The 83,974-nt window shown below is 35.0% G+C and carries 78 protein-coding genes and 1 tRNA gene (1 of these 79 cut by a window edge); 37 read left to right on the top strand and 42 right to left on the bottom strand.

Features of this window, described 5'->3' with window-relative positions:
* Nucleotides 1-74: 74 nt before the first annotated feature.
* From RTY06_RS02825 to RTY06_RS02805, 5 genes are all read right to left on the bottom strand, one after another.
* Nucleotides 75-302, bottom strand: coding sequence for a putative signal transducing protein (locus tag RTY06_RS02825; protein ID WP_312822654.1), 228 nt, complete (start codon nt 300-302; stop codon nt 75-77).
* A 10-nt stretch (nt 303-312) separates the two neighbouring features.
* Nucleotides 313-2,631 carry an outer membrane beta-barrel family protein gene (locus RTY06_RS02820; RefSeq protein WP_312822652.1) on the bottom strand — a complete coding sequence of 773 codons (2,319 nt, stop codon included), beginning with the start codon at nt 2,629-2,631 and terminating at the stop codon, nt 313-315.
* Nucleotides 2,632-2,746: 115 nt separating this feature from the next.
* Nucleotides 2,747-4,279, bottom strand: coding sequence for a YifB family Mg chelatase-like AAA ATPase (locus RTY06_RS02815; RefSeq protein ID WP_312822650.1), 1,533 nt, complete (start codon nt 4,277-4,279; stop codon nt 2,747-2,749).
* 86 nt (nt 4,280-4,365) lie between these two features.
* Nucleotides 4,366-5,445 (bottom strand): mannose-1-phosphate guanylyltransferase, encoded by a 1,080-nt coding sequence (locus tag RTY06_RS02810; RefSeq protein WP_312822649.1) that lies wholly within the window; start codon nt 5,443-5,445, stop codon nt 4,366-4,368.
* Complete coding sequence (locus tag RTY06_RS02805) at nt 5,432-6,037, bottom strand: SprT-like domain-containing protein (protein ID WP_312822647.1); 606 nt, start codon at nt 6,035-6,037, stop codon at nt 5,432-5,434. Before RTY06_RS02805 ends, RTY06_RS02810 begins: the two co-directional genes overlap by 14 nt.
* Nucleotides 6,038-6,142: 105 nt before the next feature.
* On the opposite strand from RTY06_RS02805, the gene RTY06_RS02800 reads away from it, so the two are divergent.
* Together RTY06_RS02800 and RTY06_RS02795 are read left to right on the top strand one after the other, a co-directional pair.
* Nucleotides 6,143-7,813, top strand: coding sequence for a tetratricopeptide repeat protein (locus RTY06_RS02800; protein ID WP_312822645.1), 1,671 nt, complete (start codon nt 6,143-6,145; stop codon nt 7,811-7,813).
* Between the two features lie 3 nt (nt 7,814-7,816).
* Entirely contained in the window at nt 7,817-8,479 is a 663-nt protein-coding gene (locus RTY06_RS02795; RefSeq protein WP_312822643.1) for a response regulator, read from the top strand.
* Nucleotides 8,480-8,632: 153 nt separating this feature from the next.
* On the opposite strand, the gene RTY06_RS02790 is transcribed toward RTY06_RS02795, so the two are convergent.
* From RTY06_RS02790 to RTY06_RS02745, 10 genes are all read right to left on the bottom strand, one after another.
* A complete protein-coding gene (locus RTY06_RS02790; protein WP_312822641.1) occupies nt 8,633-9,082 on the bottom strand; it encodes a GNAT family N-acetyltransferase in 450 nt (149 codons plus the stop codon).
* The gene (yihA, locus tag RTY06_RS02785) at nt 9,075-9,698 is read right to left on the bottom strand and encodes a ribosome biogenesis GTP-binding protein YihA/YsxC (protein WP_312822640.1); all 624 of its coding nucleotides are present in this window, start codon (nt 9,696-9,698) and stop codon (nt 9,075-9,077) included. Before yihA ends, RTY06_RS02790 begins: the two co-directional genes overlap by 8 nt.
* A 93-nt stretch (nt 9,699-9,791) precedes the next feature.
* A complete protein-coding gene (locus RTY06_RS02780) occupies nt 9,792-10,553 on the bottom strand; it encodes an alpha/beta hydrolase (RefSeq protein ID WP_312822639.1) in 762 nt (253 codons plus the stop codon).
* Between the two features lie 125 nt (nt 10,554-10,678).
* Nucleotides 10,679-11,131 carry a tRNA (cytidine(34)-2'-O)-methyltransferase gene (locus tag RTY06_RS02775; RefSeq protein WP_312822637.1) on the bottom strand — a complete coding sequence of 151 codons (453 nt, stop codon included), beginning with the start codon at nt 11,129-11,131 and terminating at the stop codon, nt 10,679-10,681.
* An 8-nt stretch (nt 11,132-11,139) separates the two neighbouring features.
* Nucleotides 11,140-11,532: a hypothetical protein gene (locus tag RTY06_RS02770; RefSeq protein ID WP_312822635.1), complete on the bottom strand. Its 393-nt coding sequence runs from the start codon at nt 11,530-11,532 to the stop codon at nt 11,140-11,142.
* Nucleotides 11,529-11,819 (bottom strand): hypothetical protein, encoded by a 291-nt coding sequence (locus tag RTY06_RS02765; protein ID WP_312822633.1) that lies wholly within the window; start codon nt 11,817-11,819, stop codon nt 11,529-11,531. The genes RTY06_RS02770 and RTY06_RS02765 overlap by 4 nt, the downstream gene beginning before the upstream one ends.
* A 3-nt stretch (nt 11,820-11,822) precedes the next feature.
* Nucleotides 11,823-13,223, bottom strand: a complete 1,401-nt coding sequence (locus RTY06_RS02760) for a nucleoside recognition domain-containing protein (RefSeq protein WP_312822631.1) — start codon at nt 13,221-13,223, stop codon at nt 11,823-11,825.
* Nucleotides 13,224-13,406: 183 nt separating this feature from the next.
* Nucleotides 13,407-14,633: a 3'-5' exonuclease gene (locus RTY06_RS02755; protein ID WP_312822629.1), complete on the bottom strand. Its 1,227-nt coding sequence runs from the start codon at nt 14,631-14,633 to the stop codon at nt 13,407-13,409.
* Nucleotides 14,634-14,676: 43 nt separating this feature from the next.
* Nucleotides 14,677-15,297: a hypothetical protein gene (locus RTY06_RS02750; protein ID WP_312822627.1), complete on the bottom strand. Its 621-nt coding sequence runs from the start codon at nt 15,295-15,297 to the stop codon at nt 14,677-14,679.
* Nucleotides 15,298-15,309: 12 nt separating this feature from the next.
* On the bottom strand, nt 15,310-16,842 hold the full coding sequence (locus RTY06_RS02745) for a helicase HerA-like domain-containing protein (protein WP_312822626.1): 1,533 nt from the start codon (nt 16,840-16,842) through the stop codon (nt 15,310-15,312).
* Between the two features lie 101 nt (nt 16,843-16,943).
* Between RTY06_RS02745 and RTY06_RS02740 the strand changes: the two genes are divergently transcribed.
* From RTY06_RS02740 to RTY06_RS02710, 7 genes are all read left to right on the top strand, one after another.
* Nucleotides 16,944-17,825 (top strand): bestrophin family ion channel, encoded by an 882-nt coding sequence (locus RTY06_RS02740; RefSeq protein WP_312822625.1) that lies wholly within the window; start codon nt 16,944-16,946, stop codon nt 17,823-17,825.
* Between the two features lie 2 nt (nt 17,826-17,827).
* Nucleotides 17,828-18,367, top strand: coding sequence for an RNA methyltransferase (locus RTY06_RS02735; RefSeq protein ID WP_312822624.1), 540 nt, complete (start codon nt 17,828-17,830; stop codon nt 18,365-18,367).
* 171 nt (nt 18,368-18,538) lie between these two features.
* Nucleotides 18,539-19,192 carry a CBS domain-containing protein gene (locus RTY06_RS02730; protein WP_312822622.1) on the top strand — a complete coding sequence of 218 codons (654 nt, stop codon included), beginning with the start codon at nt 18,539-18,541 and terminating at the stop codon, nt 19,190-19,192.
* A gap of 3 nt (nt 19,193-19,195) precedes the next feature.
* A complete protein-coding gene (locus tag RTY06_RS02725) occupies nt 19,196-20,068 on the top strand; it encodes an NAD kinase (RefSeq protein ID WP_312822620.1) in 873 nt (290 codons plus the stop codon).
* A gap of 105 nt (nt 20,069-20,173) precedes the next feature.
* Nucleotides 20,174-21,241 carry a class II fructose-bisphosphate aldolase gene (gene fbaA / locus RTY06_RS02720; protein ID WP_116036406.1) on the top strand — a complete coding sequence of 356 codons (1,068 nt, stop codon included), beginning with the start codon at nt 20,174-20,176 and terminating at the stop codon, nt 21,239-21,241.
* An 87-nt stretch (nt 21,242-21,328) separates the two neighbouring features.
* Complete coding sequence (gene accD / locus RTY06_RS02715) at nt 21,329-22,186, top strand: acetyl-CoA carboxylase, carboxyltransferase subunit beta (protein WP_116036408.1); 858 nt, start codon at nt 21,329-21,331, stop codon at nt 22,184-22,186.
* Between the two features lie 54 nt (nt 22,187-22,240).
* Complete coding sequence (locus tag RTY06_RS02710; protein WP_409450821.1) at nt 22,241-22,750, top strand: DUF6973 domain-containing protein; 510 nt, start codon at nt 22,241-22,243, stop codon at nt 22,748-22,750.
* 52 nt (nt 22,751-22,802) lie between these two features.
* Here RTY06_RS02710 and RTY06_RS02705 read toward each other — a convergent pair whose 3' ends face one another.
* The 4 genes from RTY06_RS02705 to RTY06_RS02690 form a co-directional block, all read right to left on the bottom strand.
* A complete protein-coding gene (locus RTY06_RS02705) occupies nt 22,803-23,867 on the bottom strand; it encodes a T9SS type A sorting domain-containing protein (RefSeq protein WP_312822618.1) in 1,065 nt (354 codons plus the stop codon).
* Between the two features lie 243 nt (nt 23,868-24,110).
* On the bottom strand, nt 24,111-24,911 hold the full coding sequence (metQ, locus tag RTY06_RS02700) for a methionine ABC transporter substrate-binding lipoprotein MetQ (RefSeq protein WP_312822617.1): 801 nt from the start codon (nt 24,909-24,911) through the stop codon (nt 24,111-24,113).
* A 60-nt stretch (nt 24,912-24,971) separates the two neighbouring features.
* On the bottom strand, nt 24,972-25,625 hold the full coding sequence (metI, locus tag RTY06_RS02695) for a methionine ABC transporter permease MetI (RefSeq protein ID WP_074235866.1): 654 nt from the start codon (nt 25,623-25,625) through the stop codon (nt 24,972-24,974).
* On the bottom strand, nt 25,615-26,643 hold the full coding sequence (locus RTY06_RS02690) for a methionine ABC transporter ATP-binding protein (RefSeq protein ID WP_312822614.1): 1,029 nt from the start codon (nt 26,641-26,643) through the stop codon (nt 25,615-25,617). Before RTY06_RS02690 ends, metI begins: the two co-directional genes overlap by 11 nt.
* 882 nt (nt 26,644-27,525) lie before the next feature.
* Here RTY06_RS02690 and lysA point away from each other — a divergent pair.
* The 3 genes from lysA (at nt 27,526) to RTY06_RS02675 (ending at nt 30,086) form a co-directional block, all read left to right on the top strand.
* Entirely contained in the window at nt 27,526-28,725 is a 1,200-nt protein-coding gene (gene lysA, locus RTY06_RS02685; RefSeq protein WP_312822612.1) for a diaminopimelate decarboxylase, read from the top strand.
* Nucleotides 28,726-28,789: 64 nt separating this feature from the next.
* The gene (locus RTY06_RS02680; protein ID WP_312822611.1) at nt 28,790-29,527 is read left to right on the top strand and encodes a hypothetical protein; all 738 of its coding nucleotides are present in this window, start codon (nt 28,790-28,792) and stop codon (nt 29,525-29,527) included.
* Between the two features lie 49 nt (nt 29,528-29,576).
* Entirely contained in the window at nt 29,577-30,086 is a 510-nt protein-coding gene (locus RTY06_RS02675) for a hypothetical protein (RefSeq protein WP_312822609.1), read from the top strand.
* Between the two features lie 130 nt (nt 30,087-30,216).
* On the opposite strand, the gene RTY06_RS02670 is transcribed toward RTY06_RS02675, so the two are convergent.
* Together RTY06_RS02670 and surE are read right to left on the bottom strand one after the other, a co-directional pair.
* The gene (locus RTY06_RS02670; RefSeq protein ID WP_312822607.1) at nt 30,217-30,786 is read right to left on the bottom strand and encodes a Crp/Fnr family transcriptional regulator; all 570 of its coding nucleotides are present in this window, start codon (nt 30,784-30,786) and stop codon (nt 30,217-30,219) included.
* A 10-nt stretch (nt 30,787-30,796) separates the two neighbouring features.
* Nucleotides 30,797-31,561, bottom strand: coding sequence for a 5'/3'-nucleotidase SurE (gene surE, locus RTY06_RS02665; protein ID WP_312822606.1), 765 nt, complete (start codon nt 31,559-31,561; stop codon nt 30,797-30,799).
* Nucleotides 31,562-31,730: 169 nt separating this feature from the next.
* Here surE and RTY06_RS02660 point away from each other — a divergent pair, with 169 nt between their 5' ends.
* Complete coding sequence (locus RTY06_RS02660; RefSeq protein ID WP_312822604.1) at nt 31,731-33,851, top strand: carboxy terminal-processing peptidase; 2,121 nt, start codon at nt 31,731-31,733, stop codon at nt 33,849-33,851.
* A 36-nt stretch (nt 33,852-33,887) separates the two neighbouring features.
* Here RTY06_RS02660 and RTY06_RS02655 read toward each other — a convergent pair whose 3' ends face one another.
* Both RTY06_RS02655 and RTY06_RS02650 read right to left on the bottom strand, forming a co-directional pair.
* Nucleotides 33,888-34,361, bottom strand: a complete 474-nt coding sequence (locus RTY06_RS02655) for a YdeI/OmpD-associated family protein (RefSeq protein WP_312822602.1) — start codon at nt 34,359-34,361, stop codon at nt 33,888-33,890.
* A gap of 80 nt (nt 34,362-34,441) precedes the next feature.
* A complete protein-coding gene (locus tag RTY06_RS02650) occupies nt 34,442-35,983 on the bottom strand; it encodes a glycine--tRNA ligase (protein WP_312822600.1) in 1,542 nt (513 codons plus the stop codon).
* Between the two features lie 189 nt (nt 35,984-36,172).
* Between RTY06_RS02650 and RTY06_RS02645 the strand changes: the two genes are divergently transcribed.
* Complete coding sequence (locus tag RTY06_RS02645; protein WP_312822598.1) at nt 36,173-36,874, top strand: pseudouridine synthase; 702 nt, start codon at nt 36,173-36,175, stop codon at nt 36,872-36,874.
* A 9-nt stretch (nt 36,875-36,883) separates the two neighbouring features.
* Here the strand turns inward: RTY06_RS02645 and RTY06_RS02640 are convergent, their stop codons facing one another.
* A complete protein-coding gene (locus tag RTY06_RS02640; protein ID WP_312822597.1) occupies nt 36,884-37,543 on the bottom strand; it encodes a helix-turn-helix transcriptional regulator in 660 nt (219 codons plus the stop codon).
* A gap of 95 nt (nt 37,544-37,638) precedes the next feature.
* Between RTY06_RS02640 and RTY06_RS02635 the strand changes: the two genes are divergently transcribed.
* From RTY06_RS02635 to RTY06_RS02610, 6 genes are all read left to right on the top strand, one after another.
* Nucleotides 37,639-38,028, top strand: a complete 390-nt coding sequence (locus RTY06_RS02635) for a YbjN domain-containing protein (protein ID WP_312822595.1) — start codon at nt 37,639-37,641, stop codon at nt 38,026-38,028.
* A 13-nt stretch (nt 38,029-38,041) separates the two neighbouring features.
* Nucleotides 38,042-38,734: a PspA/IM30 family protein gene (locus RTY06_RS02630; protein ID WP_312822593.1), complete on the top strand. Its 693-nt coding sequence runs from the start codon at nt 38,042-38,044 to the stop codon at nt 38,732-38,734.
* A 20-nt stretch (nt 38,735-38,754) separates the two neighbouring features.
* The gene (locus RTY06_RS02625) at nt 38,755-38,949 is read left to right on the top strand and encodes a DUF4177 domain-containing protein (RefSeq protein WP_312822591.1); all 195 of its coding nucleotides are present in this window, start codon (nt 38,755-38,757) and stop codon (nt 38,947-38,949) included.
* A gap of 13 nt (nt 38,950-38,962) precedes the next feature.
* A complete protein-coding gene (locus RTY06_RS02620) occupies nt 38,963-39,637 on the top strand; it encodes a hypothetical protein (RefSeq protein ID WP_312822590.1) in 675 nt (224 codons plus the stop codon).
* A 53-nt stretch (nt 39,638-39,690) separates the two neighbouring features.
* Complete coding sequence (locus RTY06_RS02615; protein WP_312822589.1) at nt 39,691-41,805, top strand: flotillin family protein; 2,115 nt, start codon at nt 39,691-39,693, stop codon at nt 41,803-41,805.
* Between the two features lie 94 nt (nt 41,806-41,899).
* Nucleotides 41,900-46,735, top strand: a complete 4,836-nt coding sequence (locus RTY06_RS02610) for a DNA repair ATPase (protein WP_312822587.1) — start codon at nt 41,900-41,902, stop codon at nt 46,733-46,735.
* Nucleotides 46,736-46,794: 59 nt separating this feature from the next.
* Here RTY06_RS02610 and RTY06_RS02605 read toward each other — a convergent pair whose 3' ends face one another.
* The 4 genes from RTY06_RS02605 to RTY06_RS02590 form a co-directional block, all read right to left on the bottom strand.
* Nucleotides 46,795-47,385, bottom strand: a complete 591-nt coding sequence (locus tag RTY06_RS02605; protein ID WP_312822585.1) for a hypothetical protein — start codon at nt 47,383-47,385, stop codon at nt 46,795-46,797.
* The gene (locus RTY06_RS02600; protein WP_312822583.1) at nt 47,369-47,866 is read right to left on the bottom strand and encodes an RNA polymerase sigma factor; all 498 of its coding nucleotides are present in this window, start codon (nt 47,864-47,866) and stop codon (nt 47,369-47,371) included. Before RTY06_RS02600 ends, RTY06_RS02605 begins: the two co-directional genes overlap by 17 nt.
* Nucleotides 47,867-47,985: 119 nt before the next feature.
* Entirely contained in the window at nt 47,986-50,277 is a 2,292-nt protein-coding gene (locus RTY06_RS02595) for a T9SS type A sorting domain-containing protein (protein ID WP_312822582.1), read from the bottom strand.
* A gap of 101 nt (nt 50,278-50,378) precedes the next feature.
* Nucleotides 50,379-52,034 carry a tetratricopeptide repeat protein gene (locus tag RTY06_RS02590; RefSeq protein ID WP_312822581.1) on the bottom strand — a complete coding sequence of 552 codons (1,656 nt, stop codon included), beginning with the start codon at nt 52,032-52,034 and terminating at the stop codon, nt 50,379-50,381.
* A 351-nt stretch (nt 52,035-52,385) separates the two neighbouring features.
* On the opposite strand from RTY06_RS02590, the gene RTY06_RS02585 reads away from it, so the two are divergent.
* From RTY06_RS02585 to RTY06_RS02560, 6 genes are all read left to right on the top strand, one after another.
* Nucleotides 52,386-53,393, top strand: coding sequence for a quinone-dependent dihydroorotate dehydrogenase (locus RTY06_RS02585; RefSeq protein ID WP_312822579.1), 1,008 nt, complete (start codon nt 52,386-52,388; stop codon nt 53,391-53,393).
* Nucleotides 53,394-53,518: 125 nt separating this feature from the next.
* A complete protein-coding gene (locus RTY06_RS02580; RefSeq protein WP_312822578.1) occupies nt 53,519-54,859 on the top strand; it encodes a cytochrome ubiquinol oxidase subunit I in 1,341 nt (446 codons plus the stop codon).
* Nucleotides 54,859-55,869: a cytochrome d ubiquinol oxidase subunit II gene (locus RTY06_RS02575; protein ID WP_312822577.1), complete on the top strand. Its 1,011-nt coding sequence runs from the start codon at nt 54,859-54,861 to the stop codon at nt 55,867-55,869. Before RTY06_RS02580 ends, RTY06_RS02575 begins: the two co-directional genes overlap by 1 nt.
* Before the next feature lie 88 nt (nt 55,870-55,957).
* Nucleotides 55,958-56,380, top strand: a complete 423-nt coding sequence (locus RTY06_RS02570; RefSeq protein ID WP_312822576.1) for a DUF6646 family protein — start codon at nt 55,958-55,960, stop codon at nt 56,378-56,380.
* A gap of 483 nt (nt 56,381-56,863) precedes the next feature.
* A complete protein-coding gene (locus tag RTY06_RS02565; protein ID WP_312822575.1) occupies nt 56,864-59,770 on the top strand; it encodes a SusC/RagA family TonB-linked outer membrane protein in 2,907 nt (968 codons plus the stop codon).
* Between the two features lie 12 nt (nt 59,771-59,782).
* Nucleotides 59,783-61,429: a RagB/SusD family nutrient uptake outer membrane protein gene (locus RTY06_RS02560; protein ID WP_312822573.1), complete on the top strand. Its 1,647-nt coding sequence runs from the start codon at nt 59,783-59,785 to the stop codon at nt 61,427-61,429.
* A 122-nt stretch (nt 61,430-61,551) separates the two neighbouring features.
* Here RTY06_RS02560 and prfA read toward each other — a convergent pair whose 3' ends face one another.
* Nucleotides 61,552-62,640, bottom strand: coding sequence for a peptide chain release factor 1 (prfA, locus tag RTY06_RS02555; protein ID WP_312822572.1), 1,089 nt, complete (start codon nt 62,638-62,640; stop codon nt 61,552-61,554).
* Between the two features lie 392 nt (nt 62,641-63,032).
* Nucleotides 63,033-63,308, bottom strand: a complete 276-nt coding sequence (locus RTY06_RS02550; protein ID WP_312822571.1) for a hypothetical protein — start codon at nt 63,306-63,308, stop codon at nt 63,033-63,035.
* A 273-nt stretch (nt 63,309-63,581) separates the two neighbouring features.
* On the opposite strand from RTY06_RS02550, the gene fumC reads away from it, so the two are divergent.
* From fumC to RTY06_RS02535, 3 genes are all read left to right on the top strand, one after another.
* Nucleotides 63,582-64,976, top strand: coding sequence for a class II fumarate hydratase (gene fumC, locus RTY06_RS02545; protein ID WP_312822570.1), 1,395 nt, complete (start codon nt 63,582-63,584; stop codon nt 64,974-64,976).
* A gap of 79 nt (nt 64,977-65,055) precedes the next feature.
* Nucleotides 65,056-65,616, top strand: a complete 561-nt coding sequence (locus tag RTY06_RS02540; RefSeq protein WP_312822569.1) for a Crp/Fnr family transcriptional regulator — start codon at nt 65,056-65,058, stop codon at nt 65,614-65,616.
* 74 nt (nt 65,617-65,690) lie between these two features.
* Nucleotides 65,691-66,020, top strand: a complete 330-nt coding sequence (locus RTY06_RS02535) for a multidrug efflux SMR transporter (protein ID WP_312822568.1) — start codon at nt 65,691-65,693, stop codon at nt 66,018-66,020.
* A gap of 123 nt (nt 66,021-66,143) precedes the next feature.
* Here RTY06_RS02535 and RTY06_RS02530 read toward each other — a convergent pair whose 3' ends face one another.
* Both RTY06_RS02530 and RTY06_RS02525 read right to left on the bottom strand, forming a co-directional pair.
* Complete coding sequence (locus tag RTY06_RS02530; RefSeq protein ID WP_312822566.1) at nt 66,144-66,854, bottom strand: ABC transporter ATP-binding protein; 711 nt, start codon at nt 66,852-66,854, stop codon at nt 66,144-66,146.
* A gap of 126 nt (nt 66,855-66,980) precedes the next feature.
* On the bottom strand, nt 66,981-68,444 hold the full coding sequence (locus RTY06_RS02525) for a DUF5687 family protein (protein WP_312822564.1): 1,464 nt from the start codon (nt 68,442-68,444) through the stop codon (nt 66,981-66,983).
* Nucleotides 68,445-68,627: 183 nt separating this feature from the next.
* Between RTY06_RS02525 and dnaB the strand changes: the two genes are divergently transcribed.
* Both dnaB and rnhA read left to right on the top strand, forming a co-directional pair.
* Nucleotides 68,628-70,199, top strand: a complete 1,572-nt coding sequence (dnaB, locus tag RTY06_RS02520; protein WP_312822563.1) for a replicative DNA helicase — start codon at nt 68,628-68,630, stop codon at nt 70,197-70,199.
* A 75-nt stretch (nt 70,200-70,274) separates the two neighbouring features.
* A complete protein-coding gene (gene rnhA, locus RTY06_RS02515; RefSeq protein WP_312822562.1) occupies nt 70,275-70,751 on the top strand; it encodes a ribonuclease HI in 477 nt (158 codons plus the stop codon).
* A gap of 23 nt (nt 70,752-70,774) precedes the next feature.
* On the opposite strand, the gene RTY06_RS02510 is transcribed toward rnhA, so the two are convergent.
* Entirely contained in the window at nt 70,775-71,083 is a 309-nt protein-coding gene (locus RTY06_RS02510; RefSeq protein ID WP_312822561.1) for a cytochrome c, read from the bottom strand.
* An 88-nt stretch (nt 71,084-71,171) separates the two neighbouring features.
* On the opposite strand from RTY06_RS02510, the gene meaB reads away from it, so the two are divergent.
* The gene (gene meaB / locus RTY06_RS02505) at nt 71,172-72,158 is read left to right on the top strand and encodes a methylmalonyl Co-A mutase-associated GTPase MeaB (protein ID WP_312822560.1); all 987 of its coding nucleotides are present in this window, start codon (nt 71,172-71,174) and stop codon (nt 72,156-72,158) included.
* On the opposite strand, the gene RTY06_RS02500 is transcribed toward meaB, so the two are convergent.
* From RTY06_RS02500 to RTY06_RS02490, 3 genes are all read right to left on the bottom strand, one after another.
* Complete coding sequence (locus RTY06_RS02500) at nt 72,159-72,674, bottom strand: DUF4251 domain-containing protein (protein ID WP_312822559.1); 516 nt, start codon at nt 72,672-72,674, stop codon at nt 72,159-72,161.
* A gap of 70 nt (nt 72,675-72,744) precedes the next feature.
* Nucleotides 72,745-73,851, bottom strand: coding sequence for a glycosyltransferase (locus tag RTY06_RS02495; protein WP_312822558.1), 1,107 nt, complete (start codon nt 73,849-73,851; stop codon nt 72,745-72,747).
* Between the two features lie 2 nt (nt 73,852-73,853).
* A complete protein-coding gene (locus tag RTY06_RS02490) occupies nt 73,854-74,069 on the bottom strand; it encodes a uroporphyrinogen decarboxylase (RefSeq protein ID WP_116035893.1) in 216 nt (71 codons plus the stop codon).
* A 169-nt stretch (nt 74,070-74,238) separates the two neighbouring features.
* Between RTY06_RS02490 and RTY06_RS02485 the strand changes: the two genes are divergently transcribed.
* The 3 genes from RTY06_RS02485 to RTY06_RS02475 all read left to right on the top strand — a co-directional run bounded on the left by RTY06_RS02485 (nt 74,239) and on the right by RTY06_RS02475 (nt 78,608).
* The gene (locus RTY06_RS02485) at nt 74,239-76,764 is read left to right on the top strand and encodes an ATP-dependent Clp protease ATP-binding subunit (RefSeq protein ID WP_312822557.1); all 2,526 of its coding nucleotides are present in this window, start codon (nt 74,239-74,241) and stop codon (nt 76,762-76,764) included.
* Between the two features lie 150 nt (nt 76,765-76,914).
* On the top strand, nt 76,915-78,102 hold the full coding sequence (mnmA, locus tag RTY06_RS02480; RefSeq protein WP_312822555.1) for a tRNA 2-thiouridine(34) synthase MnmA: 1,188 nt from the start codon (nt 76,915-76,917) through the stop codon (nt 78,100-78,102).
* A 197-nt stretch (nt 78,103-78,299) separates the two neighbouring features.
* Entirely contained in the window at nt 78,300-78,608 is a 309-nt protein-coding gene (locus RTY06_RS02475; RefSeq protein WP_312822553.1) for a hypothetical protein, read from the top strand.
* A gap of 74 nt (nt 78,609-78,682) precedes the next feature.
* On the opposite strand, the gene RTY06_RS02470 is transcribed toward RTY06_RS02475, so the two are convergent.
* The 5 genes from RTY06_RS02470 to RTY06_RS02450 are packed head-to-tail and all read right to left on the bottom strand — an operon-like array spanning nt 78,683 to nt 82,184.
* Complete coding sequence (locus RTY06_RS02470) at nt 78,683-79,468, bottom strand: hypothetical protein (RefSeq protein ID WP_312822551.1); 786 nt, start codon at nt 79,466-79,468, stop codon at nt 78,683-78,685.
* Nucleotides 79,469-79,475: 7 nt separating this feature from the next.
* Nucleotides 79,476-80,219, bottom strand: coding sequence for a LytTR family DNA-binding domain-containing protein (locus tag RTY06_RS02465; RefSeq protein ID WP_312822549.1), 744 nt, complete (start codon nt 80,217-80,219; stop codon nt 79,476-79,478).
* A 38-nt stretch (nt 80,220-80,257) separates the two neighbouring features.
* Nucleotides 80,258-80,560 (bottom strand): 2TM domain-containing protein, encoded by a 303-nt coding sequence (locus RTY06_RS02460; protein ID WP_312822548.1) that lies wholly within the window; start codon nt 80,558-80,560, stop codon nt 80,258-80,260.
* Complete coding sequence (locus RTY06_RS02455; protein WP_312822547.1) at nt 80,547-80,846, bottom strand: 2TM domain-containing protein; 300 nt, start codon at nt 80,844-80,846, stop codon at nt 80,547-80,549. Before RTY06_RS02455 ends, RTY06_RS02460 begins: the two co-directional genes overlap by 14 nt.
* Nucleotides 80,847-80,864: 18 nt before the next feature.
* A complete protein-coding gene (locus RTY06_RS02450; RefSeq protein WP_312822546.1) occupies nt 80,865-82,184 on the bottom strand; it encodes a 2TM domain-containing protein in 1,320 nt (439 codons plus the stop codon).
* A 187-nt stretch (nt 82,185-82,371) separates the two neighbouring features.
* Here RTY06_RS02450 and RTY06_RS02445 point away from each other — a divergent pair, with 187 nt between their 5' ends.
* Nucleotides 82,372-82,569 carry a hypothetical protein gene (locus RTY06_RS02445; RefSeq protein ID WP_312822544.1) on the top strand — a complete coding sequence of 66 codons (198 nt, stop codon included), beginning with the start codon at nt 82,372-82,374 and terminating at the stop codon, nt 82,567-82,569.
* Between the two features lie 270 nt (nt 82,570-82,839).
* On the top strand, nt 82,840-83,880 hold the full coding sequence (locus RTY06_RS02440) for a PA0069 family radical SAM protein (RefSeq protein ID WP_312822542.1): 1,041 nt from the start codon (nt 82,840-82,842) through the stop codon (nt 83,878-83,880).
* 73 nt (nt 83,881-83,953) lie between these two features.
* On the opposite strand, the gene RTY06_RS02435 is transcribed toward RTY06_RS02440, so the two are convergent.
* Nucleotides 83,954-83,974: transfer RNA gene (locus tag RTY06_RS02435), tRNA-Asn, on the bottom strand (it continues 153 nt past the right edge of the window).

The raw sequence follows: 83,974 nt of genomic DNA, 5'->3' as shown, positions 1-83,974 counted from the left end.
CTCTTTCCTATCAAAATATTATTTAATTTTGTCTAAACTTTTGGGTGCAGTCTACATTTGGCGAGGTTTTGTTTTTATTGATTGTATTTATTATAAAATTCAGTCATCAATTCATTTGCTTTTTCGAAGTCATTTTCTGAGACTTTTAGCTGAACACCACCACTTGTATTATTGAATAAATTGTAAGTATTCGCTAAAATATTCCCAAAAACGAAAGTTTCAATATCGTTGGTTTCCAGGAAAATTTTGAGCATTTCTGCTTCTATTTCTGTATTGAAAATCTTGAGTGTAACTAATTCCATAATTCATTGATTATAACCTGTTCGAAGTTTCGTTGACAGCATTTTCTTTGTAATTGGATTTTTTCAATTTTCCAAAATTATACTTTGCCGAAAAAGATATCGTCGGCGTATTTCCAAAAAAGGTGCCAGTTGAATTGATTCCGCTATAAGTCATTTTCTGAATATAATTCATTTGATTGAAAACATCATTGTAGCGAACCGTAAAATCAAAATCCGAAATAGAAGAAGTCATCCCAAGATTGACCAGACACATTGCATTGTTTTCATACAAACCTTCCACACGTTTTGTGATGTAAGAACCGTCCAACAGGATTGATAAATACTTCCAAACATTCACGGTATTGTTGGTTGAAAAATAAACATACGGCGTCGAATTTTTAAGAACGGCTAAAGAATCTTCGATTTTATCATAATTAACGGAAAGGCTGTTCTGAGACGTCCATTTTTTTCCTTGAAAAAGAGAATCGATGCCTAAAGAAACGCCCATTTCTTTGTCAAAATTAACCGGTTGAAATTTAGAAATATTTCTTTCCTCATCATAAACCAACGTGTAACCCAAAGGATTTTTGCTGTTGTAAGCAGAAGCGTTGAGAGAGATTTTTTTCAGATTTGTGGTAAAAGTAATCGTGTTGGTATAAGTCGGAACTAAATCCGGATTCCCTTGATATTCAACGTACGGACTTCCATATAAACCGCCGGAAGCTAGATTTCCATAACTAGGACGCGAAATACTTTTTCTGAAATTCAAAGTATAATCATAATTGTCATTTTGCTTGAAACTGATTTCTGCATTGGGAAACCAATCTAGATAATCTCTCTTAATTTTAGTAGCATTCTCAATCACATCAAAACCTTCCGCATTGGTTGTTTCAGCTCTCAAACCTGCATTGATATTCCATTTGTTAGCACTAATAGCGAGATTGGTATAACCTGCAACATTCGATTCTTTGAATTGGTATTGAAAAAATTCTGGATTTTGATTATTCTGATAAGTCGTTTTGTTATTGGTGCTAGTTTCTGCTTTTGTGAAGCTTCCGCCCAATTCCAGATTGTAATTGTCACTCAGCTTTTTCTCAATATCAATTCTTCCGGAATAAGCATTTCCAGCGTATAACTGATGACGAAACTGATTAAACTCGTAACCAGAATTATTGGTATCATTGAAAAAACTATAATCCACATTATCGCTCTCTCTTTTGAACTGAAATCCGGTCAAAATCTCAGCATCCCAATCTGTTATTTTCTTTTTATAATTAAAGATAGAATTGATTGTTGCTCGGTTTCTGTCTTGCTGATTCAGGGTTTTAACAAAGGTAGAATTACCATTTTCTGAATAGAAAGTATTGGTATTGTTATCGCCTTTGTCGGGTCTGAAATTCGTATTAAAACTCAGCGTGATATAATCGCCGTCGTCATTCAGTTCCTGATACAAACTTGCTCCAAAAATAGTTTGCGGACGTTTTGTAACAGATTTAATAATATAATCAGAACTAATATTTTTACTCGGAACTTGATAATCAAATCCGTTGCTTTCCCAATGATTGATTTGGTTGTAGGAAGCATTTAATTTCCACTCGGTTTTATTTTTCCTTTGTTGAAAATTGGCTGAAAGATAATTACTAAAACGTTTTTGGAAAGTTGCAGTTTCCGAAACGCTTAGCTGTGCGCCATCTTTTTTGCTCTTTTTAAGATTAACTTTGATAACTGCTTTTCCTTCTGATTCATATTTGACAGATGGATTTCTTATAACTTCCACCGATTTGATGTCATCCACCGAAATGGCGGACAAGGTCGCAAAATCTACTCTTTGATTATCAACGTAAAGCAAAGGTGTTCCTTTTCCAACAAACGATAAACCTTCGCCGTTCGCATCCATCATTACAAAAGGTAATTTTGACAATAATTCTGAAGATGTTGGTACTTTATTTAAAGCAGAATTTGCTACATCCAGCGTAATATTCCCATTTTCTACCTTGAAAGTCTTTTTCTTAGCAGTGATTGTCACCTCATCAATTTTTTGGCTTTTCAGTTCAAAAGCAATTGACAGCTCCAGATTCTTTTCCAGATAAAATGGCTTCTCATTCTGAATCGTCTCATCAGAAGACAACTGAAGATGATAATTTCCAGATTTCAATTGATCAAATTCAAACTTTGAATTTTGAGCGACTGTAGATTTAAGTAATTGATTATCATTATCCAAAAGATAAATAACAATTGGAGCTCCATTTTTTTCTTTATCAGAATTAAGGATGTTTCCATTAATCTTAAGATTTTGCTGAGCAGAAAAAGTTGCCGAGATGAGGATTAAAAACAATAAAATGTTCTTCATTGCTAATTAGTTTTTAAAAGTTTACTTCATTATTTAAAACAATCATTAGCTTGGTTTTATTACATCCAAAAAGAAGAAATGATTAAAATCAAAACCGTTGATAAGATTCTTAATTCTAAGCATTCCAAAAATCTCTATCCAAACTTCTGTATTGTATTGCCTCAGAAATGTGGTCACCTTGTATATTTTCCGAATTTTCCAGATCTGCGATTGTTCTTGCAACCTTCAAAATTCTGTCATAAGCTCTCGCCGAGAGATTGAGTTTCAGCATTGCAGCTTTTATTAATAATTGAGAATACTCGTCCAATTCACAATATTTTTCGATGTCTTTTGGTCCCATTTGCGCATTGTAATTGACCTCAGAATCCTTGTATCGTTCATTCTGGATATCTCTTGCTTTGTTTACTCTTTTCCTAATGCTTGCACTACTTTCACCTTTCTTTTTTTCGGCTAACTGTTCATATTCTACTTTAGAAACTTCGATGTGAATATCAATTCTGTCGAGGAGAGGTCCTGATAATTTGTTCATATAGCGTTGCATTTCCATTGTTGATGAGGTGTTGTTTGGGTCATCTGGGAAATAACCGCTAGGGCTGGGATTCATACTTGCCACGAGCATAAAACTTGCAGGATACTCAATCGTAAATTTGGCTCGAGAAATTGTCACAACTCTATCTTCCAAAGGTTGTCTCATGACTTCGAGAACTGTTCTTTTGAATTCGGGCATTTCGTCTAAAAACAGAACACCATTATGGGCGAGGGAAATTTCTCCCGGTTGAGGATAACTTCCGCCTCCAACCAAAGCGACATCAGAAATTGTGTGGTGCGGCGAGCGAAAAGGCCTGATTGTTATTAAGGATGTTTCCGTTCCCATCTTTCCAGCAACAGAATGGATCTTTGTGGTTTCTAAAGACTCTTTGAGGCTAAGTGCGGGCAGTATACTTGGAAGCCGTTTGGCAAGCATTGTTTTTCCACTTCCTGGTGAACCTATTAATATAATGTTGTGTCCTCCAGCTGCAGCTACTTCCATTGCACGTTTTGCTGCTTCTTGCCCTTTAACTTCATCAAAATCGAAAGGGAAATGATCTATCTTGTCTTGAAATTCTTTTCTTGTATCAATCTCAGATTTTTCTAATGGTAGATCTTCATTAAAAAAATCAATGACTTGTTTGATATTTTCAACACCATAAACGTCTAAATTGTTGACAATAGCGGCTTCTCTTGCGTTTTGTTTTGGAAGAATGATTCCTTTGAAACCTTCTTCCCTAGCTTTGATTGCAATGGGCAAAATACCTTTTATAGGTTGTAACCCACCATCAAGAGAAAGTTCACCCATTATCAGATATTGTCCTATATTCTCTGCTTTTATTAAATCTGAGGCAGCTAAAATCCCCAACGCAATGCTCAAGTCGTAAGCAGAACCTTCTTTCCGGAGATCCGCAGGAGCCATATTAATAGTAATCTTTTTTCCTGGAATTTTAAATCCTGAGTTTTTCAGAGCAGCAGATATCCTATAACTACTCTCTTTAATGGCATTATCTGGTAATCCTACTAGATGATAACCTACACCTTGATCTACATTGACTTCTATGGTAATAATTTGTGCAGAAACGCCATGAATGGCAGCACCGTAAATTTTGACAAGCATTTGTGTTTTATTTAATAATAAATAAAAATAAAAAAACTCTTTGATAAAAACCAAAGAGTTCATTCTATTTTGCAAAAAGATTTAATTTACATAAACCTTTCTCCTTTTTTCAAATTTTTAAGATCAAGAACATATTCCTTTATCAATTGATCATTGTCACGTGGGCAGATCAACAAAGCTTTCTCTGTATCTACAATAATGTAGTTTTTAAGCCCATCAATTACTGCTGCTTTATTCTGGTTTTTGATTCTAATGACGTTGCCTTTTGAGTTGTAAGTCAAAACATTTTTGGAACTAATTGCATTATTATCATCATTCTTGTCAGCGTTAGTGTAAACAGAAGTCCAGGTTCCAAGATCGCTCCAGCCTAGATTTGCCGGAATTACGTAAACATTATCAGCCTTTTCAAGAATTCCGTTGTCTATAGAAATTTTGCTTACAGTTGGATAAATGGTTTCAATGTATTCTTTCTCAGCATCACAATTATACTCACCTTCGTTAAATTGATTCAACATCTCCGGTAGATATTTTTTGAAAGCCGAAAGTATACTTTTTGTATTCCAAATAAAAATCCCTGCATTCCAAAGAAAATCCCCAGATTCTATAAAGTTTTTTGCAATTTCTAAGTTAGGTTTTTCTGTAAAAGTTTTTACTTTCGAAACAGCTTGATCTTTTTCTTGAATGAATTGAATATAACCGTAACCAGTATCTGGTCTTGTTGGAGTGATTCCTAAAGTAATCAAATAATCATTCTTGGAAGCGAGATCAAATGCTAACTCCAACTTATCCAGAAAAGTTTTTTCTTTTAAAATAAGATGATCCGCAGGCATTACAATAATATTGGCTTCAGGATTGACATTTTCTATCTTTTTGGCCATATAAAGGTTGCACGCAGAGGTATTTTTCATAGCTGGTTCACCCACGATATTCTCAGAAGGAATCTCGGGGAGCTGCTGTTGCGTAAGATCTACATATTCTTGATTTGTAATGACATAAATGTTTTCTGTAGGGATTAACTGATTGATCCTGTCAAACGTTTGCTGAATCATCGTTCTTCCGGTTCCTAATATATCGTGAAATTGTTTTGGGAATTTCTGAGTACTCATCGGCCAGAATCTGCTACCGATACCTCCTGCCATTATTACACAATAGTTATTGTTCTTCATTTATGATTAATTTTTCGACCTTTGCTAAAGCTCGGAATAAATATTTGTTATTATTACTTGAGTTGATACAAAGATATAACTTTTTCTTTTTTTCTAATAGTTTATAATTATCACCTTTATAGCGAAATTCATCATTAATTAACAAATCCTCAACAAATACAAGATTATCGTCAGAATTTTCGATATGAAAATATCGGACTAGTTCCGGACTCGCCATAAAGTTGGCTTTGGGATTTTTTGAGTATTTGAAAATTATGGGTTTCAAATCATCTGTATAAACACTGATACTTTCCAATAACATCTCCCGAAAAGTATCTTTCCATTCTTTACCATGAGCACTGATTCTAAAATTAAAATTTTCAAATGCAAGTAAATGAGCCAATTCATGCGTCAAAACAAAGAAAAAAAGTTGCTTATCTAGAGTAGAGTTGACCGTAATCTGATGAGATTTGTCGGGCATTTTTCTATAATCTCCCAGCTTACTGTTTCTATCTTTTGTAATTCTAATATGAATCCGATAATCTGCAAACCATTTTTTGAGAAAAGTAAGAGTATTCTCCGGAAGATATTGCTCTAAAGTGTTGATGGACATTAATTATAAACGAATAGTTAACAAAAATAATGATTAATGTTGATTTTAGAATTAATTATTATTTAATTGATGTTATTTTCCTTAAATTTCGGATAAATTGTAAAATTGTACAAATCTTTCCTTTACTTTTTGGTATTAATTTTATTTGGATGTGCTCAAAAACAAGAGCCAACAATTGATTCTCCAAAAAAACAAGTCAATCCATTTTATGAAAAAGCGTTTGTTTTTATAGATAATGATCAGGACAGTGCATTTTATTACTTTAACAAAGGAAAAGACGTTTTCATCGAAAGAAAAGACAGCTTTGGGGTTGGAAAATGCTATGTGAATATGGCGATTATCCAAGAAAATACCGGTGATAACTTTGGAAGTATAGAAACTAGTCTTACAGCGCTAAATTTTCTAAATGAGAAAGATATCTCTCATTACTATTCGTTATACTGCAACTATAATAATCTGGGAGTCGCCTCTACCAATCTTAAGAACTATGATGATGCCAGACGTTTTTACGATAAAGCTTATCTCTTCACAAAAGATCCGATTGATAAACTGATGCTTGCAAACAACATTGGCATTGTTTATCATGATGAGAAAAACTATGGAAAAGCTATCACTATTTATAAAAAGCTACTAGATAGCATAGGATCAAAAAGTGAATTTTATCCAAAATTATTACTTAATTTTTCGCGGTCAAAATGGTTTGATGATAAAAACTACAATCCCACTCAAAATTATCTTCTCGCAGAAAAACTAAGCGAAAACCTTGATGATGAGTGGACAAAAGATGCCGCTTTTGCCTATTTGTCTGCTTATTATCTTAATAAAAATGCAGATTCTTCTAGATTATACGCCGTCAAAATGTTGGATCTTGCTCAAAAATTAAGTTATCCTACAGATCAGTTAGAGGCTTTGAAAATACTCATAAAATTGTCAGATGGCAAAATTGCTCAGAGATATTTTGATGATTATTCTAGAATTCAGGATAGTTTGCTGAATGCCCAAAATCAAGCCAAAAATCAGTTTGCTCTCATTCGTTTTGAAAGTGAGAAATCCAAAGCAGAAAATCTAAAACTGCAAAAAGAACACGAAGCTCACGAATACCAAATGGAAAGACAAAAAGTCACTATCATTTCAATTATATCATTTATAATGATTTTTGGTTTTTGTGTGTTTTTATGGATTAAAAGAAAACGAGAAAATCTCATATCAGAAGCTAATAATCAGTTGCAAGAACAAAGATTAGATTTCTCCAAAAAAGTTCACGATTTAGTTGCTAATGGGATATATGAAGTAATGACAACTATTGAAAATCAAAATGATCTTCCAAAAGAAAAGATACTGGATAAATTGGAACTGATGTACGAAAAATCCCGCGATCTGTCTTATGATAACAAAGCACTTCAACAGGATTTCTGTGAAAGAGTTTTTGGATTAATCAGTTCTTTTGATAATGAAAAAACGAAGATTATCATTATAGGAAATGACGAAGATTTTTGGACTAATATTAATAGATCTTCACAAGAAGAATTTTTTCAAATCATAAGAGAACTCCTCGTGAATATGAAAAAACATAGCCATGCGTCTCAGGTTATTTTAAGATTCGTAAAAGTTAATAACTTAAAAGAAATCAAATATATAGATAATGGGATTGGTCTAGCGGGATGTTTTGTGGAAAAAAATGGATTTTCTAATATGAGATCCAGATTACTAGAAATAGATGCAAAAATGGAAATCGAAGAAAGCGAATCCGGTTTAAAATTATCAATAAAATTGTAAAAAATGTTCGGTAAAATACTAATTGCAGAAGATCATGAGAGTAGTAACTTTTCTGTTCGCAAAATTGCAGAAGAGCTCCAGATTCCCAACATATATCATTGTTTTTATTGCGATGATGCAGTAACTCAAATCAAAAAATCTTTGAGCTCCCAACCTTACGAATTGTTGATTACCGATCTTTCTTTTGAGGAAGATGAGAGAAAACAATTGATACAAAACGGAAGAGAATTGATTAAAGCTTGCAGAGAAATTTCTCTGGATCTCAAAGTTGTTGTTTTCTCGGCAGAACATCGTATAGGAGTTATCGATTTGTTATTCAGTGAGTTGAAAATAGATGCATTTGTCCGTAAAGCGCGTCTTGATTCTGAGGAATTGAAAAAAGCGATTGAAATGGTTTATGAAAACAAGACTTACATCTCTCATGGCCTTAAACTTCCCACAAAAACTAATAATACTCTAGAGTTTAGTAACTACGATATCACCATACTTCAACTTTTGTCTGATGGCGTTTTACAAAAAAATATTCCCAAGAAGTTACAAGAAAAAAACATTTATCCCAACAGTTTGAGCAGTGTGGAAAAAAGAATCAACGCCATGAAACTAATGTTAATCGTGAAAAATGTGGAAGAATTAATAGCTAGCGGCAAAACTATGGGAATAATTTAATAAAAAATCGATATTTTTTTTCATTTTACGGTTTTCCCGTAAAGAAATGTGAATTATTGTAATTAATTTTGCAAATGATTAATAACCATAAAGACACAAATCAAGAAAAAGTATTTTCACAATAAAGAGTCTGAAATAGAATTTCAGACTCTTTTATTTTCTAAACATTTCTGTATGAGGAATATTGTCTTCTAGATATTTTTTATCAGTTTCTTGAAATCCAAACCCCGAATAAAATTTCAACAAATAATCCTGAGCAGAAATCCTAACTTCAGAAGTTCCCAATCTATTTTCTATAATCTCTACAGCGTAGTGGATTAATTGTTTCCCAAGTCCTGTTCCTCTTCCTTTTTCGGTTGTAATAACTCTTCCGATAGATGTTTCTGGATATTTAATACCTTTATCAAAAACTCTGCAATAAGCTAAAACCTCTCCATTATTCTCAGCCCAAAGATGAATTGCTTTTTGGTCATAATCATCCAAATCTGGGTAAGGACAATCTTGTTCTACAACAAAAACATTGACTCTCGCTTTTATGATTTCGTAAAGTTCAGTCGTGTTAAGTTCCGAAAATGTTTTGATTTTCCACTCTACATTAGTCATCGAATCTAATTTTATTTTTAATTAAAAACTGATTGGTTTCCGATACGAAATTCAGAATATCATCTGTTCCTGTTTTCTTTTCGGCAGATGTCACATAGATATTGGGAAGGTCTTCCCAGGTTTTCAGCAATTCGGTTTTGTAGGCTTCCACATTTCTATTAGCTCCGCCTGCTTTTAGTTTATCCGCTTTAGTAAAAACAATAGAAAACGGAATGTTACTTTCTCCGCACCATTGCATAAACTCCAAATCTATTTTTTGTGGCGTATGACGGACGTCTATCAATACAAAAAGATTGACTAGGTTTTGTCTGTTAAGGATATAATTGGTAATCAGCTTTTCAAAATCTTTTCTAAGACTTTTAGAAACTCTTGCATAACCATAACCTGGTAAATCGGTCAAAAACCAATTTTCATTAACCAAAAAATGATTAATCAACTGTGTTTTTCCTGGAGTTTGCGATGTTTTCGCCAAATCTTTATGATTCATCATGGCGTTAATGAGAGAAGATTTTCCAACGTTGGAGCGTCCGATAAAAGCATATTCCGGCAAAGTCGGTTCCGGACAGTTTTGCCATTTCTGACTGCTTTTTACGAATTCTGCGGTTTTGATTACCATATTTTTATAATTTAAAAACCATTAAGAATCAAATTTATTTTTAATTAAAACTTAATTTCCTAATGGTTCTGAATATTTTTATTTTGAATAGAGTTACATTACTCTTTTAAGCCATTCATAAAGAATTTCGTTAAACTCATCCGGCTTTTCCATCATTGCGGCATGCCCACATTTATCAATCCAATGCAATTCAGAATTTGGAATGAATTTGTGCATATCTTCAGCAACTTCCGGTGGAGTTACATTGTCTTGTTTTCCCCAAATGATGCAAGTAGGACAAGTAATTTTCGGTAGGTCATTTAACATATTGTGTTTGATGGCGCTTCTTGCCAGCATCACGGTTTTTATCCCTTTCATTCTGTCATTCACAACCGCAAAAACTTCGTCTACCAATTCATCAGTAGCGACAATTGGATCATAAAAAACATCTTGAGTTTTTTTCTTGATATACTCCTTATCGCTTTTTCTAGGAAAACTGTCTCCAAAAGTTCTCTCGTACAAGCCAGAACTACCTGTTAGAACAAGATTTCTTACCAATTCTGGACGAGATGTTACAAGAATCAATCCGATATGTCCTCCCATTGAGTTTCCTACAATCGTCACTGGTTTTCCAATAACATCGGTAATGAACTTTGCAACAAACTTGGAAATAGATGCCAAATTGGTATTTAAAATTGGTAAATCATAAATCGGCAACTGGGGAACAAATACCTGATAACCTTTATCCGAAAAGTAATTTATCATCTTATCGAAGTTGCTCAAACCGCCCATTAAGCCGTGCAAAAGCACCATTGGATGACCTTCACCCGCTTCTACATAACTATATTTCGTGTCTTTTTTAGTCTTAAAAATCATAATGCTCTCTCGATAACGCGCAAAAATACAAATAAAAGAATTATTTTTTAATGATAATCCTACTAAATTGGTCAAAATTAAATTTATTTTAACACTGATGTCAATTTATTGATAAGTTTTGATTCTTACTTCAATGCAATTTGCCTTTTGGCTTCACCAACAACAAACGCAACTGAATTGGCAATATTAAAACTTCGAATCAACTTTGACATTGGAATTGTCAAATGATTTTCAAATAAATCCAAAACCTCTTGACTCAATCCACGACTTTCCTTTCCAAAAACGAGCCAATCTCCATCTTGGAATTCATTTTCATAAATAGAATTTGTTGCGTGTGAACTCATTAAGAAAACCCTTGATTTATCCGGAATCACATTCATCCATTCTTCAACATTCTGATATTCGGTTACGTCCAGATGAACCCAATAATCCAATCCGGAACGTTTCAAATTAGCATCATTAATGACAAATCCAAATGGATGAATCAAGTGTAATCTGCTTTCTGTTCCTACACACAAACGACCGATGTTTCCTGTATTATTAGGAATTTCCGGTTCTACTAAAACGACATTTAACATTTTGAAATTTAATTTAAAACAACTTTCAATTCGTTGATTCTATTAATAATTGGTAAGGCGAAAATTCCGCTGGTTTGCAAATATGATTCGTAGAACGTTTTGGCTTTGTCAGCATAATCAAGTTTTCCTTCCGTTCTGTAATGAAACATAAAAAGATTCCCAAGCATCTCGTAATAATCTGTGTGGTCTTTAGGTTCTCTTTCGTTTACGATTTCGATAATCTCTTCTTTTGACTTTGAAGCAATATCATCAAAGTTAATTTTAAAAATGTCTTTCATCAAAGAATCGAAATCCAATTCTTTTTGCATCAAGCTTTCTTCCGGTTTTCCAAGCAACAATTTTTCTAAAGCCTGAGTTAATTGTCTTATTAATCTAAGTGTAAAATCTTTATCTTGAATCATTTTTTAATTTTATTTTCTTCTTCATCGAGCTCCGGACTGGCAGAAACCCTTGATACAAAATGAATTGTTCCCTCTTTTGAATTGTAAATCTTTCCGGCAATTTTAACCCCAACTAATGTTCCTAAAATGGTGATCAGGATTGAAATTATTGTAGCAAAAATTGAATCAAATGAGAAATAAATAATCGTTGCTAAAACCAAACCGATTAAGAATGGAGATAAGAAAATTTCTATCCACCCAATAATTTCTGTCGTTTCTTCGAAGATATTTCTCTTTTGATTTTTCATTAATTATCCGAAAAACAAATACGCTAAAACAATTGCTGTGATTACGCCAACCAAGTCTGCCAAAAGCATCGAACCAACTGTATATCTTGTATTTTTAATTCCAACTGAACCAAAATAAACGGCAATAACATAGAAAGTTGTATCAGAACTTCCTTGAAGAATCGCAGATAATTTCCCCGGAAAACTGTCTGCTCCAAAAGTTTTCATCGTATCCACCATCATTCCGCGAGCTCCTGAACCCGATAATGGTTTAATCAAAGCTGTCGGCAATCCATCCACGAATCTTGTATCGAGATGTGACGCACTTGCAATCCACTTCATTCCGTCGATAATGACATCAAAAACGCCACTTGTTCTGAGTAACGAAATCGCAATCAACATCCCAACCAAATACGGAATAATCTTGACACAAACCGTAAATCCTTCTTTTGCACCATCTATAAACGCATCGAAAATATTGATTTTTTTATAAACTGCACCGAGAACTATTGCGAAGAAAATCAACAGTATAATTCCGTTACTCATCACTTTGCTGAATGAGTCTAATTCTTCTTTATTTAATTGAACGAGATACAAAACCAGCAATGCGATAATCGCAGAAATTCCACCAACGTAAGCTAAAACAATCGGCTGAAAAAGATTGATTTTTTGTCTGATAGAAACAATTATCATCGCCGCCATTGTTGCACAAAAAGTCGCAATCATACAAGGCAGGAAAATGTCTGTCGGTGTTTCTGAACCCATTGATGAACGAATTGCAATAATGGAAACTGGAATCAATGTCAATCCGCTGGCGTGCAGACAGAGAAACATAATTTGCGCATTGCTGGCTTTATCTTTATCTGGATTCAATGTTTGGAGACTTTCCATTGCTTTGAGTCCAAAAGGTGTTGCAGCGTTGTCGAGACCGAGAAGATTCGCGCTGAAATTCAGCATCATATGTCCGAATGACGGATGGTTTTTTGGAATCTCAGGAAACAATTTTGAGAAGAATGGTTGAATCAATCGACTGAGGAAATTAATTCCACCTGCTTTTTCGGCAATGCTCATAAAGCCCATAAACAAAGCCATAATTCCAATCAGTTTGAGGCAGATGTTGACCGCTGTTTCGCTGGTTCCAATTACGCCATCGGTTTCTGCAACTCGGTAAGTTTTGACTTGTTGAAGAGAATCCATTTTGTAATGGATGTGGTTGTCCTCGAAATCAGGATTTGATAATAATGATTTCTGAATCTCACTCGACATCTGAGCCAATGGTTTTTGAGCAATCTGAATCGTATCGCCGCCTTTTCCAACAACCATATCGTTGAAAATCTGACTGTAATTATCAGAACTGAAATACTTGATTGACGCAACCGCAATCGCAATAATAATAAAGGCGGACCAAATCCTGCTTAGAACCATTCGGAAAATTAATTTTTAGTAAATGTATGAAAAGATATGAGATTTTAGAAGTTGGTTTTTAAAACTGTTTATGCTTTATAAACACACATTTGTCATCCCGTAGGAATCTAAACTGCAGAGATTCCTACGGAATGACAAAGACTGATTTCAAACAGAAAACTTTTGTGTCTTTTGTGATTGAAATTATTTTTCAGGAAGCGGAGAAACCTCAAACTCATTTCTCAAAAGTGCCAATTGCAAATCGTTTTGAAGCTCTTGCGAGAATCTCGAAACAGGTAACATCAGCTTTTTAATTTTATCCAAAGACTGAATCTGATGATACAATTCGTAAAAACCAAAACCGGTCAATTTTCCGTTTTCTAAAATGAGGAAAGACTTTTCTCCCAAAGTTCTTCCTGATGCTGACCAGATTTCGTTTCTCTTTTTAAGATTAATTTTCTGAGTGAATTCAATCAAATCTTTCAGCTCTTCTTTGGATTTGATATAATTAATCGCCTTCAAACCTTGTGTAAAACTTTTGAATCTCAACAACGGTTTTTCCTCCTGTTCCTTTTTGATTTTTTCGAGAATAAATTTGTTCTTCCTATAAAACAAACCGAATGTCAAAGGCTGTCTTTTCTGGATGCCTTTGTTCTGCATCATCAGTTTGGCGATCAGGTCAGTTCCCGTTAATTCATAAGAGATTTTTTCAGTCTCGTTTTGCAGTTTTTTGTATTTGGCTTTATCAGAATCGAAGATTTTTTTCGCTGATTTATACAAATCTTCCACAACATCGGAGTAAATAATTTTTCCTTCGCTGTTTTGGAAATACAGGATTCCGCGTTCGTTCGGAAGGTCTTCCGTCAGAATCTGAATTTTATTAATATAATTTTTGGCGTGATTTTCCTCTTGCTGAGATTGGATGATTTCGTTATTTTGGTCTTTAATCATCAATAATTTGAACAGATCCAAAGTCGCTCTAGCATCGCCACTTGCACGATGCGCTTCACTCAAAGGAATTCCAATCGATTTGCAAAGTTTACTCAACGAATAACTTTTCTCATCAGGAATCAATTTTTTAGCTAAAGGAATTGTATCTAAAGTGTTGATTTTAAATTCGTAACCAAGGCGTTTGAACGATTGGCGAAGCATCCTGTAATCGAAATCAATATTATGTCCAACCAAGATAGAATCTTGAGTGATTTCAACCACTCGTTTTGCAATTTCGTGAAATTTCGGAGCTGTTAAAACCATTTTCGAAGTGATTCCTGTCAACTTTTGAACAAAAGCAGAAATCTCACTTTCGGGATTCACGAGTGAGATAAATTGATCTGTAATCTCGTGACCGTCAAAACGATAGATGGCAATTTCTATAATGCTTTCTTTCCGAAAAGGCGCTCCGTTACTTTCTATGTCTATTACCGTGTACATCTAGATTTTTGGATTGTGCAAAATTAAAAAATCAAAGGAGATTTTAGTCAAGCATTCGGTTTTTTATCAATTCTACTTTTTTGATAGAGCCATTAGGAGCTATGGTTATATTTTTTTGTCCTTTTTCAACATAAAAATAATATTCGCTGTTGGAATCTATCAGATAAATATCATTCACTTTTCCATCATCGTAAGTTATTTTATAGTTGAATTTCATATCATTGTTTTTGATTCTGTCTCTTGCGCTGATTCCAAATCCAACACCGCCCCCGAGGAAAAAACAGGCAATCATAACCACAATGGAATTTAGAAATTGCTTTTTAATAAACTTTTTGAATTCTTCTTCTGTTGCATTTATATTTTTTGATAAAAATATCTTGTGGGTCAACGATTCACGAACCCATTTTTTGTGCGAGTTTTTAACTTGATAATTATTAAAAACGTATAATCCCCAAATTATTAAACAAACGGCAACTATCAAAATGGGAAATCTTGTGATGTCGGAAATAGGACTCATCAGAACATCGGTAATTGAAGAAAATTTAATGAAGTTAATTCCTAAAAAATAGAAGAATACGCCGTCTTTCAGAATCCCTAATACAATTAGATAGAAATACCCTAATGGTAAAAGAGTCTGGAGTTTTTCAATAAGTTTATAATCCATTAATTAGTTTTATTATCTTCTTTTTTTCATACTGAACATTCCTAAAATAAACTTCGCACCTTCTCTTGCTAAAGTATTCAGAAAAGTTTTTCCGGCTCGGCTTTCGATGACTTGTTCAAACATTCCCTGTTCTTCTTTTGGTTGCGCTGTTCTTCCTCTTGTTGGTGTTGGAATCACGGTTTGGGTATGTTCTTCGATTCTTTTATTAAGGATTTCGTAAGCACTTTCTTTATCGATTGTCTGCTCGTATTTTCTTACTAATGAAGAGCTGTTCGTCAATTCATCAATTTCTGATGAAGTTAAAACATCCATTCGACTTTCAGGCGAAATCAAATAAGTTTGAACCAATGGAGTCGGAATTCCTTTTTCGTCGAGCGCTGTTACAAAAGCTTCTCCGATTCCAAGGTTTTGGATTAATTCGTTGGCTTTGTAAAACTCAGTGATTGGATAATTTTCTACAGCTTTATCAATTTCTTTTCTGTCTTTCGCTGTGAATCCTCTCAAAGCGTGCTGGATTTTCAAACCAAGCTGACTCAATATATTTTCAGGAACATCGCCCGGAATTTGAGTAATGAAATAGATCCCGATTCCTTTGGAACGAATCAATTTGACCATTGTTTCAATTTGAGAAAGCAAAGCTTTTGAAGCCTCGTTGAAAATCAAATGCGCTTCATCAATGAAGAGAACCAATTTTGGTCTTCCGCTGTCGCCTTCTTCAGGAAAAGTCATATAAATCTCAGCAAACAGAGAAAGCATAAATGTTGAGAAAAGATTCGGTTTGTTCTGAATATCATCAACTCGGAAAATGTTGACAACGCCTTTTCCGTCTCTGGTTTTTAGTAAATCTTCAACATCAAAACTCGGTTCTCCAAAGAAAGTAGAAGCACCTTGTTGTTCCATTGCGACAATACTTCTGAGAATGGCTCCCAAAGATGCAGGCGCAATCGAACCATAATTGTCTGCCAATTCTTTTTTACCAATCGGATTATCGGTCACATATTGAAGAACTTTTTTCAAATCCTGCAAATCAACAAGCGGTAAAGCTTTGTCATCACAATATTTAAAAACAATGGACATAATGCTTTGCTGAGTGTCATTCAATCCAAGAATTTTACTCAACAAAATCGGTCCAAATTCCAAAACGGTTGCTCGAAGTTTCACTCCTTTTGCTCCGGAAATTGTCATCAATTCTACCGGAAAATTCTGTGGCGAATAAGGCAATTGCGTTTTGGCGTAACGGTCTTTGATATTGTCATTTTCAGTTCCTGCTTCGGCAATTCCGGATAAGTCACCCTTGATATCCATTACCAAAGTCGGGATTCCTGAGTGTGACAATTGTTCTACAAAAACCTGAAGTGTTTTGGTTTTTCCGGTTCCTGTTGCGCCTGCAATCAATCCGTGTCTGTTAACGGTTTTCAATGGAATCGAAACGTTAACTTCCGGAACAACTTCGCCGTCAAGCATTCCTTTTCCCAGAATGATATGTTCTCCTTTCGGATTATATTTTGAGTTGAGGTCGGTGATAAATTTCTCTTTATTGGACATCGATTGGTTTTTTTTAACGCTTAAATTTAAAAATAATTCCTTGAAATCTATCTGAAAATTAAAATTTCTAACACTTATCTTTGCAAATAAGATTCTCATCTATGCGCGCTTACAACACCAAAAATTTCCTGAAAATCCTTATCAGTCTTCACAAAAGTGATACACTGAGCATTCTTTTCCCGACAATGTTGCTTGTAGGAGCTTATTGTTATGGGATTTATTATTTAGAAATAGAATATTTGCATTTGAACTCAAAATCATCAGTCATTAATGTTGGGATGATTCATTCCTTGCTTGGTTTTGTTTTGTCTTTGTTGTTGGTTTTCAGGACTAATACAGCTTATGATAGATGGTGGGAAGGAAGAAAACTTTGGGGAAAATTAGTGAATGATAGTCGGAATTTTGTTATTAAAATTAATAGTATTCTTCCGGAAAATGATGTTAGAAATCGAGCTCAGATTGCAAAATATCTTAGATTTTTCCCACATTTTTTGGCGAATCATCTTTCCAAAGAATCTACAAGATTGGTTTTGGATGAAGACTTTTCTGATTTGCAAAAAGAACTCCAGCATCATCCGCCAGCTGAATTGGTTTTTCTTTTAACTAAAAAATTGTATCAACTTAAAAAGGAAAATAAAATCTCTGATACAGAAATGCTATTTCTTGACACGCAATTGTCTGGATTTTTGGATGTCTGTGGCGGTTGCGAACGAATTAAGAATACACCGATTCCTTATTCATATTCATCATTCATTAAGAAGTTTATCGTTTTTTATGTAATGGCACTTCCTGTGGCGAATGTTGTGAATCTAGGATTTTTTATGATTCCGATTACGATGTTTGTTTATTATGTTCTGATGAGTTTGGAACTGATTGCGGAAGAAATCGAAGACCCATTCAATAACGATGAGAACGATATTCCTATGGAAGCGATTTCTCAAAATATAGAAAGAAGTATAAATTTAATTTCAAATAAAGCTTGATTTTGACAAAGAAACTGAAACTCGAAGAACTTGGAAGAATAGATGTAGAAACCTTCAAAAAAACTGCGAAGATTCCATTAGTTGTAATTCTCGACAGTGTGAGAAGTATGCATAATGTTGGTGCAATTTTCCGAACGGCTGATGCATTTTTGGTGCAGAAAATTGTTCTTTGCGGAATCACACCTCAGCCACCTCATCGTGAAATTCATAAGGCAGCACTTGGTGCAACTGAAAGTGTTGACTGGATTTTTGAAGAGAATATCAATACTGCCATTGATAATCTTAAGAAAGAAAATTTCAATATTATCGGAATCGAACAAACTTCAACAAGTCAACTGATTTCTGATTTTGAAATTAATCCTGAAAAAAAATACGCTTTAATCCTAGGAAATGAAGTAGATGGAATCTCGGACGAAGCTTTAAATAATATTGATACTTTCCTTGAAATTCCCCAACTCGGAACCAAGCATTCTCTTAATGTAAGTGTCTGTGGCGGAATCGTAATTTGGGAATTTGCGAAACATCTTGGAATTAGAAAATAAAAAAACTGCAAACACAATGAAGTGCTGCAGTTTGAAATAAATCTAATAAAAAGTAAAAATGAAAGGCGACAAAGATATGTTTTTTGCTTAATACAACGCAATGCTTTTTATAAAAATTTATAAAAAATTTTAAAATCCTTTGTGGCTTAGGAATTTTTGTAAATTAGCATAATGTTTATAAAAGATTATATATCGAAGGATTATCCGATTTTCAATTCTCGGGACTCTATAGAAGAGGCTTGCGAGACTGCGAAAGAGTTCGGCTATTCTCACGTATTTATAATAAAAGGAGGTGTTTTTCAAGGCGGATTGAGTCAGTCTTTTTTGGAAGACAGTCCGGAAGGAAATTTAGACAGTCTTAACATTCATTATGAGCGTTTTGCAATAATGGAAGATAGTAGTCTTCTCGACAGCATCAAACTTTTTCATACTTTCAATGCTAATGTGATTCCGGTGATTTCCAAAGAAGAAAAATATCTCGGTTACATCTCTTGCGACGATATCTTCAATGAGTTTTCAAAATATCCGTTGTTTTCTGAAAATGGAGCAATTCTTACGATTCAGACTAATGGACTTCATTACTCTATGACAGAGATTACTCAAATTGTGGAAAGTAACAATGCGAAAATTTACGGCACTTTTATCAGTGCGATAAAAGAAGACAGTATTGAAATTACACTTAAAATCAGTAATGAAAATCTAAGCTCGATAGACGAAACTTTTGAAAGATACGGTTATAACGTCATCAATAAACATTACGACGACGAGAAAGAAGAACTGTTGAAAGACCGATTTGGGTTTTTTCAGAAATTTTTGGAAATATAATTTATGAAGGCAGCTATCTATTCTCAAAAAAAAGACCTCGATACTTTTTTGTATCTCAATAAATTTATTTCGGAACTGGCACTCAGAGAAGTTTCTGTAGTTCTTCATTCGGAAATGGCAGAAAAGCTTAATTTCTCTAAAGAATTTGATACATTTTCCTGCAAAGAGGAACTTAAAAATAAAAATGTCAACATCGTTTTCAGTTTTGGAGGCGATGGGACAATTCTGAATGCGCTGACTTTTATTCAAGACCTTGAGATTCCAATTATTGGTGTTAATACAGGGCGATTAGGATTCTTAGCGAATTTTAGAAAAGACCAGATTTTCGACGAATTGGATTCTATTATTCTTGAAAAAAATTATAATATCAGTGAGCGTTCCGTCATTAAAATCACGACGGACAGCAATTCTGAAATTGACTTTCCTTTTGCGCTTAATGATGTAAGTCTTTCAAGAAAAGAAACAACTTCGATGATTACTGTGGAATCTTACATCAATGAAGAATTCCTGAATGTTTTCTGGGGCGATGGATTGATTGTTTCCACACCAACTGGTTCCACAGCCTATTCATTAAGTTGTGGTGGGCCAATTATTTCTCCAGCAAATGATAATTTCGTTATCACGCCGATTGCGCCACACAATTTGAATGTTCGTCCATTGATTGTGAAAGACGACGCAAAAATAAAACTGACCGTAAAAAGTCGTGTTCCGGAATATACCTTAGCGTTGGACTCACGACTTTATCATATGGAAGTGGGAAGCGAAATTATCATTGAAAAGGCAGAATTCTCATTGTTTCTCATCAAACCGAAAAATTTCAGCTTCTATGAAACCATTCGCCAGAAACTACTTTGGGGGAATGATAAGAGGAATTAACAAATAAATATTGGTCTTGACATAAGACATATAAATCGAAATTTGGAATAATTAATAATTTCGTAAGTTTACAGTCCAAAAAAAATCTTAAAAAAATATAATAAAATGAGCAGAAAATTTCCGGCAGGAGTTGCCACTGGTTCTTTAGTAACAGAAATATTCGATTATGCCAAAGAGAAGCAATTTGCGCTTCCTGCAGCTAATGTAATTGGTTCTAGTAATATCAACGCAACATTAGAGACTGCTGCGAAACTTAATGCACCTGTAATTATTCAGTTCTCAAACGGAGGTTCTATCTTCAACGCTGGAAAAGGTTTGAGTAATGAAAATCAAAGAGCTGCGGTTCTAGGAGCCGTTGCTGGAGCAAAACATATCCACACGTTGGCAGAAGCTTACGGAGCAACTGTTATCCTTCACACAGACCACTGTGCGAAAAAATTGTTACCTTGGGTAGATGGTCTTTTGGATGCAAGTGAAGAATTTTACAAGCAAAATGGAAAATCTCTTTACTCTTCTCATATGTTAGATTTCTCTGAAGAACCAATTGAAGAAAACCTTGAGGTTTCTGCAAAATACTTCGAGAGAATGAACAAAATGGGAATGACTCTTGAAATCGAATTAGGTGTAACTGGAGGTGAAGAAGATGGTGTTGACAACTCTGATGTAGATAGCTCAAAACTATACACTCAGCCAGAAGAAGTAGCGCACGCTTACGAAGTGTTGAAAGCTGTTTCTGATAACTTCACAATTGCTGCTGCTTTTGGTAACGTACACGGTGTTTACAAACCAGGTAACGTAAAATTGACTCCAAAAATTCTTGACAATTCTCAGAAATATGTTCAGGAGAAATTTGGAACTGGAGAGAAGCCTGTAAACTTCGTATTCCACGGAGGTTCTGGTTCTACTTTGGAAGAAATCAGAGAAGCTATCGGTTATGGTGTTGTAAAAATGAACATTGATACAGATTTACAATTCGGATATACAGAAGGAATCAGAGATTATATGACTGAGCAAATCGAATATTTGAGACATCAAATCGGAAACCCAACTGGAGCTGATGCACCAAACAAGAAATTCTATGATCCAAGAGTTTGGGTAAGAAAAGGAGAAGAAACTTATATTAAAAGATTGACTCAGGCTTTTGAAGACCTGAACAATATTAATACACTTTAATTAAATTATAAATTTTAGATTATAAATTTTAAATGTCACTGATGCTTAATTTTTATAATCTAAAATCTAAAATCTAAAATTCTATCAATGGCATTTGATTGGTTTAAAAGAAAGACACAAAACATCACCACTTCTACAGAAGACAAAAAAGACGTTCCAAAAGGACTTTGGCATAAAACTCCAACTGGAAAAATTATAGAAGCTGAAGAACTTAAAGCTAATAATTTTGTTTCTCCGGAAGATGGTTTCCACGTAAGAATTGGAAGTAGAGAATACTTCGATATGCTTTTTGATGATCAGAAATTCAAAGAGTTGGATGCTGAAGTGGAAAGTGTTGATATTCTTAAATTTAAAGATACCAAATCGTACACAGATCGTCTGAAAGAGGTTAAATCAAAAACAAAATTGACAGATTCTATCCGTAACGCAACCGGAAAAGTAAACGGTGTGGAAATGGTAGTTTCTTGTATGGATTTTGCTTTCATTGGTGGTTCTTTGGGTTCTGTGATGGGAGAAAAAATCAGAAGAGCTATCGACTATTGTATCAAAAATAAATTGCCTTATATGATTATCTGCCAATCTGGTGGAGCTAGAATGCAGGAAGCAGCTTACTCGTTGATGCAATTAGCAAAAGTTCAGGCAAAGTTGGTTCAACTTTCTGATGCAGGTTTGCCTTATATCGCTTATTTGACTGACCCGACTTTTGGAGGAATCACGGCTTCCTTTGCAATGACAGCAGATTTGATTATTGCTGAGCCAAGTGCATTGATTGGTTTTGCTGGTCCTAGAGTTATCCGTGAAACGATTGGTAAAGATTTGCCGGAAGGTTTCCAGACATCAGAGTTCTTGCAGGAAAAAGGTTTTGTAGATTTTATCGTGAAAAGGACAGAAATCAAACAACAGGTTTCTAGAGCAGTTAAACTTTTGATTCACGAATATCATTAATCAAATTATTAATGTGAAAATATACTCTCTCAAATCTGGGAGAGTTTTTTATTGATGAGATTTGTAGGTATATTTTTTAGAACACTGAAATCCTTAACCCTGAAAAAACTTTTCAAGGTATTTACTGTTGGGATAATGCATCCATTGTTTGCAATATTGTATGTGTATGCAAGCTTTAAAGCATTCAAAATAGCAAAAGAATTATATCCGAAGACCAATTCTAATAGTGGGATAGGAAATGCGTTTCGACACGCTTATTGGTGTTGTATGATAATGATGTATTTCTGTAAAGTTTCTTCACCTGAGAAATCTCTCAAATGGTGCAAAAAGTTAACAAATATGCACGAAGAACTTTTCCCGAATGAACCTTTGGAAACTAAAATGGACTTGCATAATAACAAAATTGGGATGGATTATTTTATGAGTCTATTGCCGGGAGTTCATCGTCAGTTTTTCGAGAGTAGTTTTTTCATAGAAGGACTTCAGAAAAAATTAGAAGAAGCGGTTTTGATTAAATCAATTGATGAAGAAGTCGATGAAAATATCTTAATCTATTTAGAATAAAAAAAGCGCTCAATTTGAGCGCTTTTTCCTTAATAATTAAATGAAAAGAATTTTACTTCTTTACGAATTTCTTAGTTGTAGTTTTTCCGATCTCCAAAGTTATTTTGATGAAGTAGTTTCCTGAAGTTAAACGAGAAACGTCAACATTAGTCTCTTTAGTTTCTATAATTTTTTGTCCTGTTATGGAAAGAACTTCTACAGATTTCAAAGCATTTTCTGTATTGATTTTGATGAATTTGTCAGCTGGATTAGGTCCGAAAGAAAAATCAACTTTACTGAAATCGTTTACAGCCAAAGTGTTGTTAGATTTGTTCACACATCTTACAGAATAACCAAAGCTTTTTGCATCTCCACCAAAGCCTGTTGTACTACCTGCATATGTTCCTAGGTAAACGTAACGATAAAAGTTTGGATTTGCACTTGCAGATCTTGTCCAAAGATAAGCACGCGTCCCCTCAAAAGCCCACGACGCATCTTTACGAGCTCCAGCCCCAGCAATTTTTAAGTTACTTTCAAAAGCTCTTTGCATTCCATTTGTAGTTGCGCCGTCTGGTTTTGGAAAGATATTTTCTTTTGTCATTACAAGATCCCAATCTGCTTCAGATGGCATTTCCCACTCATCTCCGATTGCTTTACAAGGATCCATTCCGTTATGTTCTGTAACTTCTGAAAGGCTTTTTGCGGTCCAATCATCATTCTGATCTGGATTTGCAAACCAACCTGTATAGTTGGAAGACCAAGGTGTTCCTCCACCAATATAGAACAAAGTGTTTCCAGCTCCCAAACCAACAGGATTATTAGGTGTAGGATAAGTTTCTGTAGTATCAGAATTTTTTAATTGATGACCATCATCCCAACGTCCGTATTGGAAATAATCTCCGCGAGCACCTTCATCTGCAATGCTTGTAGCAACGTTTGAACTTCCAAGATTCTGCTGTAACCATTCGTATCCGTCTGCTGCTCTTACAGTCTTATAAGAAACGGATTGATTTTGATAAGTTAAACTTACACAACCTGTATCTCCCACGTTTGCTCCAGCAGCTTGTGGAGTGCAGTTTTGAGCTTTTAGGTTTACAACAATTGCAAATAATCCTAAACAAAGATATTTATTAATCATATTTCTAAATTTTTCGCAAAATTATTATTTAGAATAAATAAAAACTAATAAAATGATTTAAATCATAATCAAATATTATGACTAAAGTTTTATTTCGCTATTATAATGGAATAATAAGAGCGTGTCTTGATTTTTAATTAATTATAATTTATAAATCATAATTAATTTTTGATGAATTATAAATAAAATTGGCGATTCAATCAGAATCACCAACTTAAAAAAACTAGATATAACGTGAAAGTTTTACCACGCTTTTACAGCACCTCTTTTGAAGGTTTGTTTAGCAGCAGATTCTACTTCCGGAGATTGATAAGCTTGTACAAATTTTTTCACTTTTTCATCATTTTTATTATCCTCTCTGGAAACGATAAGATTAGCGTAAGGCGAATCTTTATCTTCTGTGAAAAGACCTTCTTTTTCTGGGTCAAGGCCAGCCTGAGCTGCAAAATTGTTATTGATAATTGCCAAAACCACTTCTTTATCTTCCAAAACTCTTGGGATTTGTGGTGCTTCTAATTCTAAGATTTTCAAATTTTTCGGATTAGCAACAATGTCTGTCACTTTAGGAAGCAAACCAACGCCGTCTTTTAACTTTAATAATCCTTGTTTTTGTAATAATAATAAAGAACGTCCGCCATTGGTTGGATCATTTGGAATCACAATAGTTTGACCAGGTTGTAATTCCGAAATTGATTTTATCTTTTTAGAATAAGCAACAATTGGAAATACAAAAGTTTTCCCCACAACAGCTAATTTATAACCACGTTGTTTAGATTGTTCTTTCAAATAAGGCAAATGCTGAAAAGCGTTCACGTCCACATCACCTTGACTCAAAGCTTCATTGGGAACAACATAATCGTTGAATGTAACCAATTCTACCTCCAAACCGTATTTCTCTTTCGCTACTTTTTTTGCGGCTTCGGCAAGATTTTGTTCCGGTCCTGTTGCGATTCCGACTTTTAGAACATTCGGGTTTGATTCTTTTTTATTGCAGGCTGATAAAGTAATAATAGCCAATGCTAAAGCAAATATTTTCGATTTCATTTTTTTATAATTTATAATTCTAATTTTAAAGCAAAAAGCTAATTGCTAGCTGCAAATTATTTATCTATGATTGAATTTTTTCGAAAGCAGGTCTCCAGAAATCTGAATAATGAAAACCAGCACAATTAATAATATAAGGACAGAATTCATTACCGCAAAATCGTATCCGATATAACCGTATTGATAACCAACTTGTCCCAATCCACCGGCTCCAACTGCACCTCCCATTGCAGAATAACCAACTAAAGTAATTAATGTAATACTCACATTATTGATTAATGACGGCAAAGCTTCTGGTAAAAGGACTTTTCGGATGATTTGAAGCGGTTTTGCGCCCATTGCTCTCGCTGCTTCTATCAAACCTGAAGGGATTTCCAACAGACTGTTTTCTACCAATCTCGCAATGAATGGAGCGGAACCTACACTCAACGGAACCAATGCCGCAGAAACGCCAATCGACGTTCCAACAATAGTTCGTGTGAAAGGTATCATCCAGACAATGAGAATGATAAAAGGAATCGAACGGAAAATATTGACTATAATTGATACGATTTGGTGTGATATCTTATTTTCCAATAATTGGCCTTTTCTTGTGAGAAAAAGAAAAATTCCCGTCGGTAGTCCTAAAACAAATCCGAAAAATCCTGAAACCAAGGTCATTACAACAGTTTCAATCGTCCCTTGAAATAACAAATTGATAATACTATCCGACATAACCTAAAATTTCTGTGTTTACATATTCATTTTCCAAGTAAGCCAAAGCTTCATTGGTGTTTCCTTCTTTCAGTTCCAAAAGCAAAACTCCGAAGTTCAAGTGACCAACATATTCCAATTGAGCACTGATAATCTTTGCTTTAACATTGAATTTCTCGTATAAATTAATGATAACCGAACTCTGAGCTTCGTTTCCGCTAATGAGAATTTTGACCAAAGGATTGTTATCTTCACTATTAATATTGCTGATAGAATTCTGATAAATCGAAGGCAATTCCACATTCAGAGAAGATTGAATAAAGCCTTTCGTGATTTCTTTTTCAGGGTGAATAAAAATCTGCTCAACTTTTCCTTGTTCTGCTAATTGTCCATTGTCAATCACGGCAACTTTATCACAAATGCTTTTAATCACTTCCATTTCGTGAGTGATGAGAAGAATAGTAAGATTTAGTTTTTGATTGATAGATTTCAAAAGTTGCAGAATCGATTTTGTGGTTGCTGGGTCAAGCGCGCTTGTCGCTTCGTCACACAACAAAACTTTCGGGTCATTTGCCAAAGCTCTTGCAATCGCAACTCTCTGTTTTTGTCCGCCAGAAAGATTCGCGGGATAATCTTTTGCCTTTTCTTTCAGTCCCACCAATTCCAAAAGCGAGTCCACTTTCTCCTTGATTTCCGACTTCGATTTTCCTTCTAATTCCAACGGAAAAGCTACATTTTCAAAAACCGTTCTTGATGATAACAAATTGAAATGCTGGAAAATCATCGCAATCTTTCTTCGTTCTAGAGTCAGTTGAGAATCGGAAAGTTTTGTCAATTCAATTCCATCAACAATTACTTTTCCATCGTTTGGTTTTTCCAGAAGATTCACGCATCGGATGAGCGTACTTTTTCCTGCGCCCGAAGTTCCAATCACACCGAATATTTCCCCTTTCTCAACAGTCAGGGAAACGTCTGACAATGCTTGGACAACCTTATTTTTAGTAGTAAAACGTTTGGAAACGTTTATCAGTTCAATCATTTTTATTCATTAGTTAAAAAATAAAAAACCTTTCACATAGAAGTATGAAAGGTTTTCAAAATAAAAACACTATTATTACTTCTTCATATATATTCGAAAAGTTAAATCGTAGCAACAAAACATTCTTCCTGACATAATAGTGTTTTAAAAAAAAGCCTGTGCAAAAGTAAAAACTCAATTCATACTGAACAAGTATAATTTAAAATAAATGACAAATGTCAGTTTTTGAAATATTAATTCAGGCTACTTTTTCCGTCTGTAGTTTATCCTGAGCTTGACGAAGGCCTCACTATTTGTCACTCTGAGGTTCTCGAAGAGTCTGCTCAAAGCGAGGAACGAGATTCATCGATTCAAATAAAAAAATATAAAAGATGATGAGGTAAGTCGGGGCGCGACAATTCGACTTCAAATTTTAGCATAGTATTTACCGTGAATTTTGTCATTCCTTAGGAATCTAGACTGTCTAGATTCCTAAGGAATGACAAAAGTATATTTTTTATGGGAACTAATGTTTTATGTAGAATCCCACAGCCCGATTTGAGTGGAAATCCTTTTTTGCCAACCTTCGAATTCTATTTAAATGGAAAATCGTCTGCAAAAAAGATTGGGAGCCCTTCGATAAACTTAGGATAAACTACAGGCGGATAAAGCTGCCCAAAATAAAAATCAACCCAAAACATTGCAGGATTTACAGATAAACTCTAATTTTGCGAAAAATTTTAACAAAAGCAATGCAATATTTTAAACAAAGCAAAATCGGAAAAAAGGGAGCTGTAAGGTTCTCTAAGGTTTGGAATGTATAAAGAGTTGCGTGCATAAGATATCTATTGCGGCAGACTCTTTTTACAAGAATCTGCCTTTTTATTTTTAAAAATCTACCTTATGACAAATCAGGATTTGCTAAGTATAGCAAAAGAATTCGGGACACCCGTTTATGTTTATGACGTTAATTCGATACGCGAACAGTACGAAAAACTGACTTCTTCTTTCTCGAAGAATACAAGATTTTTCTACGCAGCCAAAGCCTTAACCAATATCAATATCCTGAAATATGTCGAAAAGCTAGGAGCTTCTCTTGACTGCGTTTCTATCAACGAAGTGAAAATGGGTTTGAAAGCAGGTTTCTCAAACGATAGAATTCTTTTCACTCCAAATTGTGTTGACCTTGCAGAAATCGAGGAAGCCATGTCTCTGAATGTTCATATCAATATCGATAATATTTCGATTTTGGAACAATTTGGAAATAAATTCGGTGGTTCTTATCCTATTTTTGTGAGAATCAATCCACATATTTTTGCAGGAGGAAATTATAAAATCTCAACAGGTCATATTGATTCTAAATTCGGAATTTCTATTCATCAGCTTCGTCATATCGAGCGCGTTATGAAATCTACTAACATCAATGTTGAAGGTCTTCATATGCACACGGGAAGCGAGATTAAAGACCCGGATGTTTTCCTTCAAGGTTTGGAAATTATGTTCGAATTGGCAGAACATTTTCCAAATCTGAAATATCTGGATATGGGAAGCGGTTTCAAAGTTCCTTATCAAGACGGCGACATCGAAACGGATGTGAAATCTCTTGGGAAAAAAGTTAACGCTGCGATTAAAAAACACGAAGAATCTACAGGAAAAAAATTCCAACTTTGGTTTGAACCCGGAAAATTCTTGGTAAGTAAAAGCGGGCATTTCCTTGTAAAATCGAATGTAATCAAACAAACAACGGCGACTGTTTTTGTTGGTGTTAATTCAGGATTCAATCATTTGATTCGTCCGATGTTCTACGATTCTTATCATATTATCGAGAATCTTTCCAATCCAAAAGGTCCAGAAAGAATCTATACTGTGGTTGGAAACATTTGTGAGACAGATACTTTTGCTTGGGACAGAAAAATCAATGAAGTGAGAGAAGGCGATATTATTGTTTTCAGAAATGCCGGAGCTTATGGTTTTGAAATGAGTTCTAATTTCAATTCTAGATTGAAACCTGCGGAAGTAATGTTCCTTGACGGAAAAGCACATTTGATAAGAAAAAGAGACGAGTTCGAGGATTTGTTAAAAAATCAGATAGAAGTTTTGTAATTTTTAAAAACTTTGCTCGAAAAGCAAAGTTTTTTTAATTTTAGAAACTAATAACTTTATATCAATGAAAACTTTCTTTTTGGGCATATTCTTCTTGTTTATAAACTTTGCCAACGCTCAAATTTTGGAATCATTTCCACAAGATCAGGATTATTATGAAGGAGGTGTTTCCAAACTCTATCAAGAAATTAACCGTATCATTCATCATAAAAATCTTAAGCCTTGTGATAGCAAAAAGGAAGTTTATGAGGCTAAATTATTATTAACGAAAGATTCTAAGTTGAAATTTATAACAGACTTCGACACAGTCAATATTACTAAAAATAAATGTGCTTACGAATTAACGTTAGATTTATTAAAAGAATTAAAGAATGAGAAATCCTGGAAACCCGCTGTTGTAAAAGATATAAAATACGATGCTATTGTAAGATTATTCATTGTCCCTAGTCATCTTTTCGGAAGTTATAAAGATTCTTATAATCCGCACCAGTACTATATTCCTGCAACTTATAAAGGAGGAGAAAAAAAACTTAATAAAGATGTACATGATAATTTTATGTCTATTTTTGAAGATTATCATGTGAACGGAAGTATCTATTTGGATTTTGTTGTGGATGAAAACGGAGACATTATCAATCCTATTCTTTCTCCCGATATTAATAACGCTGATTTTAAAAAAGAGATATTTCGAACACTAAAAAGAATGAGTGGTAAATGGAATCCTGCTTATCTTGATGGCATAGCTATAAAACAAAAAAAATCACTTCCTTTAAAATTTTCGGTAAGTTTTAATGAAAGATAGATTTATTCCTAACAACTTTTCTTTTATCATTTTTACAAAATCAAATACTATGAAATCAATATTATTTTCGTTAAGTTTATTAATTGGTTCTTTTTCTTTTGCTCAAGCCAATAATGATATAGAAGAATCTATGAATATCGATATTCCTATGATGGATGCAACTGCTAGTTCTGTGACTTATAATGTTCGAGGTGTTTATCAAATCAAAGACGCCAATTGTAATCCTTCTGACTTTAAAAGTCTGAGATTCCCAGGTGGAACAGATGCTTATATCAAAGCATTGAAAGAAAAACTGCAGCAAAATGTCAACTGGAATACTTATGCCATCAATGGATTATTCTTTGTAAAAATGGACATTACAAAAGATGGCGTTCTATCCAAAGTTGAAGCCGGACCAAAAGTGGCGAACAGCGAACCTTTTCTGAAAGATTTGAAAGATGCAGCAACAAAGGTTAATAAAACTTGGATTCCTGCAAAATGCAATGGGAACCCAATTGATTCAAAAGCTATTTTAAAAATCGATTTCTCATCGATGACTTATGATAATGCTTTTAACTAAAAATTGAACAACAAAAAAGCACTCAGCTAAAACTGAATGCTTTTTTGTTTTTTTTTCGTCATTTGGATCCTCAAATCCTTTGATTTCTGCAAAAGTAGAACAATTATTTTTCATATAAAATGAACCTCGGTTAAGAAATTCGTTTTCTTATTCTACTGAGAGCCTGTGGTGTTATTCCCATATAAGATGCAATATGCTTCAGCGGAAGTACCTGAAAAAGGTTAGGTTGCTCTTTCATAATTTTCAAATATCGCTCTTCGGCTGTTTCACTTAACAAAGAAAATTCTCGATTGAGTTTTTCTACATACAGACTTTCCACAGTCAATCTTCCAATGAGATTTCCAACAGTGTGAGATTTGTAAAGTTCCTGCAAATCGTTGTAATGAACTCGCCACACTACAATATCTGTCAAAGCTTCTACATTGCATCTAGAAGGTGTTCTTTGTGTAAAAGAATCATAGACGGTAAGATATTGATAATTAAAAACAAATCTAATGGTCAAATCTTTGTTGTCTTTCTCAAAAAAAAGTCGAGCGATGCCAGTTTCTACAAAAGATAAATAATTCTCTACTTCTCCTACTTTTAAGATGATATCTTTCTTTTTATACTCTGTTCGGATATTTTTTTTGGTAAACTCTGCCCATTGTTTTTCTTCCAGAGGAATGCCCTTGGAAAGAAGGTATTGTTTGATAAGCTCCATTCATTATTTTTTATTGATAAATAGAGTTGAGCTCATTCATGTATTCGTAAGCTGTCAAATCAAATTTTACAGGAACAATACTGATATATCCATTGGCTAAAGCTGTCTCATCCGCATCTTCGGATTGATCCATATTGTTGAAATAACCTGTCAACCAATAATATTTTTTTCCATGTGGATTGGTTCTTTCGTCAAAGCTTTCTTCCCATTTTGCGTTGGCTTGTTTACAAACTTTGATTCCTCTGATGTCGCCTTTTTTAAGATTTGGAATATTAACATTGAGAACAACACCTTTTGGAATCGGATTTTCCAAAGTCTTTAGAATGATCTCTTTGATAAATTCTTCTGCTTGGTCAAAATCTGCTTCCCATTTCAAATCTGAAAGTGAAAAACCAATTGCTTGTAAACCTTCTACTCCAGCTTCCACAGCTGCAGACATTGTTCCTGAATAGATCACATTAATGGAAGAATTAGAACCGTGATTGATTCCGGAAACCACCAAATCTGGTCTTCTTGGAAGAATTTTATCCAAAGCCATTTTCACACAATCTACAGGTGTTCCAGAGCAGGAAAAATCCTTTTGAGGTCCGTCAAGATTCAGTTCCTCGAAGCTTAAAGTGGAGTTGATTGTGATTGCGTGACCTTTTCCGCTTTGTGGAGAATTGGGTGCTACTACAATTACATCTCCTATTTGGTTGACTATGCTGATTAATTTTCTAATTCCCGGTGCTGTGATTCCGTCATCATTGGTTACTAGTATTAAAGGTTTACTCATAATTTTCTTTTAATATTTTTCGCTTTTTGCGATATTTTCATAATTCTTTCAAAAATAACCAATTTATAATACTTTAATTAAAATAAGGTATTAAATTTGGTTTTGTTTTTGAATGCACTCGTAACTTTCAAAAGAAAAAAATACTAATCCTAGTACAGATTTAAAATATATGTTCAAAAAAATCAAGTTAAAGAAACTATTGATGTTTGCGCCTCTTATGACGCTAATGTTCTGTTTCAACTCCCCACAAAATGATGATGAAAAAATGCAAACCATTATGGTAAGCGTTAAAAATACACTCTCTTATCTTCATTACAGTCCAAAACCTATTAATGATGCTTATTCTCAGGATGTTTATGACAAATACTTTGAAAGCGTAGACGCGTCCAAAAGATATTTTCTACAGTCTGATATGGATGAGTTCAAAAAGCATTATACAAAGCTGGATGATTATCTTAATCAAGGAAATTTAGTTTTTTATAAATTGACTATTGACAGACTTTATCAGCGTGTTGATGAGATTGATAAAATGACTCAGGATATTCTTTCCAAGCCTATTAATTTGGAAGAAAATGACGAATTGATTCTTGAACCAAAGAAGAGAGTGAACCCAATTGATGCTAAACAACAACGCGAAGAATGGAAAAAATACATCAAGTATAATATCCTTCAGGAAATTGAAACATTGACCAGCAAAGAAGAAGCTCAGAAAAAGAAGAAAGATTCTGTGGTCAATAATAAACTGAAAGATACTATCAAATATGAGCCGCTTTCTATGGAAAAGAAGCGCGAGAAAGCGACGGCAGAAGTTAAAGATTTGATTACAGACTCTTTCAGAAGATTCAAAAAGAGAAAGAAAATGGACTGGTTTACGGTTTATATGAACGCGTACAGCGAAGTTTTTGATCCGCATACTAACTATTTTTCTCCTAAAAACAAAGAAGAATTTGACGCCCAATTTACAGGGAAAATCATTGGGATTGGCGCTTTGATTCAAGAAAAAAGAGGCTACTTATATCTTGGCGAATTGACAATCGGCGCACCAGCTTGGAAATCAAAACAACTGACTTCTGGGGATAAAATCCTTAAAGTAAAATCAAAACCAAATGAAGAACCAGTCAACGTTGTTGGAATGTTGTCCGATGAAGCTGTAAGATTAATCCGAGGCGAAAAAGGAACACCTGTGACTTTGACTGTTGAGAAAAAAGATAAGACTATCAAAGAGGTAACGATGATTCGTGAAGAAGTAGCTATTGAAGACACTTTTGCAAGAAGTATTGCTGTGACTGCGAAAAACGGAAAAAAATACGGATTTATCTATCTTCCAAGTTTCAACGTAGATTTTGAAGACCCCAAAGGCAGAAATGCTTCCGATGATATCAAAGCGGAATTAATCAAGCTTAAGAAAGAAAATGTTGAAGGAATCATTCTTGACCTTAGAAGTAATGGCGGAGGTTCTTTGACAGAGGTTGGCGATATTATGGGATTGTTTATGAATGCTGGACCTTATGTTCAAGTAAAAGACAGCCGTGGAAAAGTTCAAACTTTGAGTAACAAATCCAACGAACCAATCTGGACAGGTCCGCTTGTAGTGATGCAAAACGAATTGTCTGCCTCGGCTTCAGAGATTTTGGCAGGAGCTTTCCAAGATTATGGAAGAGCAGCGATTATTGGTTCGCCAAGTTCTTTCGGAAAGGGAACAGTTCAGACTTTTGTGGAACTTAACAGATTCTTGAATACAAACGATGATTTTGGAGCTTTGAAGCTAACGATTCAGAAATTCTATAGAATCACCGGAGAATCTACTCAAAGAAAAGGCGTGGAATCTGACCTTAAGATGAAGGATTTCTTTTCTTACTCAGAGGTTGGAGAACGTTTTGACCAATTCGCTTTGCCTTGGGACAAAATCGAAACAACTTCTTATAAAAAATTGACTGGACTTAATATTCCTCAACTGCAGGCAGAATTAGACAAGCAATTGGCTGATAACAAGAATTACAAAATGTTACAGGAATCTGCTGAATGGAAAGAAGCGCTTGACAAAGAAGAAACAATCACCTTGAATCAAACTAAATTCAATGAGTTGATGAAAACTCGTAAAGCTCAGATTGATAAATTTAAAGGTTTGGATAAGTTCAGTAACGGATTGAAATTCACCATTCATCCGGACGAAGCAGAAAGAATCAAAAAAGATGAAGCATTTGCTAAGAAAACAGAAAACTGGAGAAAAAATCTTGAAAGAGATTTCTATCTGGAAGAAACGGTAGATGTACTTTCGAAAATCAAATAACAGAAAAGGAACTCAATTTTGAGTTCCTTTTTTTGATTAAATTCCTTTTTTACCTTCCAAAAGCATTTCTATCATTTTGATTTTTCGACGTTCGCGCGTTTCCTCTTTTTTGGCTTCTTCTATCCAACGGATATATTCTTTCTTGTGTGTATAGGACATTTTTTCGTAGAACTTTTTCGCTTTTTCTTTTTGATTGAGCAATACTTGAACATCGTCTGGAATAATAACGATTCGTTCTTCTTTGTCTTCCCAAAGTTTAACTTCTACTGTATCTCCGAATGTTTTTCCTAATTCTTTTCTAATCGCTTGAGTCAGTCCCAGCCTGTGAAAATTGCCGCCCATATTGGCAAGGCTGCTTCTGTATTCCACTTTATCATCAAGCAGAACTTTGACTTTAACTTGTCCTTTCTTTCCAAATAATTCCACTGTATCAAATGGAAAATTTACAAAGGCAGCGTTGATATCTTGATGTTGCTGGATTTCTGCTGAGAAAATGATTGGTTGAGTCATAGTTTAAAATAAAAAAATCCCGAACTCAAATGTCGGGATTTTTATTTTATTAAAATTGTCAGTCTGAGGCTCTCGAAGACTTAGATCTTAGAAAGCAAAGTCCTAAAATTCACTTTCTCATCAATAATTCTTCTCAGCTCAGAAACCGGAACTCTTTCCTGCTCCATTGTATCTCTGTATCTCAAGGTTACAGTATTATCATTCAAAGAATCGTGGTCAACTGTGATGCAGAAAGGCGTTCCAATCGCATCTTGTCTTCTGTAACGTTTTCCGATGCTATCTTTCTCTTCAAAAATTACATTGAAGTCAAACTTCAAATCATTGAAAATCTTATCCGCAAATTCAGGCAAACCATCTTTCTTCACCAAAGGTAAAATAGCTGCTTTTACAGGAGCCAAAGCTGGCGGTAAACTCAAAACTGTTCTTTCCGAACCGTCTTCCAAAACTTCATCCTTCAAAGAGTTGGAGAAAATTGCTAAGAACAATCTATCCAAACCAACCGAAGTTTCTACAACGTAAGGCACATAGTTTTCATTTCTTTCCGGGTCAAAATACTGGATTTTTCTACCAGAGAATTTCTCGTGAGCCGAAAGGTCAAAGTCCGTTCTACTGTGGATTCCTTCCAATTCTTTGAAACCAAATGGGAAATTAAACTCGATATCAGCAGCCGCGTTAGCATAATGCGCCAATTTTTCGTGGTCGTGGAAACGGTAATTATCTTCACCTAAACCAAGCGCCAAATGCCAGTTAAGACGTGTCTTCTTCCAGTTTTCGTAGAATTCCAACTCCGTTCCAGGAGGTACGAAATATTGCATTTCCATCTGTTCAAATTCTCTCATTCTGAAAATAAACTGTCTCGCAACAATCTCATTTCTAAATGCTTTACCAATTTGAGCAATTCCGAAAGGTAACTTATGACGGGAAGTTTTCTGAACGTTAAGATAATTAACAAAAATACCTTGAGCTGTTTCCGGTCTTAGATAAAGGTCAGTTGCAGAATCTGCAGAAGCACCCAATTTAGTTCCGAACATCAGGTTGAATTGTCTCACTTCCGTCCAGTTTTTAGAACCAGTATCTGGGTCAGCGATTTCCAATTCCTCAATCAAAGCTTTTACGTCAGCAAGGTCTTCTTTTTCAAGAGATTTTGCCAATCTGGAAAGGATAGCTTCTCTTTTTGCTCTGTATTCCAGAACTCTTGGATTGGTTGCTACGAACTCTGCTTTATCAAAAGCATCACCAAATCTCTTAGCCGCTTTTTCTATTTCTTTATTTTCCTTGTCTTCGATTTTGGCGCAGTAATCTTCCACCAAAACATCCGCACGGAAACGTTTTTTAGAATCTTTGTTGTCAATCAACGGGTCGTTGAACGCATCCACGTGTCCAGAAGCTTTCCAGATGGTTGGGTGCATAAAAATGGCAGAATCAATCCCAACGATATTTTCGTTCAGCTGAACCATCGCTTTCCACCAGTATTGTTTGATATTATTTTTCAGTTCCGCACCGTTCTGTCCGTAATCGTAGATTGCCGAAAGTCCGTCATAGATTTCGCTGGAAGGAAAAATAAAACCATATTCTTTAGCGTGGGAAACCACTTTTTTGAAAACATCTTCTTGCTTTGCCATAATTTATGTTGAATTGAAGTGCAAAAATAACGATTTTAAGTGATTTTGAATGATTTTTTTTAGGAGCGGGGAACCTGCTTTCCGCTATATCTTTTGTCTGCCTTTCTCCACTCCGTTGCGCAAGACAGACAAAAGGATGCCACTACAATCAGGGCTAGAAAGTCAGTCGAAAATCTCTATTTTTGCAAAATGTTAGAAATTCTTTATCAAGACGACTATCTTATTGCCATCAACAAACCGAGCGGGCTTTTGGTTCATAAGTCAAAATATGCCGGTCCAGCAGACGAATATGCTGTAGACAAACTAACGAATCAAATCGGGAAAAAGGTTCATCTTATTCATCGTCTGGATAGGAAAACTTCGGGTGTTTTGCTATTCGCTTTCGATAAAGAAACGCTTAAACTAGTTAGTGATCAGTTTATGAATCGCGAAGTGGAGAAAAAATATCTAGCAATTCTACGAGGTTGGACAAAAGAGGAAGAAACGATTGATTATGATTTGACCAATGAAAATGAAATCGTTCAAAATGCAGTTACCTATTATCGTCGTCTGCAAACTTCGGAGATAGATTTGCCATTTTTAAAACATCCAACTTCTCGTTATTCTTTCGTAGAAGCAATTCCCGAAACAGGTAGATTTCATCAGTTAAGAAAACATTTCAAACATATTTTACATCCCATTTTAGGTTGCAGAAAACATGGCTGTAATAAACAGAATAAATTATGGTTGAATGCTTTTAATGTCACCGCGATGCCTTTACATTCTCATCAACTTAATTTTAAACATCCTATTACAGAACAAAATATTTCCATCAATGCAAGTTTGAATGTGAATCCTGATTTTTTACAAATAGGAAAAATATTAGGTTTTGATTTTGAGGAATATATTTAGGTTCTAGAGTTAAATAGCTTTCTCAAATTTCCCATAAAATTTCCAAAAGTTATCGATTGTACTAACATCGAATTTCTCCTCGTGCCAGTCATTCAATAAAAGAAAGATCTGCTTTTCCTCAATTCTAAATTTTCCAATAAAAAAAGATTCTTCTGTAAAAAACAAGCCATATTGTTGGTCCAAGGTATGAAGCAGGTCAACTTCCAACTTTTTGAAAAAAGCAATATCAGTCTCTCGGAAAAGAAAATCAGAGTGATGATTAACAGATTCGTCCAGTTCCAATGCCAAAAAATCTTTCGGGCTGTAAATCGGAAATTGGATTTTTGGTAAAGCATCCAGATTTTCATTGAAACTATTGATCTGCGGAAGATGATTGCGGTCTATAAAAGGAATGGTTTTAAAATCGGAAACCATTTCTGGAACTTTGGTTTCGAAGTGATCTTCAAAGTTCAGAATCTCGTTTACAGAGATATTATTATTAAGTAAGTGATCAAGTGGAATGCTAAAATAATTGGCAATTTTTGTCACAACATCTATTTTAGGCTCTGCTCTCTGCTCTTCATAGGATGATATGTTTCCTCTTGAAAGTTCAAATAACTCTGCAAAAGCCTGTTGGCTAAAGCCTTTTACCTTTCTGAGTTTCTTTATGTTATGACCTATTTGGCTCATTTTGCAAAAAATTTTGTTAAATATTGCTAATTATTTTAGCAAATGTATTATATTTGTAACAAACATACAAACAAATAATAAAAAATTAACTAACAATGGACTTTGAAACAGTAGAAAAATATATCCTTGACCTTAATTACAAGGTCATGCATAAGTCCGAAGACACTGGTGTTTTTGTAATAGAAAATACTTTGGACGGAATAAGAAATCTAATTGTAGGTATTGCACCTCCGGTTATCATTTTTGAACAATATCTGTTTACGATTAATAATGACAATATAGATATGTTCAAATCTCTTTTGATGAAAAATAGAGATATGATTCACGGAGCGTTTGCTATTACCGAAGATGGGAAGAAAGTGATTTTTCGATATACTTTGCAGATTCACAATCTTGATTTTAATGAGTTTGAGGCGGCGATCAATTCATTAAGTCTGTTGATGAGTGAATATTATGAACAATTAATTCAATTTTCAAAACTTTAAAAACCACATCAAAATGAATATTTTTAAAAGAATTTTCAGAATAGGACAAGCTGAGATCCATTCTGTTGTAGAAAAAATGGAAGATCCGATCAAGATGACCGAACAAGGAATTAGGGAAATGAGAGAAGATCTTGACCAATCTTTAGAAGCTTATGCAAAAGTGAAAGCTTTGGCAATTCGAACAAAAAATAATGCAACCAAAAAGGAAGAAGAATCTAGTGAGTTTGCAAACAAAGCGGTTTTGCTTTTACAAAAATTACAAAATAATGAATTGGAAGCCGATAAAGCAGAATCGCTTGCAAAAGAAGCTTTGATGTTGAAAAAGCAACTTATCGCAGAGTCTGTGGAGCTTAATAAACAAGCTGTTGTCCATGAGAATTCTGTTTTGGAATTGCAGAAGAATATTGATGTTCTAAAGTTCAATATCAACAAATGGGAAAGTGAGCTTTCTACTCTTAAAGCAAGAGTGAAGGTTTCCAATGCAACAAAAGAGGTAAACCGTCAAATGGCAAAAATAGATTCTAATTCCACAATCAGTATGTTGGAAAGGATGAAAGAGAAAGTGGAAGAAGATGAAGCGCTTTCACAGGCTTACGGATCAATGGCTTTGGGTAGCAAAAGTGTAACTGATGAAATCGATGAAGCATTGGGAACTCATTCTGTAGATAAAGATCTGGAAGAACTCAAAAAACAACTAGGAATGTAAAATTCTAAAAACAAAAAATAATGAAAAAGAGATTTGAATATAAGACCATTGAAATAAAACCTAAAAGCATTTGGTCTGTAAAAATTGAAATAAGTGATTTAGAAAATGAACTTAATAAGCTTGGAATGGATGGTTGGGAAGTAGTTACCATGGTTCCGTTTACTTCTACTGGTACAACGCAAGGTTTTTTATATACGCTAAAAAGAGAACTTTAAAAATCTTTAAGATATGGCAGAAATCTTTAATCTATTATTCAATCCGCTTCCAAATGGAGTTATGACGGTGCTTACAGGTGTATCATTGCTGTATTGGGTGTTTGTCCTTTTTTCTGGTGACGGTTTGGACTTTGGCGTAGATGGAGATCTGGATGTTGACGTAGCTGGAGATATAAGTGATGTGGATGGAGATGCAGATACAGGAGACCTTCAGTCTGGTTTTTTTTCTAAAGCATTAGATTTTATCAATGTAGGGAAAGCGCCAATAATGGTCATTGTTACTTTGTTCAAATTCATAGGTTGGATCATTACCATTACAACATCATTGTTTATCTCGGTAGGTCAATTCGGATATTGGTCTCTATTGATTCTCATTCCTATTTTCATCATTACCTATTTTCTGATGCATTGGATAACAAAGCCGATTGCTAAGTTTTATGAAAATGTAGGTTATCACGGTGAAGATCCTCTCGACTTTCTAGGAAGAACAGGAATGATGAAATCTTCCGTAGATGGAGGTAAAATTGGTTCTGCCGAGTTCAAGATCAATAAAGATGTTATCCGGCTAAACGTCAAAAGCTTTGATGGGCAGGCGATTGCTTATAACGATGAGGTTATTGTGGTAGATGAAGATAAAAATCAAAAAATATATTTCGTACAAAAAGACATTAATATCCGGAATATCTAATCAAATATTAAAAACAAATCATTAATAATTAACAAATTAAATAATCATAAACTATGACACAGATGACTATTTTAGCGATTGGTGGAGTCAATGTTATTTTCATTGCAATCGGAGTAATTGTCTTTTTATTCTTCGCCTTTTTGGTGGTCCTGAGTTCTTTTTATAAGAAAATTCCTCAAGGTAAAGCAATTGTAAGAACAGGTTTTGGAGGAACCAAAGTGGCCTTTAACAAAGGGATGTATGTTGTGCCTATTTTTCACAAGATGGAAATTATGGACATTTCCGTTAAAAAAATAGATATCGCCCGTATGGAGAACGACGGATTGATCTGTAAAGACAACATTCGTGCAGATATCAAAGTGGCTTTTTTCGTGCGAGTGAACAAATCGGTTGATGACGTGATCAGCGTTGCACAGAATCTGGGAACAGAAAGAGCAAGTGAGCCAGAAACTTTGAAAAGTATTTTCGAGGCCAAGTTTTCGGAAGCTTTGAAGACAGTAGGTAAAAAATTCGATTTTATAGAATTGTACGAAGCTCGTAGAGAATTTAGAGATGAGATTCTGAATATCATCGGAACCGACCTTAATGGCTATATTCTTGATGACTGTGCGATTGATTATCTTGAACAGACAGAACTGAAATTCTTAAGTCCTGATAATATTCTTGATTCGGAAGGAATCAAAAAAATCACCGAATTAACGGCTCAACAAAATATGAATGCCAACCTGATTCGCAGAGCTGAAGAGAAAACCATCAAAAAACAAGACGTAGAAGCGCGTGAGGCGATATTGGAACTGGAACGTCAGCTGGCAGAAAAAGAAGAACGCCAAAAACGTGAGATAGAAAATATCAAAGCTCGTGAAAATGCAGAAATCTTGAAAGTCAATGAAGAAGAACGCCTTAAAGCTGAAACAGTAAGGATTTCTACCGAAGAATCTTTGGCAATCCAAGAAGAGAACAAGCTTCGTCAGATTATCATTGCTGAGAAAAATAAACTCAGAACCGATGCTGTGGAAACCGAAAGAGTAGAAAAAGACCGTGCTTTGGAACAGACCGAAAGAGAAAGAATTGTTACTTTGGCTCAGATCGAGAAAGAAAGAACCATCGAAACAGAGAAGAAATCGATTCAGAATGTGATCAAAGAGCGTGTTCAGTTGGAAAAAGGCGTTGTGGAAGAACAACAAAACATCAAAGATGTTGAAACTTACAGAGATGCTGAACGTAAGAAACAAGCGGGTGTAATTGCTGCAAGTCAGGAAGCGGAAGAAAAATTGGTTTCAACGGTCAAAGCGGCAGAAGCCGCAAGAATTGCTGCAGAGCAGGAAAAAGAGAAAAAAGTAATTGATGCAGATGCACAGAAACTAATTGCAGAGCGTAAAGCACAAGAATTACTGATCGATGCAGAGGCTAAAAAAGAAGCCGCAGCAAAAGAAGCGGAAGCTAGAAAAATTATTGCAGAAGCTCAGGCAAAAGAAGAAGCGGCAATCGGTCTATCAGAAGCAGAAGTAATGATTGCAAAAGCGGATGCTGTTGAAATCCAAGGAACGAAAGAAGCTATAATCATTGAGAAAAAAGCCGAAGCTGTTCGTAAAGAAGGTTTGGCTCAAGCCGAAGTGGTTCGTGAAAAAGCACTTGCAGAAGCGAAAGGAATCGAAGAAAAAGCTGCCGCAATGAAGATTCTCAACGAAGCCGGACAATCTCACGAAGAGTTCAAACTCCAGTTACAGAAAGAGAAAGATGTAGAATTGGCTCAGATCAATATCCAAAAAGATATTGCTTCTGCACAGGCTAATGTTCTTTCCGAAGCGCTTAAAAATGCTAAAATCGATATTGTGGGTGGAGAAACGATGTTCTTCGAGAATATTGTAAAACAAATTTCTAATGCGAAAGGATTCGATCATTTGATCAATAATTCTCAACACGCTTTGGATATCAAAGACTCTCTTTTAGGACCTGATGGAAAAGGTGATTTAGCAGAAAAGATCAAAGGCTTGGCTGACCGTTACGGAATATCATCCAACGACATCAAAAACCTGACGATTACAGCCGCTTTGATCAAGCTACAACAAGCAGCTGTGTCTGCTGAGAATTCCGATGATGCAAACTTTGTCAATTCTCTTTTCGGGATGGCAAAAAACCTCGGGATCTCTAACAAAAAATTAGGATAATTTTCATTCATATTATTACAGGATTGTCATTTTGAACTTTAGCAAGATGACAATCTGTATAATAGATTTCAAACGCATTAATACATAAAATTAAATGCAAGAAGAAACAAAAAATCAAAATAATCAGTTGGATTCCGGAACTTACGAGATCATCAAAAAACGTCTTCAGGCGCAGAAAGACGAGTTGATTCATCGTTTGCAGAACCTTAATGAAGCTCGAAAAGAAATCTTCAGCTCTACGAGTTTTGTTCTGAAAGCCAACCAAAGAATCGATACAGAAAATACAGGTGTGGCAAGAGGAATTATTGCGATAGAGGATTTGTGTATTTTTGGTTACAATGTTCATTTCGGGCTTCGGACAGAGATTCAGTTGGAAGATGTTTTCAGTATCTATAAGTTTGACGGAGGACAATTTATCCCACAATCCTTGGATCTGATCAATGACGCGAACTTCATTACAGATTATCAGAATTTATATAAATATTACAGAGATTCTATTTTTTCAAAATTCAGAAAGACAGAGAATTATCTCTATATGATTTTCCAGATCAGCAAAAATGCGGATGACCTAAAAGCATTCAAATGGCTGATAAAAAACGGAAAGCTAATCTATCAGGACGACAGAAGTATCCACGAAGTCAAAATACCGCCGCAATTGGATTTCGAATGGATAAAAACATCTTTGGAAGATCGTCGTCTTGGGAAACATCCGCACGTTTCTATTCTGGACAAAGTTTTTATCGAGGCTATTGGTGGCGATATCACTTTCAAGATAGAAGACAATACCGATACTGGAAAAGGAATCTACTCAGAAAAAGTTGCGAATTTCGACCAGCAATTGGATGACGCCGAGTATTATTACGCCGATTTAGGGAATCTTATTGCAATCAGGATAAAACCTTATCAGGAGAATTTCCGTGCTTTTGTTTTCAATGTCCGTACAAAAGAAGTGGTCAATCTTTCTTCTATGAACGAGGCAGCTATTTTGTTGCCGGACAATCAGGGGATTATTTTTTCCAACGGATATTATCTCCAGAACGGGACCAACAAGATTTTTGACGCGCAACTGGAAAATATCCAGTTCATCAGAAAAGTAGCGTCTCCCAATGGCGAAGATTTTCTTTACATTTTTACGCAAAGAGAGACCAATACTTACATTTTGATGTCGTATAATATCATTCAGCAATTGGTAGAAACACCGATTATCTGTAATGGATTCACGATTTTCAATGATGGAAGTATGATCTATTTCCGAACAGAGCCGGAAGCTACCAGACATCATCAAGTTCAGATCTGGGAAACACCTTATATGGAACGTCTCATCGAGAATGATGAAAAAAAGGATGACCCGTTGTACAAAGTGGGAAACAAGCAGATTGTGCAAGCCATGGCAGAAGCACAGGAAGTGGTTTTACTTATCAACAAAGAAGACAGCTACGAAGGTCTTTATGAAGATATTTTGAGAAAATCCGGGTCGTTGATTGATTCTTATTTCTGGATAAATGATGCTTCACTTAAAAATTTAGGTGAACCTTTGAAACAGATAAAAGAAGTTGCCAACACAGCGATTGATGAGTTTGTCAAAGTACAGACACAGAGAAAGTTTGCTCAGGAAACACTTCAGAAAACAGACAAGAAGCTGGAAGAGTTGATGTTCCAAATCAACAGCACATTGGTGGAAACGCTTGACCAGATGGTACATCAGCTGGCAGATACAAGACGTTTGCAAGGTGAAGTTATCGATTTGAAAAACATTCGGTACATCGATATTGAAAGAGTTGATGAACTTTTAGAAAAACTGAATGTTCTTAATTCTGAACTTTCTGAGAAAACAATTGCTTTTCTTCTGAGGGATGAAGCATTGATTCCTTACGAGCAAAAAGTTACGGAGCAAAAGCAAAAAGTTGAGCAAATCACCAAAGTTTTTGATGCCAAGGAAATTGAGGAAACCAATTCGGTAATTTCTTCTGAACTCGAATTGCTGATTGATATTCTCAACAGTCTGAAGATTGAAGATGCGACTCAAACGACAAAAATTATAGAAAAGATTTCCTTGATTTTTGCTTCTTTAAATGAAGTTCGCGCACAACTCACAAGAAAACTGAATTCTCTCAAAAGCAGCGAAGCCATTGCAGAATTTTCGGCTCAATTGACTTTACTGGAGCAATCGGTGACCAATTATCTGGAGCTTTCTACTTCGGCTGATAAGGTGGACGAATATTACACCAAAATCGTGGTTCAGCTGGAGGAATTGGAAAGCAAATTTTCAGAATTCGATGATTTTGCATTGAAGATTGCGGACAAACGCGATGAGGTTATCAAAGCTTTCAGTACGAGAAGAGAACAAATTGTTGAACAAATCAACAAGCGGACTTCGTCATTAGAACAAATCGGTTTGCGAGTCCTGAAAAACATCGAGAATAAGTCAAAAACTTTCACAACCAGAGAAGATGTGTTGAGTTTTTATGCTTCGGATTTGATGGTCGATAAGATTCGCCAATTGGTTTCTGAACTGAAATCGTTGAATGATGTTTCCAAAGCTGAAAACTTAGAAAATCTTATCAAAAAATCTCAGGAAGATGCACTGAGAATTCTACGTGATAAAACAGAATTGTACGTTGATGGACAAAACATCATCGCACTGGGGAAACACAAGTTTACTGTTAACAATCAGTCTTTGAGCTTAACACTTCTCAATAGAAATGGTGAAATTTTTTATCATCTCACAGGAACGAGTTTTTATCAAAAGGTTAAGAACAACGAGATTACGACTTTTCAGGATATTTGGGAGCAGGAATTGATTTCGGAGAACAAAGAAGTTTATCGTGCAGAATATTTGGCTTACAAGACTTTTCTGGCTTCGAAAAATGTAAAGGATTTTAATGCTGAGCAATTTATCACGCAAACTGTTGAGCAGAATTATTCTGAAAATTACATCAAAGGCGTTCATAACTTCGATGCATTGCAGATTTATAATGCAATAAAATCGATGGATGAGAAGTTGGATTTGCTTCGATACAAAGGTAGTCTTCGTGCGACGGCGCAATTGTTTTGGCATCATTTGTCAGAGGAAAGAAGAAATAAAATCAATGCTTTGATTCATTCTACACATTCGATTTTAAAGACTTTTCCGAACTCAAATCGTTATGAATCTGTTATTAATGAAATCATAATTGAGTTTTCTAACTGGAAAACGACTTTAGATTGTACAGAAATTGATTCGAGGGAAATTGCAACTTACTTATTCCAAACATTCACCAAATATGGAAAATTTTCTTTGAGTGAAATCTCTGACCATTTGAAACAGGAATTCGTGAGATTATTAGAATCCAAAAAGTCACTGAAGGATTTCCAGACCGATTTGGAAAATGAGCAATTCTCTCTGGTTGACAGATATTATTTGGTTCTCAATTGGCTTCATTCCTTTATTGATGAAAACGAAAGTCTGGAATATTCCAGAAATTATATCGAAGAAACGGCAACATCTTTACTATTTCCAAAAGATGAATATGAACTGATTTTCGGGAAAGATGAAGCGGAAGTTTCTGAACTCAAAGGGAATCACACGATTTTAAATAACGGAACTTTCAAAATCAATTATTATGCTTTTATTCATAAGTTATCTCTTTTTGCGACTGTTAGCGTTCCTAGTTTCGATTCTTTCGTAAAGCTGAAAGAACAGTTGAGTAAAAACTATGAAAAAGAACTCAAAATCAATGAATTTGAACCAAAAGTTCTCACTTCTTTTGTCCGAAATAAATTAATTAATGAAGTTTATTTTCCATTAATCGGAAATAATTTGGCAAAACAATTAGGTGCTGCTGGAGACAACAAAAGAACGGCAAGAATGGGGATGTTGCTTCTGATTTCGCCGCCTGGTTACGGGAAAACCACGTTGATGGAATATCTTGCCAAAACAATGGGATTACACTTTGTAAAAGTAAACGGACCAACGATTGGACATTCTATCACATCCATTGACCCAATTGAAGCCAAGACGTCCGGAGAAAGAGAAGAGTTGAAAAAAATCAATCTATCATTTGAGATGGCGGATAATGTGATGTTGTATCTGGATGATATTCAGCATTTGAATTCGGAGTTTTTGCAAAAATTCATTTCTCTAGCCGATGGACAAAGGAAAATCGATGGAATCTTTGAAGGAGAAAGCAAAACTTACGATTTGCGAGGAAAACGTTTTTGTATTGTAATGGCTGGAAATCCTTACACAGAAAGTGGCTCCAAATTCCAAATCCCGGATATGTTGGCAAACCGTGCCGATGTGTACAATTTGGGAGATGTGATTGGTGATACGGAACATCTGTTCAAACTCAGTTTGATAGAAAATGCAGCGATAGAAAATGTAAATCTGGAAAAAATTGCGAGCAAGTCTTTCAAAGATTTTTATGCTTTGATAGACTTTGTAGAATCTGGAGCAGAACAATTACCAGACTTAGAAGGTAATTATCTGAAACAGGAAGTGGATGATTTTATGGCTGTTCTAAGACATATTCTTAAAATCAGAAATGTTGTGGTAAAAGTCAATCAGAACTATATTTTGTCTGCAGCAATGCAAGATGCGTACAGAACAGAACCGCCTTTCAAGATGCAAGGTTCTTATAGAAATATGAGCAAATTGGTGACGCAAGTGGTTCCGATGATGAATGATAAGGAAATCGATGAATTGATTCTGGCGCATTACGAAAGCGAATCTCAAACTTTGACGGCCGATACGGAAAGTAATCTATTGAAACTGAAAGAAATCGCAGGATTAATTTCTAATGACGAAACAAAACGTTGGGAGGAAATCAAAGAGATTTTCAAAAAGAACAACAAACACGGCGGACTCGGAAAAGACGACAAAGTCTTTGCTGAAATAATAAACCTCAATGAAAATCTCGAAGGCATTATCAATGCTATAAAAGGAAACTAATAACCATTATAACATATCAACAGAAAGTGCAGACTCATTAATCTGCACTTTTTTATAAATTACTCCTCAAAACCCTTTTCTAAACTTTCCAAAGAGTTGATAACCGCAGAAATCTTTTCTTTCTGCTTTTTCACTTGTTTCGGTCTTATGAAAAACCAAGTTATTGCCATCCAAAAAAATGTTAATCCATAAGATAAAATTATACCCAGCGAAGACATTAGTAAAGCAAATTCATAGAAATAAAACGCAAAACCTAATCCCAGCAAAATATAATAAATACTGATTCCTTTCGTCTGCATATAAATTTGCTGTTTCTCCAGCTTTTTTATCGCGCTTAGATATTCCTGATTGCTCGTAGAAGGATTAATTTTTCTGATGATGTTGATGTTTTGAGAAAACAAATAAGCATACATTCCAATTGCAATGAGAATCAGAATAATTCCAAATCTTGTAGTGAATAATTTGAAATCAACCAGATTCCAAATAACAATAATTCCGATTGCTGTCGCCAACATACAAGCCAACATTCTGATGTCAATCAAAAGCTGTTTTCTTTTGTAAGAATTAGCTTTTTTAATGATAGATTGGCTGTCCGGAGTTGTGGTTTCTTTCTGTTTCCAGATGTCCTGAAAATTATAATTGGTTTCCATACTTTCTGAATTTTTCGGTTAACTTTTCTTTGATTCTGTGGATTTTGACTCTTACATTAGCAGACGAAATTCCGACTACTTCAGCAATTTCTGCCTGTTTCATTTCTTCGAGTTCAAGGGAAATAATGATTCTCTCGAGTTCAGGTAATTCTGAGATGCATTGATAAAGAAAATCTGTCATCTTATCTTTTTCCAGCTTGTTGTCTTTTTCAGAATTATCTTTTATTTGATAAGGTAATTCGCTTTTGGGCATTCGTTTTTCGAGATTGATTTGCCTTAGACAAATGTTAGTTGCAATTCTATAAATCCAAGTTCCAACTGCTGACTCTTGTCGAAACTTTGGTAACTGCTGAAACACCGCAACAAAAGTTTCCTGACAAAGGTCTTTCGCCAAATCATCGTCATTCACATAACCCATACAAAGACGAAATATCTTCTTCCAGTAATCGTGATAAATGTCTTCGAAGTTTAAGTTCTGCATTAGTCCTTTTAAGAGTTTAGAGAAAGTTGAACAGAAAATGTTACAAATAAAAACAAAAAAAGCTTCTCAATTCGAGAAGCTTTTCCAATTAGTTTTCATCAATTCATTTTTACTAACTATTACTTTTTGATGATTTTTTTGTTTACGATGCTGTTATCAGCAGTTACGATTTTAAGAACATACACGCCTTTTGGAAGCTTAGAAACGTTCATTTCATTGCTCTTAGTTTCTAATAATTTTTTGCCATCCATATTGTAAAGAGCAACAGACTTCAGATTTTTGTTATCAATGTGAACAACATCTACAGCTGGGTTTGGATAAACTAACACTTTAGCTTTTTCTCCGGAAACTTCTCCCGTTGCAAGAACATCCAAGTCCAAACTATAACCTAATAATCCCAAATCAGCAGATGCAATATAGATATAGGCATTTTTATCAGAGAAATCTATCGATACAGAACTCGTTTCTGAATACAAAAGGTCTTTTCTATCAATGCTTTCCCAATTCGCACCATTATCTACAGAATAGTAAACATTGAATTGAGTGAATTGAGAAGTGTGAGTTACCGCAATTAGAACGCCTGAATTAACATCAGAATAATAAACTTTGTTCGCTACAAATTCCCCTGTTAGAGTCCAAGTTGCGCCTTTGTCATTGGAAACATAAACTCCGCTAGAAGTTCCAAGAGCCAATTGATTAGCATTTTTCGGATTCTGAACAATATCATAAACTGCTGATTCTGAAGGGAAAGAACTTCCTAAAGAAACTGGCGTCCAATCTGTTCCTCCATTTACAGTTTTATAAACTTCGGAACCGATTAAGATGAAGAATTCGTCAGAGATATTATTCGGATGCAAAATTTTGAAAACACTAGCTTGTGCAGGCAAAGGAATATTAGTGGTAACAATATTATTCGGGTCATTGAAATTGATTTTATCCAACTCGCCTTGTCCCCAATTATCAAAAGTTGCATAGATTTGATTATTAACTTGCGGGTCAGGAATAATATTGGTCAATCCGCTCGTAAAAGTTTCGAAAATAGTATTGGAAGTTGCTCCAAAATCATCACTTACAGATAATGTAGAACCCATAAATCCACCTTTGAAAGTATAAATCCTTCCTTCTGTTTTAGAATCAGAAATATAAGCTGGACCTCCACTGATACTTACAATATTAAGTGGCTGAATATTATAAGCATTTTCTGAATTATCCGCTAAATTTCTGTGAACAAAACCACTCTGAACACTATAGAACAAATGTTTCGCAGTTGAATTTTCGAACAAATTAACCCTTCCAGTTGAACTATAAAATGGTGTCTGAACCTGAGTCAAAGTTGTTCCGTTATCTGTAGAAAACAAAGGTTTGTAGTTTGCAGTAATGAACAATTCTCCCGCTTTGAAAGGATTGAAACTCGCTTTGATTCCATAATAATAACTGTCGAGATTATCATAAGGATATTCTACACTTTGCCAAGTTGCACCGCCATCTTTTGTAGAAATAATCTCGTCTTCTTCCAAAACAATCACGTGATTGTTATCGTGCGGATTGAATTTGATATCAATAATATCATTTAGAATTCCGTTAGTTCCAAACGTAACATTTTTATCTTCCCAAGTTGTACCGCCGTCCGAAGAATGATGAAGTTTTTCCGGCGTCATTCCAAAACTGATTCCTGTTCCAGCGTAGATTTCGTTCGGGTTATTCGGATTGAAAGCTAATGTACTCAGAACACTTCCTTCCAATTTTTCTGTGAAATTATCTCCGCCGTCAGTAGAGATTAATAAACCACCGTCGCGGTCTGTATTTCCGTTTCCGTTAGCGATATAGATTTTATTTTTATCAGTTGGACTAAAAGCCACATAGCTGGTGATGATATTATCGTTATCATCTACAGAATAATAGATTTCTTTCCAGTTTTCACCACCGTCATTAGTTGTATAAACTCTGTTTGCAGTTCCCCAGCCAAAAGGAAATTGAGAACTTACAATCAAAGTATTTTTATCATTTTCAAAGAAGTTATAAGCATTAACGTATGCTCCTTCTGAGAAATTTGGCATCGAAAAAGTTTTGGTAATAGTTTTTGATTGGATATCAAAAATATGCAATAAACCGATTCCGTTTTTCAAAGTTGAAAAAGATAAGAAAGAACCATCTTTACTGATATTCAATTTGGTAATATTTCCATATTCAGATGGTAAAGCATAGAAAACTTCCCAAGAAACACCATTGTCGTGAGAAACCAAAATGTGATTGGTAATGGTTGTGGCGTAAACTGTATTTTGTTCAGTTGTACTGTATGTAACTTGAAAGATTCTCCCGAATTCATTCTTACCCAAAACCTCAACTTGGGCATTCATTTTATTAGTGAAAAGTGCGAATAATAATCCCGCAAAAAAAGTAATTTTCTTCATATATCTAATTTTATAACCAAATGTTGTGATAAAAATTAGCAATGCAAAAAAAACTAACGGAAATAGTAGGACGATGCTTCAGAAATAAAGTGACATTTTTGTTAAATGCTTGTAATATAGGTGTATAAGTCTAGGTTTTCATCGTCGCCAATCTTCTTGGTAATTCTCTCTTTTCTCTTGCGACAAGCCTCTGGAGTGATGTTAAATATGGTCGAAATCTCTTTTACCGAAAGATTCATATAGACATAGGAAAGGAATCTGATGTCGTTGGAATTAAGGTCTGGATGAAGCTGTTTCAATCTGGAAAGAAAACCTTGATTGACTTCTTCGAAATGAACCAGAAAACTCTCTTCCTCGTGGGTTTGTTTCTGAAGAATTTTGAATTGTTTGATGATATTACTGATGTCCACGTTATTCAAATCGTCCGATTCTCTGGAAAGTGTATTGATGAGGTCGTCAATGAGTTCAATTTTGGTGGATAGTTGTAATGCTTTGGTTGTCAGTTTTCTGTTTTTGGCTTCGATTTCATTTTTATATTTTTCTTCTTCCAATAGAGCCGAAACTTCTTTTTCTTTTAATTGATTTTCAAGGATTTCCTTATTCTTTTTCTCTTTTTCGAGTTCCAGTTTTGCAATTTCAGCATTGTTTTGTTCGATGATTTTCTGCTGTTTGTTTTTGACGATGCTGTTTCTCAAAGCCCAAAAAATAATCGCAATAATAAAAATCGCCAACAAAATTCCTTTGATAAAATAAGAACGTTGAGTCGTCAGTTTTCCTTGACTTTCTGCTAAATCTTTCTGAGAATTCTGAAGTTCAAATTTAATTTTACTGTTCTCGAAAAGCTGTCCGTTTTTAATCCGATTCACCGAATCTTTCACAGCCATTATCGAATCTTTGTAAGCAACTGCGTGGTCGATATTATTCGCTTTTTTGTAAAGTTTGCTGAATCTCTCGAAAAGATTTTCCTTAAAATCATAATTCAAATTACTTTTCTCTGCTAATTCTAGATAATGAAAAGACTTTTGCAAGTCATTCTTATGTTCAGCAATCACAGAAAGATTGTAAAAAACCTGAGTTTTGTGTTCAGAATATTCTACGCCATTCAGTTTTGGTAAAAGTTCATTCGCAATTTTTTCCGCTTCGTCATATTTCTGAAGATTGACCAAAGTTTCCATATCAGTAGACTTCGCCAACAGATAATACGGAGAATTGACTGTCAGTTTCAGAGCTTCATCAATATATTTTTTTGCCGTTTTGTAATCACCTTTTTCGTTGTAAACAATCGTTAGATTAATCGCGTATAAACCTTTGGAAGTATTGTTGTTAACTTTCCCTGCGAGTTCGTAAGCTTTTGAAAAATATTCCTTGGCTTTGTCAATTTTGTTGTCTCGGGAATAGAGAATGGCGATGTTGTTCAGAACGGTCATTTCAGATTTTTCATCCAAATGAGCGACTGCAATTTTGTATGCATCAAGATAATTATTGAGTGCTTCGCCGTAATCCAATCGCATATAATAATTCGCGCCGATATTGTTTGTTGCGAGGAATTCTTCACGGTACCATTTGTTATCCTGAGCAATTTTTCGGGTTTTGGTAAGGATTTGCAAAGACTTGGTAAAATCCTTTTTGTTCATTGCTTCTACGCCTTCAATAATCATTTTTTCACAATCTTTTGGCGTGATTGCAAAAGCTTGAAAAGGCAGAAACAAAAGGAAAAATATATAAATTAAACTTTTATGAAAAGTATGTGGAATCATTTAAAATTTCGGATAAAATCTAAGTAAAGATATAAAGATTTTAGATTATTTTTCTTGAATTCTAAAATTGTAAGATTAATTTGAAATAAAATTTTATCGCAAGGTCAAACAAAGCTAGTTTTCCTCTTTTACTTTAGAAGTAAGACAAAGCCACTTCGTTTACTGAAGTAAATCAAAATTGTTTTACTTATTTAAGTTTTAAGCCTTTGTTTATCTAAAAAGGTCTAAGTTTGAAATTCTTTGTCTGACCTTGCGTTTAGAATTATAAAAACCAAGTGATAATTAATTTTATTTGATGAATATTGAAGAGGTTGTCATTGTAAAAACGTAAATTTGTAAAACTTTTCTCCGATGTACAAAAGCCTAATTCGTCCGATTCTTTTCAAATTTGACCCAGAAGAAGTTCATCATTTTACATTTTCTATTCTGAAGAATTTTGGATTTCTTGCCAAATTATTTTTACCAAAACCACTTGAAGATAAACGTCTCGAACGTGAAGTTTTTGGATTGAAATTCAAAAATCCTGTTGGATTAGCCGCAGGTTTTGATAAGGATGCAAAATTGTTTAACGAATTATCTAACCTTGGATTTGGATTCATAGAAATTGGAACTTTGACGCCAAAATCTCAATCAGGAAATGATAAAAAACGATTATTCCGACTGAAGGAAGATTCAGCGATTATCAACAGAATGGGTTTCAATAATGGCGGAGTTGATGAAGCGATTGAACGTCTGAAAAAAAACAAAAATGTTCTGATTGGCGGAAACATCGGAAAGAACAAAGTAACACCAAACGACGAAGCAGTCAACGATTACAAAATCTGTTTCGAGAAATTATTTCCTTTCGTTGATTATTTTGTGGTCAATGTCAGTTCGCCAAATACACCAAATCTCCGTGAACTTCAAGACAAAAAACCGTTGACAGAATTATTGTCAACGCTTCAAAACCTCAATCTTGAAAAGCCAAAACAAAAGCCAATTCTTTTGAAAATCGCTCCGGATTTGACAGATGAACAACTTTTGGATATTATTGATATCGTTAATGAAACTCAGATTGCTGGTGTTATTGCGACCAATACAACCTTGTCCAGAGATAATTTGGGTTCAGAAAATAAATCTGAAATGGGCGGATTATCAGGAAAACCATTGACAAAACGTTCTACGGAAGTCATCAGATTTTTATCAGAAAAAAGTGGAAAATCTTTTCCAATCATTGGTGTTGGTGGAATTCATACCGCGCAAGATGCTTTGGAAAAACTGGAAGCAGGCGCAAGTCTTGTTCAGCTTTACACAGGATTCATTTACGAAGGTCCGGAATTGATTAATGAAATCAATAAGGCAATTTTGCAAGGGAAATAAGAGATTCTTTGCACTTAAAAATTTAATATTAGAGAAATAAGTTCGGGAAGTATGACAATTGTCTTGACCAATCATAAATGAAACATTGAAATTAAACCTAACTTTACACAAACAAAATGTAGTTTATGGATGATTTTCTAGCTGCCAGATCTCAAATGGCGATGTCCTTGGGCTTTCATATCATATTTTCCTGTGTAGGTATGGTAATGCCTTTTCTGATGGCATTTTCACATTACAAATATCTCACGACCAAAGACGAGGTTTACAAAGGACTCACCAAAGCTTGGAGCAAAGGTGTCGCCATTCTTTTCGCAACAGGTGCGGTTTCTGGAACGATGTTGTCTTTTGAGCTTGGTTTGTTGTGGCCAAAGTTTATGGAATACGCAGGTCCGATTTTTGGGATGCCATTTTCTCTAGAAGGAACTGCCTTTTTTATTGAGGCAATTGCAATAGGTTTTTTCCTTTATGGTTGGGATAAGTTCAACAAATGGTTTCATTGGTTTTGCGGCTTTGTAGTTGGAGTAAGTGGATTAGCTTCTGGGATTTTGGTTGTAGCAGCTAATGCTTGGATGAACAGTCCTGCTGGATTTGATTATATTAATGGAGAATACCTTAACATCGATCCCATAAAAGCTATGTTCAACGAAGCTTGGTTTCCGCAGGCTTTTCATATGACGGTTGCTGCATTTGCGGCTACAGGATTTGCAGTTGCTGGGATTCACGCATTGATGATTTTGAAAAAACGAAATGTCAATTTCCATACAAAAGCCTTTAGGATTTCTGCAGGTTTTGCGATTATTGGGGCATTGCTCGCTCCTATCAGCGGAGATGTTGCTGCAAAATCTGTTGCTGTGAGACAACCCATAAAATTAGCCGCAATGGAAGCGCATTTCGAGACTGAAAAAGGTGCAAGTTTTGTCATTGGCGGTGTTCCTGACGAAGAAAATGAACAAATCAAATACGCTATCAAAGTTCCAAAAGTCCTGAGTTTTCTTGCTTGGGGCGATTTCGATGCTGAAGTGAAAGGTCTGAAAGATTTTCCAAAAGACCATTGGCCTCCGGTTGCGGTGGTTCATTATGCGTTTCAGATTATGATATTTTTTGGAAGCATAATGATGCTGATTGGTGTGATATACCTCATCGCCACTTTTTGGAAAAAAGAATGGCTCACCAAAAGCTGGTATCTTAAAACCTTTGTTGCAGCAATTCCGTTCGGTTATATTGCTCTGGAAGCGGGCTGGACAGTGACAGAAGTAGGCAGACAACCTTGGATTATTTACGGCATTATGAAAACCATTGATGCAGTAACTCCGATGCCGGGAATCCAATATTCTTTTTACTTCTTCACATTGATTTTCATTTCGTTATCATTAATTATCATTTTCTTACTATTAAGACAGCTGAAAATGGTTCCGAAATTATACGATCCAACCGACCCTAATTATAATCCTAAAAACAAGAAATAATGATTTACGTAGTTATTGCCTTTCTTTGGGTTTCCATCTGTTTATATATTATTACAGGTGGTGCAGATTTCGGAGCTGGGATCATCGAATTGTTTTCGAAAAAATCTTATCGTGACAAGACGAAAAAGATTATGTCCAAATCTATCGCACCAATTTGGGAAGCCAATCATATGTGGTTGATTATTGCGGTTGTAATTTTGTTTGTCGGATTTCCTACAATTTACACTACAGTTTCTACCTATCTTCATATTCCTTTGGTTTTGATGTTGATTGGAATCATCGCACGCGGAACAGCTTTTACATTTAGAAACTATGATGCTGTGGAAGACAGTTGGCAAAAGATTTACACACAGATTTTCTACTACTCTAGTTTGTTGACGCCTTTCTTTTTGGGAATTATTGCCGCTGCAACTATTTCGAGAAGTATTGATACCGAAGCAAAAGATTTCTTAAGTCTTTACATTTTCAGTTGGTTGAATCTCTTTGGTATATGTGTAGGTTTTTTTACAGCTTCCCTTTGTGCGTATTTAGCTTCATTGTTTTCCCTTCACGAAGCGAGATTCAGTGATGCTTTACCAATTATGGTTAAAAAAGCAAGAGAAACTGCGGTCTATGTAGTCATTACTGGGATTTTGGTTTTTATTAGTGCTTATTACTCGGATATTCCTTTGCTAAAATGGGTATTTTCCAAAGTCTTAGGAATCGTTGTAATTACAGCAGCAACGGTAAGTTTACTTTTTACAAACGAAGCTATCAAGAGAGAGAAGTTTTTAATCGTTAGATTTCTAGGTGGTTTTCAAATTATAATGATTCTAGTAGCAGCTACTTATCAACACAACCCTAATATCATTCTTTTCGCCAATGGCAGTCACCTTTCTTTGTTTGATGAGAGTGCAGCTCCCAAAACAATTTCTGCTCTAGGTTGGGCTTTGGTTTTAGGAAGTATATTTATTTTGCCTTTCCTCTTCTATCTATTAACTTCATTTGGTGACCAAAGTCGGAAAAAATAAAGAATAATAAATCCATAATAATGGTCGTTTCTCTGATAGTGGTTTTATTTTTGATATGGAAAACCAATTTAAAATTGAATAAAGAAGTATGAAAAAGTTGCTATTGACAATGGGTTTGTTTGCTGGAGTTTTATCTTACTCACAAGCTTGGAACGGGGCAGGTGACCAAAAAGTTCAAGGAGGTCTTAATATTTGGGGATTTGGGACAGGTATTGCTGGAAGTTATGATTATGGACTTTCTAAGCTCATCTCTGTTGGTGGTGGAGCGAATGTTTATTTTAATGAAGATGATGATAATCCTTTTGTTTTCGGGCGTGTTGGGTTTCACTTGCAAGAGGCTTTGGTATTACCTTCTAAGATAGATATCTATCCTGGCGTTAATGTTGGAGTTGCTGGTAGAAATTTCGGTTTAGGCGTTTATCTTGGAGCAAGATATTTTTTTACTGAAAACTGGGGCGCATTCGTAGAAGCTGGAAACAATGGAAGTTTTGGGGTTTCTTATTCTTTCTAAAAGAACAAAAATAATCATAGTAAAAACATCCGAAATCTCGTATGTTTTTTTGTTTAATATTTGGATGAGCAATCTTTAATTAAACACGTGTTTTTATTAATTAATTCTACCTTTCAAAAAAATAAGATATTGATTGGTATTTTTGACTAAAATCATCTAGATTTTGATAATACTTTACAGGATTATGATTTTCGTCATAATTTTTGTTTTTTCGGTTATTTTCTGTTTTTACTTCATTTTTAAGTGTTTTTTCTTTTCAATTTTTGAATCAAAATATGATTTTTTTATATTTAAAACATAAAATCTATTAATTTTTAATTTTTTTTAACTCTGTAAATCAGTTAGTTAATGTTTAGTTGTGTTTTTTTTGTTAACATATAAATAACAGATTATTGAAAAAGTGTTAATATAGGAAAAATAATTTTTGACACTGTGCAATCGATTGCATAGAATTCAATATTTAATGAAAAAAAACTTAGAGTTATGCCAAAAGAAAAATTCACGAAAACAGGTTTACATTTTCGGAAAAAAATTGCAGTCTTCTTTTTATTTTCCTCTACTGTAGCTTTTGCACAAGAAACTATTCCGACAGATACTGTAAGCAGTCCTGCAAAAGAGATTGAGCAGGTTGTTATAGTTGGTTATGGTAGTGTTAAAAAAACAGATGTGACAGGGTCTGTAAATACCATTGATTCTAAAATATTGGAAGAAAGAAACACAACTAGTCCTTTGGAAGCAATCCAAGGAAGTACACCAGGTGTCAATATCAGCTCCAATACAGGAAGAGCAGGTGATGGGTTTAGTATGGTCATCCGTGGTAACAACTCATTGATTAGTAGTAGTCCTTTATACGTTGTAGATGGTGTTCCAATGGACAATATTGATTTTTTGAATCCCAGAGATATTGCAAGAATGGATGTTTTGAAAGATGCGTCATCAGCGGCAATCTATGGTTCCAGAGGAGGTAGTGGAGTTGTGATTGTTACAACAAAGAGTGGCACATCCGCCAGACGAGGTCTTGCTGTCCAATTTGACACTTCTTTTGGTGTGAGGAATGCTGCAAGATTGCCCAAAATGATGACTGGTGAAGAATGGTGGAAATTTCATCAAGTAGCTTATATGAGTGCTACACCATTGACTCAAACACCAGAGCAATTGGCAACATTAGCAGGGAATCAAAGTCCACTTATGGTTACTAGAGCTATTAATGGTTATAACTTTGATTGGTATGATGCTGTACTAAGGCCAGGCTCTACACAAAACCATTATCTCAACCTATCCGGAAGAGCTGACAATGGATTGGCGTATAATTTGGCTTTTGGTGTACAAAAAGATGAGGGAATCATTGATAAAGATTCTAATGAAAAATATAATTTGAAACTTGGAATTACACATAAGATCAATGATAAGTTTTCAACTGGAGCCAATATTACTGTCGCAAAAATTGTAACAGAATTAGGTAGTGAACTTGCAATGCAAGAAGCTTTCCGACTTAGTCCTCTAATGTCACCATGGGCAATAGATGCCAACGGGAACGAACTTGTAGGGACCAAATTTTTCTTGCCAGGGAAGTTAACTTATCCTAATGGTGCTTGGGCAATTAACAAGACAAGTTCTCCAAATCCACTAAGCGAAATTGAAAATTCTAATCAAACGGAAAAGATCTGGCAAGGGATAGCGAATATTTATTTTCAATACCAACCAAAAAAATGGATCTCCTTCAAGACAACTTTTGCGACTGGATTCACAAATACTCAACTTGGAAGTGCTTATGGAGCAGAGACCAATGCAGGTGTAGCCTTAAATGGTCTTATATCGTCATCCATCAGAAGAAATGATAACTTCAACTATACTTGGGACAATCAGGTAGACATGAAGCATACCTTTGGTAATAACCATGATTTTAGTTTATTGTTGTTGCAAAGTCAATACTATAATGAAAATATAAGTTCTTACTCTTATTCAAATGGACAGCCTTTCAATACTGGTATTTATAATATTGGCTCCGGCGTACAAACGAGTTACCAAATCAATTCTGGATATACCAAGAAAACCTTGAACTCATTTGCCGCCAGATTGAATTATGCATACATGGGAAAATATTTAATAACCGCGTCAACCAGATATGACGGTTCGTCTGTTTTATCAGAAGGTAACAAATGGACCAATTTTCCATCTGTAGCATTGGGCTGGAGGCTTAGCAAGGAGCGCTTTTTGGAAAGTAGCAATATCATATCTGACTTGAAATTAAGAGCTAGTTTGGGATATACAGGAAATGATAATGTTGAACCTTATACGACTCAAGCAGCTCTTAACCAGCAAACGTTTTATGCAAATGGAGCCAACTTGGTTTCGGGCTGGCAAACTACGGCCTTGGCTAATAGGAATTTAACTTGGGAAAAAACAAGAGAGCTCAACTTTGGTTTAGATTTTGGGTTTTTGAAAAATAGAATAACTGGTACGGTAGATGTGTATGATAGGCTATCGAAAGATCTAATTTATCAACAGCAATTACCTGCAGAAACAGGATGGAGATATACGTTCTCCAATGTAGGGTCGGTAAGTAATAAAGGTGTCGAAGTATTATTAACAACCAAAAACATTCAAAAGGAAAGAATATCTTGGGAAACTACTTTTACATTTTCTAAAAATGTAAATGAGTTGGTTTCCATTTATGGTCAAGACCAAGTGAACGATATCGGAAATAATCTCATCATAGGAAGTAGTTTGAATCCAAATTACAATTACATATATGATGGAGTTTGGCAAGAAAGTGAAGCCGCACAGGCGGCTGTCTATGGGCAGAAGCCGGGAATGGCAAGACCAAAGGATTTGAATGGTGACGGTAAATTTGATGCCAACGATCGAACCGTTATCGGAAGCTCTGTTCCGAAATGGCAAGGTAGTTTTTATTCTAAATTGACATTCGGAAATTTTGACTTCAATTTCTCAGTAATCACAAGTCAGGGACAAACTGTACTAAGTACTTTTCATAGAAACTTTGCAGATACTACAGATAGAGGAAGACAGAAAATTGTGATGGATTACTTTATTCCTACCAATGGCGCTGGCATAGAAGCTAATCCTAATACAGAAAATCCTAGGCCGGGACCACAAGCTACTGGAGCAGGAGCTTTCTGGGCATCAGGAATGGCTTTTTACAGGGATGCTTCATTTGTAAAGGTTAAAAATATATCTTTGGGCTACACCTTTAGTTCTAATCTGTTGCGCGATTTGAAAATCAATGGATTGAGAATCTATGTGAATGTATTGGATCCTTTCGTATTCACAAAGTTTGACGGTTATGATCCGGAGTGGGCAGCTTCTCCGTTTGGTATCAATAGGCCAGCATCTATTACTACACAATTTGGTTTAAGTGCTAAATTCTAAATATTAAATCTCATGAAAAAATCAATATTCATATTAGGTGTCCTTGTTGCGTTGTTTAGTTCGTGCAACGATTTTATAGAGGAAGACAACTTATCTTTTGTTTCTGCTGATGAAACATACAAAACAGCAGCTGGTTTCCAATTGCTTGTGAATACAAACTATGCGTGGCAAAAAGGCATCTATGGTGGTGATCCTTGGCTCTTCGTTGCAGGTACAGACATGTATGCAGAAGGGAGATCTCCAGAACCTGCCGGGTTGAGCCAGTATACCCAGTTGATCCCGTCTGCTGAAGGTGTAGAGCAATTGTATACTACTTGCTATCAATTGATTCAATCTGTTAATAAAACGGTTTATTATTCTACACTTACTGAGCAAAATGCTAATGTTCCAGCTCTAGTTGGGGAAGCTAGATTTTTAAGAGCGAATGCCTATTTCTTATTAGTACAAACTTACGGTGGGGTTCCTATTGTGACAGAAAACTTTACTTCGCCGGTTCTTCAGTTTGACAGAAATAGTGCAGAAGAAGTTTATGACTTTATCATAGCCGAATTAGAAGCTTCTTTGGCGAGTGTTGGAACATCCGCATATAGCGCTACAGGCAAAGTGAACAAAAAAGCTGTAAATGATTTATTAGCAAAGGTACACTTGACACGTGGATATGAAAGCTTCGGAAAGCCGACGGATTTTGCGACCGCGGCTACATATGCAGATGCCGCAATTGCTGGACAAGCTTTGTCTTTGTCTTATGATCAGTTGTTTGCTCCGGGAAATGACTTGAATGCAGAAACAATATTCTCTGTTCAATACGACCCAAAATCTACTTCTACTTCGCCAACAACATTAGGAAATAAACAGTTCTACTATTTCAGTTCTTATCTTGGAGGTTCTGAAACAGGAGGTTCTGCACCACTTAGAAGCTACAATCTTTGTCCTACTAATTATGCTTTGAGTTTATTTACCAAAGAAGACTCAAGATGGACGGCTACATTTATGAATGTGGTTTATGAAAAATATTATGATTTTTATAGAGCGCCGGATAAGAATGTGCTGAAGATCAAACATTTCTATTCTCCAAAATGGTTTACTGCGGCAGATAAAACGACCTGGTTGACAACAAATGAAGCAAAGTTGGCAACTGGTTTTGTATATCATGATTGGGGAACTTATGATGCGGCTTATACACTTACGAAAAATTTAGATTATCAGACCATTCCGGTTAAGAAATTTGATGATCCAGCGCTTACCACACCATCTAGCACAGGTCCTGTGAGCACAAGAGACATTATTACTGCAAGATTAGGGGAGACTTATTTGATAGCAGCAGAAGCTTATCTGAAAGCTGGAAATCCTGCAGTAGGTTTACTAAGGTTAAATTCAGTAAGGACGAGAGCTGGTGTAGCTCCAGCAAAGGCTTCCGAGTTCAATATCGATTATATCTTGGACGAAAGAGGTAGAGAGATGCTGGGTGAATACACAAGATGGTTTGACCTCAAAAGAACAGGGAAATTGGTTGAGCGTGCTGTGATGCACAACTACAGGATTCCAAGTGCAGCAAACTTCAATGGAAACAATGGACAGTTAAAAATTCTTAGACCAATTCCACAAATTGTAATTGATCTTAATCAAAATAAAAATTTTCCGCAGAATCCTGCTTATTAATGATTAAACTTATTTTAGGACGGGACATAAAAATAAGAAAAAGCTCAATGAAATTTCATTGAGCCTTTCTCTTATTAATTAAGTTAAGAATCTAATATCTAACTTCTAGATTCTAACATCTTCTACGCAATTCCTTCTTCCTCTCCTTTTAGTTTCTCCGCATTTTCAGCCATAATCACAGCGTCCATCATCTCTTGGATATCGCCATTCATATAAGCATCAAGATTATAGATTGATTTATTAATTCTATGGTCGGTAACTCTACCTTGCGGATAATTGTAAGTTTTGATTTTTGCAGAACGGTCACCTGTTGAAACCATTGTTTTTCTCTGAGCTGCAATATCACCAACCACTTCCTGAAGTTTAATATCGTACAATTTCGCTCTCAACATTTCCATAGCTAATTCTCTGTTAGCCAACTGAGAACGAGCCTGCTGACAAACCACAACCAATCCGGAAGGTTTGTGTGTTAATTGAACTTTTGTTTCAACTTTGTTAACGTTCTGTCCACCGGCACCGCCAGAACGTGAAGTTTGCATTTCTATATCAGCAGGATTGATTTCCACATCCACTTCTTCAGCTTCCGGCAAAACCGCAATCGTAATTGCAGAAGTATGCACACGACCTTGAGATTCAGTCTCCGGAACACGCTGTACACGGTGAACTCCAGATTCGAATTTCATAATTCCGTACACGCTTTCGCCTTGTACTTTCATAATCAATTCTTTGTAACCTTTGGACGCTTCACTAGAATCAGTAACTTCGTGTTTCCAGCCTTTAGTTTTGAAATACATCGTGTACATTCTGTACATATCTTCCACAAAAATTGCTGCTTCATCTCCACCAGTTCCGGAACGCATCTCCAGAATGATATTTTTATCATCGGCTGGGTCTTTTGGAATCAAAAGATATTTTAATTCTTCCTCAAAAGCAGGAAGTTTATTTTGGGCTTCGTACTTTTCCTGTTTTGCCATTTCCACAAATTCTTTATCAGAACCGTCGGCAATGATTTCGTCTGACTCAGCAATGGTATCAAGAGCGCTTTTATATTCATCAAATACTTTTACGATTTTTCCCAAATCGCTGTATTCTTTGTTAAGTGTAGAATATTTTTTTTGGTCAGAAATCACATCCGGTTGGATGATAAGGTCTGCCACCTCGTTATATCGTTGTTTTATCGCTTCCAGTTTCGGAATTAATGACTTAGACATAGGTAAATTTTAGTTTGCAAAGATACGGAATTAAGAAACAAGAAGAAAGAGCCAAGAATCAAGAAAAATAATTTGATTTTTTTACCACAAAGGCACAAAGTTTTTGCGCAAGGTTCACTAGGTTAATCTTTAGAAATTGACATTTAATTATGTTCTTTGCGAATATCTTAGAAACAATTTAAAAATTAATAAAACCACATAGACACATAGAGAATGCAATATTTACTTTTAAAAAAAATAAAATAGAACTAAGCACATTCCTATTTTATCTTAAATCTATACAAAACTATGTGTCTATGTGGTTAAAAAAGAAAATCCACTCTCAAAAGAATGGATTTATTATATATTGTTTCGCTTTGAGTGCAATCTCTCACGAAAAGAAAATTGCCAAATTAATGATGGTGACCGTGAGAAACTGGTTTTTCTCCTGCTGGTCTTTGGTAGATTACTTCTACATCTTCCTGCTCATAAAGCTTTTTGTATCTGATTTTTTCTGGATCAAAGTTTTTGTTGATTTTCCCAAAATATTCTGCTACTCCTTCTGTTAACCAAAGTGGTACGATGAATCCGAAGAACATCAAAATACACCAAAATCCACAAATCATCATGGTGAAGAAATAAACAGTCCAAAGAAATTGGTAAACCGGCCAGAATGCTGATAACATCATAATGCTATATATTTTGAGCAAAAATAGAGGTTTTTATTCTATCTCACAAAATTTCTGAATTGATTTTTTTCATTTTGCCGAATTTTTAGTTTTTAGTATTTTCGTAAGGTTGTAAAAATCAACAAAATCAAAGGGTGAAAATTCCTAAAAAGATGGGAACCCAATAGCCCCGATTGTAGCGGTTACCCCGCAACTAGCCTTGGGAAAAGCCTTGGCGTGAGGAGTATGAGCGGAAAGCGGGATTAAGCTTCTAATAAATTTAAAAATTATACAATGAGTTTCAGAATCGAAAAAGACACGATGGGCGAAGTGCAAGTGCCTGCAGAGAAATTTTGGGGTGCGCAAACGGAGCGCTCTAGAAATAATTTCAAAATCGGTCCGGAAGGAAGTATGCCTCGCGAAATCATCGATGCATTTGCTTACCTGAAAAAAGCAGCAGCTTTTACCAACGCAGAATTAGGCGTTCTTTCTAATGAAAAAAGAGATGCAATTGGAAAAGTCTGCGACGAGATTCTTGCAGGAGAATTGTATGACCAATTTCCTTTGGTAATTTGGCAAACCGGTTCCGGAACACAATCTAATATGAATGTGAACGAGGTTGTTGCCAACAAATCTCACGTCAACAGAGGAGGACACTTAGGTGAAAAAACTGAAGTTCACCCGAATGATGATGTAAACAAATCTCAGTCTTCTAATGATACTTATCCAACAGCAATGCATATTGCAGCTTACACTAAGGTTGTAAAAGATACGCTTCCTGCTTTGGAAAAATTGAGAAATACGCTTGACGAAAAAGCGAAAAAATTCCAAAATATTGTAAAAATCGGAAGAACGCACCTTATGGATGCAACGCCTTTGACTCTTGGACAAGAATTCTCTGGTTATGTTGCTCAATTGGATTATGCGAAAAAGGCGATTAATAATACGCTTGACCATTTGAAAGAATTGGCTCTTGGTGGAACTGCGGTTGGAACAGGACTTAACACGCCAAAAGGTTATGATGTCGTAGTTGCTAAATATATTGCAGATTTCACAGGGCTTCCTTTTGTAACAGCTCCGAATAAATTCGAGGCTTTGGCGGCACACGACGGGATTGTGGAAACTCACGGCGCGTTGAAGCAATTGGCGGTTTCTCTTTATAAAATTGCTCAAGATGTTAGATTGTTAGCTTCTGGACCACGTTCTGGAATTGGTGAAATTCATATTCCGGAAAACGAACCAGGTTCTTCTATTATGCCTGGAAAAGTAAATCCTACACAGAACGAAGCTTTAACAATGGTTTGTGCACAAGTTCTTGGAAATGATACTACTATTTCTTTCGCAGGAACGCAAGGAAATTACGAACTAAATGTTTTCAAACCTGTAATGGCAGCGAACTTCTTGCAGTCTGCACAATTGTTGGCGGATGCAATGATTTCTTTCAACGACCATTGTGCTGTTGGAATTGAGCCAAATGAACCGAGAATCAAAGAATTGGTTGACAAATCCCTGATGTTGGTAACTGCGCTTAACACGCATATCGGTTACGAAAACGCAGCGAAAATCGCTAAAACGGCCCACAAGAATGGAACTACTTTGAAAGAAGAAGCAGTTAATCTTGAATTATTGACAGCAGAACAATTTGACGAGTGGGTGAAACCAGAAGATATGGTTGGAAGTCTTAAATAGAAAATAGACTTTTAGACAAAATATAATAGACAAACTCCGAGAATTGCCTCGGAGTTTTTATTTTTACTAAATTTCGCTTATGAATATTGATATAATTCTTGACCAAATTTTTATACTTCCAGAAGAATCGAAATCTGATTTAAAGAATTTGATTTCTGAAATCGAGTTTTCGAAAGATAACATTATTATCAAAGCTGGAAAAGTTGAGAAAACGATTTATTTCATCAAAAAAGGAATTGTGAGAGCTTTTGTTCCGCAGGAAAATCAAGATTTGACGTTTTGGTTTGGCAAAGAAGGCGATGTGGTTTTGCCGATGAAAAGTTATGTTGATAATCATCAGAATTATGAGAATATTCAACTTTTGGAAGATTGTGTTTTGTATCAATTGAAAATCGATGATTTGAGGCAACTATTTGAAACTGATATCAATATTTCGAATTGGGGAAGAAAATTAGCTGAGAAAGAATTGGTAAAAACTGAGGAATTATTTATTTCCAGACAGTTCAGAACAGCAAGTCAGCGTTATGAAGAACTTTTGACAAAACAACCCGAGATTATCCAGAGAGTTCAATTGGGTTACATCGCTTCATATCTGGGAATCACACAAGTCAGTCTGAGCAGAATCCGAAGCGAAATCTGATTAATTTTTTAACATTTGTAAAAAGATTCAAAGTATTTGATTCGGAAATTTGCACCATTAAAATTGATAAATAAATGAACTGGATTTTTTTAATTCTTGGAGGACTGTTTGAAGTTGGATTCACATCTTGTTTAGGAAAAGCCAAAGAAACATCGGGCGCAGAATCTTACCTTTGGTACGCAGGTTTTGGAATATCTTTGATTGCAAGTATGCTTCTATTAATCAAAGCAACACAAACACTTCCATTAGGAACGGCTTATGCAGTCTGGACTGGAATTGGCGCTGTTGGAACTGTTTTGGTTGGGATTTTTATCTTTAAAGAACCGGCAACCTTTTGGCGACTGTTTTTTATTTTCACATTAGTTGCTTCTATCGTTGGGTTGAAAGCAGTTTCTTCACATTAATACAAAAGCCTCAGAAGTTCCGAGGCATTTATTTTTTTCAGAGAAATATTCTCGCAGATTTCGCAAATCGAGCAGATGAAATGTTAAATCTGCATTATCTGCAAAATCATCGAGATATTAAATTCAACTAACCGAAACTTGGTCTGCAAAATATTGCTCCAAATCTTTCAATGTTTCCGGAGAAGTTTGGATATCTTTTACCAATTCGCCTTTGTTGATGACTACAATTCTTTCGCAAACTTCTGTCGTGTGCGCCAAATCGTGACTGGAAATCAAGAATGTTGAATCTGAGTTTTGTGACCAATCTCTAATGAGGTTTTTCAGTTTGATTTGGGTTGAAGGGTCAAGATTAGCAAAAGGTTCATCTAGGATGATAATTGCAGGTGTTCCAATTAAAGCACCGATGATTCCTACTTTTTTCATATTTCCTTTGGAAAGGTCGCGGATATATTTTTTGGCATTCAGGATTTCTCCATTGAAGAAATCGGTGAAGTTTTTCAGGAATTGGTCCACGTTAGCTTTGCTTTGACCTCTAAGTTCGCCTAAGAAATAGAAATATTCTTCAGGAGTCAAATAACCAATCAGAAAAGTTTCATCAATAAAAGCTCCGACTTTGTTTTTCCAATTTTCGGATTCGTTGACTTTTTCTTCATCTATGGAAACAAAACCTGAACTTGGCTCAATCAAATCCAGAATCAAACTGAATAAGGTGGTTTTTCCGGCACCGTTATTTCCGACTAAGCCAATGGTTTGACCTTTTTGGAAATCAAGTGATTCTATTCCTAAGACTTTTTTTGTTTCGTAAATTTTGGAGAGGTTATTTATTATTATCATTTTATTAATATTTTAAGAAGTGAGAGTTTTTTTGAACACAAAGTCCACAAAGATTTTTTTGATAATTATTGAAAATATTTTAAGGTTCACAAAGGCGTAAAACTTAACAAAGAAAAAAATTTAAGTTTAATTTCCTTTGAAGGCTTTGATGGTTGAATATTTTTCTTTTTTGTAAAGCTTGACAATGAAATCGAAGAACTTTTCCCTAAGAAAAAAGCCAATCAATCCCAAAACGCCCAAACTTGCCACAGCCGCAGTTGTTCCGAAAAAATATTTTGAAACTCCGAAAACCACCATTGGTAAAACCATTTGTGGCAGAAGCAGCAGGATATTTTTGAAACTGAAATTATTTTTCTTGCCTAATGTTTTTCCTCTCGCATTAAGGTCAATCGGATTTTTGTTAAATGCTCCCGACAACAAAACGACCTGAGAATTGACGCCGACATTGTAAAGTCCGGCAGCTAAAAACGTAAAATACAAATCCCAACTCACAAACGCATAACCAACTGCTAGAACCATACTCATAGCAACAGCGCTCACAATCATCCACCATTTAGCTTTCAGATATTCTTTGTAGGGAACGTTGAGCGTCATCATTAATGGATAATATGAACTATCAAATGAAGGAACTCTCTGTCCAAACAAAAACAGAAACCCACCAGTTACGAAAAGCCCCATAAACAATTGCATATAAGCCGTTTTGTAAGCGGGAGAACTGAATAAAAGCAAACCATAAAACAAGAACAGAAAACTTCCCAAAGCGATAGATTTTGCTGCTTTGCTTCGTTTTATCATTCGGATATCGTTGTTGATAAAAGTTCCAAGAACGCCGTATTTATTCAGAAATTGGATATTTTCTGTATTTCCAACTTCCTGTTTCATTTCAAGACCTTTGTCGAGATAGAAATTGCCTCGGATGTATTTTCTCGTGAAAACGAAACCGACAATCATCATTACAATCGGGACAATAATGAGCCACCAATGATTATAGAAACTCATAAAAATCATTTCGGAAACACTTGATAATGAAATGATTTTATAATAATCTAATCCAGCTGCAAAAACCAAAAGTCCGCCTACAATCCACACAACTGCATCTTTTCCATTCAGAAGAATGTTCACAAAATTGCTGAAAAACGTGATAATGATGATTGCAAAAATCCAAGAGAAACTTCCTGCAACAGAATAGCCATTGTAAAGTAAAATTCCTAAAAGCGGAAGGTAAACAAAAAGTCCACCCCAACTGAAAAATGAAAGAAAAGTCTTGCTAATCATATAATTGACCAGCGTACTTTTTTTGATATTCATTGTCAGAAAAGGTTTGATATTCTGAGTTGGCATTTGCTGGAAAAAATATCGTAGAAACAAATCTGCCATCAACCAATAAATTAGAAACTTGCTAATGAAAGGCAATGGGTCGATATGCAATTTTTGCTTCGGAAAATAGAATACACCAAATGCCAGAAAAACAAATAAAGCTAAAATGTACAAGACTCCCAAAAGCTGGAAAATCTTAACAATAATATTGGCTGCCAAAGAACTGGACCTGAAAAAACTTTTGAATTCTAATCTGATAAATCGTTGCAGCATAGGACTAATATTTTTGTTAAATTTAATAAATTCGGAATTTGCTAATATTTCTATCTATTAAGTTCCATTTTTCGAGAAAATGTTACAAATTATTTTAATTTATCAACATTTGAATACGTAAAATGTTAGTTGTTTGCATATAACTAAAATTGATAAAACTTTCAAAAATTATATCTTTGTACAATGGCACAAAAGGACACATTATCATCGCTTACGCAGGGTAATTTTGCAAAGGAGCTCTCTATTTCGGATGGCAAAATGCCTCCAAATGCATTAGACTTTGAGAAAATCGTCATCGGAACTTTTCTAATCGATAGAAAGGGTCTAGATCATTCTATTGACTTATTGACACCCGAAGTTTTCTACGACCCGAGACATCAGACGATTTTTGCTACAATTCTAAAACTGTATGAAAGCAATTCACCAATTGATTTGATGACTGTTATTCAGGATTTAAAAAAGAATGAAAAACTGAATCTTGCCGGCGGTGACCATTACATCATCGATTTGACAATGGGTGTAAGTTCTTCTGCGCATATCGAATACCATGTGCGTGTGATTCTTGAAAAATATATTCTTCGTTCTTTAATTAATGTTTCAGCCAATGTTATCGATAGTTCTTACAAAGAATCAACCGACGTTTTCGAATTGTTGGACAAAGCTGAACAATCGTTTTTTGAAATCACGAATGGAACCATTAAGAAGGGTTTCGATACCGCGAATTCATTAGTAAAAGAAGCGATTGACAAAATCAAAGCGCTTAAAGATAAAGAAGGATTATCCGGAGTTCCATCTGGATTTACAGCTCTTGACAAAGAAACCGGAGGTTGGCAAAACTCTGACCTCATCATCATTGCAGCAAGACCTGCGATGGGTAAAACGGCGTTTATACTTTCTATGGCGAGAAACATTTGTGTTGACCACAATATTCCAATGGCACTATTCTCTTTGGAGATGGCATCGGTACAGTTGATTACAAGGATGATTTCTTCAGAAACTGGAATTTCTTCTGAGAAATTGAGAAAAGGTCAAATGTCAGATGATGAGTGGCAAAGACTCTTCACCAACGTTTCTGCTTTGGAAAATGCGCCACTTTATATTGATGAAACGCCTTCACTTTCTATATTCGATTTTAGGGCAAAGTGCCGAAGATTGGTAATGCAACACGGCGTTAAAATGATTATGGTCGATTATCTCCAGCTGATGACCGCTAGTTCCGGAAAAGGAGGAGGAAACCGTGAGCAGGAGATTTCTATGATTTCTCGTTCCTTAAAAGCCATCGCAAAAGAATTGAATGTCCCTGTAATCGCCCTGTCTCAGCTTTCCAGAAGTGTGGAAACAAGACCAGGCAAAAGACCGATGCTTTCTGACCTTAGGGAATCCGGAGCGATTGAGCAGGATGCGGATATTGTATCTTTCATCTTTCGACCAGAATATTATAAAATTGCGGTTTGGGACAATGACGAAGAAGGCGCGGAAACGAGTACAGAAAACCAAGCCGAAATCATTATTGCAAAACATAGAAATGGTGCAACGGCAGACGTTCGTTTAGCTTTCCACAAAAACATTGGTAAATTCGCCGACCTTGGAACGAATTACGAATATACGCCTTCCAACTTTGGACAAAAAGACGAGCCTTCTGGATTTGATAAAATAAATATCACCATTGACCCAGGCGCAGCCTTTGGATTACCTAACAACAATCAATTGTCTGGTTCTGCAATGAATGATGACGATGATGATATGCCTTTCTAATGTAATGATTGATAAATAATAGTTGATAATTGATTTGAATACAAAACAACAATTAATCATTAATTTTTTTCTAATTTGAGAATCGAAATCTTTACAGACGGCGCTTGCAGTGGAAACCCCGGACCTGGCGGTTACGGAATTCTAATGCGTGTTCCCGAAAAAAAATATCAGAAAACCTACTCCAAAGGGTTCCGGAAAACCACGAATAACAGAATGGAATTGATGGCTGTTATCGTGGCTCTTGGAAATCTGAGAACTTCAGATAACGATGTTCATATCTATACTGATAGCAAATATGTTGCAGACGCCATCAATCAAAAATGGATTTACGGTTGGATAAAACGCGGTTGGAAAAATGTGAAAAATCCCGACCTTTGGCAAGTATTTTATAAACTCTATCAACTTCACAATCCTAAAATCCATTGGATAAAAGGTCACGCTGGTCATCCAGAAAATGAAATTTGTGACCAATTAGCCGTGGCTGCAACCAAATCTGGAAAATTGGAGATTGACTCTTATTTTGAGAATCACAGTGATGGTGGGATTTTTTAATCTATGCCGATTATTTCATAAGCTTATTTCTTCGCATTAGCGTTCACGTAAGCCAAAACCCAGTTGGTTTCTTCTGCCGTCAATTTTGCTTTTGGCGCCATTGCTGCCATAATCGGCTTCCAATCGGCAACGGTGTACTCTGAAGGTGTTGGTAAGCCGTGACATCTCCCGCAACGTAGGCTGTACAAATCTTCTCCTTTTTTAAGAATCTCTTCATTAGAAAGATTGGCAATTGCAGAATTTGTTTCAGAAGTTGGAGATGTTGTTTGTTGCGTTTTACAAGAATAGACAATTACGCCCAATAGACACAAACTGTATAGGTATTTTTTCATTATTTTTGAATTTGATTTTATCAAAAGTAATCAATTTGGTTGCAGATAAAACTAGCCAATCGTAATTTGTAATTATTCCAAATTCCCAATGACAAAACAACTCAGCTTGCAGGATTATATCGATGGAATCCAATCTTCGGACAAAAGGATTTTGGGAAAAGCGATTACACTTGTCGAAAGTAAAAAGCCTGAGCACAGAAAAATCGCAGATCAATTACTGAAAGAAATCTTACCATTCACAGGAAAATCTGTGCGAATTGGAATTACAGGCGTTCCCGGTGCTGGAAAATCAACTTTTATAGAAAGCTTTGGAAAATTAGCAATTGAACAAGGGAAAAAAGTGGCTGTTTTAGCAATTGATCCAAGTTCATCCATCAACAAAGGAAGTATTCTCGGCGATAAAACTAGAATGGAAGAACTTGCTAAAGATCCAAATGCGTTTATCCGTCCAAGTCCAAGCTCCGGATTTTTGGGAGGGATTGCGAATACCACTTTTGAAAGTCTTTTGATTTGTGAAGCTGGAGGTTATGATTACATATTAATAGAAACTGTTGGCGTTGGTCAAAGTGAAACATTAGTGAATGACATTACCGATGTTTTTCTTTTTCTGAAAGTCATCGGAACCGGTGACGAATTACAAGGAATTAAGCGTGGAATAATGGAAATGGCGGATTTGATTTTCATTAATAAAGTCAATTCTGAGAATCTTTCTAACGCTAAAATGACAAAAACCGAATTGACAAGAGCATTGCAATTTATCACTCCGAAAGAGAAAAATTGGAAAATTCCCGTGATTCTTGGTTCAGCGTTGGAGAAAACAGGATTGGATGAAGTCTTTAATAAAATTGAAGATTATACTTCGTTAAAAATAAAAAACGGAACTTTCCTAGAAACCAGAAAAAATCAAGCGCAAAAACGCTTCGAATTTTGGGTAAAAGAGTATATTCTTGAAAAGGCAAAAAATGACCACTTGCTGGAAAATTCTTTCCAAGAACATAAAAAAAATGCTTCAGAACTGTTTTCTAATCCAAGTTCTGAAGCGAGAGATTTTGTAAAGAAATTATTGGGTAATTAATTATTTCGGCGCTGAAATGTTTCCATCAAAACTTATTGGTTGTCTGTTATTCGAATTTATTGATAAAAACGCACTTCCATTTTTGAGAATCTCCAGATTGAAAACATAATTTTCTTGCTGGTCTCTTGGTGTAATCACAAAAAGTGTTTTTCCTTTTTTGCTCGTAGATTGTTTTATAGAAAATTCTTTGGATTCGAATCTAATTCCACCATTATTCGCATCGCCCGGATTAACCGTAAACGCTCTTCCAAAATAAGGCAAAGCCACACTGAATAAATCTTTTTTCAAATTGAATCCATAACCAGGATCAAGATTCAGAATTCGAGTTCCTGTAGAATTTGGCATCGAATTCATTACATTAATGACATCATAATTCGTAGGAAATGCCTTAGTTGCGTTGAAATCAAATTCCTTTTTCTCCACAACGGAGCCTAATGTTGCTGGATCCAGATAAACCTGACTACCACAACTTGCAGTCATCAAGGCAAAGCTTATTATCAATATAAAAGATTTCATTTTATTTATTTTTTAGAGTAGTATTGTATCAAAAATCGTACAAGCTTTAGATATGAAAAACAAGAAAAGCTTAATAACTGTGTTCCAATTCTTTTCTAGAATCGCTGAAGATTTTCAGAATTTTATCTTCCTCATTTTCCCAACAAAGTTCATCAGAAGCGACATTTAAGTTATGAAGATAAAAGGCTTTTCCATTATTTAAAACCAGATTTATTTTCTCCGCAAGATGCTCAGGAGAATGATTTTCAATAATTTCTCCCACTTCGAAAGAATTGACAATGTTCGTCATTTCTGGAAAATTGGAAACCACAACAGGAACTCTCGACTGGATGTAATCGGAGATTTTGTTGGGCAAAGAATAGTAATAACTTAAGCCATTATTTTCCTCGATGCTCAAACCAACATCAGCTTTTGGTGTAATCTCACGAAGGTCAGAAGGACAAAGTTTTCCAAGGAATTTGACTTTATCCAAAACATTAGCGGTTTTTGCAACTTCCCGAAATTCAGCTTCCAAAGGACCTCCTCCAGCAATCCAAAGCTCTGCATTTTCAATAGATTGCATTGCAAGAATCGCTTTATCAATTCCTCGGGAATAATTAAGCCAACCTTGATAAAGAATTATTTTTTTTGAATTTTCCTTAGTTCCTGTAAACTCAATCTTTCTAGGAAGATTGTTGATTACAACCGGTTTATTGATTTCATATTCTTTCACAAACCAATTAGCGTATGAGTTACTTGCGGTAATCATGCGTTTGATTTTTGGTACAAATGTCTTTTCTATTTTTTTCCAAACATGTTTTACCCAACGTCCTTGGATTGTCGGCATTTCCGTAAAAATCTCGTGGCTGTCAAAGATGATTGGAATATTGAGTTTTTTGGAAATGAGATAATTTGGCATTAAAGTTTCTAAATCATTGGCTAACAAAATGGTCTTATTGTCAGTATGTTTTAAGAGTTCTTTATAAAGTTTTCTTTGATATTCGATATATGCAAAACGCAGTGTTTTCGATTTCAATTCAATCCTGAAAAAACGGTAAGGACGCTCCATTTCCGGCGCTCCAAGCCAATTACAGCCAATTAGAATAGGTTGGTAGCCATTATCATAAAGTGTTTTACATACCTTTTCCACTCGCTGGTCGGTATATAAATTATTGAAAACACTTACGATAACTTTCATTTTTAATCCTTTTTAAAGATGTTATAGACTTGGATCAAAGCAAGAATCCCATTAGGAATAATGATTGGCCAAAGCATTCCACTATAGACTCCATAAATAACAAAACAGATGCAACCCAATAAATTAACAGTTCTGATCGTTTTAATATCTTTCAGCAGAAAACTAGCAACCACAAAGGCAGAAGCTAAATAACCCACATATTCTGACCAATTTTCCATTAATAGTTTTTTTAAGGATTACAAACCTAAACAATTTTTTAAAAAAAATCAGGTCATAAAGTCCATTTTTTTCTAATGGCAATCTATTTGCAAACAAATATTTAAATTTTACAATAAATAATTGTAGGATTTATCATAAAAAACATAACTTAGTGTATAATTTTTAATTATGGATTATAAATTTTCAGACGGTTTGAACCGCGTGTTCAAGCAAAGCAAAAATGAAGCAAGGCGTTTGCAGAGTGAATTTCTGAATACAGAACATTTCCTTCTAGGAATCATCAAAACTGAAAATTCTGCAAAGGAAATCCTCGAAAACTTAAGCGCGGACCTTACTCAGATAAAAAGAAAAATAGAAACCCTAAGTGCTGTGAATTCTAATCCATTTACCGCAAATATGGGAAGCATTTCTTTTACAAAAATGGCAGACCAAGCTGTTAAAAGATCAGAATTGGAATGTCGCCAGTATCAATCTGCCGATATCAATACTGTCCATCTTTTATTAGGGATATTGTATAAACAAGAAGATCCTAGTTCAAGTATTCTTCAAGCTTACGACATAGATTATGATGCAGTTCAAAAGGCATATAGAACGATGTTGAAAAACACAGATCAATTGCCGCAAAATAGTGCTTACGATGATGAGGATGAAAAAGAAGAACCTTACAGCCAAATGAAGAAGCCAACGGGTAATCTTGGTGCTCAGAAAAGTAAAACACCTACACTAGATAATTTTGGTCGTGATTTGACAGCTCTTGCAAGAGACGGAAAATTAGATCCTGTTATTGGGCGTGAGAAAGAAATCGAACGTGTTTCTCAGATTTTATCAAGAAGAAAAAAGAACAACCCTCTTTTGATTGGTGAGCCTGGAGTTGGTAAATCTGCAATAGCAGAGGGATTAGCTTTGAGAATTCAGCAGAAAAAAGTTTCCAGAGTTCTTTTCAACAAACGTGTCATTACTTTGGATTTGGCAAGTTTGGTTGCTGGGACAAAGTACCGTGGACAATTCGAAGAAAGAATGAAAGCGATAATGACGGAATTGGAAAAAAATAGAGATGTCATTCTTTTCATTGATGAGTTACATACAATTGTCGGCGCAGGAAGTTCAACAGGAAGTTTGGACGCTTCCAATATGTTCAAACCGGCTTTGGCAAGAGGAGAGATTCAATGCATCGGAGCTACTACTTTGGACGAATATCGCCAATACATAGAGAAAGATGGAGCTTTGGAAAGAAGATTCCAGAAGGTAATGGTTGAACCAACTTCTATCGAGGAAACGATTCAAATTCTTCACCAGATCAAAGATAAATATGAAGACCATCACAATGTTCATTACAGTGATGAGGCCATCAATGCTTGTGTGAATTTAACTTCAAGATATATTACAGACAGATTTCTTCCAGACAAAGCAATTGATGCAATGGACGAAGCTGGTTCTAGAGTTTATATCAAGAATATGAAAGTTCCTACGGAAATCATCGATCACGAAAAACGTATCGAAGAAGTTAAGGACTTGAAACAACAGGCAGTAAAAGCTCAGGATTATCTGGAAGCAAGAAAATTGAAGGACGAGGAAGAAAGGCTTCAAATCGAATTGAATCTTGCTCAAGAACAATGGGACAAAGACGTCAAAGAGAAAAAAGAAGATGTTACAGAAGAAAATGTAGCAGAAGTTGTTTCTATGATGAGTGGAGTTCCTGTAACAAAAGTTGGTAAAAATGAGCTTGATAAATTGGCTCAAATGGATGAAAAACTGAACGGAAAAGTTATTGGTCAGCAAGACGCTGTTAAAAAAGTAGTGAAAGCTATCCAAAGAAACAGAGCTGGTCTTAAAGACCCGAATCGTCCAATTGGAACATTCATTTTCCTTGGAACTACAGGTGTTGGTAAAACCGAATTGGCGAAAGTAATGGCTCGCGAATTATTTGATTCTGATGAAGCATTAATCAGAATAGATATGAGTGAATATATGGAGAAATTTGCCGTATCAAGATTGGTTGGTGCGCCTCCAGGATACGTTGGCTATGAAGAAGGTGGTCAATTGACAGAAGCTGTTCGTAGAAAACCTTATGCTGTTGTTTTGTTAGATGAAATTGAAAAAGCGCATCCAGATGTTTTCAATATCTTATTGCAAATATTGGATGAAGGTTTTGTAACGGATTCTCTTGGAAGAAAAATTGATTTTAGAAATACAATCATTATTCTAACTTCGAATATCGGAACCAGAGATTTGAAAGATTTCGGAGACGGAGTAGGATTTGGAACTTCTGCGAAGAAAACCAATACAGATGCAAGAGCAAGGTCAACCATCGAAAGTGCTTTGAAGAAAGCTTTCGCACCAGAATTCTTGAACAGAATTGATGATATTATTATCTTCAACTCTCTTGAGCAGACAGATATAAGAAGAATTATCGACCTAGAACTTGGAAAACTTTACAGCAGATTAGAAAAATTGGGTTATGGTGTAGAATTGACAGATGAAGCCAAAGATTTCATTGCTGAAAAAGGCTGGGACAAAGACTTTGGAGCAAGACCTCTGAAACGAGCTATCCAAAAATATATCGAAGACTTGCTTGCAGAAATGCTTGTCAACAAACAATTTGGTGAAGGCGAAAAAGTTGTTCTTAAACTAAACGAAGCCAAAGACGGATTAGAAGGAGAATCGCAGAAAGAGAAAAAACCAGAAAAAATTTAATTAAATAAAAGACCGATGAAAATTTTCATCGGTTTTTTTTTATCGATTTTTTCAATTATAGAAATTGGAGTGAATTTAATAATCAATTATCGTATTTTTGCAACCTCAAACTAAGAACTCCCGTCAAGAGTTTCGTAAAATTGAAAAACAATGAAAATAGTAGTAGGCCTTTCCGGAGGCGTAGATTCTAGCGTGACCGCTTATCTTTTACAACAGCAGGGTCACGAGGTTATCGGACTTTTTATGCGCAATTGGAATGATGCGTCGGTAACTTTGGAGGACGAGTGTCCTTGGATAGAAGACAGTAATGATGCGCTTCTCGTCGCACAAAAATTAGGAATTCCTTTTCAGGTAATTGATATGAGTGAACTCTACAAAGAAAGAATTGTAGATTATATGTTCGATGAATATCAGAAAGGCAGAACGCCAAATCCTGATGTACTTTGTAACAGAGAAGTGAAATTCGATGTGTTTATGAAAACGGCTTTATCACTTGGTGCAGAGAAAGTGGCGACAGGACATTATGCGCGAGTTCATTCAACAATTGATGAAAATGGAAAAGAAATTTTTCATCTTTTAGCCGGAAAAGATAACAACAAAGACCAAAGTTATTTCCTTTGTCAACTAAGTCAAGACCAATTATCAAAAGCGTTGTTCCCGATTGGAGAATTAACAAAACCTGAAGTTCGTGAAATTGCGAAAGAGCAAGGTTTGGTAACGGCTGATAAGAAAGACTCTCAAGGACTTTGCTTCATTGGAAAAGTAAGTTTACCGACTTTTCTTCAGCAACAATTGGTTCCGAAGGAAGGCGAAATTGTAGAAATCTTCAATGACTTTGCTGAATTCCATAAAGAAACGCCAACTTTTAATTCGAAATTGGAAGAATTGGAATATCTGTCTGCAAAAATCAATTATAAAAAAGAGGACGGAAAAGTGATTGGCAAGCATCAAGGCGCACAATTTTTCACAATCGGACAAAGTAAAGGTTTGGGAATCGGCGGACACAAAGAAAGTTGTTTCATCATTTCCAGAGAAATGGAAAATAATATCATTTTCGTTGGTGAAGGAAGAAGTTTCCCTGGACTATTCAGAAAAGCTTTGAAAATCGATAATTCTGAAGTTCATTGGGTTCGTGAGGATTTGAGATTGAAAAACGGAGAATCTATGGAAGTGATGGCCAGAATCCGTTATCGCCAGACTTTGGAAAAAGCTACGATTTATCAATTCGAAGATGGCTTTTATATGGAATTTGAAAATCCTCAGTCTGCGATTGCTGAAGGACAATTTGCTGCTTGGTACATCGATGATGAGTTGATTGGAAGTGGAGTGATTTCTTAAAATCCTTTAGAATAAAATATTAAAACCGGCTTTATGAAAATCTCGTAAAGCCGGTTTTGTCTATACATTTGAATTCCTCGTCGGTAAATAACAATCATTCTTCTACAACTCCCTAACAATGGTACTTTCAGGCACCAATATTGAATCTTATTAAACAAGAACGCTAATCAATATTAACATTAAAAATTTTAGAAATTATGAAAAAGTTAGTTTTAGCAGTAAGTTTAGTTATCGCATTCACTGCTAGTGCACAGAAAAGAGACAATGGAATGAGAAACGTAAAAGTTGAAACTCATCAATATCAAAAAGATTTTGCCGGAATCCGTTTGAATCCCGCTCAGCAAAAGAAAATCGATAGGTTGTCAAGAGAAAGATTGAGCGAAAGAGAATATAACGCAAGAATCAGAAAAATCCTGAACAAACAACAATATGAGAATTATATGGCTTACCAGCACAAAGACTGGAAAAAAGACAGAGATTTTGCAATGAATGATCCTAGAAGATAACCCAATTTCACACTCATAATATTTTAAGTAGAACGCTCGAGAATATCGGGCGTTTTTATTTTAATATCTAAATTTCACGTTAAATCTTTTAGAGTTGAGTTTATTAATTGTTCAATTTCTTGCAAGGAACCCATATCAAGACTTTCTAAAGTAACACTTATCTTTTCATAGATTAACATCGACTCTTTTTCGTCCATTTTTTTTCCATTAAACTCCTTCGCAATTTCATCTATGCTTTCAGATAACAATTTGAATATTCCAATCTCTTTAAAAATATTGAACAACTCATTTCTGAAATAAATTATTTTTCCTAAATGTAATTTTTGATATCCCGAAAGTTCTCGAACTTTTGACCAATCGTTTCCTGCTCTACTTGCAAAATGATTTCCGTAGTAATCTCGTATTGAGTCATAATAACAATTTTCAAAATCATCTTCACTTGGATTTTCTTCTTTTTTATAGTAAAAAATATTAAAATACCCTCCTGAAAACAGATAAATAAAATAATGCAGTAATTTCTTTAAATGCTTCGTTTCCTCTTTTATTTTTTCTTCATCTTCTTTATTAAAATAACTTTCATTTTTTTGTCCATAAAAATCTAAATAACCTCTAGGTCTTTCAGAAGCAATAAAATAGTTTAATTCTATTTGTTTAACATATGATTGTCCCGATTCCGGCGATAAAAAAGAAATTTCTTTAAATCCGCCAAAATCATATCCAAGTTTTTTAGCGATAATATTTCCAACGATATGTCCCACTTCGTGCCAGACGTGAGATATGTTCTCTTCCATTTCTAATTTTTCATTATTATTAAATGAGTTTCCGAGGCTATTTTTGTCTTCAAAAGTAAAGTCAGACATATTAAATTTATTTTATTAGCCAATCTTTAAAATCCTTCACTCGTTCTCGACTAACCGTAATTTCTTCATCAGGTTGAAATTCCAAATCAACTTTATAATTCGGGGAAGTATGGATGTTTTTGATGTAATCTGAACTGATGATAAACTGTCTGTTCACTCGGAAAAACTTAGTGTCTTCCAACACATTTTCCAGTTCGTCCAAGGTGAAATCTGTTGGATAAGTTCGTTCTTTGGTTTGCAGATAAACAATTTTATTTTCGCTGAAGAAACAACTTACTTCATTAATGGAAACCACTTTTAGATTATATCCGATTTTTACCAAAATTCTGGAAAGTGTCGATTTTTCCTTTCGAACAATTTGTCTGATTTCCTGCGAATTAACTGTTTCGTCTTCTGGTAAGAACGATTTAAATTTTTCAATAGCTTTTGCTAAATCTTCTTCTTCAATTGGTTTTAAAAGATAATCGATACTATTCAACTTAAAAGCTTTCAATGTGTATTGGTCAAAAGCGGTTGTGTAAATGATAAAAGCCTTGGTTGAAACTTTATCAAAAATATCAAACGATAATCCGTCTCCTAAAACAATATCCGAAAAAATCAATTGCGGATGTTCATTTTCCTGAAACCAATCAACCGCTTCTTCCACAGAATTAAGGCTTGCAACTAACTCTAAATCAGAAAATAAACCTAATAATTTTTCAAGTCTTCTGACTGCAGGTTTTTCGTCTTCGATGATTATCGTTCTTATCATTTTTATAGTTTTTTATTGAATCGAAATTAAGGAAAATATTATTTATTTTTTTCCATCAATTCTCTGATTTTTCGCTCTTCCCAATCTTTTCCAAGAACAAACTGAGGAACAAAAACACTCAGTCCGTGCGCCACCAAACCTATTCCCCAAAAGAATAATGTGATGAAATTCTTATATTGAAAATAACTTTCACCAGGTTTCAAATCCTGAATATTAATAAACACAATCAACAGATTAACAAAGATGTAAATCGCCAAATGTGTATAAAACCCTTTCAATTTTTTCACTCTTCTTCTGGCTTCAAGATATTTGATATCGTCTTGTTTATTAATGATTTCCATTGTTTTGCTTTTTAATTTCTTTATTAATCATATCATTCTCCCAATCAGAATTGAAGAAAAATAACTTTACGCCTTTGATTGCCAAAATCAATCCCCAGATGATGAAAATCCAAGAAACCTGCATCTCGCCAAGATTTTGAGGAAAGCCGTGTTTGAAGAATTTGACACCGTAAATCACTCCGAACACGATTGCAAAAACAAGCAATCCAGAATAGAAGTTTTTGATTTTTTTCACTCTTTCCACAGCCATTTCGTAACGTGGATTTTCTTTATTAATATTTTCCATTGTGATAAGTTTTTTAAATTATTTCTGATTGTTCATAATTTCACGGATTTTCTTTTCTTCCCAGTTTTTTCCGATTGCAAAGACGTTCATTCCGTGAGCCAATAGTCCGATTCCCCAGCCTAGCATTGGCCAATAAAACCAAAGTTGTCTTGGAGAGGTCATAAGGTTAAGGATTACCAAAAACGGAATGATAATGCAATATGAGATAAGATTTCCATAGAATCCTTTGATTTCTTTTACTCTTTTTACTGCTTTTTCGTAAGCAATACTTTCTGTTTCTTGTGTGGTGTAAGCTGTCATTGTCTGAGATTTTTTTTCTATTAATATTGGTATTTTAACTTTAAATGTCTGTTCTGTTTTTTCTATAAAAACATTGTCTTTTGTAAGAAGTGCGTAACGCTGAACAATATTTGCCAAACCGATTCCTGCACTTTCTTTAAGTTGTTCTCTTATTTGGAGATTATTTTCGATGGAGAGAAATTTTCCTTCTGTTAAGATTCTGATATTCAATGGTTTTGATGAGGTTGCAAAATTGTGTTTGATGCAATTTTCCAACAACAATTGTAACGAAAGCGGAACCACGAATTTTTGCAAATCATCAGGATTAATATCAAAAGTAAAATCAACACTGTCTTCGAATCTGGTTTTCAGAAGATTGCAGTATATTTTAGCAAATTCTATCTCGTCTTCCACTTTTACCATTTCCTTATCTTTCTGTTCCAAAACATAGCGGTAAATCTTTGACATCGATGTCGTGAATTTCTGTGCCTGTTCAGGATTTTCATCAATCAAAGCGGTTAAAACGTTCAAAGAATTGAAAAGAAAATGCGGGTCCAATTGATTCTTTAACGATTCAAATTGCGCGTTGGCAGATTTTGCGATTAACTTCTGTTCTACAACTTCTTTTTTGGTATTCTTTTTCAGTTCCTCCATAAAACCCTTGGCGTGGAGAAAAGCCGATATCATCAAGGCGATATTAATTGTGAACCAATTGATAAAATTATATTTACCCGAGAAGAAAGTTTCTGTTGTCGCTGTTTTCTGAATCACAACAAAATTCAGGTAACCACATAAATAACTTACCACAACATTCACAATCACTAATGCAATGATTCCAAAAATGGTTCGAGTTCTGGTTTGTTTTGCCCAAGGGAATTTTTTGTTTAGAAATTCATTTGTCAATCCATTACTGATTCCGATAAAGAACGAATACATCAAACAAACCAAAAGTCCATAGAAAAAGTTTTCCACCGTTTTCTCATCTGTATCTACGATGAAGAAAAAAAGGTTAACTCCAAAACCTACCCAGAATAGCGGTATGATATTTTTTCTTTGCATTTCTTAATTTCTTGGTTCAAAATTATGTCAGAAAGAAAAGTTAAGCAATTATATGTGACCGAACTGTTAAAAAATTCGACTGAACTGTAAAAAGTGTCATTCAGAATCTTAAATTTTTGATAAGATTGATATCGGCACGTCAAAAAGGAACATCTTTTGCTTCACAAAAAGCCAAAACTTAATATATATGAACAGGAACCTAGAAATAATATTTGCCGGAATCTTTGGGACAACAGCTGTCCTGAGTGCCTTTTTTGTAAGGAAATATTTGAAAAACAAAGTCTACAACAGCGACTATTCTGACCACCATTTATTATTCGGAAATTCTAAAAAAAGACATTATGCTTCTCCGAATGACGGCGTAGAATTAGATGCATTCTTATAACACACACTATTTTAATTATACAAATTTCCGGTTCTCACGAGCCGGATTTTTTTGTGGAAAACTTTCCAGAATTTTAAGATATTTTTCATTTCTCAAGTTATAATTTTGAAACAATAATTCCAATCAATTTTATCGCAAATCAAAGATTAGACGAAGTCAAAGGCGGAAAGTTTTTTTCCTTATTAACTTATTTAAGTCGCAAAGCTTTGCGACTTAAAACGATTTACTAATAAATTTAATTTGCGCCTTTGCGTTAATTTTCAACAACTTATGTCAGATTTAATTCCAAAAGGTCAAGGCGCGCAACGCAATGTCATCAACCGATTCGACAGATATACTTTCGAGCCGGAAGACTATGAATTGGAAAAAATCAAAACTCAGGTTACAGAAGTTTTTCCAAAGACAATTATCAATGTTTTGAAAAGTACGGATCTTTCAATGGATTATTCTATGAATCCGTATCAAGGTTGCGAACACGGTTGTTCCTATTGTTTTGCGCGACCAACTCACGAATTTTGGGGTTATAGCGCAGGAGTTGATTTTGAAAGAAAATTGATGGTCAAGAAAAATGCGCCAGAACTTCTGGAAAAAACATTTCAAAAGAAATCTTACATTCCAAAACCAATTATGCTTTCCGGAAATACAGACTGTTATCAACCCATTGAAAGACAATTTGAAATCACCAGAAAACTCCTTCAGGTTTGTCTCGATTACAGACATCCGGTTTCCATTATTACAAAAAATGCTTTGGTTTTGAGAGATTTGGATATTCTTGAAAAAATGGTGGAAAAAAATTTGATTTCGGTTTCGATGAGCATTCCGACGCTTAACGAAGACTTGAGAAGAGTAATGGAACCACGAACTTCCACCGCAAAAAACAAATTGAAAGCCATTGGAGTTTTATCTGAGAAAAATATTCCTGTGAATGTGATGATTGCACCTGTCATTCCGGCTTTGACAAGTGAAGAAAGTTTATCCATTATGAAATCCGTTTCCGAAGCTGGCGCAAGAAGTTGCGGTTATACTTTGGTAAGACTAAATGACACTGTTGAACCTGTTTTTGTTCAATGGTTGGAAGCGCATTTCCCACACAGAAAGGATAAAGTCCTGAATCTCATCCGCTCAATGCGAGGCGGAAATCTCGGTGAAAAACGATTTTTCCAACGTTATCAAGGCGAAGGAAACATCGCAGAAATGATTCATAAAACATTTGAAATTGGGAAGAAGAAATTTTTTAATAACAGAGAAAGAGCAATCCTCACAACCGAACATTTTACAGGAAGCAAGACACAACAACTGAGATTATTTTGATCCTTAAAAATATAAAATATTCAAGCTACAACCTAATAAAAACAAAAAACCACTAGATTAATCTAGTGGTTTGCTCCTCTTGCTGGGCTCGAAC

This window comes from Epilithonimonas sp. (assembly GCF_032055105.1).
Taxonomy (GTDB): domain Bacteria; phylum Bacteroidota; class Bacteroidia; order Flavobacteriales; family Weeksellaceae; genus Epilithonimonas.
The sequence above is the reverse complement of the archived record's forward strand: the minus strand, read 5'-3'. Positions and strand labels throughout refer to the sequence as shown.

Excerpts from the sequence above, each read along its gene's own strand:
- RTY06_RS02825 (WP_312822654.1), bottom strand. The coding sequence starts at position 302 with ATGGAATTAGTTACACTCAAGATTTTCAATACAGAAATAGAAGCAGAA.
- RTY06_RS02820 (WP_312822652.1), bottom strand. The coding sequence starts at position 2,631 with ATGAAGAACATTTTATTGTTTTTAATCCTCATCTCGGCAACTTTTTCT.
- RTY06_RS02815 (WP_312822650.1), bottom strand. The coding sequence starts at position 4,279 with ATGCTTGTCAAAATTTACGGTGCTGCCATTCATGGCGTTTCTGCACAA.
- RTY06_RS02810 (WP_312822649.1), bottom strand. The coding sequence starts at position 5,445 with ATGAAGAACAATAACTATTGTGTAATAATGGCAGGAGGTATCGGTAGC.
- RTY06_RS02805 (WP_312822647.1), bottom strand. The coding sequence starts at position 6,037 with ATGTCCATCAACACTTTAGAGCAATATCTTCCGGAGAATACTCTTACT.
- RTY06_RS02795 (WP_312822643.1), top strand. The coding sequence starts at position 7,817 with ATGTTCGGTAAAATACTAATTGCAGAAGATCATGAGAGTAGTAACTTT.
- RTY06_RS02790 (WP_312822641.1), bottom strand. The coding sequence starts at position 9,082 with ATGACTAATGTAGAGTGGAAAATCAAAACATTTTCGGAACTTAACACG.
- yihA (WP_312822640.1), bottom strand. The coding sequence starts at position 9,698 with ATGGTAATCAAAACCGCAGAATTCGTAAAAAGCAGTCAGAAATGGCAA.
- RTY06_RS02780 (WP_312822639.1), bottom strand. The coding sequence starts at position 10,553 with ATGATTTTTAAGACTAAAAAAGACACGAAATATAGTTATGTAGAAGCG.
- RTY06_RS02775 (WP_312822637.1), bottom strand. The coding sequence starts at position 11,131 with ATGTTAAATGTCGTTTTAGTAGAACCGGAAATTCCTAATAATACAGGA.
- RTY06_RS02770 (WP_312822635.1), bottom strand. The coding sequence starts at position 11,532 with ATGATTCAAGATAAAGATTTTACACTTAGATTAATAAGACAATTAACT.
- RTY06_RS02765 (WP_312822633.1), bottom strand. The coding sequence starts at position 11,819 with ATGAAAAATCAAAAGAGAAATATCTTCGAAGAAACGACAGAAATTATT.
- RTY06_RS02760 (WP_312822631.1), bottom strand. The coding sequence starts at position 13,223 with ATGGTTCTAAGCAGGATTTGGTCCGCCTTTATTATTATTGCGATTGCG.
- RTY06_RS02755 (WP_312822629.1), bottom strand. The coding sequence starts at position 14,633 with ATGTACACGGTAATAGACATAGAAAGTAACGGAGCGCCTTTTCGGAAA.
- RTY06_RS02750 (WP_312822627.1), bottom strand. The coding sequence starts at position 15,297 with ATGGATTATAAACTTATTGAAAAACTCCAGACTCTTTTACCATTAGGG.
- RTY06_RS02745 (WP_312822626.1), bottom strand. The coding sequence starts at position 16,842 with ATGTCCAATAAAGAGAAATTTATCACCGACCTCAACTCAAAATATAAT.
- RTY06_RS02740 (WP_312822625.1), top strand. The coding sequence starts at position 16,944 with ATGCGCGCTTACAACACCAAAAATTTCCTGAAAATCCTTATCAGTCTT.
- RTY06_RS02730 (WP_312822622.1), top strand. The coding sequence starts at position 18,539 with ATGTTTATAAAAGATTATATATCGAAGGATTATCCGATTTTCAATTCT.
- RTY06_RS02725 (WP_312822620.1), top strand. The coding sequence starts at position 19,196 with ATGAAGGCAGCTATCTATTCTCAAAAAAAAGACCTCGATACTTTTTTG.
- fbaA (WP_116036406.1), top strand. The coding sequence starts at position 20,174 with ATGAGCAGAAAATTTCCGGCAGGAGTTGCCACTGGTTCTTTAGTAACA.
- accD (WP_116036408.1), top strand. The coding sequence starts at position 21,329 with ATGGCATTTGATTGGTTTAAAAGAAAGACACAAAACATCACCACTTCT.
- RTY06_RS02710 (WP_409450821.1), top strand. The coding sequence starts at position 22,241 with ATGAGATTTGTAGGTATATTTTTTAGAACACTGAAATCCTTAACCCTG.
- RTY06_RS02705 (WP_312822618.1), bottom strand. The coding sequence starts at position 23,867 with ATGATTAATAAATATCTTTGTTTAGGATTATTTGCAATTGTTGTAAAC.
- metQ (WP_312822617.1), bottom strand. The coding sequence starts at position 24,911 with ATGAAATCGAAAATATTTGCTTTAGCATTGGCTATTATTACTTTATCA.
- metI (WP_074235866.1), bottom strand. The coding sequence starts at position 25,625 with ATGTCGGATAGTATTATCAATTTGTTATTTCAAGGGACGATTGAAACT.
- RTY06_RS02690 (WP_312822614.1), bottom strand. The coding sequence starts at position 26,643 with ATGATTGAACTGATAAACGTTTCCAAACGTTTTACTACTAAAAATAAG.
- lysA (WP_312822612.1), top strand. The coding sequence starts at position 27,526 with ATGACAAATCAGGATTTGCTAAGTATAGCAAAAGAATTCGGGACACCC.
- RTY06_RS02680 (WP_312822611.1), top strand. The coding sequence starts at position 28,790 with ATGAAAACTTTCTTTTTGGGCATATTCTTCTTGTTTATAAACTTTGCC.
- RTY06_RS02675 (WP_312822609.1), top strand. The coding sequence starts at position 29,577 with ATGAAATCAATATTATTTTCGTTAAGTTTATTAATTGGTTCTTTTTCT.
- RTY06_RS02670 (WP_312822607.1), bottom strand. The coding sequence starts at position 30,786 with ATGGAGCTTATCAAACAATACCTTCTTTCCAAGGGCATTCCTCTGGAA.
- surE (WP_312822606.1), bottom strand. The coding sequence starts at position 31,561 with ATGAGTAAACCTTTAATACTAGTAACCAATGATGACGGAATCACAGCA.
- RTY06_RS02660 (WP_312822604.1), top strand. The coding sequence starts at position 31,731 with ATGTTCAAAAAAATCAAGTTAAAGAAACTATTGATGTTTGCGCCTCTT.
- RTY06_RS02655 (WP_312822602.1), bottom strand. The coding sequence starts at position 34,361 with ATGACTCAACCAATCATTTTCTCAGCAGAAATCCAGCAACATCAAGAT.
- RTY06_RS02650 (WP_312822600.1), bottom strand. The coding sequence starts at position 35,983 with ATGGCAAAGCAAGAAGATGTTTTCAAAAAAGTGGTTTCCCACGCTAAA.
- RTY06_RS02645 (WP_312822598.1), top strand. The coding sequence starts at position 36,173 with ATGTTAGAAATTCTTTATCAAGACGACTATCTTATTGCCATCAACAAA.
- RTY06_RS02640 (WP_312822597.1), bottom strand. The coding sequence starts at position 37,543 with ATGAGCCAAATAGGTCATAACATAAAGAAACTCAGAAAGGTAAAAGGC.
- RTY06_RS02635 (WP_312822595.1), top strand. The coding sequence starts at position 37,639 with ATGGACTTTGAAACAGTAGAAAAATATATCCTTGACCTTAATTACAAG.
- RTY06_RS02630 (WP_312822593.1), top strand. The coding sequence starts at position 38,042 with ATGAATATTTTTAAAAGAATTTTCAGAATAGGACAAGCTGAGATCCAT.
- RTY06_RS02625 (WP_312822591.1), top strand. The coding sequence starts at position 38,755 with ATGAAAAAGAGATTTGAATATAAGACCATTGAAATAAAACCTAAAAGC.
- RTY06_RS02620 (WP_312822590.1), top strand. The coding sequence starts at position 38,963 with ATGGCAGAAATCTTTAATCTATTATTCAATCCGCTTCCAAATGGAGTT.
- RTY06_RS02615 (WP_312822589.1), top strand. The coding sequence starts at position 39,691 with ATGACACAGATGACTATTTTAGCGATTGGTGGAGTCAATGTTATTTTC.
- RTY06_RS02610 (WP_312822587.1), top strand. The coding sequence starts at position 41,900 with ATGCAAGAAGAAACAAAAAATCAAAATAATCAGTTGGATTCCGGAACT.
- RTY06_RS02605 (WP_312822585.1), bottom strand. The coding sequence starts at position 47,385 with ATGGAAACCAATTATAATTTTCAGGACATCTGGAAACAGAAAGAAACC.
- RTY06_RS02600 (WP_312822583.1), bottom strand. The coding sequence starts at position 47,866 with ATGCAGAACTTAAACTTCGAAGACATTTATCACGATTACTGGAAGAAG.
- RTY06_RS02595 (WP_312822582.1), bottom strand. The coding sequence starts at position 50,277 with ATGAAGAAAATTACTTTTTTTGCGGGATTATTATTCGCACTTTTCACT.
- RTY06_RS02590 (WP_312822581.1), bottom strand. The coding sequence starts at position 52,034 with ATGATTCCACATACTTTTCATAAAAGTTTAATTTATATATTTTTCCTT.
- RTY06_RS02585 (WP_312822579.1), top strand. The coding sequence starts at position 52,386 with ATGTACAAAAGCCTAATTCGTCCGATTCTTTTCAAATTTGACCCAGAA.
- RTY06_RS02580 (WP_312822578.1), top strand. The coding sequence starts at position 53,519 with ATGGATGATTTTCTAGCTGCCAGATCTCAAATGGCGATGTCCTTGGGC.
- RTY06_RS02575 (WP_312822577.1), top strand. The coding sequence starts at position 54,859 with ATGATTTACGTAGTTATTGCCTTTCTTTGGGTTTCCATCTGTTTATAT.
- RTY06_RS02570 (WP_312822576.1), top strand. The coding sequence starts at position 55,958 with ATGAAAAAGTTGCTATTGACAATGGGTTTGTTTGCTGGAGTTTTATCT.
- RTY06_RS02565 (WP_312822575.1), top strand. The coding sequence starts at position 56,864 with ATGCCAAAAGAAAAATTCACGAAAACAGGTTTACATTTTCGGAAAAAA.
- RTY06_RS02560 (WP_312822573.1), top strand. The coding sequence starts at position 59,783 with ATGAAAAAATCAATATTCATATTAGGTGTCCTTGTTGCGTTGTTTAGT.
- prfA (WP_312822572.1), bottom strand. The coding sequence starts at position 62,640 with ATGTCTAAGTCATTAATTCCGAAACTGGAAGCGATAAAACAACGATAT.
- RTY06_RS02550 (WP_312822571.1), bottom strand. The coding sequence starts at position 63,308 with ATGATGTTATCAGCATTCTGGCCGGTTTACCAATTTCTTTGGACTGTT.
- fumC (WP_312822570.1), top strand. The coding sequence starts at position 63,582 with ATGAGTTTCAGAATCGAAAAAGACACGATGGGCGAAGTGCAAGTGCCT.
- RTY06_RS02540 (WP_312822569.1), top strand. The coding sequence starts at position 65,056 with ATGAATATTGATATAATTCTTGACCAAATTTTTATACTTCCAGAAGAA.
- RTY06_RS02535 (WP_312822568.1), top strand. The coding sequence starts at position 65,691 with ATGAACTGGATTTTTTTAATTCTTGGAGGACTGTTTGAAGTTGGATTC.
- RTY06_RS02530 (WP_312822566.1), bottom strand. The coding sequence starts at position 66,854 with ATGATAATAATAAATAACCTCTCCAAAATTTACGAAACAAAAAAAGTC.
- RTY06_RS02525 (WP_312822564.1), bottom strand. The coding sequence starts at position 68,444 with ATGCTGCAACGATTTATCAGATTAGAATTCAAAAGTTTTTTCAGGTCC.
- dnaB (WP_312822563.1), top strand. The coding sequence starts at position 68,628 with ATGGCACAAAAGGACACATTATCATCGCTTACGCAGGGTAATTTTGCA.
- RTY06_RS02510 (WP_312822561.1), bottom strand. The coding sequence starts at position 71,083 with ATGAAAAAATACCTATACAGTTTGTGTCTATTGGGCGTAATTGTCTAT.
- meaB (WP_312822560.1), top strand. The coding sequence starts at position 71,172 with ATGACAAAACAACTCAGCTTGCAGGATTATATCGATGGAATCCAATCT.
- RTY06_RS02500 (WP_312822559.1), bottom strand. The coding sequence starts at position 72,674 with ATGAAATCTTTTATATTGATAATAAGCTTTGCCTTGATGACTGCAAGT.
- RTY06_RS02495 (WP_312822558.1), bottom strand. The coding sequence starts at position 73,851 with ATGAAAGTTATCGTAAGTGTTTTCAATAATTTATATACCGACCAGCGA.
- RTY06_RS02490 (WP_116035893.1), bottom strand. The coding sequence starts at position 74,069 with ATGGAAAATTGGTCAGAATATGTGGGTTATTTAGCTTCTGCCTTTGTG.
- RTY06_RS02485 (WP_312822557.1), top strand. The coding sequence starts at position 74,239 with ATGGATTATAAATTTTCAGACGGTTTGAACCGCGTGTTCAAGCAAAGC.
- mnmA (WP_312822555.1), top strand. The coding sequence starts at position 76,915 with ATGAAAATAGTAGTAGGCCTTTCCGGAGGCGTAGATTCTAGCGTGACC.
- RTY06_RS02475 (WP_312822553.1), top strand. The coding sequence starts at position 78,300 with ATGAAAAAGTTAGTTTTAGCAGTAAGTTTAGTTATCGCATTCACTGCT.
- RTY06_RS02470 (WP_312822551.1), bottom strand. The coding sequence starts at position 79,468 with ATGTCTGACTTTACTTTTGAAGACAAAAATAGCCTCGGAAACTCATTT.
- RTY06_RS02465 (WP_312822549.1), bottom strand. The coding sequence starts at position 80,219 with ATGATAAGAACGATAATCATCGAAGACGAAAAACCTGCAGTCAGAAGA.
- RTY06_RS02460 (WP_312822548.1), bottom strand. The coding sequence starts at position 80,560 with ATGGAAATCATTAATAAACAAGACGATATCAAATATCTTGAAGCCAGA.
- RTY06_RS02455 (WP_312822547.1), bottom strand. The coding sequence starts at position 80,846 with ATGGAAAATATTAATAAAGAAAATCCACGTTACGAAATGGCTGTGGAA.
- RTY06_RS02450 (WP_312822546.1), bottom strand. The coding sequence starts at position 82,184 with ATGCAAAGAAAAAATATCATACCGCTATTCTGGGTAGGTTTTGGAGTT.
- RTY06_RS02445 (WP_312822544.1), top strand. The coding sequence starts at position 82,372 with ATGAACAGGAACCTAGAAATAATATTTGCCGGAATCTTTGGGACAACA.
- RTY06_RS02440 (WP_312822542.1), top strand. The coding sequence starts at position 82,840 with ATGTCAGATTTAATTCCAAAAGGTCAAGGCGCGCAACGCAATGTCATC.